121 protein-coding genes (2 of these 121 only partly in view) are annotated in these 114,381 nt (G+C 42.2%); 77 read left to right on the forward strand and 44 right to left on the reverse strand.

Annotation, left to right across the window (positions count from 1 at the left end; translation table 11 throughout):
• The 5 genes from PSU78_RS02050 to PSU78_RS02070 form a co-directional block, all read left to right on the forward strand.
• Window positions 1-40: the end of a rhomboid family intramembrane serine protease gene (locus PSU78_RS02050; protein WP_300383469.1), read on the forward strand. 1,001 nt of this gene lie to the left of the window's left edge; only the last 40 of its 1,041 coding nucleotides appear in the window; the start codon falls outside the window, past its left edge; the stop codon is at window positions 38-40.
• Window positions 41-274: 234 nt separating this feature from the next.
• The gene (locus PSU78_RS02055) at window positions 275-1,087 is read left to right on the forward strand and encodes an inositol monophosphatase family protein (protein ID WP_300383472.1); all 813 of its coding nucleotides are present in this window, start codon (window positions 275-277) and stop codon (window positions 1,085-1,087) included.
• A gap of 23 nt (window positions 1,088-1,110) precedes the next feature.
• Window positions 1,111-3,159 carry a site-specific recombinase gene (locus PSU78_RS02060; RefSeq protein WP_300383475.1) on the forward strand — a complete coding sequence of 683 codons (2,049 nt, stop codon included), beginning with the start codon at window positions 1,111-1,113 and terminating at the stop codon, window positions 3,157-3,159.
• The gene (mutS, locus tag PSU78_RS02065) at window positions 3,152-5,728 is read left to right on the forward strand and encodes a DNA mismatch repair protein MutS (RefSeq protein ID WP_300383478.1); all 2,577 of its coding nucleotides are present in this window, start codon (window positions 3,152-3,154) and stop codon (window positions 5,726-5,728) included. Before PSU78_RS02060 ends, mutS begins: the two co-directional genes overlap by 8 nt.
• Entirely contained in the window at window positions 5,722-9,360 is a 3,639-nt protein-coding gene (locus PSU78_RS02070) for a DUF748 domain-containing protein (protein WP_300383481.1), read from the forward strand. Before mutS ends, PSU78_RS02070 begins: the two co-directional genes overlap by 7 nt.
• A gap of 107 nt (window positions 9,361-9,467) precedes the next feature.
• On the opposite strand, the gene PSU78_RS02075 is transcribed toward PSU78_RS02070, so the two are convergent.
• The 6 genes from PSU78_RS02075 to nadB all read right to left on the reverse strand — a co-directional run bounded on the left by PSU78_RS02075 (window position 9,468) and on the right by nadB (window position 15,940).
• Window positions 9,468-9,947 carry a peptidylprolyl isomerase gene (locus PSU78_RS02075; protein WP_300383484.1) on the reverse strand — a complete coding sequence of 160 codons (480 nt, stop codon included), beginning with the start codon at window positions 9,945-9,947 and terminating at the stop codon, window positions 9,468-9,470.
• 119 nt (window positions 9,948-10,066) lie between these two features.
• Complete coding sequence (locus PSU78_RS02080) at window positions 10,067-11,668, reverse strand: DEAD/DEAH box helicase (RefSeq protein ID WP_300383487.1); 1,602 nt, start codon at window positions 11,666-11,668, stop codon at window positions 10,067-10,069.
• A gap of 396 nt (window positions 11,669-12,064) precedes the next feature.
• Window positions 12,065-12,961 (reverse strand): hypothetical protein, encoded by an 897-nt coding sequence (locus PSU78_RS02085; protein ID WP_300383490.1) that lies wholly within the window; start codon window positions 12,959-12,961, stop codon window positions 12,065-12,067.
• 55 nt (window positions 12,962-13,016) lie between these two features.
• A complete protein-coding gene (locus tag PSU78_RS02090) occupies window positions 13,017-13,196 on the reverse strand; it encodes a hypothetical protein (RefSeq protein ID WP_300383493.1) in 180 nt (59 codons plus the stop codon).
• Between the two features lie 536 nt (window positions 13,197-13,732).
• On the reverse strand, window positions 13,733-14,257 hold the full coding sequence (locus PSU78_RS02095) for a thermonuclease family protein (RefSeq protein ID WP_300383495.1): 525 nt from the start codon (window positions 14,255-14,257) through the stop codon (window positions 13,733-13,735).
• A 33-nt stretch (window positions 14,258-14,290) separates the two neighbouring features.
• Complete coding sequence (gene nadB / locus PSU78_RS02100; RefSeq protein WP_300383498.1) at window positions 14,291-15,940, reverse strand: L-aspartate oxidase; 1,650 nt, start codon at window positions 15,938-15,940, stop codon at window positions 14,291-14,293.
• Window positions 15,941-16,113: 173 nt separating this feature from the next.
• On the opposite strand from nadB, the gene rpoE reads away from it, so the two are divergent.
• From rpoE to PSU78_RS02125, 5 genes are all read left to right on the forward strand, one after another.
• A complete protein-coding gene (gene rpoE, locus PSU78_RS02105) occupies window positions 16,114-16,887 on the forward strand; it encodes an RNA polymerase sigma factor RpoE (protein WP_300383500.1) in 774 nt (257 codons plus the stop codon).
• A 111-nt stretch (window positions 16,888-16,998) separates the two neighbouring features.
• Complete coding sequence (locus PSU78_RS02110) at window positions 16,999-17,574, forward strand: sigma-E factor negative regulatory protein (protein WP_300383503.1); 576 nt, start codon at window positions 16,999-17,001, stop codon at window positions 17,572-17,574.
• Entirely contained in the window at window positions 17,574-18,554 is a 981-nt protein-coding gene (locus PSU78_RS02115) for a MucB/RseB C-terminal domain-containing protein (protein WP_300383506.1), read from the forward strand. Before PSU78_RS02110 ends, PSU78_RS02115 begins: the two co-directional genes overlap by 1 nt.
• Window positions 18,555-18,626: 72 nt before the next feature.
• Window positions 18,627-19,088, forward strand: a complete 462-nt coding sequence (locus PSU78_RS02120) for a SoxR reducing system RseC family protein (RefSeq protein WP_300383509.1) — start codon at window positions 18,627-18,629, stop codon at window positions 19,086-19,088.
• Between the two features lie 136 nt (window positions 19,089-19,224).
• Window positions 19,225-20,637, forward strand: coding sequence for a DegQ family serine endoprotease (locus PSU78_RS02125; RefSeq protein WP_300383512.1), 1,413 nt, complete (start codon window positions 19,225-19,227; stop codon window positions 20,635-20,637).
• Between the two features lie 87 nt (window positions 20,638-20,724).
• Here PSU78_RS02125 and clsB read toward each other — a convergent pair whose 3' ends face one another.
• Together clsB and PSU78_RS02135 are read right to left on the reverse strand one after the other, a co-directional pair.
• The gene (gene clsB / locus PSU78_RS02130) at window positions 20,725-21,903 is read right to left on the reverse strand and encodes a cardiolipin synthase ClsB (protein WP_300383516.1); all 1,179 of its coding nucleotides are present in this window, start codon (window positions 21,901-21,903) and stop codon (window positions 20,725-20,727) included.
• Window positions 21,904-21,931: 28 nt separating this feature from the next.
• Window positions 21,932-22,684, reverse strand: coding sequence for an endonuclease/exonuclease/phosphatase family protein (locus PSU78_RS02135; RefSeq protein WP_300383519.1), 753 nt, complete (start codon window positions 22,682-22,684; stop codon window positions 21,932-21,934).
• 187 nt (window positions 22,685-22,871) lie between these two features.
• Here PSU78_RS02135 and PSU78_RS02140 point away from each other — a divergent pair, with 187 nt between their 5' ends.
• The 11 genes from PSU78_RS02140 to PSU78_RS02190 all read left to right on the forward strand — a co-directional run bounded on the left by PSU78_RS02140 (window position 22,872) and on the right by PSU78_RS02190 (window position 31,660).
• Window positions 22,872-23,546 (forward strand): hypothetical protein, encoded by a 675-nt coding sequence (locus tag PSU78_RS02140; RefSeq protein WP_300383522.1) that lies wholly within the window; start codon window positions 22,872-22,874, stop codon window positions 23,544-23,546.
• A 174-nt stretch (window positions 23,547-23,720) separates the two neighbouring features.
• Complete coding sequence (gene lepA, locus PSU78_RS02145) at window positions 23,721-25,511, forward strand: translation elongation factor 4 (RefSeq protein ID WP_300383524.1); 1,791 nt, start codon at window positions 23,721-23,723, stop codon at window positions 25,509-25,511.
• A 34-nt stretch (window positions 25,512-25,545) separates the two neighbouring features.
• Complete coding sequence (lepB, locus tag PSU78_RS02150; RefSeq protein ID WP_300383526.1) at window positions 25,546-26,325, forward strand: signal peptidase I; 780 nt, start codon at window positions 25,546-25,548, stop codon at window positions 26,323-26,325.
• Between the two features lie 37 nt (window positions 26,326-26,362).
• Complete coding sequence (locus PSU78_RS02155) at window positions 26,363-26,755, forward strand: DUF4845 domain-containing protein (RefSeq protein WP_300383528.1); 393 nt, start codon at window positions 26,363-26,365, stop codon at window positions 26,753-26,755.
• Between the two features lie 30 nt (window positions 26,756-26,785).
• On the forward strand, window positions 26,786-27,481 hold the full coding sequence (gene rnc / locus PSU78_RS02160) for a ribonuclease III (protein ID WP_300383531.1): 696 nt from the start codon (window positions 26,786-26,788) through the stop codon (window positions 27,479-27,481).
• Window positions 27,482-27,515: 34 nt separating this feature from the next.
• Window positions 27,516-28,439, forward strand: coding sequence for a GTPase Era (gene era, locus PSU78_RS02165; protein ID WP_300383534.1), 924 nt, complete (start codon window positions 27,516-27,518; stop codon window positions 28,437-28,439).
• Window positions 28,440-28,478: 39 nt separating this feature from the next.
• Window positions 28,479-28,970 (forward strand): hypothetical protein, encoded by a 492-nt coding sequence (locus PSU78_RS02170; RefSeq protein WP_300383537.1) that lies wholly within the window; start codon window positions 28,479-28,481, stop codon window positions 28,968-28,970.
• On the forward strand, window positions 28,970-29,707 hold the full coding sequence (gene recO / locus PSU78_RS02175) for a DNA repair protein RecO (RefSeq protein WP_300383540.1): 738 nt from the start codon (window positions 28,970-28,972) through the stop codon (window positions 29,705-29,707). The genes PSU78_RS02170 and recO overlap by 1 nt, the downstream gene beginning before the upstream one ends.
• 31 nt (window positions 29,708-29,738) lie before the next feature.
• A complete protein-coding gene (gene pdxJ / locus PSU78_RS02180) occupies window positions 29,739-30,467 on the forward strand; it encodes a pyridoxine 5'-phosphate synthase (protein ID WP_300383543.1) in 729 nt (242 codons plus the stop codon).
• Window positions 30,468-30,491: 24 nt separating this feature from the next.
• Window positions 30,492-30,881: a holo-ACP synthase gene (acpS, locus tag PSU78_RS02185; protein ID WP_300383546.1), complete on the forward strand. Its 390-nt coding sequence runs from the start codon at window positions 30,492-30,494 to the stop codon at window positions 30,879-30,881.
• Window positions 30,878-31,660, forward strand: coding sequence for a tRNA threonylcarbamoyladenosine dehydratase (locus PSU78_RS02190; RefSeq protein ID WP_300383549.1), 783 nt, complete (start codon window positions 30,878-30,880; stop codon window positions 31,658-31,660). Before acpS ends, PSU78_RS02190 begins: the two co-directional genes overlap by 4 nt.
• An 11-nt stretch (window positions 31,661-31,671) precedes the next feature.
• Here PSU78_RS02190 and PSU78_RS02195 read toward each other — a convergent pair whose 3' ends face one another.
• Window positions 31,672-32,304, reverse strand: coding sequence for a hypothetical protein (locus PSU78_RS02195; RefSeq protein ID WP_300383552.1), 633 nt, complete (start codon window positions 32,302-32,304; stop codon window positions 31,672-31,674).
• An 81-nt stretch (window positions 32,305-32,385) separates the two neighbouring features.
• Here PSU78_RS02195 and ppk1 point away from each other — a divergent pair, with 81 nt between their 5' ends.
• Together ppk1 and PSU78_RS02205 are read left to right on the forward strand one after the other, a co-directional pair.
• Complete coding sequence (ppk1, locus tag PSU78_RS02200; RefSeq protein ID WP_300383870.1) at window positions 32,386-34,449, forward strand: polyphosphate kinase 1; 2,064 nt, start codon at window positions 32,386-32,388, stop codon at window positions 34,447-34,449.
• A gap of 88 nt (window positions 34,450-34,537) precedes the next feature.
• A complete protein-coding gene (locus tag PSU78_RS02205) occupies window positions 34,538-35,011 on the forward strand; it encodes a histidine phosphatase family protein (protein ID WP_300383555.1) in 474 nt (157 codons plus the stop codon).
• Between the two features lie 6 nt (window positions 35,012-35,017).
• Here PSU78_RS02205 and PSU78_RS02210 read toward each other — a convergent pair whose 3' ends face one another.
• The 3 genes from PSU78_RS02210 to xseA all read right to left on the reverse strand — a co-directional run bounded on the left by PSU78_RS02210 (window position 35,018) and on the right by xseA (window position 38,438).
• Complete coding sequence (locus PSU78_RS02210) at window positions 35,018-35,491, reverse strand: hypothetical protein (RefSeq protein WP_300383558.1); 474 nt, start codon at window positions 35,489-35,491, stop codon at window positions 35,018-35,020.
• 78 nt (window positions 35,492-35,569) lie between these two features.
• Window positions 35,570-37,099, reverse strand: coding sequence for a Ppx/GppA phosphatase family protein (locus tag PSU78_RS02215; protein ID WP_300383561.1), 1,530 nt, complete (start codon window positions 37,097-37,099; stop codon window positions 35,570-35,572).
• A 100-nt stretch (window positions 37,100-37,199) separates the two neighbouring features.
• Window positions 37,200-38,438 carry an exodeoxyribonuclease VII large subunit gene (xseA, locus tag PSU78_RS02220; RefSeq protein ID WP_300383564.1) on the reverse strand — a complete coding sequence of 413 codons (1,239 nt, stop codon included), beginning with the start codon at window positions 38,436-38,438 and terminating at the stop codon, window positions 37,200-37,202.
• A 98-nt stretch (window positions 38,439-38,536) separates the two neighbouring features.
• Between xseA and PSU78_RS02225 the strand changes: the two genes are divergently transcribed.
• The 9 genes from PSU78_RS02225 (at window position 38,537) to PSU78_RS02265 (ending at window position 46,478) form a co-directional block, all read left to right on the forward strand.
• Window positions 38,537-39,043 carry a disulfide bond formation protein B gene (locus PSU78_RS02225; protein ID WP_300383567.1) on the forward strand — a complete coding sequence of 169 codons (507 nt, stop codon included), beginning with the start codon at window positions 38,537-38,539 and terminating at the stop codon, window positions 39,041-39,043.
• A 26-nt stretch (window positions 39,044-39,069) separates the two neighbouring features.
• Window positions 39,070-39,957 (forward strand): cysteine synthase CysM, encoded by an 888-nt coding sequence (gene cysM, locus PSU78_RS02230; RefSeq protein ID WP_300383570.1) that lies wholly within the window; start codon window positions 39,070-39,072, stop codon window positions 39,955-39,957.
• A gap of 30 nt (window positions 39,958-39,987) precedes the next feature.
• Complete coding sequence (locus PSU78_RS02235; protein ID WP_300383573.1) at window positions 39,988-41,781, forward strand: hypothetical protein; 1,794 nt, start codon at window positions 39,988-39,990, stop codon at window positions 41,779-41,781.
• Between the two features lie 102 nt (window positions 41,782-41,883).
• The gene (locus tag PSU78_RS02240) at window positions 41,884-42,081 is read left to right on the forward strand and encodes a hypothetical protein (protein WP_300383576.1); all 198 of its coding nucleotides are present in this window, start codon (window positions 41,884-41,886) and stop codon (window positions 42,079-42,081) included.
• An 81-nt stretch (window positions 42,082-42,162) separates the two neighbouring features.
• Window positions 42,163-42,582 carry a YdbL family protein gene (locus tag PSU78_RS02245; RefSeq protein WP_300383579.1) on the forward strand — a complete coding sequence of 140 codons (420 nt, stop codon included), beginning with the start codon at window positions 42,163-42,165 and terminating at the stop codon, window positions 42,580-42,582.
• Between the two features lie 194 nt (window positions 42,583-42,776).
• Window positions 42,777-43,286 (forward strand): hypothetical protein, encoded by a 510-nt coding sequence (locus PSU78_RS02250; RefSeq protein ID WP_300383582.1) that lies wholly within the window; start codon window positions 42,777-42,779, stop codon window positions 43,284-43,286.
• A gap of 53 nt (window positions 43,287-43,339) precedes the next feature.
• Entirely contained in the window at window positions 43,340-44,110 is a 771-nt protein-coding gene (locus PSU78_RS02255; protein WP_300383585.1) for a 3'-5' exonuclease, read from the forward strand.
• 120 nt (window positions 44,111-44,230) lie between these two features.
• Complete coding sequence (rlmD, locus tag PSU78_RS02260; RefSeq protein WP_300383588.1) at window positions 44,231-45,619, forward strand: 23S rRNA (uracil(1939)-C(5))-methyltransferase RlmD; 1,389 nt, start codon at window positions 44,231-44,233, stop codon at window positions 45,617-45,619.
• A 181-nt stretch (window positions 45,620-45,800) separates the two neighbouring features.
• Window positions 45,801-46,478, forward strand: a complete 678-nt coding sequence (locus PSU78_RS02265) for an OmpW family outer membrane protein (protein WP_300383591.1) — start codon at window positions 45,801-45,803, stop codon at window positions 46,476-46,478.
• 152 nt (window positions 46,479-46,630) lie between these two features.
• Here PSU78_RS02265 and hemN read toward each other — a convergent pair whose 3' ends face one another.
• Window positions 46,631-48,058 (reverse strand): oxygen-independent coproporphyrinogen III oxidase, encoded by a 1,428-nt coding sequence (hemN, locus tag PSU78_RS02270; RefSeq protein WP_300383873.1) that lies wholly within the window; start codon window positions 48,056-48,058, stop codon window positions 46,631-46,633.
• 255 nt (window positions 48,059-48,313) lie between these two features.
• Between hemN and fnr the strand changes: the two genes are divergently transcribed.
• Both fnr and PSU78_RS02280 read left to right on the forward strand, forming a co-directional pair.
• Window positions 48,314-49,057: a fumarate/nitrate reduction transcriptional regulator Fnr gene (gene fnr, locus PSU78_RS02275; protein ID WP_300383594.1), complete on the forward strand. Its 744-nt coding sequence runs from the start codon at window positions 48,314-48,316 to the stop codon at window positions 49,055-49,057.
• Between the two features lie 57 nt (window positions 49,058-49,114).
• Window positions 49,115-49,990 (forward strand): radical SAM protein, encoded by an 876-nt coding sequence (locus PSU78_RS02280; RefSeq protein WP_300383597.1) that lies wholly within the window; start codon window positions 49,115-49,117, stop codon window positions 49,988-49,990.
• A gap of 130 nt (window positions 49,991-50,120) precedes the next feature.
• Here the strand turns inward: PSU78_RS02280 and PSU78_RS02285 are convergent, their stop codons facing one another.
• The 8 genes from PSU78_RS02285 to PSU78_RS02320 all read right to left on the reverse strand — a co-directional run bounded on the left by PSU78_RS02285 (window position 50,121) and on the right by PSU78_RS02320 (window position 58,797).
• Entirely contained in the window at window positions 50,121-50,378 is a 258-nt protein-coding gene (locus PSU78_RS02285; RefSeq protein ID WP_300383600.1) for a FixH family protein, read from the reverse strand.
• 74 nt (window positions 50,379-50,452) lie between these two features.
• Entirely contained in the window at window positions 50,453-51,970 is a 1,518-nt protein-coding gene (ccoG, locus tag PSU78_RS02290; RefSeq protein ID WP_300383603.1) for a cytochrome c oxidase accessory protein CcoG, read from the reverse strand.
• A gap of 120 nt (window positions 51,971-52,090) precedes the next feature.
• Window positions 52,091-52,996: a cytochrome-c oxidase, cbb3-type subunit III gene (ccoP, locus tag PSU78_RS02295; protein ID WP_300383606.1), complete on the reverse strand. Its 906-nt coding sequence runs from the start codon at window positions 52,994-52,996 to the stop codon at window positions 52,091-52,093.
• Between the two features lie 42 nt (window positions 52,997-53,038).
• A complete protein-coding gene (locus tag PSU78_RS02300) occupies window positions 53,039-53,176 on the reverse strand; it encodes a cbb3-type cytochrome c oxidase subunit 3 (RefSeq protein ID WP_300383609.1) in 138 nt (45 codons plus the stop codon).
• 43 nt (window positions 53,177-53,219) lie between these two features.
• Window positions 53,220-53,858: a cytochrome-c oxidase, cbb3-type subunit II gene (gene ccoO, locus PSU78_RS02305; RefSeq protein ID WP_300383611.1), complete on the reverse strand. Its 639-nt coding sequence runs from the start codon at window positions 53,856-53,858 to the stop codon at window positions 53,220-53,222.
• Between the two features lie 9 nt (window positions 53,859-53,867).
• Window positions 53,868-55,304 carry a cytochrome-c oxidase, cbb3-type subunit I gene (ccoN, locus tag PSU78_RS02310; protein ID WP_300383614.1) on the reverse strand — a complete coding sequence of 479 codons (1,437 nt, stop codon included), beginning with the start codon at window positions 55,302-55,304 and terminating at the stop codon, window positions 53,868-53,870.
• 406 nt (window positions 55,305-55,710) lie between these two features.
• On the reverse strand, window positions 55,711-57,078 hold the full coding sequence (locus PSU78_RS02315; RefSeq protein ID WP_300383616.1) for a sigma-54 dependent transcriptional regulator: 1,368 nt from the start codon (window positions 57,076-57,078) through the stop codon (window positions 55,711-55,713).
• A gap of 30 nt (window positions 57,079-57,108) precedes the next feature.
• A complete protein-coding gene (locus PSU78_RS02320; RefSeq protein WP_300383619.1) occupies window positions 57,109-58,797 on the reverse strand; it encodes a sensor histidine kinase in 1,689 nt (562 codons plus the stop codon).
• 210 nt (window positions 58,798-59,007) lie between these two features.
• On the opposite strand from PSU78_RS02320, the gene PSU78_RS02325 reads away from it, so the two are divergent.
• The 20 genes from PSU78_RS02325 (at window position 59,008) to nagZ (ending at window position 75,388) form a co-directional block, all read left to right on the forward strand.
• The gene (locus tag PSU78_RS02325) at window positions 59,008-59,958 is read left to right on the forward strand and encodes a hypothetical protein (RefSeq protein WP_300383622.1); all 951 of its coding nucleotides are present in this window, start codon (window positions 59,008-59,010) and stop codon (window positions 59,956-59,958) included.
• Window positions 59,959-59,972: 14 nt separating this feature from the next.
• Entirely contained in the window at window positions 59,973-60,473 is a 501-nt protein-coding gene (locus tag PSU78_RS02330; protein WP_300383625.1) for a hypothetical protein, read from the forward strand.
• 226 nt (window positions 60,474-60,699) lie between these two features.
• Entirely contained in the window at window positions 60,700-61,356 is a 657-nt protein-coding gene (locus PSU78_RS02335; RefSeq protein WP_300383628.1) for a thermostable hemolysin, read from the forward strand.
• An 11-nt stretch (window positions 61,357-61,367) separates the two neighbouring features.
• Window positions 61,368-62,900 carry an AMP-binding protein gene (locus PSU78_RS02340; RefSeq protein ID WP_300383631.1) on the forward strand — a complete coding sequence of 511 codons (1,533 nt, stop codon included), beginning with the start codon at window positions 61,368-61,370 and terminating at the stop codon, window positions 62,898-62,900.
• Window positions 62,887-63,585 carry an iron-containing redox enzyme family protein gene (locus tag PSU78_RS02345; RefSeq protein ID WP_300383634.1) on the forward strand — a complete coding sequence of 233 codons (699 nt, stop codon included), beginning with the start codon at window positions 62,887-62,889 and terminating at the stop codon, window positions 63,583-63,585. The genes PSU78_RS02340 and PSU78_RS02345 overlap by 14 nt, the downstream gene beginning before the upstream one ends.
• Window positions 63,582-64,397, forward strand: a complete 816-nt coding sequence (locus tag PSU78_RS02350; protein WP_300383637.1) for an SDR family oxidoreductase — start codon at window positions 63,582-63,584, stop codon at window positions 64,395-64,397. The genes PSU78_RS02345 and PSU78_RS02350 overlap by 4 nt, the downstream gene beginning before the upstream one ends.
• Window positions 64,398-64,455: 58 nt before the next feature.
• On the forward strand, window positions 64,456-65,097 hold the full coding sequence (locus PSU78_RS02355; RefSeq protein ID WP_300383640.1) for a tetratricopeptide repeat protein: 642 nt from the start codon (window positions 64,456-64,458) through the stop codon (window positions 65,095-65,097).
• Window positions 65,098-65,157: 60 nt separating this feature from the next.
• The gene (locus PSU78_RS02360; RefSeq protein WP_300383643.1) at window positions 65,158-65,721 is read left to right on the forward strand and encodes a porin family protein; all 564 of its coding nucleotides are present in this window, start codon (window positions 65,158-65,160) and stop codon (window positions 65,719-65,721) included.
• 189 nt (window positions 65,722-65,910) lie between these two features.
• Window positions 65,911-67,383: an ABC transporter substrate-binding protein gene (locus tag PSU78_RS02365; protein WP_300383647.1), complete on the forward strand. Its 1,473-nt coding sequence runs from the start codon at window positions 65,911-65,913 to the stop codon at window positions 67,381-67,383.
• 68 nt (window positions 67,384-67,451) lie between these two features.
• Window positions 67,452-67,712, forward strand: coding sequence for a YlcI/YnfO family protein (locus tag PSU78_RS02370; RefSeq protein WP_300383650.1), 261 nt, complete (start codon window positions 67,452-67,454; stop codon window positions 67,710-67,712).
• Window positions 67,709-68,008, forward strand: coding sequence for a type II toxin-antitoxin system RelE/ParE family toxin (locus tag PSU78_RS02375; protein WP_300383653.1), 300 nt, complete (start codon window positions 67,709-67,711; stop codon window positions 68,006-68,008). The genes PSU78_RS02370 and PSU78_RS02375 overlap by 4 nt, the downstream gene beginning before the upstream one ends.
• A 24-nt stretch (window positions 68,009-68,032) precedes the next feature.
• Window positions 68,033-70,594 carry a hypothetical protein gene (locus PSU78_RS02380; RefSeq protein ID WP_300383656.1) on the forward strand — a complete coding sequence of 854 codons (2,562 nt, stop codon included), beginning with the start codon at window positions 68,033-68,035 and terminating at the stop codon, window positions 70,592-70,594.
• 63 nt (window positions 70,595-70,657) lie between these two features.
• Window positions 70,658-70,849 carry a hypothetical protein gene (locus tag PSU78_RS02385; protein ID WP_300383659.1) on the forward strand — a complete coding sequence of 64 codons (192 nt, stop codon included), beginning with the start codon at window positions 70,658-70,660 and terminating at the stop codon, window positions 70,847-70,849.
• A gap of 4 nt (window positions 70,850-70,853) precedes the next feature.
• Window positions 70,854-71,141: a type II toxin-antitoxin system RelE/ParE family toxin gene (locus PSU78_RS02390; protein ID WP_300383662.1), complete on the forward strand. Its 288-nt coding sequence runs from the start codon at window positions 70,854-70,856 to the stop codon at window positions 71,139-71,141.
• A gap of 4 nt (window positions 71,142-71,145) precedes the next feature.
• Window positions 71,146-71,625: a L,D-transpeptidase gene (locus tag PSU78_RS02395; protein ID WP_300383665.1), complete on the forward strand. Its 480-nt coding sequence runs from the start codon at window positions 71,146-71,148 to the stop codon at window positions 71,623-71,625.
• Between the two features lie 146 nt (window positions 71,626-71,771).
• Complete coding sequence (locus PSU78_RS02400) at window positions 71,772-71,900, forward strand: hypothetical protein (protein WP_300383668.1); 129 nt, start codon at window positions 71,772-71,774, stop codon at window positions 71,898-71,900.
• Window positions 71,884-72,816, forward strand: coding sequence for a nickel ABC transporter permease (gene nikB, locus PSU78_RS02405; protein WP_300383670.1), 933 nt, complete (start codon window positions 71,884-71,886; stop codon window positions 72,814-72,816). Before PSU78_RS02400 ends, nikB begins: the two co-directional genes overlap by 17 nt.
• Window positions 72,817-72,957: 141 nt before the next feature.
• The gene (locus PSU78_RS02410; protein ID WP_300383673.1) at window positions 72,958-73,749 is read left to right on the forward strand and encodes an ABC transporter permease; all 792 of its coding nucleotides are present in this window, start codon (window positions 72,958-72,960) and stop codon (window positions 73,747-73,749) included.
• A gap of 53 nt (window positions 73,750-73,802) precedes the next feature.
• Window positions 73,803-74,303, forward strand: coding sequence for a DUF2628 domain-containing protein (locus PSU78_RS02415; protein WP_300383676.1), 501 nt, complete (start codon window positions 73,803-73,805; stop codon window positions 74,301-74,303).
• Between the two features lie 38 nt (window positions 74,304-74,341).
• Window positions 74,342-75,388, forward strand: a complete 1,047-nt coding sequence (nagZ, locus tag PSU78_RS02420; RefSeq protein ID WP_300383679.1) for a beta-N-acetylhexosaminidase — start codon at window positions 74,342-74,344, stop codon at window positions 75,386-75,388.
• Between the two features lie 39 nt (window positions 75,389-75,427).
• Here the strand turns inward: nagZ and PSU78_RS02425 are convergent, their stop codons facing one another.
• Window positions 75,428-75,997 carry an FxDxF family PEP-CTERM protein gene (locus PSU78_RS02425; RefSeq protein WP_300383681.1) on the reverse strand — a complete coding sequence of 190 codons (570 nt, stop codon included), beginning with the start codon at window positions 75,995-75,997 and terminating at the stop codon, window positions 75,428-75,430.
• Window positions 75,998-76,294: 297 nt separating this feature from the next.
• On the opposite strand from PSU78_RS02425, the gene PSU78_RS02430 reads away from it, so the two are divergent.
• Window positions 76,295-76,981 carry a Bax inhibitor-1/YccA family protein gene (locus PSU78_RS02430; RefSeq protein WP_300383683.1) on the forward strand — a complete coding sequence of 229 codons (687 nt, stop codon included), beginning with the start codon at window positions 76,295-76,297 and terminating at the stop codon, window positions 76,979-76,981.
• A 61-nt stretch (window positions 76,982-77,042) separates the two neighbouring features.
• Here the strand turns inward: PSU78_RS02430 and tadA are convergent, their stop codons facing one another.
• From tadA to PSU78_RS02460, 6 genes are all read right to left on the reverse strand, one after another.
• Entirely contained in the window at window positions 77,043-77,537 is a 495-nt protein-coding gene (gene tadA, locus PSU78_RS02435; RefSeq protein WP_300383686.1) for a tRNA adenosine(34) deaminase TadA, read from the reverse strand.
• Complete coding sequence (locus PSU78_RS02440) at window positions 77,534-79,549, reverse strand: DUF3488 and transglutaminase-like domain-containing protein (RefSeq protein ID WP_300383689.1); 2,016 nt, start codon at window positions 79,547-79,549, stop codon at window positions 77,534-77,536. The genes tadA and PSU78_RS02440 overlap by 4 nt, the downstream gene beginning before the upstream one ends.
• Entirely contained in the window at window positions 79,549-80,532 is a 984-nt protein-coding gene (locus PSU78_RS02445) for a DUF58 domain-containing protein (protein ID WP_300383692.1), read from the reverse strand. The genes PSU78_RS02440 and PSU78_RS02445 overlap by 1 nt, the downstream gene beginning before the upstream one ends.
• A gap of 21 nt (window positions 80,533-80,553) precedes the next feature.
• Window positions 80,554-81,462: a MoxR family ATPase gene (locus PSU78_RS02450; RefSeq protein ID WP_300383696.1), complete on the reverse strand. Its 909-nt coding sequence runs from the start codon at window positions 81,460-81,462 to the stop codon at window positions 80,554-80,556.
• A gap of 58 nt (window positions 81,463-81,520) precedes the next feature.
• On the reverse strand, window positions 81,521-81,976 hold the full coding sequence (locus PSU78_RS02455) for a phosphate-starvation-inducible PsiE family protein (RefSeq protein ID WP_300383699.1): 456 nt from the start codon (window positions 81,974-81,976) through the stop codon (window positions 81,521-81,523).
• Window positions 81,977-82,111: 135 nt separating this feature from the next.
• A complete protein-coding gene (locus PSU78_RS02460; protein WP_300383701.1) occupies window positions 82,112-83,014 on the reverse strand; it encodes a LysR family transcriptional regulator in 903 nt (300 codons plus the stop codon).
• A 207-nt stretch (window positions 83,015-83,221) separates the two neighbouring features.
• Here PSU78_RS02460 and PSU78_RS02465 point away from each other — a divergent pair, with 207 nt between their 5' ends.
• From PSU78_RS02465 to PSU78_RS02485, 5 genes are all read left to right on the forward strand, one after another.
• Complete coding sequence (locus PSU78_RS02465) at window positions 83,222-84,013, forward strand: pirin family protein (RefSeq protein WP_300383703.1); 792 nt, start codon at window positions 83,222-83,224, stop codon at window positions 84,011-84,013.
• A 104-nt stretch (window positions 84,014-84,117) separates the two neighbouring features.
• The gene (locus PSU78_RS02470; protein WP_300383705.1) at window positions 84,118-84,750 is read left to right on the forward strand and encodes a YceI family protein; all 633 of its coding nucleotides are present in this window, start codon (window positions 84,118-84,120) and stop codon (window positions 84,748-84,750) included.
• A 67-nt stretch (window positions 84,751-84,817) separates the two neighbouring features.
• Entirely contained in the window at window positions 84,818-85,897 is a 1,080-nt protein-coding gene (locus PSU78_RS02475; RefSeq protein ID WP_300383707.1) for an alkene reductase, read from the forward strand.
• Between the two features lie 18 nt (window positions 85,898-85,915).
• Window positions 85,916-86,518: a nitroreductase family protein gene (locus PSU78_RS02480; RefSeq protein WP_300383709.1), complete on the forward strand. Its 603-nt coding sequence runs from the start codon at window positions 85,916-85,918 to the stop codon at window positions 86,516-86,518.
• 163 nt (window positions 86,519-86,681) lie between these two features.
• Window positions 86,682-87,053: a co-chaperone YbbN gene (locus tag PSU78_RS02485; protein ID WP_300383711.1), complete on the forward strand. Its 372-nt coding sequence runs from the start codon at window positions 86,682-86,684 to the stop codon at window positions 87,051-87,053.
• Between the two features lie 91 nt (window positions 87,054-87,144).
• On the opposite strand, the gene PSU78_RS02490 is transcribed toward PSU78_RS02485, so the two are convergent.
• The 7 genes from PSU78_RS02490 to PSU78_RS02520 form a co-directional block, all read right to left on the reverse strand.
• Complete coding sequence (locus tag PSU78_RS02490) at window positions 87,145-87,519, reverse strand: hypothetical protein (RefSeq protein WP_300383714.1); 375 nt, start codon at window positions 87,517-87,519, stop codon at window positions 87,145-87,147.
• Between the two features lie 55 nt (window positions 87,520-87,574).
• Complete coding sequence (locus PSU78_RS02495) at window positions 87,575-88,651, reverse strand: peptidoglycan DD-metalloendopeptidase family protein (RefSeq protein ID WP_300383717.1); 1,077 nt, start codon at window positions 88,649-88,651, stop codon at window positions 87,575-87,577.
• 14 nt (window positions 88,652-88,665) lie between these two features.
• Complete coding sequence (locus PSU78_RS02500; protein ID WP_300383720.1) at window positions 88,666-89,298, reverse strand: protein-L-isoaspartate(D-aspartate) O-methyltransferase; 633 nt, start codon at window positions 89,296-89,298, stop codon at window positions 88,666-88,668.
• Window positions 89,299-89,336: 38 nt separating this feature from the next.
• Window positions 89,337-90,137: a 5'/3'-nucleotidase SurE gene (gene surE, locus PSU78_RS02505; RefSeq protein ID WP_300383723.1), complete on the reverse strand. Its 801-nt coding sequence runs from the start codon at window positions 90,135-90,137 to the stop codon at window positions 89,337-89,339.
• A 177-nt stretch (window positions 90,138-90,314) separates the two neighbouring features.
• Entirely contained in the window at window positions 90,315-91,043 is a 729-nt protein-coding gene (locus tag PSU78_RS02510; RefSeq protein WP_300383726.1) for an SPOR domain-containing protein, read from the reverse strand.
• A complete protein-coding gene (locus PSU78_RS02515) occupies window positions 91,040-91,846 on the reverse strand; it encodes a type III pantothenate kinase (RefSeq protein WP_300383729.1) in 807 nt (268 codons plus the stop codon). Before PSU78_RS02515 ends, PSU78_RS02510 begins: the two co-directional genes overlap by 4 nt.
• Complete coding sequence (locus PSU78_RS02520) at window positions 91,846-92,823, reverse strand: biotin--[acetyl-CoA-carboxylase] ligase (RefSeq protein ID WP_300383732.1); 978 nt, start codon at window positions 92,821-92,823, stop codon at window positions 91,846-91,848. Before PSU78_RS02520 ends, PSU78_RS02515 begins: the two co-directional genes overlap by 1 nt.
• 251 nt (window positions 92,824-93,074) lie before the next feature.
• Between PSU78_RS02520 and PSU78_RS02525 the strand changes: the two genes are divergently transcribed.
• The 7 genes from PSU78_RS02525 (at window position 93,075) to PSU78_RS02555 (ending at window position 97,553) form a co-directional block, all read left to right on the forward strand.
• Window positions 93,075-94,889, forward strand: a complete 1,815-nt coding sequence (locus tag PSU78_RS02525) for a glutamine--tRNA ligase/YqeY domain fusion protein (protein WP_300383735.1) — start codon at window positions 93,075-93,077, stop codon at window positions 94,887-94,889.
• A 1-nt stretch (window position 94,890) separates the two neighbouring features.
• Window positions 94,891-95,484, forward strand: a complete 594-nt coding sequence (locus PSU78_RS02530; protein WP_300383736.1) for a zeta toxin family protein — start codon at window positions 94,891-94,893, stop codon at window positions 95,482-95,484.
• Window positions 95,445-95,606, forward strand: coding sequence for a hypothetical protein (locus tag PSU78_RS02535; protein ID WP_300383738.1), 162 nt, complete (start codon window positions 95,445-95,447; stop codon window positions 95,604-95,606). Before PSU78_RS02530 ends, PSU78_RS02535 begins: the two co-directional genes overlap by 40 nt.
• 71 nt (window positions 95,607-95,677) lie before the next feature.
• Entirely contained in the window at window positions 95,678-95,902 is a 225-nt protein-coding gene (locus tag PSU78_RS02540; protein WP_300383741.1) for an addiction module protein, read from the forward strand.
• Window positions 95,899-96,189: a type II toxin-antitoxin system RelE/ParE family toxin gene (locus PSU78_RS02545; RefSeq protein ID WP_300383745.1), complete on the forward strand. Its 291-nt coding sequence runs from the start codon at window positions 95,899-95,901 to the stop codon at window positions 96,187-96,189. The genes PSU78_RS02540 and PSU78_RS02545 overlap by 4 nt, the downstream gene beginning before the upstream one ends.
• Window positions 96,190-96,191: 2 nt before the next feature.
• Window positions 96,192-96,356, forward strand: a complete 165-nt coding sequence (locus PSU78_RS02550; RefSeq protein WP_300383748.1) for a hypothetical protein — start codon at window positions 96,192-96,194, stop codon at window positions 96,354-96,356.
• Window positions 96,357-96,644: 288 nt separating this feature from the next.
• On the forward strand, window positions 96,645-97,553 hold the full coding sequence (locus tag PSU78_RS02555; protein WP_300383751.1) for a hypothetical protein: 909 nt from the start codon (window positions 96,645-96,647) through the stop codon (window positions 97,551-97,553).
• A gap of 135 nt (window positions 97,554-97,688) precedes the next feature.
• Here PSU78_RS02555 and PSU78_RS02560 read toward each other — a convergent pair whose 3' ends face one another.
• The gene (locus PSU78_RS02560) at window positions 97,689-97,817 is read right to left on the reverse strand and encodes a hypothetical protein (protein ID WP_300383754.1); all 129 of its coding nucleotides are present in this window, start codon (window positions 97,815-97,817) and stop codon (window positions 97,689-97,691) included.
• Between the two features lie 141 nt (window positions 97,818-97,958).
• On the opposite strand from PSU78_RS02560, the gene PSU78_RS02565 reads away from it, so the two are divergent.
• The 5 genes from PSU78_RS02565 to corA all read left to right on the forward strand — a co-directional run bounded on the left by PSU78_RS02565 (window position 97,959) and on the right by corA (window position 101,884).
• A complete protein-coding gene (locus tag PSU78_RS02565; RefSeq protein ID WP_300383757.1) occupies window positions 97,959-98,522 on the forward strand; it encodes a flavin reductase family protein in 564 nt (187 codons plus the stop codon).
• A 9-nt stretch (window positions 98,523-98,531) separates the two neighbouring features.
• Window positions 98,532-99,278 (forward strand): helix-turn-helix transcriptional regulator, encoded by a 747-nt coding sequence (locus PSU78_RS02570; RefSeq protein WP_300383760.1) that lies wholly within the window; start codon window positions 98,532-98,534, stop codon window positions 99,276-99,278.
• A 173-nt stretch (window positions 99,279-99,451) separates the two neighbouring features.
• On the forward strand, window positions 99,452-99,988 hold the full coding sequence (locus PSU78_RS02575; RefSeq protein ID WP_300383763.1) for a fatty acid desaturase CarF family protein: 537 nt from the start codon (window positions 99,452-99,454) through the stop codon (window positions 99,986-99,988).
• An 80-nt stretch (window positions 99,989-100,068) separates the two neighbouring features.
• Window positions 100,069-100,560 (forward strand): hypothetical protein, encoded by a 492-nt coding sequence (locus PSU78_RS02580; RefSeq protein WP_300383766.1) that lies wholly within the window; start codon window positions 100,069-100,071, stop codon window positions 100,558-100,560.
• A gap of 223 nt (window positions 100,561-100,783) precedes the next feature.
• The gene (corA, locus tag PSU78_RS02585; RefSeq protein ID WP_300383769.1) at window positions 100,784-101,884 is read left to right on the forward strand and encodes a magnesium/cobalt transporter CorA; all 1,101 of its coding nucleotides are present in this window, start codon (window positions 100,784-100,786) and stop codon (window positions 101,882-101,884) included.
• A gap of 6 nt (window positions 101,885-101,890) precedes the next feature.
• Here the strand turns inward: corA and msrA are convergent, their stop codons facing one another.
• The gene (gene msrA / locus PSU78_RS02590) at window positions 101,891-102,430 is read right to left on the reverse strand and encodes a peptide-methionine (S)-S-oxide reductase MsrA (RefSeq protein ID WP_300383771.1); all 540 of its coding nucleotides are present in this window, start codon (window positions 102,428-102,430) and stop codon (window positions 101,891-101,893) included.
• Between the two features lie 260 nt (window positions 102,431-102,690).
• On the opposite strand from msrA, the gene PSU78_RS02595 reads away from it, so the two are divergent.
• The 3 genes from PSU78_RS02595 to PSU78_RS02605 all read left to right on the forward strand — a co-directional run bounded on the left by PSU78_RS02595 (window position 102,691) and on the right by PSU78_RS02605 (window position 105,745).
• Window positions 102,691-103,362, forward strand: coding sequence for a lamin tail domain-containing protein (locus PSU78_RS02595; RefSeq protein ID WP_300383774.1), 672 nt, complete (start codon window positions 102,691-102,693; stop codon window positions 103,360-103,362).
• Window positions 103,363-103,368: 6 nt separating this feature from the next.
• Window positions 103,369-104,400, forward strand: coding sequence for an SdiA-regulated domain-containing protein (locus PSU78_RS02600; RefSeq protein WP_300383777.1), 1,032 nt, complete (start codon window positions 103,369-103,371; stop codon window positions 104,398-104,400).
• Between the two features lie 112 nt (window positions 104,401-104,512).
• Complete coding sequence (locus PSU78_RS02605) at window positions 104,513-105,745, forward strand: DNA polymerase (RefSeq protein ID WP_300383780.1); 1,233 nt, start codon at window positions 104,513-104,515, stop codon at window positions 105,743-105,745.
• A 13-nt stretch (window positions 105,746-105,758) separates the two neighbouring features.
• Here the strand turns inward: PSU78_RS02605 and modC are convergent, their stop codons facing one another.
• The 6 genes from modC to PSU78_RS02635 all read right to left on the reverse strand — a co-directional run bounded on the left by modC (window position 105,759) and on the right by PSU78_RS02635 (window position 110,828).
• The gene (modC, locus tag PSU78_RS02610) at window positions 105,759-106,403 is read right to left on the reverse strand and encodes a molybdenum ABC transporter ATP-binding protein (protein WP_300383783.1); all 645 of its coding nucleotides are present in this window, start codon (window positions 106,401-106,403) and stop codon (window positions 105,759-105,761) included.
• Window positions 106,396-107,106, reverse strand: a complete 711-nt coding sequence (gene modB / locus PSU78_RS02615) for a molybdate ABC transporter permease subunit (RefSeq protein ID WP_300383786.1) — start codon at window positions 107,104-107,106, stop codon at window positions 106,396-106,398. The genes modC and modB overlap by 8 nt, the downstream gene beginning before the upstream one ends.
• Before the next feature lie 15 nt (window positions 107,107-107,121).
• Complete coding sequence (gene modA, locus PSU78_RS02620) at window positions 107,122-107,889, reverse strand: molybdate ABC transporter substrate-binding protein (protein ID WP_300383788.1); 768 nt, start codon at window positions 107,887-107,889, stop codon at window positions 107,122-107,124.
• A gap of 49 nt (window positions 107,890-107,938) precedes the next feature.
• Complete coding sequence (locus tag PSU78_RS02625) at window positions 107,939-109,501, reverse strand: porin (RefSeq protein ID WP_300383791.1); 1,563 nt, start codon at window positions 109,499-109,501, stop codon at window positions 107,939-107,941.
• A 178-nt stretch (window positions 109,502-109,679) separates the two neighbouring features.
• The gene (locus PSU78_RS02630; protein ID WP_300383794.1) at window positions 109,680-109,985 is read right to left on the reverse strand and encodes a LysR family transcriptional regulator; all 306 of its coding nucleotides are present in this window, start codon (window positions 109,983-109,985) and stop codon (window positions 109,680-109,682) included.
• Window positions 109,986-110,105: 120 nt separating this feature from the next.
• Window positions 110,106-110,828 (reverse strand): NUDIX domain-containing protein, encoded by a 723-nt coding sequence (locus tag PSU78_RS02635; RefSeq protein ID WP_300383797.1) that lies wholly within the window; start codon window positions 110,826-110,828, stop codon window positions 110,106-110,108.
• A gap of 140 nt (window positions 110,829-110,968) precedes the next feature.
• Here PSU78_RS02635 and PSU78_RS02640 point away from each other — a divergent pair, with 140 nt between their 5' ends.
• Both PSU78_RS02640 and PSU78_RS02645 read left to right on the forward strand, forming a co-directional pair.
• A complete protein-coding gene (locus tag PSU78_RS02640; RefSeq protein WP_300383800.1) occupies window positions 110,969-111,817 on the forward strand; it encodes a phosphoribosyltransferase family protein in 849 nt (282 codons plus the stop codon).
• Complete coding sequence (locus tag PSU78_RS02645; RefSeq protein WP_300383803.1) at window positions 111,807-113,309, forward strand: nicotinate phosphoribosyltransferase; 1,503 nt, start codon at window positions 111,807-111,809, stop codon at window positions 113,307-113,309. Before PSU78_RS02640 ends, PSU78_RS02645 begins: the two co-directional genes overlap by 11 nt.
• Window positions 113,310-113,370: 61 nt before the next feature.
• Here the strand turns inward: PSU78_RS02645 and PSU78_RS02650 are convergent, their stop codons facing one another.
• Window positions 113,371-114,381: the 3' portion of a pentapeptide repeat-containing protein gene (locus PSU78_RS02650; RefSeq protein WP_300383806.1), read on the reverse strand. 87 nt of this gene lie beyond the right edge of the window; 1,011 of the gene's 1,098 nt are visible here — the last part of the coding sequence; its start codon lies off the right edge, out of view — the gene reads right to left on this strand; its stop codon occupies window positions 113,371-113,373.

The raw sequence follows: 114,381 nt of genomic DNA on the forward strand, positions 1-114,381 counted from the left end.
AATGCGAAGCAAGCCGATTATGCAATTGCCGCAACCTTAAATACTTGTTTCAGCAAAAACTTTAAATTGCTTTAGTCCGCATAGTTCATGGCAATTGGTAAACATGTTCATTGGTGAATAAGCGAAAAAGTATTAAAATGCTGACTTATCAGTTCTTTAACATGACTTTAACGCTTGAGTCATTGAAGTTTAAGTAATGGCCAAGCCACATTTAGCCTAAATTTTATTCAATACAGGTTAAAGCAACAGACTACCAACAAAGATTCGAGAAAATATGCATCCTATGTTATCCAATGCAGTGAAAGCTGCACGCCGCGCTGGCAATATTATTACACGTGCCTCTGAAGACGTAGGCTCACTTAAAATTCAAACCAAAACATACAATGACTTTGTCACTGAAGTAGATAAAGCCGCAGAGAATGCCATTATCGACATGCTGAAAGATTTGTATCCAACGCACGGATTTTTGGGTGAAGAAAGCGGCGAATCGAATTCTGAGTCTGATTTCATTTGGATTATTGATCCTTTAGATGGCACCACCAACTTTTTACATGGTATGCCGCAATATTGCATCTCAATCGCTTTGCAAGAGCGTGGCGTATTGACGCACGCTGTGGTGTATGACCCAAATCGCAACGACCTATTTACTGCAACCAAAGGTCGCGGCGCATTCTTAAATGACAAGCGCATTCGCGTATCTCAGCGTACTAAGCTGCAAGATACCATTATCGGTACAGGCTTTCCGTTCCGTGATTTCACACATCTAGATACTTACATGGATATGTTGAAAGACATGATTAAAAAAACTACGGGGATTCGTCGCCCAGGATCTGCTGCGCTAGATTTAGCCTACGTGGCAGCCGGTTGGTACGATGGTTTTTGGGAAATCGATTTATCCACTTGGGATATCGCCGCAGGCGGTTTAATCGTGCAAGAAGCGGGCGGCATTGTGGGCGATTTCGAGGGGAATGAATCTTGGCTCAAAACAGGTAATATCGTTGCGGCTAACCCAAAAGTATTCTCACAAATGTTACAAACCTTGAGCCCACATTTAACTGAAGATTTGAAGACTCCTAAAGAAAAATGATAGAGCACGTGTTCGAGCGGCATATGAGCGAACCTCTTCATTCGCCGCAATCAACCGCTAAATTTATTGCAAATTTAATTGCAGAAATTAGACCGCCAAAGCCACATCAGGTGGATGCGGCCATCAAAGCGATTCAAGCACTGTGTTATTTGCTGAATAGCCATCCTGAAAAAGCGCACCAGTTGCGCGAGGCGATATTAAGGCTATTAAGCGAACACAAACCCATCTCACTGTTCTTAGTGTCTCGTCACTCAGCCTTTTCAGGCTTTTTTACTGAGATGCGTCGGCGCATAGGGCATAAACTCTTACCTGAAGCGGTTGATGAATCCTATCTCATTGATTTATTTGCATGTTTTTTCACTAAAACTAGCGATGAGTTATGGGTACAAGCCGTGCCTGATGAGGTTTGGGTGCAACTTATCGTTGCAATAGGTTTTCATGAGGCCTCTACTGAGATTACAGCGCCTATTGTTGAATCATGCCGACAGAACTTTTTGGCAGCGACTCAGGTGCTTTCATACCGAATAGCGGCATTGGGCTTAGAGCCTGAGTTGTTGCGCAATCATCCCGAACTTGAGCAACATACTTCCCCATTTATTGCGCAGCAAATAGAATTAGCTGAGTTTTTGGCCTCGCCTGATGCTGATACAGATGTGTTGAATTCAAAAAGTAACGAGACTGACATCAAGCACATTTTAGTGATGCTGAATCAGTGTAGTGAAGTGGTCATGAAGATTCGCCGTAATAGTGCAGTCGTTGGCACTAGCATACAGCTCACTTTTATGTTGCAGGGTATGGCACAACAAGTTGCTCGACTTGAAACGCTATTAGAGATTCTTGACCACACCAGCAGTAATAATAACGTTGTCGATCAAAATACAAGTCCTATTGATGCTAGCTCTAATGCGAATGTAAAAATCATTCAGCTTTTTAAAGAGTTGGTTTATAGCGAATGTCATAAAAACGATGTGAGTGAACATTGGCGTGAGAATATGGAAGTGATGGCGCTACGTGTGACTGAAAATGCCAGCCGCACTGGTGAACATTACATCACAGGCAATCGTAGTGAATACTTTGCATTAATGCGTTCAGCCATGGGTGCGGGTGTTATTGTCGCTTTTATGGCGATGATTAAAATTACGCTTGCCAAACAGCATATGGCGCCGCTCACTGAAGCCATCTTATTTAGTTTAAATTATGGTCTAGGCTTTATTTTAATTCACATATTGCACTTTACCGTAGCGACTAAGCAGCCCGCCATGACGGCCGCTGCGATTGCTGCCAGTATTGACGCGACTGACAGTAAGTCTAAAGAAATGGATAATCTAGTGGCGATGATTGCTAACACCATGCGCAGTCAGGTGGTTGCAATACTTGGTAACATTATGCTGGCTATACCTATTGCAATATTAGTTGCATTCGGCATACATCACTTTACGGGGCAACATTTTATTACACCAGAAAAGGCGCATAGCCTACTAACTGACATTGATCCCATTCGAAGTGGTGCTTTGCTTTACGCCGCAGTGGCAGGTGTTTGTTTGTTTTTGTCGGGTTTAATTGCGGGTTACCATGATAACTTGGCGATTTATAACAAGATTCCACAGCGTCTACGAGCTGTTGTTGGTTTACAAAAAATATTAGGCGTTGCTCGGCTCAATAGAGTCGCTAATTACGTTGAAAACAACTTAGGTGCACTCGCGGGTAACTTTTACTTTGGTTGCTTGCTAGGTGGCATGTCAGCGATAGGTGTGCTTTTTGGCTTGCCTTTTGATATTAGGCATATTGCGTTTTCATCTGCTTTTGTAGGCTATTCATCAGTAGCTTTAGATTTTATGCTAAGTTGGAAAAGTGTTGCCTATATCGCATTAAGCTTGGCATTAATCGGCTTTGTGAATCTTGCCGTAAGCTTCAGTTTGGCGTTATACGTGGCCATGAAGTCACGCAAGGTTCGCTTTAAACAATGGCGATTGTTGTTAGGTAATTTAGCCACGAGATTAAATCAGCACCCAGGTGAGTTCATTTTCCCACCTAAAAAGTCGACTGAACAAATCACAGTTCATCATGAGTAAGGCTCAACAAACCACCAGTCCTGCGGAGTCAGCTTCTAGTCATACGCCTATGATGCGCCAGTATCTTGGCCTAAAAGCGCAGCATCCAGATATGTTGTTGTTTTATCGCATGGGCGACTTTTATGAGCTGTTTTTTGAAGATGCTGAAAAGGCCACACGTTTACTTGGCATTACATTAACGCATCGCGGCAGCAGTAATGGTCAACCTATTAAAATGGCAGGTGTTCCATATCATGCGGCGGAAGGTTACTTGGCTAAGTTGGCTAAGTTAGGCGAGGCAGTTGCGATTTGTGAGCAAATAGGCGACCCCGCAACCAGTAAAGGCCCAGTTGATAGGCAAGTAGCACGCATTTTAACGCCAGGTACCTTAACCGATACCGCGTTGTTAGATGAGTCTCGCGATAATCAGTTACTCAGCATTTTTCAAGCGGACGGTGTGATTGGTTTAGCGCGTTTGAATCTCGCTTCTGGTGCTTTCGTTTTGAGCGAGATTGCAGTCGGGCTATTAGGCCAAGAAATTGAGCGTATCGCTCCCAGTGAGATTTTGCTGGCGGATGATTTCCAGCATGCGGCAATTGGTTTAAGCAAAGTCGCTAAAAAGCGTTTAAGCCCTTGGCAGTTTGATTTTGACAGCGCCTTTAATACCCTTACTAAACAGTTCAATACTTATGATTTGAATGGCTTTGGCTGCGCCAGCCTAAATCCAGCGATTTGTGCAGCAGGTGCTTTGCTCGACTATGTAAAGCATACGCAACGCACCACTTTGCCGCACATCAACGCCATTTCGGTTGAAGTGACTAGCGCGTATGTTCAGTTAGATGCTGCTACGCGCCGCAATTTAGAAATTGACATGACACTACGTGGCGAAGCCAGCCCCACCTTGTATTCATTGCTTAATACCACGCAAACAGCCATGGGTGCGCGGCTTTTACGCCACTGGTTGCATCACCCTTTACAAGATAGAAACTTGGTCATGAAACGCCATGAGGCAGTAGCTGAGTTAATTCAGAACAATAGTTACACAATGTTGCCGCTAAAAAATATAGGCGATATAGAGCGCATTACCGCCCGTATTGCCATGAAAACTGCTAGACCTAGGGACTTGTCGGGTTTATCTGCAAGTTTGCAACAACTACCTTTATTACAAGCGCAATTACAAAGTTCGCAAACCAGTTTATTGCAGACCTTGGGTTCAAGTTTAACTGCGCCGAATGCAGTTGTGAGCTTGCTTAGCACCGCGATTAAATCCGAGCCAAGCGTTGTGTTGCGCGAAGGTGGCGTAATTGCTGATGGCTATGATGCTGACCTAGATGAGTTGCGCGCCTTGCAAAATAATCATGGTGAATTCCTATTGCAATATGAAGCGGCTGAAAAAGCCCGCACGGGCATTACAAACTTAAAAGTTGAATACAACAGTGTGCATGGCTTTTACATTGAAATGAGCCGCACGCAGGCGGAAACCGCGCCTGCAGAATATCGCCGTCGTCAAACGCTTAAAAATGTTGAACGCTTTATTACGCCAGAACTTAAGGCGTTTGAAGATAAGGTGTTGAGCGCGAATGACCGTGCACTCGCGCGTGAAAAGTTACTTTTTGCCGAAGTGTTAGAGAAGTTAATGCCATTTATCGTCGCCTTGCAGACCAATGCTGGTGCGGTTGCTAGTTTAGATGTGTTAAGTTGTTTTGCTGAACGTGCCGAAACGCTCAATTATGTCGCGCCAGAGTTTATTACAGAAGCTGGCATTCAAATTGTGAATGGTCGCCACCCTGTGGTGGAAAGCATTGCCCAACCGTTTATTGCCAATGATGTTGTGTTAAACCCTTATCGCCAGTTGTTACTCATTACTGGTCCAAACATGGGTGGTAAATCAACATTTATGCGGCAAACCGCGCTTATTGTTCTATTGGCTCATTGTGGCTGTTACGTGCCAGCTAGTTCTGCAAAAATCGGCGAAATTGACCGCATTATGACGCGAATTGGCGCTTCTGATGATTTGGCGGGTGGCCGTTCTACTTTTATGGTGGAAATGACAGAAACTGCTAATATTTTGCACAATGCTACGGATAAAAGTTTGGTGTTGTTAGATGAAATCGGGCGAGGAACATCCACGTTTGATGGATTAAGCTTGGCTTGGGCTGTGGCGAAGCAATTGCTAGAGAAGAACCGCAGCTATACATTATTTGCTACGCATTACTTTGAGCTGACGCGTATTGTCGATGAGTTTAAGCAAGCTGCAAATGTACATCTTGATGCGGTTGAGCACGGTAGCAATATTGTGTTTATGCATAAGGTTGAAGAGGGTGCAGCCAATCAAAGTTATGGTCTGCAAGTGGCGCAATTAGCGGGTATTCCTAAATCAGTGGTGGCTAGTGCCAAACGAAAATTACTCCAGCTTGAAAATCAAAACGTAGCGAGTAGCCATGCTCAAGTAGATTTGTTTGCAAGCGATGCAATAGCGCCAGATATTGTGTTGCATCCAGCAGTGATTGCACTAGAGAGCATCAACCCTGATGATTTGACGCCTAAGCAAGCTTTAGAATTACTTTATCAGCTAAAAACTTTATGTTAAACCTAGTAAAACAGAAAATCTTACAGTTCTTGGTGACTCTTCCAGCTAAAATTTTTGCTGGATTATTCATATTTTATTGTTTGTTCGGCTACTTTGCTGTTAATCCATTGGCTAAGAAGCTTGTTCCTTGGCTTGCGGAAAATAAATTAGCGAGTATTGGCAGCGTTGGTCAAGTGACTTTTGATCCATTGCGCTTAAAAGCAACTATAGAAAATTTTAAGCTAACAGAAAAGAGTGGTGCGCCTCTCGCTGGGTTCGCTAAACTAGTTATTGATTTTGAAGCGAGTGGCATTTTTAAAAGAGCTTGGAAATTCAAAGAAATTAGCATTGTTGATCCTCAAGCACTCATTGCCATCTCACCTCAAGGCAAACTCAATTGGGCGGATTTAATTGCTAGGTTAAATGAAGATAAAACGCCTCCAGACGACATGATCCCACGTTTAATTATTCAGCATGTTTCAGTCAAGCTCGGCAACATTGAATATGTGGATGCAAGTCGAAGCACGCCGCTAAAAGCGGCAATCACGCCATTAGATTTTGAGTTGGGTCAATTCTCGACCTTGCCGCAAGATAGAGGTGATTACTTGATTGCTGCAAATTTTCCAGAGCAGGGCGGTACACTTAGATGGAATGGCAATATTGGCGTTAATCCAGTTGCCTCAAAGGGGTTGATTGCGCTTGATGGCGTTAAACTTGCCAAGCTGATGAATATTGTAAAAGGTGCCAACTTGCCGGTAACAGTTACTCAAGGCGATGCACAGACTAGCTTTGGCTATAACTTTGCACTCCCAAACGATAAACCTAAACTTGTGTTGAGTAACCTTGCATTAAATTTGAATAACGTAGCAGGCGATACTCCCAATTCAAGACTTGGCTTAAAGCAGGCCAGTTTCACTATGCCGCGTTTAGACTTTGTGATGAACAATAAACCGCAATTACAGTTTCAAGATTTAAACATAAAGTTTGCAGATTTTGAAATCAAGAGTGGTAGTAAGTCTTTATTGGTTTTACCACTAATAGCAGTTAACCATGTCAGTTTCGATTTAGCTGCGCGCAGTGCTAAAGTCGGCCAAGTATTACTGCCACAAGGCTCAATAAGTGCGGTGATGACTAAAGATGGCACAGTTAATTGGCAGCAAGCGTTTGATACCACTACTACTCAAAGTGAAATGGCTACAGCAGTGAGCTCGCAACCGCGTTTAGTCAAAGCTGCAGAAACGACAGACACAGAATTGCCGTTCACGCTAGAAATAAGTGATGTCCAGTTACAACATTGGAAGCTAGCTTTTCTAAATCAGACATTTTTAAATCCATTACAAACAAACATCGCGGACTTTAATTTGAGCCTTGCACTCGCCATGCCTAAAGGTAGTGTGGCAATCACAAAAATTCAAAGTAAAGCAACGGGTATTACTGCAAAATCAGCCGAGGATAAGCAAGTGGCAAGCTTGGATAATATTCAACTATCTGATGGTGAAATATTAGTCGATGAGCAAAAAGTTAACATACCTTCTGTCATACTAAGCGGACTAAAAACTCAGTTAATCAAAGAAGCCAATAAGCCACTTAACTGGCAAACCATACTTATGCCAGCAAGCAATGGTGCTAGTAATAAGGCTAGTAGCAGCCAAGAGAGCAATCAATCTGATTGGGCTGTATCCCTTAAAAAAGTGGCGCTAGAGAATGCCAATCTGCATGTTGAAGATCGCAGTTTAACCACGCCAGTGGAGATGGATGTTGAAAAGATTAATCTAGAGGTGCGTGATGGCACTCTGGATTTAAAGCGAGCATTGCCTATAAAAGCTGGTTTTAAAGTTAAGCAAGGTGGACAATTTAGTATGCAAGGCAAACTAACGCCATTGCCATTTTCTGCTAATTTGGATGTCAAACTCGACCAACTTTCACTTACGCCGTTTGCATCGTATATCAACCAGTTTGCTTTGCTGACACTCAATCAAGGCACGGCAGATTTAACAGGTAAGCTTGCAATCAAAAACAATAAAGACTTGGCGCTAAGTTTTAATGGTGGTTTCGGCGTCAATAATCTTAATATCGTTGAAGAGCTAAGCGGAGCGCCATTCTTAAGCTGGGAGCGTCTTGCCAGTCATAGTCTGCAAGTTTCACTGGCGCCAAATCGCTTACAGATGGCTGAATTGCAAATTGTAAAACCTGTCGGCAAGTTTATTATCAATCAAGATAAAAGCTTGAATGTGACTAAGTTTCTACGCAATCAGCCTGCTACCGCTACAAATGCGCCGATTAAGGTAAAGCCAGCGCCTACTGTAAACGTAGCAATACCAGTTGCGAGCGGCATGCTTGCCGCCGCTAAATCTTCTATAGCGAGCGAAGTTAAATCTACAAGCGCTCAATCACCTGTTTCTCCGCCTTTAAATGCAACTGCTAAAGAGGACACTTTCCCAATCAATATTGAAACCATCAGAATTGATAATGCCGCTTTAGAGTTTGCCGACCTTTCACTTGTGCCTCAATTTGGTACTAATATCCATTCACTGACTGGCGTGATTAATGGTGTTTCAACAAACGTAGCTTCTACTGCGCAAGTAGAGTTAGATGGCCGCGTGGACGAATATGGCGCTGCACGCATTCGTGGTTCTTTACAGCCATTTAACATCACTAATTTTACTGATTTGAAATTAGCGTTTACCAATATAGAAATGAATCGACTGACCCCGTATTCTGGGAAATTCGCTGGTAGGCGCATTGACTCAGGCAAGCTTACGGTTGATTTAGAGTACAAAATCAAGCAACGCCAGTTAGCAGGCGAAAACAAATTTGTGATTAACAAATTAAAGTTAGGTGAAAAAATCAAAAGTGCAGATGCTGCCGATTTACCACTTGATTTAGCTATTGCTATTTTAGAAGATAGTGATGGTGTGATTGACTTAGAGCTACCTATAACAGGCAGTTTGGATGACCCTCAATTTAGCTATGGCAGCATTGTATGGAAAGCCATTAGGAATGTACTTGGCAAAATCATCACCTCTCCCTTTCGCGCTTTAGGAAAACTCTTTGGTGGCAGTGGCGATAAACTAGAGGCCATTACTTTTGAAGCTGGCAACGCAGTACTCAGCCCACCAGAGCTTGAAAAAATTAAAATGGTCAGCACTGCATTAGCTAAAAGGCAAGGCTTGGCATTGGGTATCGTACCTGCTTATGATGAAGCGTTAGATATAGCCGCGCTTAAAGAGCTTACAGTGCGTAATAGCGTAGCAGAAGAAATGGGGCTTAAATTGTTAGAAGACCAAGCTGCTGGGCCGGTTGATTTGAATAATGCCAAGGTACAAAAAGCCATTGATAATCTTTACGATACGCTTACCAAAAAGAGCTTATTGAAAAAGTTGGCCTCTAAATTAGAAAAGCCCAAAGAGGGGCATTATCAAGAGGCATTACAGAAGCTCACTACCAGCATACAGGTGACAGATGCTGACTTACAAGCACTCGCTAAATCTCGCGGAGAGGCGATACAAAAAGCCTTGCTAGCGGCTGATGTCATTGTAGATAGAATACATTTAGATGCTCCGGAAAAACATAAAAGTGATGGAAATGCAAAAGATGTAAGTGCTAGGTTGACGTTGGATGTGAATAAAAAGATGTCAGTCAAAACAGAATAGCAAAAACTCTGCTAATAATAGGATGCAATAAAAAAGCACTCATCAAGAGTGCTTTTTTATTTATTTGAATTTATTGATTCAAAATATATTCGAAGTCAAATAACCTCTTAGTGGTGATGACCGCCTGCGCCATGCACATGTTGATGCGTCACTTCTTCTTTATTAGCTACTCGAACATCCGTCACAGTGGCCGTGAATATCAAGCGCTCGCCAGCCCAAGGATGGTTGCCGTCAACCACAACTTTGCCATCTGCGATTTCGGTCACTGTGTATAAAATCACTTCGCCAGTTTCGTCTTCGCCTTCAAATTGCATACCTACTTTTAATTCATCCGCTGGAAATGCGCTTGCTGGTTCGATTTGTACTAACTCTTCGTCGTATTCACCAAAGCCATCAACTGGTTGTAAATCTACAACGACTGAGTCGCCAACGTTTTTGCCGTGCATGGCTTCTTCCACTTTTGGGAAAATGTTATCGTACCCGCCGTGTAAATAAGCTACTGGATCTGCGCTTGATTCAAGCACATTGCCATCAGCATCTTTAAGTTCATAAGTCATTGTTACTACAGTGTTCATGGCGATTTGCATGGTATATCCTTGTCCTAAGCTAAAGTTCTAAATCAGAGTTTGTAAAAAATGTTGGGTAAGATTTTAATCTATTTTTGTAAAGCATGTTTAATTTTAAGTGCTGAATATGACAGCTAGAGTTAACGGCCTCTGCCACCACTTCTGTGTGTGCTATTCGGATTGGCATTCGTTCTACCTGCACCGCCGCGCCCTTCGCTAGGGCGAGCTGCATTTTGGCGATTTGGCTGATGGCGACTCGGGCTTGGTGGGGCAAATAAAGCAGATTGCGGCATGGCTTGGTGGCGCGCTGCTTCAGACATATTTTTTGTATTTGCACTTTGTGCAGGTCTAGCTTTGTTGCCTTGTGCTGGACGACCTTCGGTGTTTACTTGCGCGCCGTTTCTGTTTGGCGCTTGACCATTACGCTGTCCATGGTCTCTGTTCTGATTGCGACCAGCATTTTGGTTTGCGCCATTGCCTTCAGCACTAGATGGCACATGAGCCTTACGTTGTTGACCTTGGCCGTGTCCGCGTGGCGGTCTGCCATGCGCTTGCGTTGACCGTGGTGCTTCTGGTTCTGGTTTGTCTGAAGGCACAAAACCTTCGACTTGCACTTTTGGAATCTCGCGTTTGATTAACTTTTCAATGTCTTTAAGTAGTTTCAACTCTTCACGGTCTACTAATGAAACCGCCGCGCCACTGCTGCCTGCACGGCCAGTACGACCGATACGATGCACGTAATCTTCTGGTACGTTTGGTAACTCAAAGTTCACCACTTGCGGTAATTGGTCAATGTCTAAACCGCGTGCTGCGATGTCGGTAGCCACTAGCACACGCATCGTGCCGTCTTTAAATTGCGCTAATGCTTTTGTTCGAGCGCTTTGGCTCTTGTTACCGTGAATGGCGGCCGATTGAATGCCATCTTTCACTAATTTCTCGGCTAAACGATTCGCACCGTGTTTGGTGCGCGTAAAAATTAATACTTGCTTCCAATCATTTTGCTGAATGAGATGACTCATTAATTCACGTTTGTGACCTTGTGCGACCATGTGTACTGTTTGTTCAACCAACTCAGATGCCGTATTGCGGCGCGCAACTTCAACAAAGCCAGGGTTGTGCAATAAGCCGTCAGCTAAGGCTTTAATTTCGTCTGAAAAAGTCGCAGAGAATAATAAGTTCTGGCGTTGTTTAGGTAACATGGCCAATATTTTTTTAATGTCGCGAATAAAACCCATGTCTAACATGCGGTCAGCTTCGTCTAACACCAGAATTTCAATGCCTGATAAATCTACATTTTTCTCACCTGCATGGTCAAGCAAACGACCTGGCGTGGCCACTAAAATATCCAGCGGTTTTTTCAAACGGGCGATTTGTGGGTTGGCATTTACGCCACCAAATATCACGGTAGAAGTCAGTGGCAAGTATTTGCCATAGACTTTTACAGATTCTTCAATTTGTGCTGCCAGCTCTCGTGTTGGCGTTAGCATCAAGCAGCGTGGGCGACCTTTAACCACTTCACTCATAGGTTTTTGGCTTAACAAATGTAAAATCGGCAAGGTAAAACCAGCGGTTTTGCCAGTGCCTGTTTGCGCGCCCGCCAATAAATCGCCACCGCTTAACACTTGCGGTATCGCTTTAGATTGAATTGGGGTTGGGGTGGTATATCCTGCATCGTTAATCGCACGCAAAATGGGTTCAGATAAGCCTAACTCGTTAAAGTTAAGGATTGTTTCATTTGTCAAAGTATAAAGCTCCAGCTTGAAATTTAAGCCGACCTATTACTTATAAAGCAACACCAATCGAGGTAGGCAAATATAATAATCATTCAGGTGATTTGAAAATCAAGAAGATTAAGGGTTAGGACCGCTACGCTGATTGGTTGGCGTAGGGAATTTGTATTATACGGTGAATTTCAATTAAAGCTAGTCAATGGCTAGTTTTAAATGGTGACTTAATTTTAGATACTACGTTAAACTACATGGATGTCATTCCGTCGTAGGATGGAATCCAGCGAGGTGGGGTGACAATAGCGTAGCATATTGCGTCATAGTAAACTCTCAAACGGCGCAATGCCTTGTAGGGTGACTATAAGCGAAGCGCATTGCACCAAAGTAAGCTCTCATACGGCGCAATGCCTTTCAGTTATTGCGCCCTACGCGGGCTGTATTGGTGTGTGGCGCAACATTCCAAGCGTTAAGCAACCGCCATACGGCTGCATCAATTTCGCGCCACTTATCCCAGTTTTTAGGGTGTGTTTGCCATTTAATCCATACGCCCCCCATAATAGGTTCGTAGTAATCGGCCGAAATTAAACGTTCGTAGCTACTTTCTGTAAAGCCTGCTTTTTCCGTCGGAACTAATAGATTAACCCCAGTGACGCCCTCACCACCTGAGTTACCAAAACAAAGATATCTCCGCCCCTCAGGGCTGTTGTAATAACAAGTTAAACCATATTTATGAAAAAGTGATTCTGGTATAAAGTACCTATGATCTCTTGAAGCTAACATGCGCTCGTTTGAACTCTTCGTCGTTATGTGCTCAGTCCGCATATCCATCGTTAGCCCTTGTACCGTCACCTTCACCTGATTTTCATCATCGTTATTGTAAGCATCCGTCGTCTTGCCCTTAGCCCCATTCAGCATCAAACTAAATTCAATGGGATGCATGGATTTTATCGCGTGTAGTTTTTTTGCATCCTCGGCTTCAAAAGCCACGCGTTCTTCTTCGGTAAACTTAGGAAAAGGCTCAGGCACATAATCAATAGGAAATTGACCTATATATCGCTCATATTCAGGCTCGTAGATTAAGTTATCAATTTTATTTGGTATGTGCTCACGCCGTTGACCCAGTTCGGCTCTAATGATGAGTGCTGAGTTGTGCTTCCACGTCACAACGTCACCCTCTTTTGGAATGGCTGCGTCATTTCGCATACAAGCTCCCGTCAATAGCACCGCTATCATTAAGAATAAAGCCCGCGTAGGTTGGGCTGCACTTGTAAAGCCCAGCATGCTTGTTAACTTTTGTATCATGCTCATGCTGTCATTCTCCAGTGATTATTATTCGCTACACCACCAACATTGTTAATCTGAATCATTTATCTGCCATTTCTTCAGCGTTTGCACTCGACTGACTCTGTGTAGTTGATTCTTTCCCCAACAACACCGCCTCATCCACCGCTAAACCTTTCGGTATCTGGTGCGTAATAAACAAAATAGTCACCTTGCCTTTAAGCTGGTTAATGGTTTGCGCAAACTGCTCTGCGGTGAGCATCCATTAAGTCGCATAGGCGTTTCACGGTAATATCCGCTTGCTGGAATTCCTGTATTAAACCCATTTAAGACCTTTTTTATTTGTTCTCGCTATTGTCTGCATTATCAGATTGAATTGATTGTTAAGTAAATAAATTTAATGGTTTTAAAAGAAAAAACTCAAATATTTTAAATAAAAGATTGACTAATTTATTTGTATTTGTGACAAAAGTGCTTTCCACAATATCTGTGGATAACTCTGTGATTATCTGTGAAATGTAATCGTAACATGGCGTTTTATAAGGGTTTTGTAAAAATCGTATAAATAGTAACCATTTAATTTTATCTATATAAATCAATAGGTTATATTTTGTGTTTTGATTGTTATGATTTATTCGGCATACTTAATGTAAAGCTTTAAGTGGTGTGAATAACTTAGCAAAAATTTGATTGATATTTTAAAAATGGCCTCTTGTAATATCAACAGTTTACAAACTATTTACTTGATTGTTACAACTTTAAAACTGAAGCTAAGTTGAAATAATGCAAAGTTAAATACTAGTGATGTAAATGCTGATGCCGCCATTCCCAAGGTGAAATAGGCTGCTCATCTGCCCAAAGCCCTAACGTGAGTTTACGTGCATTTTTAGCGGCGTTCTCAATTGTTGTATCATTTGAATATTGTGCGTAAAACCAAGCTAAGCCGCGCTCAGCTAAATAATGGCTAGCATCCACACCATTGCACTCTAGTTTGCCTAATGAACGCTGATATTTGTCTATACCAGATATTTGTACGGAGGCAATTACATTTTCGCCTTTGCATAACTTCAACAGTGCGCGTCGGGATTTTAAGCCATAGCTTTGGTTGCGCTCTGGTGCATCAATGCCAGTTAGGCGCAATTTGAATTCATCTTTTGAATCATTTGAAGTGATAGGGCGCAGCTTTACCGTATCACCGTCATATACGTAAGTGACTTTTACATTAATTGCTTTAACATCAATGACTTTGGAAATGTTTTCCTCAGCATGGCTGGTTGCTAAACCAACCCATACGCAAATGCAGGTGAAGCAAATTCTAAACATCAATCTAGATGTACTTTAACGTATTCTCGTGACTCACTCATGGTCTAGCAGACTGTCATAGTTAGAGGGTTCTAACACGGTAGGAATTGGTTCGGCTTCTAAGTTAGTGTGGTCTTTACTGTAATGCAAGCCGCGACTCTCTTTACGAGAAATAGCGCTTTCCACAATCAGCTCCGCCACTTGCAATAAGTTACGCAGCTCGATTAAGTCGTTGCTGATTTTGAAGTTGCTATAGAACTCATACACTTCATCACGCAGCATGTGAATACGATGCAGGGCGCGACTTAGGCGTTTATCAGTGCGTACAATGCCCACGTAGTTCCACATAAAACGGCGCAACTCATCCCAAGTGTGCGTAATGAGCACTTCTTCATCGGCATCGGTTACGCGACTCTCATCCCAATAGGGTAGTGGTGGCGATGATTTAGGTGGCTGGCTGAGAATGTCTCTTGCTGCCATTTGACCAAATACCAAGCATTCAAGTAATGAGTTGCTAGCAAGGCGATTAGCACCATGTAAGCCTGTGCAAGCGGTTTCACCCACAGCGTATAAGTTTGCAATATCCGTGCGGCCTTTGTCGTCCGTCATGACGCCCCCGCAGGTGTAATGTGCCGCTGGAACCACTGGGATGGGCGTCTTGCTGATGTCGATACCAAACTCTAAACAGCGTTGGTAGATATTGGGAAAATGTTCTTGAATAAAGCTGAGCGGTTTATCGGTAATGTCTAAATAAACACAATCTAAACCGCGCTTTTTCATTTCAAAGTCAATCGCACGCGCGACCACATCGCGTGGCGCGAGCTCTAAGCGTTCATCGTGGTCAAACATGAAGCGTGTGCCATCGGCTAATTTTAATAATCCGCCTTCGCCGCGCACTGCCTCGCTAATTAAAAATGATTTAGCATGTGGGTGGAATAAGCAAGTTGGATGAAATTGTATAAACTCCATATTCGCTACACGGCAGCCCGCGCGCCATGCCATAGCAATGCCATCACCTGTGCTAATGTCTGGATTTGTAGTGTAAAGATATACCTTACCTGCGCCACCTGTGGCTAAAATTGTGTTCTGTGCGGCAATGGTGAGTACTTTTCCTGTGCTTTTATTTAGCACATAAGCGCCTAGGCAGGTGTTGTTGTCAGTGGGCTCAATCTTTGAACTGTCTATTTTATTGGAGCTGCCCACTTTATTTTGGTTGATTTTGCTAGTTGTAATCAAATCAACGGCAATGTGATATTCCATTAAAGTAATGTTCGGATGTTGCTTCACTTTATCTGAAAGTGTCATTTGTACCGCATGGCCAGTCGTATCTGCCGCATGAATAATGCGGCGGTGGCTGTGGCCACCTTCACGCGTTAAATGATAGCCAGAGTTGTCATGCTCACGTGTGAATCCTACTCCTTGTTCAATCAGCCATTCAACAGACTCTTTAGCATGTTCAGCGACCATTCTTGTGACTGCTTCATCACATAAGCCGCCGCCTGCAACTAAGGTGTCTCTTACGTGGTTTTCTATTGAATCTTCATCATTAAGCACTGCAGCAATGCCGCCTTGCGCCCAATCGCTGGCGGTATCGTTAATGCTACGTTTGCTTACTAAGCAGACATTCTTAGTTTCTGCGGTTCGCAATGCTAAGGTTAAGCCAGCAAGGCCACTGCCAATAATAAGTACATCAAATTGCTGCATAGTATTTTTAGTATGAATTTTGAGTAAATGAAATGCTGTTTGAAGAAAACTCTGGAACTAATGAGAGTGTATCGCTGTCTTTAAAATAGGCAATAGATAAGCTCAAATAAACGTAGTAAAACAGTAGTAAACAATCAAATTGTAGTTTTGTGTCGTTGATGAGAGGAAACTTAATGATGCGTATTGGAAATATAGTCGAATTTACCCAGCTAAACTTAGTACAAAGTTTAGTGCAACCCGCTGTGCAAGGTTATACTGCGCAGAGTGAAAAGAGTGTGAGTGCGAAAAACACAAATGAGCAGACTAAATCCAAAGGAAACCTGAGCGTAGTGGCCGTTAATCCAACATCTGGAAATCGTGAAATTGACCATGAACTAGTGCTGCGTGCCCAGCGTGGGGATAAGCGCGCGTTTGGCATGTTGGTTGATAAATATCAGCGTAAGTTGGCGCGTCTATTATCTCGAATGGTACGTGATCAATCCGAAATTGAAGATATAGTGCAAGATACCTTTATTAAAGCCTATCGCGCACTACCAAACTTCCGTGGCGATAGTGCCTTCTATACATGGCTTTACCGTATTGGCATTAATACCGCAAAAAACTACTTAGTTTCTATGGGGCGCAGGCCTACCGTGAGCACAGGCGTAGAAATTGAAGATGCGGAAAACTTTGAAGATGGTGATGAGTTGCGCACAATGGAAACACCTGAGTCGTCCATGATGACTAAGCAAATTGCACAAACCGTGAATGACACTGTAGCTAGTTTGCCTGAAGAGTTACGCACAGCGATTACCTTGCGTGAGATTGAAGGCTTAAGTTATGAGGAAATTGCAACGATTATGAACTGTCCTATCGGTACGGTAAGGTCTCGTATATTCAGAGCGCGCGACACTATTTCACTTAAATTAAAACCACTTTTAGATACGCCTGATAATAAAAGATGGTAGCGAGACTAGGCTACTAATAAGCAATAGATTTAAGAAGTAAATTGAAGTAAGCATTGAGCAAATAGTGTCTTTTAAAGTATGAGATTAACGCATGAGATTTTGGAGTAAAAAATGACCGAACAAATATCCGCATTATTAGATGATGAAATCGCCTTAGAAGATGCAGAGCATTTGATGGCAGGCATGCAGGCCAATGGCCACGGGGCTGAGGTTTGGAGCCAGTATCATTTAATTGGCGATGTAATGCGCGGTGCAAATGCGTTGAGTCCTAGCTTTAAAGAGGACTTAATGGCTAAAATTGATTTAGAGCCTACCGTGCTGTCTCCCAATGCCGCTTGGATGAACGAACCTAAAGTATTCAACGAGACCAATGCGTTGGATGAAGTGAGCAATAAGAAGCAAGCTTTAGAAGCAAAATCTAAGTCATTTGCGACTAATTTGCCTGTCGTATGGTCAATTGCTGCTTCATGTGCAGCAGTCATGGTGGTGGGCTGGATGGTATTGCAAACTCAAGTTGGTAATCAAGCTGCGCCTACTATGGTTGCTCAAGCCACACCTCCGCAAGAAGTGGCGACATTGCCTGTAACAAATGAACAGGGAGTTCCAGTCGAGTATTTAATGGCACATCAAGCATCTGCACCTTCAGCGAGTTCATATTATATTCAATCAGCTAGCTATACAGAGTAATGCGAATGAAAGGATTTGTTTTAGCTTGCTTGCTAGCGAGCGCACTATCTAATACAAGTCAGCGCGTACTTGCTGCGAGTGATGATGATAAGTGGCAAATTCTGCAAAAAGCAGCTTTGGCTGCGCATGCATTAAGTTATCAAGGTATATTTGTTTGTCAGTCTGGTCAACAATCTAAATCTGTTCAAATTAAACATTTTTTTGATGGGCAAAATGAATTTGCTCGCAATGTGTTGCTAGATGGCTCCCCCCGCGAGGTGCTTAGCCAAGGCAGCGACTTAATTATATACAATCCTAAGAATGAGAAAATAGTTATTGAAAAACGCAGAGGACAAAATATGTTCCCTGCAGTTTTGCCTGCAAATTTAGCCGCTGTGAAACAAAGTTACACCTTGCGGACGGGTGACATTGAACGTATTGCAGGTCGTAGTGCGCAAATATTATTTTTAGAGCCAAAAGACGATTTACGTTATAGTTATCGGTTCTGGATAGATACTGAATATGGCCTCATATTAAAGTCTGTGATGTTTAATGGCCGAAACGAGATGATGGATAGTATTTCATTTACTCAACTTAATTTAGTTAACACTGTTGATTTAGATTGGTTTAAACCAAAAATTGATAGTAAGAAAAACTATGTGATGGAGGATGAGCCTCCAGCGCAGGCTGACTATAATCCTAGCCCGCATTGGATGCTAAAAGAGCTGCCAGCTGGCTATCGTAAAGTTGATCAAATGCTGCGTACGGTGCATGGTAAGCCTTTACCGGTGACGCATGTAGTGTTTTCAGACGGCTTAGCTTCGGTATCGCTGTTTATTGAGCCTGTGACTAATGGCGTTAAGCCTAGAGCGGGTCATAGCGTAGTGGGTAATACTAGTTTTTATTCCACTGTTGCAGGTTATTTGCAAATTACCGTGTTGGGCGAAGTGCCAGAAGCTACCGTTGCAGCTATTGCAAACTCAGTAGTATTTGTTAAGTAAATCATTAGATACCAGTCATCGATGTAGTTTAAATCCCGATTAAAATTCATTAAAAAGTAACAAAATATTGCCATGATAGAAGAGTACGCAATAGTAACAAAATCGGCAGGTACGCTAGCTACACTAGAAATAGAAAGGCGCACCGCATGTGGACTTTGTGGTCAAAAGCGTGGTTGTGGTAACGCTACTTGGGGCAAAATGCTTGGGCATGATAGCCATGATTTTACTGCCGAAAATCAAATCAATGCTCAGGTTGGAGATAGTGTTGTTGTTGGAATTGATGAACAAGCAGTACTTAGTTCTGCGCTTTTTCTATATATAGTGCCGTTACTTGGTTTGTTGATTGGTACGGTTGCGGCAGATTACTTATTTAAAAATCAATTTTATGTAATTATTGGTGCGTTATTGGGTTTAGTGCTTGGGTTCTTGTGGGTGAAAGGTCATCTAATTGGTCGAGATAAATCGGGCGTTGCATTTAGTAAAAAATATCAGGCGGCTATTTTGCGTTTAGCTAAGGATGAGGCTAAGGGTTAATCATTCAGAGTTGATTTATTAGCTTGATAAACATAGCACTGCCCCCAATTACTGCTATGAGTAAAATGGGATTTTATAACTAGAATTTAAGGTTATTACTTTCTGCATGTTTCTAAATATTAAATGAGGTGAATAGATGTTAAGAAATTGGATTACCGCCATTGGTTTTGGCTTAATTGCCGCAATAAATACAAGTGCCTACGCAAAAGACCTGCCAGACTTTACTGAGCTAGCAGAGAAACACGGTGCTGAAGTTGTGAATATTAGCGTTACTCAAAATGTACATGCTGACCCTAGCGCCATGCCTTTCCCAGGTATGGAAGGTGATGAGCAAATGCAAGAGTTCTTTAAACGCTTTGGTATTCCCGGCATGCCAGGTCAAGGTGCTCCTCAGCAGGATTACAAGTCTCAGTCACTAGGCTCAGGTTTTATCATTAGTAGCGATGGCTACATTCTTACCAATGCGCACGTGGTAAGCGAAGCGGATGAGGTGATTGTTAAGCTATTTGATAAGCGTGAGTTTAAAGCCAAGATTATTGGTACAGATAAACGTACCGATGTGGCGCTAGTTAAAATCGAAGCGACAGGTCTACCTAAAGTCAATATTGGTGATCCAGCAAAGTTAAAAGTAGGTGAATGGGTTGCTGCAATTGGCTCGCCATTTGGTTTAGAGAATACGATGACAGCTGGGATTGTCAGCGCGAAAGGGCGTGCCTTACCTCAAGAAAACTTTGTACCATTTATTCAAACTGACGTCGCGATTAACCCAGGTAATTCAGGAGGCCCGTTGTTTAACTTGGCTGGTGAGGTTGTCGGTATTAACTCACAAATCTACAGCCGCAGTGGCGGTTCTATGGGCTTATCATTCAGTATTCCAATTGACGTGGCGATTGATATTTCAAATCAGTTGAAAGCTTCTGGAAAAATTACACGCGGCTGGTTAGGCATTGCTATTCAAGAAATTACCAAGGAGCTTGCTGAATCATTTGGTATGAAAAATACGAATGGTGCGTTGGTAGCAGGAGTCGAGAAAAACGGCCCTGCAGATAAAGGTGGTTTAGAAGTTGGTGATGTGATTACTAAGTTTGATGGCAAAGTGATTACAACTTCTGCAGATTTACCACGTGCTGTTGGTGCGACTAAACCAGGTAAGATAGCCGCTGTTGAAGTGTTGCGTAAAGGCGCTGTTAAAACGCTGAATATGGGCATAGGTGAAATGCCAACTGAAAGCGCAGAAGCGGCACAGAATAGTAAGCCTGCAGCAAAAGCTGAAGCTAACAAGATTGGACTCACCTTAAAAGAGTTAACGTCACAGCAAAAGAAAAAGCTCAATGGCAAAAATGGCTTGTTAGTGGTTGATAGCGCTGGAGCTGCCGCCCAAGCGGGAATTCGCCGTGGTGATGTGGTGCTAGGTTTAAATAATAGCGAATCGCAAAGTGTAGATTTGTTCAATAAGCAAATCAATGCGGTCGCTATTGGTAAAACTGTGGCTGTGTTGGTATTGAGAGGTGAGAACACCTTGTATGTACCCATAAAAGTGACTAAATAGTTTGAAAGTCACTGATTCTGTTTAATTAAAAAGCCGCTTAAAGCGGCTTTTTAATTATCATTGAATTCAAATAGTAAGTTAATTTTTTTATTTTTCATTTGAGCGTCCAATAACACCTAAAAATGCCCTCACCAATCCGTAGGCAATCCAAGATACAAAGCGTTTGAATATATTGCCTTGTGCCCACTGGTGAGGGTTAATGCGAAACGCGCCATCGTCAATATTTGCTTGAAGGTCGGTTCTAAGCTCTTTAGCAAAGGTTGCATCATTTACTACGACATTTGCCTCCCTTGCTAATAGCAAGCTAAATGGGTCAATATTAGAAGAGCCAACTGTCGCCCAAGTGCTATCAATCACTGCCACTTTGCTGTGCATAAAGCTTTTGCGATATTCATAAATCTCAATACCTGATCTTAAAAAATCGCTATAAAAAGCATGTGTGGAGAACATCAGGAAATATTCCATACGTCCCTGTAACAATAGCTTGACCTTAACGCCGCGTTTAACCGCGGCTAATAATGCTAGGCGAAATCGTCTACCAGGTACAAAGTAAGCGTTGGCGATGATGATTTCAGATTTGGCATGGCTGATGGCGTCTAAATAAGCATCTTCGATATCGCTTCTATGCAACACGTTATCGCGAAGCACAAGTGCAGCTTTAGTATTGTATTGTTGAGCATTAAGCGAATGAGTCAATTTTATGGTTTTAGATGTGACTAAATTAGCTCGCCGCATATGTACCCAAGCAATTCTGCGCCAAAGTTTTTGCACATTAGCAAGAATAACTGGTAACAATTTCCCTTCAATTTTCACCGCGTAATCCACGCGTGGCGGCACATTGTTAGGCGCATTATTAGGTACGTCGTAATCATCAATAATGTTAATACCGCCAACGAAGCCGATAAGCCCATCAATCACGGCAATCTTTTGGTGCAAGCGCCGCAAGCGGCTCTTTTTTAATGACCAAGGAGATATTTTGGGGCGGTAAAACATGACTTGCACGCCTGATTTCTCAAGCTCTTCTACATAGCTCTTGGGTAAATCTTTGCTGCCAAAGCCATCTAGTAAAATGTTCACCGAGACGCCTCGTTTGGCGGCATTCTTGAGTGCATCGCCAATCTGTATGCCAGTGACATCATCTTTATAAATGTAACTTTGTAAGTATATTTCTTGAGTCGAACTCTCAATAGCTGCTAAAAGCGCAGGGAAGTACTCTGTACCACTGCGTAATAATTGAATTTGATTGCCGTTAACAAAATAGGTCATATTTTAAATAGGTCGTATTTTAGCAAGCTTATATTTTGGTCAGCGTCGTTGTGAGAATCGCATGGTCAGAAACTTTTAAAAAATGCGCGCCTGAATGCACTTCTACATGCTTTACATTAAAGCCACGTACATAAATACGGTCTAGCCTGAGCATTGGTAACCAAGCAGGAAAGCTCTTCGCAGGCTTACCTGCATGGTGCTCAAACACCTCATGCATGTTTAAGCGTTCAGCAAAAGTGCGCCCGGTACGCATGCCCCAATCGTTAAAATCCCCCGCAATAATCAAAGGCGCATTGGCTGGAATATGTTGCTCAATATACTCTGATACAGCCACTAGCTGCTGGCGTCGCCATTGTGCAAATAAACCTAGGTGCACGCAAACTGCGTGTAAGGGCTGATCCCAATTCGGGATATTGATTTCGCAATGTAGCATACCCCGTTGTTCAACTGCATGCGCAGAAATATCTTGGTTATTGGTGTTAATAATCGGGAATTTGGAAAGCACCGCATTACCATGATGGCCTGCAGGATAAACTGAGTTCTTTCCGTAAGAGTAGTCAGACCATACCTCATCGGCTAAAAACTCCATTTGCCCAGAAGTAGACATAGAAGCAAAACGCTCCGTATGTTTGGTATGCACATCTTGTACCTCTTGCAAAAAAATCACATCGGCCTGAAGCTTTCGTAACATGTCGCGTTGAAGATGCAGAGAAAAACGGGCGTTAAAGTGAGTAAACCCCTTGTGGATGTTGAATGTAGCAATGCGTAGCGTATTATGCAAAATTGACTTTATAACTGTTATTGTTTATTAGTTTTATCATACGCTAAAAGCATAAGTGCGTTTGTTAGGTAGCGAACATTTACTAAACGTGAATACGCTGTGTTTATGTATATAAAAGTTATAAAATACTAATCCTTAATATCTATCCACCAAGCTGTATCAGCCAGTCTAAGTTATGAGGTGAACGATGAAAATGAATCCTTTAATTTTTCTTTCTACCTTGATGTTAATGTCGGCGAGTCTTTTTACCTACGCTGACAGCGAAATAAGCGATAAAGAAACAGGCTGCAAAATTTGGAATTCAAAATCACTAGTGGGATACACCATCAGCTGGACTGGACAATGTAAAAACGGTAAAGCTGACGGCATAGGTAGTCTACAATGGTTTTACAACAAGCGCCCAGAAGGTCGATACGATGGTGATTACGTCCTTGGTAAAATGCAAGGTCACGGTACTTATGCCATGGATGATGGCAGTCGCTATATAGGTGAGTTTCAAGATAATCTGCGTAGTGGTAGAGGGGCTTATCTATGGGCTGATGGCACCCGCTACGAAGGTGGCTATCAAAATAATTTGATGGATGGAAAAGGCACTATTTATTGGACTGATGGTAGTTTTTACGTAGGTGAGTTTCAGCAAGATAAAAAATTCGGTTTTGGCAAATTAAGCTTAGTACTCAATAATTCATATATTAAAGACTTTGCTGATTCAGGTAAATGGATTGGAAATTACTATGTTGTAGAAGGTGTTTTTGCCGATGATGATTTAGTCGCTTCTTGTCCAAGTGAGACTGCTTGCATAAAACAATTAACACAAGCCATGCAGGTTGATGGTCGTAAGAAATCAAAAGTGGAAAATTAGGACTATATTGGCAATATTGAAGACAACTCGACAATTAATTACAAACTAATCAAGCATTTGTTGTAAAATCACGGCTATTGTGAAAAGGCGCTTCTGGCGCCTTATCTTTATTTATAAAGCAGGATTAACCCAATAAAGCAACATTAAAAGTTTTAACAAGCTTAAAAAGACTAAATGAAAAATATTCGTAACTTCTCCATTATTGCCCACATTGACCACGGTAAGTCCACCTTAGCTGACCGCATTATTCACCTTTGCGGCGGGTTGGCTGATCGCGAAATGGAAGCGCAAGTACTTGATTCTATGGATATTGAGCGTGAGCGTGGTATTACGATTAAAGCTCAAACAGCTGCGCTACAATACAAAGCAGACGATGGGCAGATTTACAACCTTAATCTGATTGATACCCCAGGTCATGTGGATTTTAGTTATGAGGTGTCACGTTCACTTTCAGCTTGTGAAGGCGCGCTATTAGTGGTGGATGCCAGTCAGGGCGTAGAGGCGCAAAGTGTTGCTAACTGCTACACAGCGCTTGATTTAGGCGTTGAAGTGACTGCCGTATTGAATAAAATCGATTTACCATCTGCTGATCCTGAGCGCGTGATGCAGGAAATTGAAGATGTGATTGGTATTGATGCAAGCGATGCAGTGCGTTGCTCGGCCAAAACTGGTTTGGGCGTGCGTGATGTGTTAGAAGCCGTCATTAAAAAAGTACCGCCACCTGTTGGCGATGTCACGAAACCCTTAAAAGCATTAGTGATTGATGCATGGTTTGATAACTATGTGGGCGTGGTCATGTTGGTGCGCGTGATTGACGGCGTATTAAAGCCAAAAGATAAAATTAGATTAATGGCGACACACGCAGAATACTTGTGTGAGCAAGTTGGCGTATTTACGCCAAAATCGCTACAAAAAACTTCTCTTTCTGCGGGTGAAGTAGGTTTTATCATTTCAGGGATTAAAGAACTCGCTGCTGCAAAAGTGGGTGATACGGTGACACTGGCGGGTAAGCCCGCTACAGAACCATTGGCAGGTTTTAAGGAGGTGAAGCCACAGGTGTTTGCTGGGCTATATCCTGTTGAGTCAAGCCAATTTGAAGCGCTACGTACTGCGCTTGAAAAGCTAAGCTTGAATGATGCAAGTTTGCTATTTGAACCAGAAAATTCTACTGCATTAGGTTTTGGCTTTAGATGTGGCTTTTTAGGGTTGCTACACATGGAAATCGTACAAGAGCGCCTAGAGCGCGAGTACGATATGGATTTGATTACCACTGCGCCTACTGTGGTGTATGAGCTATTACTCAAAAGTGGTGAAGTAGTGCAGATTGAGAATCCATCACGTTTACCAGAGTTGTCGCGTGTGGAAGAAACGCGTGAGCCAGTGATTAACGTGAATCTATTAATGCCACAAGATTACGTAGGGCCTGTGATGACCTTATGTAACAATAAACGTGGCTTACAAAAAAATATGCAGTATATGGGTAGGCAAGTGATGCTCAGCTACGAAATGCCGCTCAATGAAGTGGTGCTCGATTTCTTTGATAAGTTAAAATCAGTGTCACGTGGTTATGCTTCAATGGACTACGAGTTTTTGGAATTCCGCGCGGCAGATTTAGTGAAGCTTGATATTATGGTGAATGGCGAGCGTGTGGATGCGCTGAGTATGATTGTTCACCGAGGAAATAGCGTGCGTCGTGGTCGCGAAGTGGCGGCTAAGATGCGTGAACTGATTCCACGTCAAATGTTTGATGTGGCTATTCAAGCTTCAATTGGTGCGAATATTATTGCGCGTGAAACAGTGAAGGCGATGCGCAAAAACGTGATTGCGAAATGTTATGGTGGTGACGTATCCCGTAAACGCAAATTGCTTGATAAGCAAAAAGAAGGTAAAAAGCGTATGAAGCAAGTGGGTAACGTAGAGATTCCACAAGAGGCATTTTTAGCTATTTTACGTATTGAAGATTAAGTAAGTCTAAAATAACAGGCGATAAGGATAAATAATGTACTTTGCTTTATTCATGGTGGCGATACTCTTAGTAACGGGCTTTATTTGGCTGCTAGATAGTTTGGTGTTAAAGAAAAAGCGCCCAGTTGGAGCGGCAGAACCTGTCGCAGTTGAATATGCTAAGAGCTTTTTTCCAGTCATTTTTGTGGTGTTTTTTGTGCGCTCTTTTATTGTTGAGCCTTTCAAAATCCCTTCAGGCTCTATGATGCCAACGCTGCTGGCTGGGGACTATATTTTGGTAAATAAATTTACCTATGGCCTACGTGTGCCAATTTTAAATAATACGTTTTTTGAAATTAGCCACCCAACTCGCGGCGATGTGTTCGTGTTTCATTATCCACCTGAGCCATCTGTAGACTATATCAAGCGTGTAGTTGGCTTGCCTGGCGACAAAATTCGTTATCAAGATAAACGATTAACGATTAATGGAAAGTTTTTAGATGTGCAGGACGTGGGCGATTATGCTTACGTAAAGCCTGGCTTGAATATGGTGACCGCTAAGCAATATCGGGAACAATTAGGTAATGTAAATCATGACATTTTGATTAACGAATGGGTGAATAGTTACGACTCCGATGCAATAGGGGCGAAATTTGCAAATGATGAGGAAATAGTCGTGCCTGCTGGACATTATTTGGCGATGGGTGATAATCGTGATGACAGTTCAGACAGCCGCGTGTGGGGTTTTGTACCAGAGAGGAATTTAGTCGGTAAGGCATTCTTCATCTGGATGAATTTTGATAAAGGTTCTCGAATCGGTAGCTCAATTCATTAATTGATAACATTCAACTTTCTAAAATATGGAGAAATTTATGCGTAACCCTCAAATAACAAATATGACCAGCCGTAGAAAGCAAGCCGGTGCTACATTGCTTGGTATGTTATTTGTTGGTGCAATGTTATTTTTTGTTGCAATCATTGCCATGAAAATTTTTCCAGCATATCAAGAGTACTTCTCTGTTAAAACTGTTATTCGCGCTATGAATAAAGAGTCTTTAAGTAGCATGAGCAAAAAAGATATTCAGGACTCATTTGATAAACGAGCCAACACATCATATATCACCGTCATTACTGGTAAAGATATTATTATGGGTAAAAATAGCGCGGGTGAAACAACCGTTTCTGCACAGTATCAAGTCATCACTCCACTTTTTGGTAACATTAGCGTCATGATGGATTTTAATGCTTCAGCAGATGGTAAGTAGTTTAGAAGCACACGTAATTAAATATATTCAATGACTCAGCAGGATTTATCAAAACGCCTTAGTTACAAGTTTGTGGATAAAAATCTGCTGACTCAAGCACTGACACATCGTAGTTATGCTTCGCAAAATAATGAGAGGCTTGAATATCTGGGTGATGGCGCGCTAAATTTCATTATCGCAAATCAGCTTTATCAGCGCTTTCCAACGTTGGCTGAAGGTGATTTAAGTCGCTTGCGAGCACAATTGGTAAAAGAAGCCACCATTAGCGAAATTGCATTTTCTTTGGATATTGGTGATGCATTAAAGCTAGGTGAAGGTGAGCTAAAAAGTGCGGGTTGGCGCAGGCCATCCATACTTGCCGACGCCTTAGAAGCCATTATTGGCGCGGTTTATCTTGATGGTGGATTCTTAGCTGCAGAAGCTTTGGTTTTGGAGCTTTATACAGAAAAGCTCAGCACCATAGACCCTAAAATTATTGATAAAGACCCTAAGTCTTTGTTGCAAGAAATGCTGCAAGGTAAAAAAATTGCGGTGCCAGAGTATGCGGTGGTTCACACTAGCGGTGAAGCACATGCACAGGTCTTTATCGTAGAATGTTTCATACAGAAACTTGATATTCGTACGGTTGGCGAAGGCACTAGCCGTCGCATCGCAGAGCAACAAGCAGCCCAGCTTGCTTTACTAGCATTAGAAAAAATACGCTTTGGTAAGAACCAAATTGCGTAAACTCAACCATAAATTGAACATTGGATAGCCCAAAATGACAGACTCAGACTTGGATTCAGATTTGGATGTAGACGCATTGTCAGCATTCAAGTGCGGCACCATTGCAATTGTAGGCCGCCCTAACGTAGGTAAATCTACCTTGTTAAACCATATTTTAGGGATGAAGTTAGCCATTACTTCACGTAAAGCTCAAACCACGCGACATCGCTTACTGGGTATTCATACCACTGAAGACACTCAGTTCTTGTTTGTGGATACACCTGGCTTTCAACAAAAACATCTGAACACACTCAATAAAGGTTTAAATAAGACTGTGACGCAAGTGCTCACAGAGGTTGATGTAGTGTTGTTTGTCATTGAGCCTATGAAACTGGGCGAAGCTGATCGTAAAGTATTAGCTTTATTGTCAGATAAAACACCGACTATTTTGGTGGTGAATAAATCAGATTTGATGGGTGATAAAGGTAATTTATTGCCGTTGATTCAAGATTTCGATTTAGAATTTCCATTTACAGATATCGTCCCTGTCAGTGCGAAAAAGAGCTTAAATCTAGACGAACTTTTACATACGATTCGCAAGTATTTACCAGAGCAAGCGGCGATTTACTCTGAAGATGAGTTGACTGATAAAAATGAACGCTTTCTTGCGGCTGAGTTAGTTCGTGAGAAGATTTTTAGATTACTTGGTGATGAGATTCCTTATTCAGTGGCTGTGGAAATTGAGAAATTTGAAGTGGTCGGCAATCTTCGCCGTATTTTCTGTGCCGTGATTGTCGATAAAGATAGCCAAAAGCCAATGCTTATTGGTAAAAATGGCGAAAAAATGAAACAAATTTCTACTGAAGCCCGCCAAGATATGGAGAAGTTATTTGGCGGTAAAGTTTACCTAGAAACTTGGGTGAAAGTTAAAGGCGGTTGGGCCGACGATGAAAGAGCGTTAAAAAGTCTAGGCTACTAACAGTGTAGTCATTTTAGCTCACCAGTTTAGAGTATTACTATGCCGAATAATGTCTATAACATTCCTCTTTATGGCAAGCCAATCGAGCTAGATGAGCAAGGTATTTATTACGCTATTAATCGTAAAACCGGGGATATTAATAACGTATTTCAGCTGGCTTATGAAGGTGATGCTAAAGAAGGTAGTGCCAACGTAGACCAAGATTGGTATTTATACCAATTAAAAAATACGGGTAAAAATGGCGAAATGGGCTGGGTGATACTGGCTGACAACGGTGATTATCCTTTAAGAAGTGTGTCAACTGAAGAGATTAAGCATCATTTCGACAAGCCAGAATATGCTGAACCAAAAGGCGCTTGGCAGCTTATGCGAAATTCAAGATATGGGTTTGGTAAATTTACGCCAATTCACTCAGATGACAATGTGCGTTTTGCGCTGATTTTTTTTTCAGGCGCAGAAATGTTGGTGCCATTATTGATTTTAAAAGCGGATGATCATAGTTTGCAAAGCTTAGTTGATCTTAAACAATAATGGCGGTTAGTTCTAATCCACACCGCCAAGATAACCAACCCGTCTATGTGCTTCACACTTACCCGTTTAAAGAAACCAGCTTAGTTGTAGAGTTGTTTGCACATGGTTTTGGCCGTGTGGCAACTACGGCAAAAGGTGCAAGGCGGCCAAGGTCTGCCATGCGAGGCATGCTACAGTCTTTTCAGCCTTTACTAGCTACTTGGTCAGGCAAGTTAGAGCTTAAAACATTGCATAGCTTAGAGTGGGGTGGAGGCTTATTACTGCTTAAAGGTGAAGCGCTGATGTGCGGCTTCTACCTGAATGAATTGTTATTGCGATTGCTTCCACGTGAAGATCCGCATGAAAGCTTATTTGAGTATTACAGCGCGACCTTAAAGATACTAGCGAATGGTGAAAATTTAGCGACTACGCTTAGGCGTTTTGAGCTGAAACTGCTGCAAGAACTTGGCTATGCCATTCCGCTTCAGCATGATGTGAGTAGTGAGCAGATTTTAGAAGATACAAATTATCGTTATCTTGCCGAACACGGCGCAACAAGGTTAAATGGATCGTTGACTCGTGTAAATAATGGCATACAGTTGCTCGGCAAAACCTTAATAGATATGGCGAGTGACGATTACAGCAACATTCAAACACAGCAGCAAAGTAAGCAATTGATGCGTTATTTATTATCCCATTATTTAGGCGATAAACCTTTGCATACGAGACAATTGCTGATTGATTTACAAGGTTTATAATTTTATAAAATTTAAAAGATAGAAATTAATCATGATTAAATTAGGTGTCAATATCGACCACGTCGCGACAATCCGCCAAGCGCGTGGCACCAAATACCCAAGCGTGGTTCAGGCTGCATTGCGCGCTGAACAGTCTGGTGCAGATAGTATAACGCTGCATCTGCGTGAAGATCGTCGTCATATGCAAGATGAGGATGTCCGTGCTTTGCGTAGTTTGTTGCAAACTCGCATGAATTTGGAATGTGCTGTGACTGATGAAATGATAGAGATCGCGTTGGAAGTTGCACCGCAAGACGTCTGCCTAGTGCCAGAACGCCGCGAAGAGCGAACTACCGAAGGTGGCTTAGATGTGATTGGCAACTTTGCCAATGTGCAAAAAGCTGTGAAAAGATTAAGTGACGCTGGTATCCGAGTTTCTCTATTTATTGGTCCAGACTTTGCACAAATCGATGCTGCAAAAAAAGTAGGTGCACCAGTCATTGAGCTGCATACAGGTACATTTGCCGATGCTGAAAATCCAGTGGATAAAGCGCGCGAGTTGCAACGTATCAAAGATGCCGTAACTCACGGTTTAAACTTAGGTTTGGTGGTGAATGCAGGCCACGGATTGCACTACCATAACGTACATGAAATCGCCTGTATTGAAGGTATCGATGAACTTAATATCGGTCATGCGATTGTTGCTCATGCCTTATTTGTCGGTTGGGACAATGCTGTGCGAGAGATGAAAGCGCTAGTTAAAGAGTTTAGCTATAAATAATTTAACGGATAGAAGCTCAAGTAAATGATTTTTGGCATTGGTACAGACATCGTAGAAGTGGCTCGAATCGAAGCTTCTATTCAGCAGTTTGGTGATGATTTTGCCAAACGCATATTGGCTGAGAGTGAGTTAGTTAGCTATTTGGAATCACACATCAAAGCGCGCTTTCTATCTAAGCGTTTTGCTGCAAAAGAAGCTTTTTCTAAAGCTCTGGGTACGGGCCTGCGGGCGCCTGCTACCTTTCAAAATATCGCTGTTTCGCATGATGATTTAGGTAAGCCAATATTGGTTTTAGCGCCAGAGTTGCAAGCGTTACTACAGTCTAAAAATATCACGCAAATGCATATTAGTATTAGTGACGAGAAAAATTTAGCCGCAGCATTTGTTGTGCTGGAAACTGGTAGTGCAGCATGAGTGAGGCTATAGATATAGCGCGCCGATTTGGCGGTGTTTCAAGGTTATATGGTGTTGATGGTTTAGCAACATTACAAGCAATGCACATATGCATTATTGGCATCGGTGGTGTAGGTAGTTGGGCCGCTGAAGCCCTTGCACGCAATGCTGTAGGTACAATCACATTGATTGATTTAGATAACATTGCTGAGTCGAATGTGAATCGTCAGTTGCATGCAGTAGAGGGTGCCTTTGGTAAAGCCAAAGTGACGGCAATGGCCGAGCGTATTCGCCTGATTAATCCAACTGCTGTGGTACATGAGATTGAAGATTTTGTGACTGTTGAAAACGTGAAAACCATGCTCAATCACAATTTTCACGGCGTCATTGACTGTATAGATGATGCGAAAGCCAAAGCCGCTATTGCAGCATTATGTCAGCAACAAATTATCCCATTAGTAATGACGGGTGCGGCAGGCGGGCGTTTGGATGCAAGTCGCATTAAACAGGCAGATTTAAGCCAAGTTAGTCATGATAAGTTGTTGGCAAAAGTGCGTAACTTGTTGCGTCGAGATTATGGTTTTGCAAAAGCGGACATTGGTAAAAATAAGCCTGCAAAACTTGGTATCCAATGTATTTATTCTGATGAAGAAGTCATTATGCCCGATCGCGTATGTGAAACAAATGATGCGTCAATCACTGGTTTAAACTGCGCAGGTTATGGCTCTAGCGTGTGTGTGACCGCGCCATTTGGGTTTGCCGCAGCAGGGCTGTTAATTCGAGGCTTGTTAAAGCGTTAGTGAGCCTAAAGTTAATGAGTATGCCTGTCAGCGCTCAATATTTTGTTCTCAAGCGTTTGATGAATTTGCTCTAATAAAAAGCTTGTAGATTCTCGACCAAGTTTTGATTCTCGCATTGCCATATGCCACATTGAAATGCAACTTCTTAAGTCGTATTCATTGTTACATGAGTTAACGCATACCTTGATATTGTGTCCCATCAGTCCCAAATAATCATCAGCAGATTCTAGAAGTATGGTTTTAATGGCAGCAATTTTTGCTGAGTCGATAGGCAACTCATCACTAATTGAGGTAATGAAAGAAAGTGTGGCAAGTGTTGAGTGGCTGGGTGTTTTATTTTTACTTAATGAAGTGATGCTGTTGAATTGATGAATGTAACCATTTGACATTAATTTATTTAGAGTGATTGTTAGTTGCTCTTTTTTAAAAAACTTTTCTAGTTCATCAATATTACGAACACCATTGACCAATAGCAAAACTTGTCGCTCTCTTACACTTAGTGTGCGATTTTGATTGATAAATTCATTGAACCCAAGCGCTGATTTTTCATAAACCATATTTATTATTTTTCTGTATAAAAATCTATAGAGCGATTCTGGTATAGAAATATTACAGAAAAATGTCACTATACCTAGTTCTATCACTCAGTTTGTTTTTCATCAAATTTTCATCAATTTGTCACAATCGGCGCATAATATCCTATGCATATTAATACTGAAAATCATATGCGCTCAACTTACCCACCGTTAAAACTACTTAACCGCGACATCAGCATTTTAGCGTTCAATCAACGTGTATTAAGTCTTGCACAAAATCTTGATTATCCGCTGCTAGAGCGCTTACGCTTTCTTTGCATAGTGTCATCAAATCTAGATGAGTTCTTTGAAGTGCGTGCCGCGCCTCATGTAGATGCGATGCGTGAAGATGAACGTAAAAGTGATATCAATGTACAAAGTTATGAGGCTATTTCAGAAGCCGCGCATACTTTGGTCGATAAGCAATATCAGATTTTTAATACCGAATTGATGCCCGCGCTGACAAAAAAAGGCGTGTATTTGGTTTCGCATGGTGATCGTACTGCAGAACAACGTAAATGGGTCGCCAAGTATTTTGAGACTGAGGTGCGGCCTTTGTTGGTGCCAGTGGCGCTTGATCCATCACATCCATTCCCGCAAGTGGCTAATAAATCGCTTAATTTTATTGTGTTATTAGGTGGCAACGATGCTTTTGGTCGCGATAACAATATTGCGATTGTTAAAGTGCCAAGAGTGTTGCCGCGTTTAATTAAATTTCCTAAAAATTTAAGTGATAAGCAGCAAAAATTTGTTTCTTTATCTAGCGTTATTAGAGCGCATTTGGCTAGTTTATTTACTGGCCGTGAAGTGCTTAATTTTTCACAGTTCAGAGTAACGCGTCATTCTGATTTGGCTGTAGATGAAGATGATGTGAAGAATTTGCGCACAGCGTTGAGACAAGGGTTAGTGCAACGTAACTTTGGTGATGCGGTTCGTTTAGAAGTGTCCCATGGCTGCGATGAAAAACTTGCTAAGTTTTTACTGCAGCAATTTGATTTGCCTAAGCAGTCTTTATATCGCGTTAATGGTCTTGTGAATCTCGCTCGATTGATGCAATTGGCAGATTTAGCCGAAGGCAATGATCTGAAATTTAAACCATTCGAACCTAAGCGTAGTGAGCAATTGGTTTCTGGACAATCATTTTTTGCGCAGTTAAAACAAAGAGATATATTGATTCATCAGCCTTATGAAAGCTTTGAGTCCGTCATCGATTTTCTGCGTGAAGCCGTCTATGATCCAGATGTATTGTCGATTCAGCAAACTATTTATCGTACAGGTTCTGACCCACGCATGCTTAAACTGCTTCAAGAAGCTGTTAGGCGTGGTAAAGAAGTCATGGCGGTGGTTGAGCTAAAAGCGCGCTTTGATGAAGAAGCTAACATTAACTGGGCTGAAGATTTAGAGTCAGTGGGTGCGCAGGTGGTATACGGTGTTGTGGGATTAAAGACACATGCCAAGATGTTGCTAGTCATGCGCCGTGAGGGTTCGAGTTTAAAACACTATGGACACGTTTCTACGGGAAACTACAACCCTAGAACTGCACGTTTATATACCGATGTGAGTATGTTAACAGCTGATGTGCAAATCACTCGAGATATGGAGTATCTGTTTAGGCATATCGCTAGTCAAATACAGTTGCCTCGTATGCAAAAGTTACTAGTCGCTCCGTTTAATTTGCATAGACAAATGCTGGCTAAAATTAGAAGTGCTGAACTCGCCGCAAAAGCAGGTAAACCTGCACGCATTATTTTAAAAATGAATGCACTGACTGATGTCGCACTAGTGCAGGCTTTGGTGAACGCAGGGCGCGCTGGCGTTGAGGTAGATTTGATATTACGTGGTGCTTGTATCTTGCCTATAGATGCACCTGGCCTAGATGGGCGCATCAGAGTGCGGTCAATTATTGGTAGGCTATTGGAGCATTCTAGAGTTTTCTATTTTAAAATAGATGAAGTAGAAAATATGTGGCTTTCAAGTGCCGATTGGATGAACCGTAATATGATGCGCCGTGTAGAAATTGCTTGGCCTATCGTCGATGCAGAGAATCGTGCGCGAGTGTTGTTTGAGTGTTGTCAGATGTCTTTAGATGACAACAAAGATGCATGGCTGCTTAACGCAGATGGAACTTACACATTGAGTACTCTAGCCTTGCCACAATCTAAAGCGAGCGCGTTAAGTGCGCAGCAACAGTTACTTAAAAAATACGAAAACTAGTTTAAAAAACATAGCGTATTTAAAAAAATCTGGCATAAAAAACCTACCTTAGAGAATTTGGCTTAGAAAACTTGGTGTAGAAAATACAATGGCAAATTTGATTTTATGGCGGCATGCCGAAGCTGAAATTCATAGTAAAAGTGGTGCAGACTTTGACCGAGCATTAACAAAAAGCGGTCATAAAGATGCGGCTAAAATGGCAAAGTGGTTGAATCGACTCTTACCAGAGAATACCACTGTGTACAGTAGCCCTGCAATACGCTGTCTGCAGACAGCCGCGGAGTTACAAGCGCTAAGTTCAATTAACGTTGAAGTAGCTGATTTTTTGAGTGTAGATAGTACGCCAGAGATGATTGCTAGCCAGATTAACAATGACGATAGCAACCAGACCATCTTAATTATTGGGCATCAACCAAACTTAGGTGAGTTAATCACAAAGTTACTAGGTATGAATGAGGGTGCCTGCGCAGTGAAGAAAGGCTCAGTTTGGTGGCTGCGCCAGCGAATGAATGAGGGGGTTATGCAAACTTATTTATACGCTGTAAACCCCCCCCATTTATAGGCTATATTATTTCTTTTTTGGGCGGCCTGTTTTAATTGTTGGCACTTTACTCATAGCCACTTTCAGCGCTGCATCGGTCATCGCAGCTAATTGCATAATACCAGCGCGTAACAATTCACTTTTTTTAGCAGGATTATCTAGTTTGGCTAAACGTTCTTTCAACACGTAAAGCTGTGCATATTCAGCTTTCGGCATTGTAAAGCTATCACGTTCCATTTTTAATTTAGGTGCTTTTTCTTTTGCTGCTGGTTTAGCAGGAGCTTTAGCTTTTACAGCTTTCGGCGCAGCTGTTTTTGGTGCAACTTTAGCTGAGCTGCTTGTTGTGTTTGTAGCAGGTTTAGCTGTAACTGCTTTAGTCGTTGCTGCTTTGGCAACTAACGGTTTTGGCGTCACAGTATTTTTGACTGCAGCTTTCACTGGAGTCGTTTTTTCAACAGGTGCTTTTAGTGCTGCAGCTTGTAGCTGATTGATTTTTGACATTATGTTCTCCTAAATAAACAGTATAAACAGTTTATACTGTTGCAGAATGTTTAAATGTGAATTTTTTATGACAAAATGTTAAATATTAAAAATTTCAAATTGCCAGTTTATCTTTTGCCAAGCGATGGTTTCTTCGTCTAATAAATAATAAGATTGTGGAAATTTTTCAGGCCAAGACTTTGGTATGTTTAATTGAATGCGGTTTTGACTGTAATGCAGCTGAAATCCGCGTAAATTAGGCATTTGGCGTGCATGGCATAAAATAACGGCTAGGCGTAAACAGATGAGTTGCATGACAAAAATACGATCTGAAAAGTCAGTTTCCAATCGTTTTAATTTGCCTTTATAACCCAGTGTTAACAGACTTAAACAATGTAGCTCACTTTGTGAGAAGCCTGCTGGCTCGGTATGTTCTAGTATATATGCACCATGTAAATTGGCGTCAACTGGCGAAACTGCGCAGCCGATCTCATGCAGTAATCCAGCCCAGTGTAATTTACTAGTGTGTAATTGTTGTTCGCCAGCAGCAAAGTGTATGTTTTCACTAATTTTTTCAAATAATTTTCCAGCAACTTCTGCCACAGTTTTTGCGTGCGGCTCATCTACATCAAATTTACGTGCTAAACGCTGAACAGAGGCGTTTCTTAAATCGACCATTTCATTGTCACGCGCAAGCATGTCGTACAGCAGGCCGTGTCTGAGTGCGCCTTGCGCAACATTTAACGTTTCAATTTTTAAAAAATCGAATATACCAATGAGAATAGACAAGCCGCCCGCAATCACAGGTTTCCTATCTTCTTTTAAACCTAATAGCCGTAATTTATCTACGTGCTTAGTGCGCAGTAATTCATCTCTAAGCCAATATAAGCCTTCTTTAGTGATTGTGTTAACTGGCCGCCCATATTGGACTAGCACGTCAGCTACTGCGCCAACCGTTCCCGATGCACCATAGGCAATATCCCATTGTGCATGGTTAAAGTGAGTGCCTAAGGTGTCAAAAATAGATTCAGCGGCGATCTCTGCGCGAGTAAAAGCATTCTCGGTGTAGTCGCCTGAACCAAAATGTTTAAGTGACCAAGCCACTGAACCTACGTGTAATGAAGCTGTATGTTGCGATGCAAAGCCTTGGCCTAAAATGAACTCAGTAGAGCGACCGCCAATGTCTATTACCAAACGACGCTCATTCGATTGTGGTAAAAATCTGCTAACGCCTTTGTAGATAAGGCGGGCTTCTTCCACACCGGAAATGACCTCTACATCAAACCCTAAAGCTTTTTTAGCGAGTTTGATAAATACATCACGATTATTGGCTTCACGTAAGGTTTGAGTGGCAACGGCGCGTACATGTGATGGGTCAAAACCTTGTAAACGCTCGCCAAATCTGGCTAAGCAGCGAATGCCACGCTCCATGGATTCTGTAGTTAGGTTGCGGTTCTCATCCAAATCTCCACCTTGTCGAACTGCTTCTTTTAGATATTCTACGCGCTGGATATGGCCGCTATCTAAGCGACCGATTTCAAGCCTGAAGCTGTTTGAACCTAAGTCAATTGCTGCAAGCAAAGTTTTGTCGGCAGGTTTTAATGGTAAGGAATTTAGATTATTTTGCATTGAGTCGCTAACTTAAACTTTAGAGAGTTCTATAAAACAATATTATTGTTTATTTTGTAATTATAGTTTGAAACTTTGATGACAATTATAAAATTAAATATCAGTGACTTGTTTTGCTGTTAGTTTTATTAATATTGGCTTCGGCAGAGCCTATGCCGAATGTCAGGGTAACAACGTCTCCTGGCTGAAGCTGCTCGCTTGATCTGATAATCGTCCCCAGTTTGTTTTGTACAAAGGCATAACCACGCGTTAACACGGCTTCTGGATTTAGATGAATTAAATTCTGGCTCGCACGTAATAAATTTTGTTGTTTATTTTTTACTTGTTGATTCATTGCGGTATTTAAACGCAAAGTTACTTGAGCCAGCTGAGATTTCTGTTGCTCAATTTGTTGGACTGGTGAAATTAGCCTGCGTGATAGGTAGTCTAAGGCTTGTGAGCGTTGATTCAGTTGATATTGCATCATACGGTTTAATTGTTGTTTTAACTGCTTGAGTGCGCTTAATATATTTTCTCGAGAGGGTGTGGCTAGTTCGGCTGCAGCGGTTGGCGTTGCTGCCCGTATATCGGCTACAAAGTCGCAAATGGTAAAGTCGGTTTCGTGACCCACACCGCTAATGGTGGGTATCGAACACTCAGCAATGGCGCGCGCAACAATTTCTTCATTGAATTGCCATAAGTCTTCAATACTGCCACCACCGCGACAAATAATCAGCACATCGCATTCAGCGCGTTCATTAGCCATTTGAATGGCATCGGCAATCTGTATTGCTACCCCTTTACCTTGCACCGGCGTGGGGTAAATCACAACAGGAATACTTGGCATGCGGCGCTTGAGCGTGGTGAGTACATCGCGTAATGCCGCGGCATCGGGCGAAGTTATAATTCCTATTTTTTTAGGATGCGTTGGTAGGGATTTTTTAAACGCAGCATCAAATAAGCCTTCGTTTTGTAACTTAGCTTTTAGCTTTTCAAATGCCTCAAATAGCACACCCAAACCTGCGCGTTGCAAAAATTCGATGGTCAGTTGAAAGTCACCGCGTGCTTCGTATAGCGTCACAGTACAACGTGCTTCAACTTTATCACCTTCTTTTGGTACCCAATCTAAATAGCTATTACGGCCTTTAAACATGACGCAGCGCACTTGGGCACTACTGTCTTTAAGTGAAAAATACCAATGCCCGCTCGCTGCGCGCGTGAGGTTAGAAACTTCGCCAGACACCCAGAAAAGTGGGAAACTTTGCGTTAATACCTGATTGGCTAAACGATTTAGTTCGCTCACGGTCAAAATTTTCACGTTACGAATTTGCTTTTCATTCAATAAAGTAGGTTCAGTCATCAGGCGTTATCTATTACAATGTTTTATGGTTCAATTATAAGCGACAGCTAACAAAATCGCGCAGCTAAAAAATAAAGGTATTTGAAATGAAATGTGAAATGATTAATAAATTAATAGGTGGTAAACGTGGTTACTTGCTTGGCTTCGTGGCTTGTTTTGGGCTGGTTGGCCTAGCCTTAGCGATTCAAACACACTATCAATTGAATCCTTGTCCATTGTGCATATCGCAGCGCATGGTGTTTATGGGTTTGGGCGTACTATTTTTAATCGCCGCATTCATTAAACCAGCCACTATTCTAGGTAAATTGTTTACCTTATTACAGGTGTTAACTGCGCTCGGTGGCGCTGGTGTGGCTATTAGACATTGGTGGTTACAAGCGCATCGCGATACGATGATTGCCGATTGCGGTGTTGGTTTTGACTATATGTTTGAAAATTTTCCATTACAAAAAGCATTGAAATTGGTGTTTCGTGGCACAGGAGATTGTGCCTCAATCGATTGGACGTTTCTTGGCTTGAGCATACCGCAAATGGCACTTATCGCTTTTATTAGCATGGCTGTGTATGCCTTGTTTTTGGCAAAACTAAATAATAAACATAAATAGAACTACATTAAAGAAGCTTAAAGCAAATGTATAAAACATTAGATGATTTTGTCGGTAATACTCCATTAGTTAAATTGCAGCGCATGGCTGGCAATACCAGCAACACAATATTACTCAAGCTAGAAGGCAATAACCCTGCGGGCTCAGTTAAGGATAGACCAGCTTACAGCATGATTACTCGTGCTGAGGCGCGTGGCGATATTAAGCCTGGCGATACCCTGATTGAAGCAACAAGTGGCAACACTGGCATTGCCTTGGCCATGGTTGCGGCAATGCGTGGGTATAAAATGATATTGGTGATGCCAGACAACCAAAGCATAGAGCGCCGTCAAAGCATGAAAGCGTATGGTGCGGAGCTAATATTAACGCCTAAAGATGGCAGTATGGAACTAGCACGTGATGTGGCGATGAAGCTACAAGCAGAGGGTGAGGGCATTGTATTAGATCAGTTTGGTAATAGCGATAATCCTCTTGCCCATTACGAAGGTACAGGCCCTGAAATTTGGCGCGATACGGGTGGAAAAGTGACGCATTTTGTAGCGAGTATGGGCACTACAGGCACAATTATGGGTGTTTCGCGTTTTTTAAAAGAGCAAAATCCTAATATTCAGATTATTGGCGTGCAGCCAGAAGAAGGCAGTCAGATTCCTGGCATTCGTAAATGGCCAGAAGAGTATTTGCCTAAGATTTACGACGCCAAACGTGTAGATGAATTACGTTATGTTAATCAAAAAAACGCTGAAAATACCACCAGAAAACTAGCCACAGAAGAGGGTATTTTTGCAGGAGTATCAAGTGGAGGCGGGCTTTACACTGCGTTGCAGTTATCTAAAGAACTGGAAAATTCGGTAATAGTGACTATTGTGTGTGATAGGGGTGACCGATACTTATCTACAGGTGTCTTCCCTTCTTAAATACATTTATCGTCAATGCCGTCAGCTTAAATGTTCCGTCAGCTAGCCATTGTTTTTATTGTATGCATTAGCTTCTTTTGTCAGCAAGCTTATGCCATTAGTGCTATTCAAATTCAAGTGGGCGAGGTTGAAGCACCTGCAGGTAAGCTCAAAAATGCACAGTTTCAGGTAGATTTAAAAGGCATTAAACCGACACTAGTCTTAAAAGCAGAGGTGAAGCCTACCAATGAAAAAGATTTCACTCCATTCAGTCTGCAATGCGAGCAATTTAATACTGAAAAAATTGGGCAAGTAGATTGCTTAAATGGTGGTTTTACTGCCAAGCAAGTAAAAGCACCATTTTCAGTACACTTCGTCAGTTACCCCAATGACTTTGCAATGGATATTGCTTTTAATGCGGCTAATTTTAGCGATGAGTCTGGTTTGCACGCGGGAGAAAATCTTACTGGTCAGATTAAACTGGCGGCAAAAAACATTAACAACATTTGGCAATGGAACGGCCTGATTAGCTGGGATAAGGGCGAACTGTTTTGGCAACCATTTTATTTTGGCAAAGCTGGTAATCGATTTGAAATTAATGGTACTTTCAAGCAACCTATTCTGAATATTGAGAATGCTAGCTTACTGGTAAATGAAGTGGGTAAGATGACCTCAAGCGTACAAATTAATACCGATACTAAAGCGGTTGAAGATATTAAGGTCAGCGCAACAGATGTTGATTTTGCCGGGCTCTACGCTATATTTCTTAAGCCCATGGCTGACAAGTCAGTATTCGGTAATTTGGAGGTGTCAGGTAAAGCAGATTGGCAGTTTGAGATTAAGAATTTAGAGCCAAGTAGTTTTGAGCTTAATTTACGTGATGCCAACATTGACGATAAAAATGGCAAGTTCGCTTTCAAGCATATGAATGCGCATTTGCCATGGGATTACAACAATGCCAAAACCGTGAGTATTGAATATGAAAGCGGGAGTTTGCTCAAAATGCCTTTGGGAGATACCAAGTTAAGCGCGTTGATTAATCGATATTCATTCACCACACCACAACTCACCTTGCCAATTTTAGATGGCGCGCTTAATTTTACAGACTTATCCGCGGCGATGATTGCCGACAATTGGTATTGGCATGTCGGCATGAATGTTTCCCCAATATCGATGAGCGAGTTTAGCAAAGCGCTAGGTTGGCCAATCATGCAGGGTAAAATATCTGGCCGCGTACCGCAAGTGACATACGCAGGTAAGCAACTGGTGATGGAGGGAGCGATGACCTTTAATGTGTTTAATGGCACTATTGGTATGGATAACCTTAAAATTGAAGATCCACTAGGGGTAGTGCCGCGTTTACAAGCTGATTTACAGATGCGTGGTTTGGATCTAGGTGACTTAACGCGAACATTCAGCTTTGGCGATATTGAAGGTAAATTAGATGGCGATGTGAAAAATATGGTGCTAGAAAATTGGAAGCCAGTGCGCTTGGATGCCTCTATTCAAAACAGTGAAGGTAAGCATCTTAAAAAAATCTCGCAACGCGCGGTGGAAAACATTACCGCTTTAGGTGGCGAGGGCACGGCAGCGGCTTTGCAACGGACATTTTTACGTTTCTTTAAAGAGTTTAATTATGACAAAATTGGTTTAAGCTGCAAATTGCGTCAAGATGTCTGCGAAATGGGTGGCGTTGAGTCAACCGCAACTGGGTATGTTATCGTTAAAGGTAGTGGAATACCCGCGGTGAATGTGAATGGGTTTACACAAAGAATTAGTTTGTCTGATTTGTTAGGTAGAATAAAACGCATTACTGACGGTAATACCAAAGTGCTGGTTAAGTAAGAGAAACATTGAAGTAATAGAACAGTTGAACTTAGCGCAACGCGTATTTTTGCGCATTAATGTAGGTCACTATTGAGTTGTGCTATTGAATAAGGAATAACAATGAAAAGTAATTTAACCAGAAATGTGAGTTTGTTAGCAGTGATTGCTGGCTTATCTGCCTGCGTGACTATCAATATTTACTTTCCTGCTGCTGCCGCAGAAAAAGCAGCGGATAAAATCATCGACGATGTTTGGCAGCTAAAAGATGACGCGCAAGTCAATACGAATAAACCTGCAGAGGCACCCGTCGCTAAATAGGTAGAGTTTCAACACGATTGTTTGATTTAGATTAGACCGAACAGATTAAGTTAGAAGCTAACCGATAAAAAAGGAAATAACATGCAAAAACTAATGAGTGTTTTTATAGTGGTGATGGCGATGTTTCTATCGAGCAGCTTGGCAAATGCTGTGCCAGATTTAGAAATGAATACGCCTGCAATTTCAGCGATTAAAAACAGTATGCAAGCGCGGCACAGTCAGTTGGCTCCGCATTATGCGAGTGGTGCTATAGGGTTAACCAAAGATGGCTTGATTGCAGTGCGTGACACCACTGCGGTACCTTTAAAAGATAGACAAGGCATTAATGCACTTGTGGCGGCTGAGAATACAGATCGTAACGCCTTATACAAAGAAATTGCTGCAGGTAACGGTCACCCAGAATGGCGTGGCGATATCCAAGGCACATTTGCTGGTCGCTGGATAGATAAGGCGCAGAGTGGCTGGTACTATCAAAATGATAGTGGTTGGGTGAAAAAGTAATCAGTTCCAAAATAATAAACCTCAAGGCTGCTTAGGCAGCCTTTATTTTTTATGCTAAGTTAGATTTATAATTGAAATAACTAATTGAAATAGCTAAGTGAAATAAGCTATAAATCTTACGTTATTTTCAGTTTAGACTTCATTGTTGTAGGCATACACTAATCTTAACTTTGATAAGTTATGGGAGTGCGAAAATGCCAAGTCATTCTTCAAGTATGCTAAGCAGTGTCTCAAGTAATGTGATTAACTTTCCCTCTTTTGGCAAGGCAATTACCTTGGACGATCAAGGTATTTACTATGCCATGAACACGCGAACGCAAACTATCCACAGCATATTTCAATTGGTTTATCAGGGTGATGATTGGTATTTATATCAGTTGGAAAGTGCAGGGAATGAAGACGAGACGCAATGGTCCCTCTTGATAGGAAATGTGGATTATGTGCTTCATAGTATGACTTCTACACAAATTAGACAGCACTTTTCAAAGCCAGAATATGCCGAGCCTAGGGGTGCATGGCAAGTCATTAAAAACTCAAAATTTGGTTTTGGTAAATTCACACCAATGCAAGCAGATGAGTCAGTACGTTATGCCATGTTAGCCTTTGTAGACGGTGAAATGTTGACGCCAATACTGATACATAAAACTGAAGTATCATCGGAATCTGAGCAAGCAAGCACATTAGACACAGCGGAGTTTGCTTAAATAGTCACACAGGCTGGTTGCCCATTAGATGTTGTATCGTGTATGCTTTTGGCATGACGCCTACCTTAGTATTTGATATCGAGACCATTCCTGATACGGATGGTCTTCGTGTTTTGTATAACCTGCCACCAGAAACTTCGGCAGATGATGTTGCCAATATTGCCTTGCATCAACGTCGCCAGCAAAACGGTACGGATTTTCTCCCCTTGCATCAACATCGTATTTGCGCCATTTCATGTGCGTTGCGAGAAGGTAATAACTTCAAAGTTTGGACACTTGGGGATGCAGATGCGACTGAAGCTGAAATCATTCAGCGCTTTTTTGATGGCATTGACAAATTCACGCCACAAATCATCTCTTGGAATGGCAGTGGCTTTGATTTGCCTGTGCTGCATTATCGTGGGCTGATTCATGGCATTAATGCCAGCCGTTATTGGGATTTGGGCGAAGACGATAAAGACTTTAAATGGAATAACTACATTAGCCGTTACCATATGCGCCATTTAGATTTAATGGATGTGATGGCAATGTACAATGCGCGTGCCAATGCGCCTTTGGATGATTTGGCTAAGTTGTGCGGCTTTCCAGGCAAGCTAGGTATGGATGGCAGTAAAGTTTGGGATGCCTTTAAAGCAGGTAAGATTGAAGAAATCCGCAATTACTGTGAAACGGATGTTGCAAACACGCACTTAGTGTTTCTACGATTTCAACTCATGCGTGGAAACCTCACACCTGCCGCGTATGAAGCGGAAATTAAGCTTGTTCGTGAAACCTTGACTAGCTACAGCGCAACGCATTGGACTGAGTTTCTAGCTGCTTGGTAGTCGTCTTTTTTGGTGGTTGTCTTTTGTAGGTGCAATGCCCATACATATATCATGACACTTTTTAACAATGCCTTAATAATGCGTTAAAATCACACCTCATTCAGTAATACAGGTTTTCACATGGCACGTCACGCTAGAAATCGCAATAAGCCCCCAGCTATTCTCGAAACAAAACATGCGACTATCGAGTCGCTAGATCAAGAAGGGCGTGGTGTTGCGCATGTTGAGGGTAAAACCATTTTTATTGATGGTGCGCTACCAAATGAAAAAGTCACTTATCAATCCATTCGCATTAAACCCAGTTATGAAGTTGCTAATGTGGTGGAAATACTCAAACAATCAAATCAACGTGTGACACCTAAATGCCCCCATTTTGGCTTGTGTGGTGGCTGTAAATTACAGCATTTAGATTTTGCAGCGCAAGTGGCGGCAAAACAAAGATTACTTGAAAATGATTTATGGCATATAGGCCAAGTAAATGCCGAAAATATGCTACCGCCACTGTATGGCCCTACATGGGGCTACCGTCACAAAGCGCGTTTGAGCGTTAAATATGTAGAAAAGAAACAGCGTGTACTCGTTGGTTTTAACGAAAAAGCCACACGATACGTGGCTGATATGAACTCATGCGAAGTGCTAGTGCCAGAAGTTTCCGCGCTGATAGCGCCATTGCAGGACATGATTTTGCAATTAAGCATACGTGACAAGTTACCGCAAATTGAGTTGGCAGTTGGCGAGGCTGATTTAGAAGTAGACGTTGAAACAGGAAGTAATTACCCAGTCATTGTTCTGATATTGCGCATCATGGAGGCACTAAATCCTGATGATGAAGCATTACTAACCGCTTTTGCTGATACCCATAAAGTACAGATTTGGACGCAAACCAAAGGCCCTGACACGATTAAGCCATTTTATCCATTGGCTGGTCCTGCGCTTAAATACAGCTTGCCAGAGTTTGATTTAACTTATCCGTTCAAGCCTAATGAGTTTACGCAAGTGAACCCACACATCAATCGCGTGATGTTGCGCAGAGCAATGCAGCTATTAGCGCCGCAAGAAAATGAGCGAATCGCAGACTTTTTCTGTGGAATTGGCAACTTCACTTTGCCCATTGCGCGCAGTGGTGCTCAGGTATTAGGCTTAGAAGGTTTGGCTAATTTAGTTGATAGAGCCAATGAAAGCGCAGCTTTAAATAATACCGAACAGGTTAGGTTTGGCATCGCAGATTTATTCAAAATGACGGAGTCTAGCTTAGCCGAACTTGGTCATTTTGATAAATGGTTAGTAGACCCACCACGCGATGGCGCTTTTGAATTGGTAAAAGCCATTACGCCTGAAACTGCGCCCAAATTAATTGTTTACGTATCATGTAACCCAGCCACCTTGGCGCGCGATGCAGGCGTGTTAGTGAATGAAAAAGGTTACACATTAAGTGCCGCAGGCGTGATTAATATGTTTCCGCATACGGCGCATGTAGAGTCCATTGCGCTATTCACGCTTACTACATAAAAACCTTTATCCATAAAAACTTATGCTGAGATGCTTGTCTTGGCTAGCTGAGCGTTGTTGTAATAAAACAACGCTTAGCTATTTTCATAGTCCTAGTTGATACACATCAAATAGCTTATCCATAGTGCCTCGTAAAATTCACACATCGAATTAATTTATTTTTTATGTGGAGAGTTTGAAAATGAAAAAAACATTATCAGTATTAGCCCTTGCAGCTGCTTTTGCACCTGCATTAGCTCAAGCGGAGGCGGGTGATTGGGTCGTGCGCGTACGAGCGGTAGATGTCGCACCAAATGAAAGTAGTGATTTAGGTAAGATTTCTGGTGATGCTGGTTTAGCTAGTGCTATCAGTGCTGGTGCTGCACTTACAGTTGATAATAATGTAATTCCTGAGTTAGATATTTCTTACTATTTTACTAAAAATATTGCTGCTGAATTGATTTTAGCCCTTGGTACACGCCACGATGTGAATATTACAGGCAATACTGGCGCATTAGGCAATCAAAATCTTGGCTCAGTTAATATGTTGCCACCGACTTTAACTGCTCAATGGCACTTCATGCCAGATCAAACTTTTGATCCATATCTTGGGGCTGGTGTTAACTACACACATAGTTTTGATCATAGTTTGAATGCAAGTGGCGTTGTTCCGATTCGAATTGATCGCAACATGTTTGGTTTTGTTGCTCAAGCAGGCTTTGATGTAAACCTTAAAGATGGTTGGTTAATTAATGCGGATGTTAAATACGTCACAATGAATACGGATGTGGAGGCCTTAGTGGGTGGGGCTTGGACAAAAATCGATGACCTAGATATTAATCCATGGGTATTCGGTATCGGTATTGGTAAAAAATTCTAAGAATAAGAATTCAATATAAAGATTTTAAGGCTCCACTTTAGCCTCTATCGTTCGCGCGGTAGGGGCTTTTTTTATGCATTACACTTTAAAAATACCTTAGATAAAAAATGGCGATAGAAATGTTCTATCGGCCATTAGTCATTAACGATGAGCTAAATTATTTTAGAGAAGCGTGCACGATTGCGGTCAGTTTGTAAGTATTTATCAAACAACATGGCAATGGCTCGTACAAAGAACCAGCCTGTGTCGGTGACCTGTAAGCCACTAACATCAAGTTCTAACATGCCTATCGCTTGCTGTTCTTTTAATAACTCGAGTTCTTTTTCGAAGTAAGTTTTAAAGTCAATCACGTAGGCAAGTTCTATCGACTCATATTGCAATGCGCCTTGGCACATAATCGCCATAATCACCGCACGGCGTATTAAATCGTCTCTTGATAGCGCTAAGCCACGCACTACGGGGAAGCGACCTTGATTGAGATAGTCATAATACTCTTCAATTGTTTTAGCATTCTGGCTATAGGTTGCACCTACACGTCCAATGGCTGAAACGCCCAAGCTGATTAAGTCACAATCTGGCTGCGTACTGTAACCTTGAAAGTTTCGATGCAGTCTACCTTGTCGTTTTGCGATGGCTAAATCATCGTCTGGTAAAGCAAAGTGATCCATGCCAACATACACATAACCAGCCTCGTTAAATGCTTTTAAGGCATTTGATAGCATGCTGATTTTATCTTGTGCTGCGGGTAACTCATACTCGCTGATTCGACGTTGTGGCTTGAATCTCTCGGGTAAATGCGCATAGCCGTAAAGCGAAATCCTATTGGGTCTGAGCTCTACAATTTGGTTTAAAGTGCGAGTAAATGACTCGGACGTTTGCATCGGTAGTCCGTAGATTAAATCTACATTGATAGACTTAAATTGTAGCCTACGCGCGGCCTCAACTAAAGAAAACACTTGTTCAGCTGGTTGAATGCGATGCACGGCTTTTTGTACTTCTGGGTCAAAATCTTGTACACCAAAACTTAGGCGGTTAAAGCCTAATTCGGCTAAATGCTTCAAACGTTGTTCATTCACCGTGCGTGGGTCAACTTCAATTGAATATTCACCATTTGGCGCAAACACAAAGTTGCGCTTTAGCATATTCATCAATTCAGTTAACTCTTCATCTGAGAAAAAAGTGGGTGTGCCACCACCCAAATGTAATTGTGAAATGGTATTTGCTGAACCCTTTGCACTACCCAAATGCTCCATATGCAAATCAATTTCGCGATTTAGATAACGTAAATATTCTGCACTACGCTCATGGTGCTTAGTCACAATCTTATTACATGCACAAAAGAAGCAAAGTGATTCACAAAATGGAATGTGTACATAAACTGATAAGGGTAACGCAGAGCTTGCAACACGCCTTTGCTCTAAGGCTAACTTGTAGGCATCTTCAGTAAAAGCCTCTACAAATCTATCCGCTGTAGGGTAGGACGTGTAGCGAGGGCCAGAAACATCGTATTTCTGCAGCATATCCATTGATACACCTGGCATGATATAGCCGCTATTTGTTGCTGAGGCAATATTAATCATATTCTCAACAGGTTTCATTGAAATGTTATTAGCACGCATAAATCCACTCCTACAATTTAGTTCAGGATAAGACTATGCCAGCTTTGTCAGAATCACTCCTTGATGCAAATCAAACGATAATGCGTGAATTTTGCTTAACTTGCTTAACGTAGAAATCTTGGCATATTGATGAGATATAATTTATCTTAAGTTATCCCTAGTAACTGAATGGGATTAGCGCTATGCTTACTTAGCCATCTTAAGTTATATCAAAATATGAATCTTGCCACTCCCCCAGTCATTACTCCAGAATCTGTAAAAGTAGCCTGCTCAAATTGCAACTTGCGTGAGCTTTGTATGCCTGCTGGGTTTAATGCCAATGATATGAAGAAGTTAGATGAAATAGTGGCTACGCGTCGCCGAGTTAAGCAGGGTGATATGCTATTTAGCAACGGTGATGCATTCACCTCACTTTATGCGATTAGAACAGGTTTTTTCAAAACTTGTATTTCAACTGAAGACGGCCGTGAACAAGTGACAGGTTTTCAAATGGCAGGCGAAATTATCGGTTTAGATGGCATTGTTACAGACCACCATAGCTGTAACGCTGTGGCCTTAGAAGACGCAGAAGTCTGTGTGATGCCTTTTGCCAACGTGGAAGACTTATCCCGTGAATTCCCTTTATTACAGCGTCATGTTCATAAAATTATGAGTCGCGAAATTGTGCGTGAAAATAGCGTGATGATGTTGCTAGGTAATATGCGAGCGGAAGAGCGCTTAGCGGCTTTTTTACTGAATTTGACTCAGCGGTTACATGCACGCGGGTTTTCGCAGACTGAATTGACGCTTAGAATGTCGCGAGAAGAAATAGGCAGTTATCTTGGCATGAAGCTAGAAACAGTGAGCCGCGCTTTTTCTAAATTTAGTGATGACGGTATCATCGAAGTAAAGCAGCGTTATGTCCGTATTTTAAATACTGATGCGCTCAAGAAAATATTCAATCCAGAAACTTGTAATTAAAATCAACTTGCTTTTAGCGTTATCAATATGGATAAACGCTAAATTCCAAACTCTAGAATGACTTTACAGCACACACTAACTGTTTTCGACCATAACCGTGATGTTAGCGGCATGAAATACGTTTATCCAGTAGTTTCTCGGCGGGCTGGTGGCGTTTCAATTGGCATTAATCTTAATGTTAATAATGCTTGTAACTGGCGCTGTGCCTATTGCCAGGTGCCCAATCTTACGCGTGGTACGCCACCGCCAATCGAATTGCTTCTACTAGAAAAAGAACTTAGATCTTTTTTGACCTATGCGCTGCATGGCGACTTTATGGAACGCTATGTTGCTGAAGGTGATAGACATCTGAAAGACATTGCTTTTTCAGGCAATGGCGAGCCTACCAGCACGAAAGAGTTTCCCGAAGCAGTGTCTTTGGTGGAGAAAGTGCTAATAGAGTTTAATTTGTTGGGTGCTATTAGCAATACCAAACAAGTCAATCCTATCAAATTGAGATTGATTACTAATGGTAGTTTGATGGATAAGCAAACTGTCCTTGATAGCGTGAGCCACCTAGCCAAGTGTAATGGTGAAGTTTGGTTTAAGCTTGATGCAGGTACTAAAGAGGGCATTGCCCGAATTAATGACGTGAATTTGAGTCCAGAAAGCCATATTCAGCGCCTAAGAAAATGTGCGGCAGCTTGCCCAACTTTTATACAAACTTGCATGTTTGGATTAGACGGTGAACCGCCACAAGAGGCCGATATTTTGGCCTATTTAGCGCTCATTAGCCAAGTTAAGGATGTCGTTCAAGGTGTCCATCTTTATGGACTCGCGCGCCCGTCCTATCAGGCTGAAGCGGCAAGATTAAGTCGACTGCCAGAAGAGTGGTTAGACGGCATTGCGCAACGAATACGCCTGCTAAGTCTTGCCGTATATGTTAGCCCATAACCAGTGCGCGTCTGCTAGAAAACAGCCATCACCCATTGAATGACCTTAGGCTGTTACCTAAACGTAACGCACTCACCCTTAGTTGGCATTCTGGCGGACTGTTACTACTATAAACTTAGGAATAAGCTGGTTACTGACTTTCTATTGGCTTAATGCCTGTTGCTGCATGGTTACGCGCTTGCATGGCTGGCGCCATGCCATCATGTTCTGCGCTGAGTGTTTTGTTGATTTCCATCCCTTTGCGATAGTAGTCATCAATCACAGCATCAGGTCGTGTAATGGCGAGATATAAAGTAATGAAAGAGGCGATCACAACAACTAAAGGGCCTCCAATCACTAGCCAAACATAGCCATAGCGCCACCAAGGTTTTGTATCCAGTTTTTCCATCATATATCCTTATCTATTTAATTTATTCACTAAGTTTTTAACTTTTTTTTAACTTGGTTTTTAATTTAGGTTTCTTACCTAGGTACTAAGAAGACAGACTTTTCAGTGACAATTTCTTTACTTTCAATGGCTTCAATTACAAATTGAATTTTATGTGAGCCAGATTCGGCAGTGCCATCAGGCATTTTTAAAGCAACGATTACCCAGCGCGACTCTGTAGGTTTAACGATAAATGTGTGATCATTTTCATTGATCTGCTTACTGTCTTCAGCCGATTCAGACTCTTTGCTATACGTTTTATTTTTGTCGCCTTGAGTTTCTTTAGTATCTTTTGCATCTATTTCAAGACCTTTTAAGCCTGTGGCACTGATACGATAGTGCTGAGTTTCTTCCGTACCGTTCATAATTTGCATACGATACACATTCTCTAGCATACCGTCATCACTTAAACGTCCCAACACAGCGTTGTCACGCATGACATCAACTCTGAAAGGTGTTCTGAACCACAAGCTTGCTAATAAGCCAGCAACGAGCAGCAGTAGCACTGCAGAGTAAATAAGTACGCGTGGACGTAATATCCGCTTAAACATTTGTTGGTGAGACCAATTATTTGTCAGTGCATTTTGTGTGGAGTATTTAACTAAGCCGCGCTCATAGCCCATTTTGTCCATCACCGTCTCGCATACATCAGCACATGCACCACAGCCAATACATTCGTATTGCAATCCATCGCGAATATCAATACCAGTAGGACAAACTTGAACGCAAAGGCTGCAATCTATACAAGAACCCATTACTTTTGTATTCACCTCAGCCTTCCGTGAGCGCCCACCGCGTGGCTCGCCACGTGCTTCATCATAGGTCACAATGAGAGTATCGTCATCGAACATGGCACTTTGAAAGCGTGCGTAGGGGCACATATATTTGCATACTTGTTCGCGCATGAACCCAGCGTTACCATAAGTAGCAAAACCGTAAAAGCCAACCCAGAACATTTCCCATGGGCCTAAACTCATGTTTACAACAGCATGTGCAAGCTCACGAATTGGTGTGAAGTATCCTACGAAGGTAAAACCAGTCCATAATGCAAATGCAATCCAAACAAAATGCTTAGCCACTTTTCTGCTGATTTTTTTCGAAGACATCCCAGCTGCATCGAGTTTCATACGTGCCGCACGGTCACCTTCAATTTTCTTTTCTATCCACAGGAATATTTCGGTATAGACAGTTTGAGGGCAAGCATAGCCGCACCATAAGCGACCAGCAATCGCGGTAAAAAGGAATAAAGAGAGCGCTGAAATGATTAGGATTGCAGTGAGGTAAATCAAATCTTGCGGATACAAGACTAGTTTGAAAATATAAAAGCGCTTAGCTTCAAGATCAAACAGCAGGGCTTGGCGATGACCCCATTCTAACCAAGGTACACCGTAAAAAAAGAGCTGGGTCAACCAAATCATCACCCAGCGCCATTGTGTGAAGAAACCTGAAACGCTACGAGGGTAGATTTTTTCCGCCGATTCGTACAGAGAAATGACCACCTCATTTAAGGGAATCGTGACTTCTGCTTTTTTGACGCTTGGTGCTTTACTCATGCATCCAACTTTCTAAAACTCGCTTAAATTGCTTTTTTCTTATTACACGGCATTAAAGTAGGTACTTTAATGCCGTTTGCTACTATGCTTTCGTATTACCAAGCTTGCGAACAGCTAAGCTTATTTATTGTTTGAGAAGCCCCAAACGTAAGCTGCCAACACATGAATCTGAGCTGGCGTGAACTTTTCTTTCCACGCTGGCATTTGATTGACTTTACCTTCATTGATACGTTTGATAATGGCCGCCTCACCTGCACCGTGCAACCAAATATTGTCAGTTAAGTTAGCCGAACCAATGTCCATATTGCCTTTACCTTCAGGACCATGGCAGGCTGCACAAACTGCAAACTTTTCTTTACCTAAACCAGCGCGACCTGAGTCGTAAATACTGCCAGATAGACTTAGCACATAGTTAGCAACGTTTTTAACGTCTTCTGGTGTACCTACCGCTGCTGCCATAGGAGGCATCATACCAATGCGACCACCAACAATAGTTTCTTCAATCTTAGCTGGGCTACCACCGTGTAACCAGTCCTTGTCGGTAAGATTAGGGAAACCACGACTTCCTTTAGCATCTGAACCATGACACTGAGCACAGTTATTCATAAATATGCGCTCGCCAATGGCTCTAGCTTCAGGGTTCTTTGCAAGATCTTCAGTTTTCATCACAGCAAATTTTGCGTACATTGGCTCTAGCGCTTTATTTGCTGCCGCTACTTCTTGATCGTATTGTTTAGTTGCTGTCCAGCCCAATTTACCAGCAAAACTTCCTAAGCCAGGATAAGCTGCAAGATAAAATAATGCAAAGATTATGGTAAGAATAAACATCCCAACCCACCAGCGCGGTAATGGGTTGTTCATTTCACGGAGGTCTTCATCCCAAACATGATCACTGGTGTTATCAACACCAGAAGTTACTACTTTAACTCTACTTGCCACTACTATCATGAATGCGCAAAAGGCTATACCGCCTAGCACAATCACTGTAATGAAGATTGGCCAAAAGCCACTAGTAAAATCACTCATTTTATTTTCCTTTATTCTTCAGTGTATGAAGTTTTCTTAACTTTAATCTTCGTTAAAAGGCAGGTTAGCGCCTTCTTTAAAGTCTGAAGTATTTCGATTTCGCCAAACCCAGATTAGGATGCCAACAAACACAATAAAACTTATGATTGTCACTGCAATGCGAAGTGTATTCATATCCATTTTGGGTTTTTCCTTATATTCAGGTTACTTCAATATATTTAGCTTATTTTAAGTGAATACCTAAAACTTGCAGATATGCAATCAAAGCATCTTGTTCAGTTTTGCCTTTGACATCTTCTACAGCAGTCGCAATTTCAGCATCTGTATAAGGCACGCCAACGGTGCGAAGCGCGCGCATATGTGCTGGCATAACATCTGCATCAACTGGCGTTTTTTCTAACCAAGGGTACGCAGGCATAATCGACTCAGGCACAAGGTCGCGTGGGTTGTTCAAATGAATACGTTGCCAATCATCACTATACTTACCACCAACACGTGCTAAGTCTGGGCCTGTACGTTTACTACCCCATTGGAAAGGGTGGTCATACACTGATTCACCTGCCACTGAATAGTGGCCATAACGCAATGTTTCAGCACGGAAAGGACGAATCATTTGTGAGTGGCAGTTATAGCAGCCCTCACGTTGATAAATGTCACGTCCAGCTAATTGCAGTGCAGTATATGGCTTTAGACCAGTGATAGGCTCTGTTGTTGATTTTTGAAAGAATAACGGAACGATTTCCACTAAACCGCCAAACGCAACGGTGAGCAAAATCAACACAATCATCAGAAAGTTACTGGTCTCAATTTTTTCGTGGCTGAAGCCACTTTTTGTTTCACTGTTTTTATTTAAGTCTGACATCATTTTTCCTTAAGCGTGAGCAGTAACAGCTGGAATATTGACAACAGCAGCTTTGCCATTGCTTGCCGTTTTAAGTGTATTCCACAACATAATCGTCATGCCGCTAAGGTAAAGTAAACCGCCTAGCGCACGAATGATGTAGTACGGATGTTTTGCTTTTACGCTTTCCACGAATGTATATGTCAATGTGCCATCCGTGTTAATAGCGCGCCACATTAGGCCTTCCATCACGCCAGAAATCCACAGTGATGAAATATAAAGCACGATGCCGATAGTAGCTAACCAGAAGTGGAGCTCAATCGCTTTGATACTGTACATTTGCTTTTGACCATATAGGCGCGGAATCATGTAATAAAGTGCACCCATAGAGACTAAGCCAACCCAACCTAAAGCACCTGAGTGAACGTGACCAATAGTCCAGTCTGTATAGTGAGAGAGGGAGTTAACGGTTTTAATCGCCATCATTGGACCTTCAAAGGTACTCATACCGTAGAAAGATAATGAAACAATTAAGAAACGCAAGATAGGATCTGTACGTAATTTATGCCATGCGCCAGACATTGTCATCATGCCATTAATCATACCGCCCCAGCTTGGTGCTAATAAAATCAACGAGAAGGCCATGCCGACAGATTGAGTCCAGTCAGGTAAAGCTGTGTAATGCAAGTGGTGAGGACCCGCCCACATGTAAGTGAAAATTAAAGCCCAGAAATGCACGATAGACAAACTGTATGAGTAAACCGGACGACCCGCTTGTTTAGGCACAAAATAATACATGATGCCTAAGAAACCTGCTGTCAGGAAAAAGCCAACCGCATTATGACCGTACCACCATTGCACCATCGCATCTTGCACACCAGCATATGCGGAGTAAGACTTCATAAAGCCCGCAGGAATCGCCGCACTGTTTACAATATGCAATAAAGCAACAGTTAAAATAAATGCACCAAAGAACCAGTTGGCTACGTAAATATGTTTTACTTTACGTTGACCAATCGTACCAAAGAACACAATGGCATAGGACACCCAAACGATAGCAATTAAAATATCAATAGGCCATTCTAATTCGGCGTACTCTTTAGATTGTGTGTAACCTAAAGGCAGTGAAATAGCTGCAGATATAATCACTAACTGCCAGCCCCAGAAAACAAAGCTCGCCAGCTTAGGCATAAATAACTTAGTTTGACAGGTACGCTGAACTACATAAAAAGAGGTGGCCATCAATGTGCAACCCCCAAACGCGAAAATAACCGCGTTGGTATGAAGTGGACGCAAACGCCCAAAACTGGTCCAAGGTAAGCCTAGATTAAGTTCTGGCCAGACAAGTTGTGAGGCGATAATCACGCCCATTAACATGCCAAACACGCCCCAAACTACGGCCATGATTGAAAATTGCCGTATGACACCATCTTCATACGTAATTGCTTGAGTTTTAAGGTCTTGCATTTGTTTCCCCTATAGCACTTATTGATAATTCTTTGTGAGTTTCACACGTGACATTCTGTCGCACATTGACATAAATCCAATTGATTTATGTCAATTAGATAGAAATTGAGTTTAGTTTCTAAAAGGTCGATATTCTAGCGCTGTTAGAGGTTCTTAGCTAGAATTAGTTGCTTGATAACGTAGAAGATTTTTGAATTTAAGCTCAATTAAATATGTTACAAATAGATACAATTTTCGCTGTTAAGTTTCAGTACTTTTTTAAATAAATTTAATTCTTTTAAAACATCTAAAAACTGACGGTTTGTCTTGATGTTGTTTAAGAATTGCTACGATATGTACTTGATTTAGATACAACCATTTGTTAACTCATATTCTGCAGATTAATAAAATCTAATGGATGGTCATATTAATCTGTTAAGTGATAGCGGCTTAACTTATACCAAAGTGAACGTTCGCTAATTTCCAGCAGTTTTGCCGCCCGACTTTTGTTGCCATTCACTTGTGTCAGCGCCTCTGAAATCAATTTCATCTCGATAGCTAGCACCGCGTCAGGTAGTGAGAGTGATTGCCTTGAGTTTGGATTGTCATTTGTATTTGTTAATAACGAAGCAGCAGGGGCAGTTTTCTTAACAATATCTACAGGTAAATTTTCTGCCCTAATTAATTGGCCGCCGCAAACGATAGCCGCACGTTCTAGCACATTTTCTAGTTCACGAATATTTCCTGGCCAAGCATAGTTTTCTAGAAGGCTGGCAGCATTGTCATCAATGCGAATACCGCGTTTTTTTAGAAAATGTGCTGTCAAAATTTTGATGTCGATTAATCGATCGCGCAAAGGGGGTAAGTCAATACGGAATACATTCAGGCGATAATATAAATCCTCACGTAACTTACCTTCTTTTATCGCCTGCATGGGGTCGCGATTAGTTGCGGCCACTACCCGAATGTCTACATTCAATTGCCGATTGCTCCCTAAGCGCTCAATGCTACCTTCTTGTAGGGCACGTAGCAGCTTGGCCTGCAGAGCAATTGGCATTTCAGTCACTTCATCTAGAAATAAAGTGCCGCCATCAGCCAGTTCAAACTTACCTATGCGCTCTTTAACTGCGCCAGTAAAGGCACCACGCTCATGGCCAAATAATTCAGACTCGAGCATTTCAGAGGGAATCGCCGCACAATTGACTGCAACAAAGAGTGCATTCTTTCTTGGGGATTGTTGATGAATGGCTCGCGCTACAAGTTCTTTGCCTGTTCCTGTTTCACCTGTAATCAGTACGGTAGCTTTTTCTGCAGCTACTTGGGAAATAGCCTGATGCACTATGCGAATAGCTGGACTTTCGCCAATTAAACTTTTGCCTATTTGCCCAGCTTCGCCGCGCAAAAACTGATTTTCAACTTTTAATCGAGTGACAGAAAGTGCTCGGCTAATGGCAATTTCAAGAGTTTCCAAATCAAATGGCCGTAAGATGTAGTCTGAAGCGCCTAATTTCATGGCTTGCACTGCTGAAGAGATTTCACCTTGAGCCGTGACGATAATCACTGGGATTTCGATATTTTCAGCACGTAGAGCTTCTAGTAGTTTTAAGCCATCCATCACAGGCATGTGCAAATCGCTAACGACTAAGTCGATATTATCATTTCGCAAAATCGTCAGTGCTTCTTTACCATTTTCTGCGACTACTGGCTGATAGCCAGTTTGGCGCAAGCTAATTTCTAGCAGACGTCGCATATGGGGCTCGTCGTCAACAGCGAGAATACGTTTTTGCTGATTCATTTTTTGATGCGTTCCATAAAATATTCTGTTTTATGCAGCCATGTCGACAGGTAGTTGTAGCCGAAATTCGGCACCGCCTAAGCTACTTTGATGCACACTAATATTGCCATGATTTGCCATTACAATCTGTTTTACAATTGCTAATCCCAAGCCAATGCCGCCTCTGCGTTTACTGAAGAAGGGCTCAAATACTTGGTTGCGATGCTCCACTGGAATGCCTAGACCATTATCGGAAACGGTAATTAATACTTGGTCAATTGAGGGTGTTACTTTTAATATTATTTTGCCATTATCTTGCAATACTTGAATTGCATTGAGTAATAAGTTTAATAAAACCTGTGTGATTTGTTCTGCATCACACAGGGCTATAGATTTTTCATTCGCCTCGCAGATCAGTTCTATTTTCTTATTCTGAGCCTGCATACGCAACATTGCAACGCACTGCTGCGCTAGCCCGGTAATATCTGTATGTTTAAAATCAGGCAATCTCGGCCTTGCTGAGTCAATCAATGCTGATACTAGTTTATTTAAACGCTCAGTTTCGCTAATAATAAATCCACAAACTTCACGGCCTTCTTCACTAATATTAGGCTCACGTAATAAGACTTGTGCTGATGAGCGCAAAATGCCCAAAGGGGTGCGTACTTCGTGACTCATGGCGGCTGCCATTTCACCGACTACTGCTAGTTTCGCGGCTCGTGTCAGATTTTCTTTAGAGCGCTCAAGGTCGTTAATCATTTTACTAAAGGCATTTGAAAGCGCTGTGATTTCTAAGGGTTCAACAAGGTAACTTGTGCTTGGAGGCAATGCATTACTTGGTTCACGAATAAAGTTATTGGCAAACGCCGTGAGTTTAACGAGTGGTTGAGTTAATGCTGTAGCGACTGGGAACGCAATTAAGCTAGCTAGAATAATGGTGGCAATCAATAAGCCAATAAAAATATAAGCCATATGTTGGATAGGCGCTAATGCGTCTAAACGATATTCTGCAATCACAACGTGCCACTTGAAGCCGTTATAACCTTGATAGCCTTTGGATTTAGACGAGGTAGATAATTTTTCTTGAGTTTGAACATCTGACCAACGTGCGGTCATCGATATTACTTTGTTATTACCATCAAAAAGTGCTGCACCGCTTCTTCCTGAAACAGCGCCTTCTAAAATGTTGGTGATTTGATTCCAGTTAAAAACAGTGACCAAAGTGCCAAGTTTATTGCCGTCAAAAGCATCTTTAACATCGGTTGAGATGTTGAGTTGCTCCTGCATAATAGGCGCAATACTTATGTTATTACCCTGAATTTTGGTGCTTAACCAATCGCCAAATTGTGCGCGATGTTGACCAATTGATTCGGCGTTGCTCGATGCAATTACAATGCCTTTGTTATCTACAACATACAGTTCATTATAAATATCGTGGTAACTGTATTTTAAATCACTTAAAAACTTGGATAGACGCTTATCAATGTCACCAATTCGAACATCTTGCATAATTTCCAGCTGGCCCCAAGACGCAGTATTATGCAAACGTTCAAACATAATGCGGTCAATTTCATCTACAGTAGCGTTTGCTCGGGTTTGGGTATCATGTTTAATTTCGGACTTTAACGCACCGCGAGCCTCAAAAAAAGCCATGCCAGTGACCAGCATGGTTGGCAGCAAAGCAACTAGCAAAAATGCGCTAAGTAGAATAAAGCGTATAGGCAGGGCTTTTTTAAGCATCTGATTTAGTGCGAGAATGAAAGCATGATAGGTTGTAATAAATTAAGCAAAGCAATTTATACCAAATGAGTTTAGCGAATTGGAATGATATACCGTTGCTAGTTTATCAACGTAGTAGTTTTTAGTGATGGAGAAATTATGCATGGTTTGATGATGCCTAGAGCTATTTTAATAAGACCACTACTATTTTTTATAGGCGTGACGATTGTCATGTCTTTGCAAACCGCTTTTGCTGCGGACGCAGATAAAGCGTCACCATGGGAAAATTTTAGTTTAGGTGGTTATTCTAATGCCGAAATGAATGTGCATCCTGGTGGGAAAGTAGAAGGGGCTATTAATGAAATTGGTATCATACTCAGCTGGGAAAATAATAGCCGCTTTCACTTTTTGACTGAACTCGACATAGATAGACCTATTAGCTTTAACAAAGATGACACTTCAATTGGCAAAGACAGTTACTTAGATTTAGAGCGCTTCTACTTTGATTATAATTTATCCGAAAAATTGAATGTACGCGCAGGTCGTTTTTTAACTCCAGCTGGACGTTGGAATCTAGTGCATGCTGAGCCTTTGGTTTGGACAACGACTCGTCCATTAGTCACAAGCCGCCTATTTCCTACAGCAATCAATGGTTTGATGTTTTATGGTGCCACTCCGCTAGCAGATAATGCTTTTGAATACAGTTTTTATGCGGAAGCCTTAAAAGATCAAATTGTGAATCGTGAAGAAATTCCATTTGAAGATACCAAAGGGGCGCGTTTTACGCTTTCTGGCAACGTCAATTGGGGACTTTCTTTATTGGAGTTTCGCGAGAATATTCCTAATAGTCCTGAATTTCATATGGTGGGGTTGGATTTTTTAGTACAGCGCCAAGGCTGGGAGTTTAGTGGTGAGGCTTTTCAGCGTTATTACAATAATTACACCAATGGCGGCAGCGGTGCTTATCTGCAGGGGGTTGCGCCGCTTGGCAACCAATGGTTTGCAGTCGCGCGGATAGAGAATTACAAGCGCCCTGAAGAAGGCTCTACTGCACGTTGGCTGATAGGTTCTGCATGGCGTATGACCCCCAGCAAAATATTTAAAATTGAGTATGTAGGTGGCGATGAAGAAAGTACCGAATCGCCCAAAGGCTTACTCGCTTCATTTTCAATTTTGTATTAGTGCGCCAGTTTCAAATGCATAAATTTAAATTGTTGATGATGTCTATCATTGTGCTGTTATTAAGCTTCGTTCAAGAGGCTGGCGCAGAGGTGCTTGCTGTGATTGTGCCACGTAATCACAGTATTCATCAGGTAGATGCTAACGAACTTTCTCTCATGTTTTGGCGAAAGAAGTTGTATTGGGCTGATGGAAAACGTATTCAAACTTTGAATTATTCTGCCACCAACCCACTTAGGCTGCAGTTTTCACTATCAATCTTAAAAAGTGCGCCAGAAACTCAAACTGATTATTGGAATGGGCTGTATTTCCACGGTATTTCACCGCCGCATGTCGTGAGCTCGCAAGAAGCAATGCTCAGATATGTCGCAGATACACCTGGGGCGATAGGCTACATCGACGCTTGTAAATTAGATGACAGGGTTAAACCATTAGTTTGGATTAATGCAGATCGTAATGTTTTATCTACAGCACCAGAGCTTAATTGTGCTGATAGGTCTGCGAGTGCTGTTCAGTAAGCCATCAAAAATAAATATAAATCCTACGAAAATTGCAGGGAATATCAGTTAATAGTCTGCAAGTCTGCAAAAATTGTGGTTTCTAAAATCTACCACAACCATCAAAATTAAAACCCATAATAGTCGTAATTCTATGATTATTAACGATTTAAATTTAAAATATATAGTAAATACCTGACTTGGCACAACGCTTGCGTATATAAAAACATTCTTACAGGAGTGTTATATGCAATTTGCGCAACAATTAGCGACTGCTGATATTCAACAGTTAGAAATAGAAGCAACTTCAACACAAAGCAAAAGCGCAGCAATTCATCTGCATGGGGCGCAGTCTGTCATTACCGCTATTTCAGGGCCATGCGCGGCTGATAGGAAAGAGCTGGAGAGCTTTGTTCGTGCAATTTATCGACGTGCGCATAGTGCAGAAGTCAGTCACTTTATGCCTCAATTAATGAGCGTTCGTGATACTGGCGGTAAATTACTTGCAGTTTGCGGGTTGCGGCATGCCAACCAAGAGAGTTTGTTTTTAGAAACTTATTTTGACTCACCAATCGAAGCGCTACTGTCAGAGCATTATCAAACGCCAATCTCACGCGAGGCTATTTTAGAAGTTGGAAATCTAGCCGTTGCTGATCCAATTAATGTGCGCAGTTTACTCGCTAGCATCAGCCTGTATTTGCATAGCACACATTCCGAATGGGCGGTTTTTACAGGAATCTCAGTATTACGTAACTCTTTAACTAAGTTGAATATGTCTTTACAGTTTTTGGGCGAAGCAAGTATTGACCGTATTCCAGAGCATGAACGTGCTGCTTGGGGCACTTATTACAATGAACGTCCGCAAGTGATGGCGATTCGTCGCACGCAACCAACTGCGCAGTAGGATTTAATATCTTGAATTCTCAATCTCACTCTGTTCTTAATGCGATTTCGCACTTTTCAACTCACTCACCCAATAAAGTTGCGTTACAAGGTAGGCTCGCAGAAACCCTAACGTATGGAGAGTTAGCAACTTCAATAGAGCTGGTTACTTATCGACTCAACAATGCCTCAGCCAAAGTTTTAGGCTTAGCGATGGATAATTCCCCAGCATGGGCGATTGCTGATTTAGCTGCCATGGATTTAAATTTACCCGTAGTGCCTTTGCCGTATTTCTTTTCTTCAGAGCAAACAATACACGCAATTGAGGATGCCGGTATTAATGTGGTGTTAAGTGATCAACCTATCTTATTCAAGCAAATGCTTGATGATTACAGCAAAAAAATAGTGCAAGAAAAACAGTATCTAATAGAAGATAAAATTATCACTGAATTTATTTTAGATACCAAAATTTTCCATGAGTTGCCAAAAGGCACGGCTAAAATTACCTACACATCAGGAACAACGGGCAAGCCTAAAGGGGTCTGTTTAGAGCAATTGACGTTGAACCGAGTTGCGCTTTCTTTACTTGATGCGACTAAAGCAATGTCTACAGATCGTCACTTAAGTATTTTGCCACTTTCTACATTACTGGAAAATATTGCGGGCTTATATGTGCCACTTTTAGCTGGGGCAACAGCAATATTGATGCCCTCTGCGCAGGTTGGATTATCTGGTGCAACAGGCTTAAATATTGCCAACATGATGGAGGCCTTAAGCACTACTAGAGCCACCACCACGGTGCTTACGCCAGAGTTGCTTAATGCGCTACTGAGTGCCATTGAAGCAGGCTACACCAAGCCACCTCATTTAAGGTTCGTTGCTGTAGGCGGTGCTTCTGTTTCGCCACAGTTGCTTAATCGCGCTGCAGCATTAGATTTACCTGTCTATGAGGGTTATGGATTGTCTGAATGTGCTTCAGTAGTTGCACTGAATACACCCATGAATAGAAAAATAGGCAGCGTAGGAAAGCCATTGCCGCATGTCTCGATTAAGTTAAGTGAGTATGGAGAGATATTGGTAAAAGGTGCTTGTTTGCTCGGCTATGCTGGAGATTTAAACAGCGTGCAGAATAATCAATATTTTGCTACTGGTGACATTGGTCATTTGGATGAGGATGGCTACTTATACATTACGGCGCGTAAAAAGAACCAATTCATCACCTCATTTGGTCGTAATGTCGCACCAGAATGGGTGGAGCGCGAATTAACTGTTTCGCCATTTATCGCCCAAGCAGCGGTGTTTGGCGAGGCAAAACCATGGAATGTGGCGATTATTGTTCCCGCAAAAAACGCTACATCAGCGGATATTGACATCGCCATCGCAAAAATCAACCAATTACTGCCTGATTATGCACGCGTCAGCCAATGGATATTAGCAGACACGCCATTTACTCCGCAAAACAATCAACTTACCGCCAATGGTCGCCTACGCAGAGTAGCTGTGTGGCAACAATATCAAGAAAAAATTGACGAACTTTATAAGGAAAAAAGTTATGCCGTTTTATGAAACACTGCTCAGTGAAACTCAACATGAGCGCGAGTCTTTATTTAGTTTGCCACTCATACAAGCGGGCGCTAGCGGGCAAGTGAGCTTGCCCGCTTACGTCGCTTTTTTAACTGAGGCTTATCACCATGTAAAACACACCGTGCCGCTTTTAATGTTATGCGGTGCTAAATTACCCGAGCGATATGAATGGCTACGTGAAGCCGTTGCTGAGTACATTGAAGAAGAGTTAGGCCATCAAGAATGGATACTCAATGACATTAACGCTTGTGGCGCTGATGCAGAAACCGTGCGTAATGGACAAGCTGGCGTTGCTACGGAAATGATGGTGGCTTATGCCTACGACATGATTAACCGTGTGAATCCCATAGGTTTTTTTGGCATGGTATTGGTGCTAGAAGGCACCAGTGTAGCACTTGCTACCAAAGCGGGTGATTCATTGCAAAACAGTCTTGGTTTGCCTAATAAAGCCTTCAGTTATTTAACTTCACATGGGTCGCTAGATGTTGGTCATACCGAGTTTTATGAAGGGCTTGTGAATAAAATTGAAGACAAAGAAGAGCGCACTTTGCTGATTCATAGTGCTAAAAACTTTTACAAATTGTACGGAGATATTTTCCGCGACTTGGGTAGTAGATTTATACCAACAAACACTTCACCGTCAACTTTACAGCAGGTTGCTGCATGAATTTGCATGGTAAAAACATCATACTTACAGGCGCTGCTGGCGGCATAGGTCAGCCATTAGCATTTGCGCTATCTAAACGCGGCGCTAGATTAGCTTTGGTCGATAGAGATAAAGCGAGAGTTTATGGCTTATGCAATAAAATCAATCAACTAGGTGGAGTAGCTTTTCCAATTGTCACTGATTTTAAAGCGAGTGAAGCTTCACCTAATCCCACGCAAAGGGTAGTAGATGAGGCAGTTCATTTGCTTGGAAGTGTCGATATTTTAATTAATAGTGCCGGCATTCTTGATTTCACTTTGTTTCAAGAACAAGACGCAATGCGTATCGCAGAAATGATGCATATCAATGCAGTTGTACCGCTTCAACTGACGCGTGCTTTGCTACCAAAGTTACTGGCGCAAAATGGCGGTCAAATCGTCAATATTGGTTCTATTTTCGGCTCGATTGGTTTTCCGCATTATGCAGCTTATAGCGCAAGTAAATTTGCTGTGCATGGGTTTTCTCAAGCACTCAGGCGTGAATTGCTAGATACCAACATTACCGTGACCTACATTGCTCCACGCGCCATTAAAACACCCATGAATGACGAAGTTGCTTCAAAAATGTTAGCCGCTACCCAAACCGCCATGGATGAACCGCAAGTGGTCGTCGAAGAAATTATCAAAGCCATAGAAGCTGATAAACAAGAGCATTACATCGGTCAGCCAGAGTCTTTTTTCGCATGGCTTAATGGGTTTTTACCGAGTGTTGTCAGTATGGGTTTAAAGAAACCAACCAGAATCGCGCGTCAATTTATTACGCCTAAGAATTAATACCTAAGACTTAATACATAAGAATTAATACCGTATTTTTAAACAAAGGAAAAAACAGATGAAAAACATGATGTTACTGCTAAGTTTTATTGCGCTATCAAGCCCAGCATTTGCGGATGATAAATTAGATGCTGAAGTTGCCCAAATTCAGCACGAATGGGCTAAAGCGACTTACCAAACACCTAAAGACGCACAAGAGGACGCTTTTAAGCTGCTTATTGAGAAGGCGCACCGAGTTACAACTGCAAATGACAATGCACCAGAAGCCATGATTTGGGAAGCCATTTCAAACAGTGGTTATGCAAAAGCCAAAGGTGGAATTGGTGCTTTAAAGTTTGCTGAAAAAGCGCGTGATTTATTACTCGAATCGCAGAAAACCAGCCCCAATGCCCTACAAGGTTCTGCCTACACAAGTTTAGGCTCTCTTTACTACAAAGTGCCAGGCTGGCCTATTGGTTTTGGTGATAAGAAAAAAGCACGCACGTACTTAGAAAAAGCCCTACAAGTGAATCCCTCTGGCATAGACCCTAATTATTTCTATGCTGACTTTTTAAGCGAGCAGGGCGAGTACGCAAAAGCGGTGGAGTATTACAAAAAAGCTTTAGCCGCAACTGCGCGCCCTGGCCGTGAAGATGCCGATGCAGGCCGTAAGAGCGAGGTTGAAGCAGGCTTGAAAGTTGCAGAGAAAAAAGCGAGTTAACAAATTTAAAAAACCAGCAATTTTATTGATTGACCATTGAATAATTTATAAAGGATTGATATGAAAAAAACTAAAACAATTTTACTCGGAAGTTTGTTAGCCATTGCGACTATTTCAACTGCAGCCTTTGCAGGTGATGAGGGTTTTTATGCAGGTGGCAACATCGGCGTTGGTAAGCCAAATATCAACACACCAAATGGCGAAGATAAAAGCTCATCTGCCGTTGGTGGTATCGTATTAGGTTATAAATTCAACAAATATTTAGGGGTAGAAGGCGAATATACAGGCATTGGTAAAGTCACTGATAAAGTAAGTGGTACGGCAAAAGGTGATGCTGCCAGCATTGCGGCCATTGGCTTTTTACCACTGAATGACGAGTTTAATCTTTACGGCAAGCTCGGTATTGCCGCAACAAAAACTAAGGTGTCATCAAGCCTTGCACCGATGAATGACGATACCAGAACCGCTGTCACTTACGGTTTGGGCGGTGAATATAACCTCAACAAAAATATCGGCATTCGTTTGGGGTGGGATCATTACTCAGCAGCTGTTAAAGATGTGAACAATAGCAAAGATAACTTTGGCGCTAACGTAGTCAGTGTGGGCGCTGTATATAACTTCTAAGGTTTAATGTTAGATTTTCTATTGTAGGAGCGGCTTGTAGCCGCGAACCTTAGCGGAATGCTTATACCGCTACTTTCGGCGCTGCAAGCCCCTCCTACAAGGGTGAGCTTTTTAAGTATTATGTTTAATAGATAATATTCATTTAGCCTGAGCATCTAAGTTCCTCATAATCTAGTAAACTTCGGTGCTATGATGGCATTGAAAGTTTTAGCGCAATTTTGTTTCGTTTTACTAGTGTTGAGTACAGGCTCTTGTACTCAACAACATCCATCCGCATCATCTTCACATGAAATTGTATTTGCCATTGGGCAAATGCCACTGAATTTAGACCCGCGCTATGCCACGGATGCCGCTTCAGAGCGCGTGAATCGATTGGTGTATAAAAGCTTGGTAGATTTTGATGCGCAATCAAAGCCAGCTGCTAGCTTGGCTAGTTGGGTAGAAATTAGTTCAACACAATATAAATTTACCCTAAATAAAAATCGCGCGCTATTCCACAACAAAGCGCCATTAAATGCTAACGACGTAAAAGCCACTTATGATTCTTTAGCTACTTTAAAAGACTCGCCCAATACCGCCGAATTTGCCAATATCAAAAGTATCACCGTGATAGATAATGACACGGTTGAATTTCAGCTCAATCAGGCAGATAAGCACTTTGCCGCCAAGTTGATTATTGGCATTTTGCCAGCCAAACTCATTGCAGAAGGCTATGACTTCTCGCATGCGCCTATAGGTAACGGCGCTTTAAAGTTTGTGTCTTGGCAGAATAAACTCACCTTGCAACGTGTCAACGATGATCAAAAAATCAGCTTAATCGAAGTGAAAGATCCTACCGTGCGTGTATTAAAGTTACTGCATGGCGAGGTAGATTTACTGCAAGGTGAATTGCCACCAGAGCTTGTTAAGTACCTACAAACCAAGCCAGAAGTGACGGTTAAAACCAGCATAGGCGCCAATTTTTCATATTTAGGTTTAAATTTTAAAGACCCAATCTTGCAGCAACTTAAAGTCAGACAAGCCATTGCCCACGCCATAGACCGCAAGCAAATTATCGCCAAAGCCATGATTCAACATAGCCGCGAAGCGGACATGATTTTGCCGCCTGAACATTACACTAACCAAAACACTCAGGCTTTGCCAGCCAATGATTACAACCCAGCCTTAGCCAAACAGTTGTTGCAAGAAGCGGGTATAAAGCTGCCGCTTAAACTGGTGTATAAAACCTCTACAGATGCTCAACGCGTGCGCTTCGCCACGATTTTGCAAGCGCAAATGGCTAAGGCAGGCATAGCCCTTGAAATTCGCAGCTTAGATTGGGGCACGTTTTTTGAAGACGTCAAACAAGGCAATTTCCAATTGTACGGCCTCACGTGGGTAGGCATTAAAACGCCCGAAATTTACGCAAAAGCGTTTGGCTCAAACAGCGCACCACCCAATGGCTTTAACCGTGGCAGATACACAGACGCTGAGCTTGATAAATTATTAGCTGATGAAAACTGGCAAGCCGCAAGCACGCGTATCCGCCAGCAATTGCCTTATGTACCGCTGTGGTACGAAGGGCAGTTTGCCGCCATGCGCAAAGGCATTGCCAATTACAACGCAAAATCGGATGGCAATTGGGATGATTTAGCCAAGATTCAGCATGTGCAAACACCCTAATATTTAGCGTGTGGAAACACACTAAACATGCTAATGTAATGCAAATGAATTACATTTGGAGTCACACCATGAAAACTGCCACTATTCCAGCTTTGCGTGTAGAGCCACAATTAAGAGAAGCCGCGCAAAGCGTGCTGGCCGAAGGCGAAACACTTTCTAGCTTTTTAGAAGAGTCGCTCAAAGCCAATATTGAACGCCGCTTGCATCATCAGGCCTTTATTGCGCGTGGCATTGCCTCCCGTGATGAAGCCAGACGCACAGGAGAATACTATTCAGCAGAAAGCGTATTGGCAGAATTAGATGATATTCTCAATGGAAAATTTGATTGATTTACCAAATTAGATTTACCCGCAATTCAAAAGATGACCTTAAGCGTCTTTACCTATTTTTGTATAAACAAGACAAAAATAGTGCCAAACATGCACGTGATAACATTTACAAAGCCATTGATACGCTTAAAATTTTCCCGTTTACTTGCCGCAAAGCGCAAGCCAATAGCCCATTTCTACGCGAGCTAGTGATAAGCTTTGGCGCCAATGGCTATGTAGCAATGTTTGAAATAGAAGAAGATAACACGGTGACAATTTTAGCGGTGCGCCACCAGCGCGAAGATGATTTTAGGTAACACCTAAAGAATAAAGACTAATACATGACCCTTTTTGATACGCTAAAAACCGCCAAAAGTGAAGAAGACGTTAAAGACGCTTATATCAAAGCGCTTGGCTTAAAAAATCTGTCTAAAAACCTCATTGATATTCAAACCAAAGAAATCTGGTTTGAGGCAAAAGACAAACCCACTTCCACTTACGCCATGTTTACGCAGTTGTTGCATTATGTAGATGCTGCCAATAAAAAAGGCGAAACTTTACCGCCATTTTTAGCGGTGATAGATACCGCCAAAGCCGCGTTGATGAAAACCACCGATGTGATGCCTTTGTTTAAAGACAAAACCATTAAATGGGGCAAATCAGCCAGCCAGTTTGAGCAAACTACCTTAGAACAAGTGTCTACCTATATTGGCACGCATTTTGTCTCGTTTAAAATAGAAACGCACGAGCAAGAGTTTATTCACACCGTTAAACTCGCCATTAAATCAGGCGAGATTATCCGCACGCAAATTACACCAGATAACCTTAAGCAAGTATTTGATAAATGGGTCGCGCTCATCGGCAAAGAGCTTTCAGGCGTGGATGAAACCGATTACGCCTTACTGTTTTTTGCCGACATTATGCACGATGGCAAAACCGCCACGCATGAAAACCTGCCCGCAAGGTTGCTACACGATGGCGAAAAACCTGTGTTTTTACTTGGTGGTAAAACCTACAACCTAGGCAATTACGAAGGCTACCGCCAGTTTTGGATGATTTATCACAAACCGCCACAGCCAGAATACCGCAATTACCTATTAGAACGTCGCGACAGCTTAATCCCGCTAGATGAACGCAGCTTTAAAGGCGCGTATTACACGCCCCTTGCGGTGGTAGATAAAGCTTATGATTTATTAGCCGAAACGCTAGGCAACAACTGGCAAAAAAATTATGTAGTGTGGGATATGTGCTGTGGCGTGGGCAATTTAGAGGTGAAGCACAGCAACCCACGCAATGTGTTTATGAGCACGCTAGACCAAGCCGATATAGATGTAATGAAAGCCAGTAAAACCTGCGTGGCCGCCACGCGCTTTCAATACGATTATTTGAATGACGACATTACTGATGACGGCAAAATAGATTACAGCCTCACCAACAAAGTGCCGCCAGCTTTAAGGCAAGCCATTGCGGAGGGTAAAAAATTATTGGTGTTGATTAATCCGCCTTATGGTGAAACTGGCTCTGGTATAGGCAAAGGAGATATGAATAAAAAGCATGTTGAGCAAACGCGAATCAATGCTTCAATGAAGCCAGCGGAGTCAGGCTACGCAAGCAAAGAGTTGTTTGTTCAGTTCTTAGTGAGAATTGCGCGAGAAATACCTACAGCTACTTTAGCAATGTTCAGCACATTAAAGTATGTCAATGCGCCAAATTTTGAGAAGTTTCGACAAAATTGGCAAGCTAGTTACATGAGTGGTTTTGTTGTACACAGTAAAGCTTTTGATGGGTTAAATGGTGACTTTCCAATTGGTTTTTTGATATGGGAAACCAATCAAAACGTAAAGAAAAAAACACCAATTAAGGAAATCACAACCTTTGTTTTAAATAAAAAAGCTGAACCAATTGGTGAAAAGAAATTTTATAATTTGCCAAATAGTGCTTACTTAAATGTTTGGATGGATAAGCCAAAAACAAACGATCAAATAGCTTTGCCTTTATCAAATGCATTTAAGGTTTCAAGTAACCCTAGACTTAAAAAGTCCTGTGACAATATGTTTGGTTATTTGTACGCAAGCAATAATGATTTGCAACATGCAGTGCAAGAAACGTGTGTCACATCATCTATATTTACTGGTGGCAATGGCGGTGGTGCATATATTAACGAGGAAAACCTATGGCAAGCCGCCATCGTTTTCTCAGTCCGCCGCCTCATTAAACCCACGTGGCTAAACGACCGCGACCAATTCTTACAACCCCCACAACCACTCACCGACGCATTTAAAACCGATTGCTTAATTTGGATGCTGTTTAACGGTAGCAACTTAACCGCTAGCGCCAACGATTTAGAATGGAACGGCAAAAAGTGGTCGATTGTGAACCACTTTATTCCGTTTACCGAGGCTGAAGTAGGCGCGCCAGAACGCTTTGAGAGCGATTTTATGGTGCAGTATTTACAAAATCTACTACCTCTTAAAGCTGCTTCACCCGTCATTTCCGCGAAAGCGGAAATCCAAATTGACCTTGATGTTGGCCTTGGCGTCGACCTTAAACATAAAGCCCACCAAACACCCCAAATGGATTCCCGCGTGCGCGGGAATGACGGCATAAGGGGCAATGAAAGTAGCGACTATTGTGGATTATCCGCAGAAGCCAACGCAGTATTAGCCGAAGGCAAAAAACTCTGGCAAGCCTATTTTAGCCAAACCGATGAACACGGCGTGCGCGAAAGCTTAAAACTTAACCGTAGCGACGTAGGCTGGTATCAAATTCGCAAAGCCTTAGAAGCCCGCAACAGCAATGGCTTTAGCCAACCCGTGAGCTTTGAAGCCTTTAAAAATGCCTATGAAGTATTAGGCGATAAACTTCGTCCACAAGTGTATGAGCTTGGTTTTATGCGGGTATAACAGTGACTTGATGCTAAATTGCATATAATAGAATTTGTTAATGAAACGTTAAGGAGTGGCGCAATGCAAACACAAATGACTGAAAAATTAGAGGCGACTGAGCTTTTAAGAACATTGCCAGAAGATAGTACCTTGGAAGATATTCAATATCATCTTTATGTATTAGAGAAAATTAAACACGGGCAGGCCGATGTGGCGGTTGGTAAACTGCATACACAACAAGAGGTTGCCAGTCACTTAAATAAGTGGCTCTAGGCCAATGGCTTTATTAGTTGTTTGGTCGCAAACCGCATTAGCGGATGTAGATGCAATTGCGGCGTATATTCACAGAGATTCGCCTTTTTATGCAAAAGCGGTGGTTGAAAAGCTGCTTGCGACGGCGCAATCGTTAAATGAGTTTCCCAAAGCGGGTAGTGCAGTGCCCGAGTTAAATCAGGAGAATATTCGTGAGCGATTTGTGTATAGCTATCGTTTAATTTATGAAATTAAGCCAAGTCAAATAGAAGTGCTCACCGTGGTTCATGGCAAACGTTTATTAGAGGTTTAGTACTGTGCGCATTGAAATCTCTATCTCAAATCAAACCTTAACGCTGCTTGATGATTTTGGCGGCGTAAAAGCTAAATACGTCATCTCCACCGCCGCTAACGGCGCTGGTTGCGAGAAAAATAGCGGTTGTACGCCATTAGGGCAGCACATCATTCGCGCTAAAATTGGCGCGGATGCTGCACCAAATACCGTGTTTGTGGGGCGCAGGCCAACAGGTGAAATCTGCACGCCAGCGTTAATGGCTGAATTTCCAAACCGAGATTGGATTTTGACGCGTATTTTGTGGCTATCAGGTAAGGAAGTAGGCAAAAATCGCTTAGGTAATGTGGATACAATGCAGCGTTATATTTATATTCATGGCACACCAGATAGCACTGAGATGGGACAGATTGGCTCGCACGGCTGTATACGCATGCGTAACTGCGAGATAATTGCGTTGTTTGATTTGGTTGCGGTTGGCACGTTGGTGGTAATTTTGGAATGAACCCAGATTATCCATTCAACATAAATTTTCCAACAGTCATCATTGTAGGAGGGGCTTCTAGCCCCGAAAGCAACGGTCAATATAGGCTACAAAGATTCGCGGCTGCAAGCCGCTCCTACAATAGGGCAGGTAGGAGGCACGCCCCCGTGCCGATTAACGGCGGTGATGTGCGCCGCATTGCTTTTCGCGACGAGGGCGTCGCTCCTACAAAGAAAAATCAACTCAACCCAGTCATGTTGATCATTGCGACAGTTAAATATGGGATGGCAGTTTAGGGTGTTTTTAATCAAAAAATTATCAAGCTTGGTTACCGTCATTTTCGGCGTTTTGCTGCTTACATTTTTGCTGATTCATTTGATACCAGGTGACCCAGTGGAGGTGATGCTAGGCGAATCTGCTAGCACAGCGGACCGCGTGCAATTGCGTACTGATTTGGGTTTAGACCAACCGCTCGTCCAGCAGTTTGGCACTTACCTTGCTAAGCTGTCGCAGGGCGATTTAGGTAAGTCTATCCACACAAAAATGCCGATTATCGAGATGGTTAAAACGCGTTATCCAGCCACGGTGAAATTGGCGTTACTATCATTGCTTATTGGCATCGCTTTAGGTGTGCCTATGGGTATTTACGCGGCTTTAAAAGCAAATCATTGGCAAGATATTGTGGTAACGCTAGTCAGCGTGCGACTTTCAGCCATGCCCGCTTTTTGGCTAGGGCCTATGTTGATGCTGATATTCGCCGTGTGGCTGGGCTGGTTGCCGGTGAGTGGTATGGATTCAAATGCTTCGATTATTCTGCCTGCGTTGACATTAGGCTTTGGCTTAAGCGCAATCCTCACTCGTATGACGCGCACCAGTCTGCTTGAGGTGCTGAATGACGATTATATTCGCACCGCTCGCGCCAAAGGTTTAACCGAGCAAACCGTGATTCTGCGCCATGCCTTGCGCGCTGCTTTATTGCCGATTATTACCATTGTTGGCTTACAAATGGGTAGCTTGCTTGCTGGTACGGTGATTACTGAAACAATTTTTTCGTGGGATGGCATCGGGCGCTTATTGGTTGAAAGTATTGAAAAGCGCGATTACCCTGTGACGCAAGCATGTGTGCTGATTGTGGCGTTGAGTTATGTGTTGGTCAATTTGGTCACAGATGTGCTGTATAGACTTGCCGACCCGCGTGTGAAATTTGCTTAATCCAAAATTATCCATTAGCACATGTAGGAGCGACGCCCTCGTCGCGAAATAGCTTTTCGGCACGAGGACGTGCCTCTTACCATCGCGAGTTTTGGAAATAGTATGTTTAAAGGGTATTTAGGCTTAAAAGTTTGAAAAAAAATGAAAAAATTTGCATCCTCCATTTTGTTGTTCTGGCTCGTAGCGGTCATGTTTGGGCGCTTGTTTCAGCTAAACCCTAATGCAATTGATTTAAATGCGATTTTAAGCGCACCTAGTTTTACCTATTTATTAGGCGCAGATGACTTAGGCCGTAGCATATTGGCGCGTCTTTTACGTGGGGTTGAAGTCTCGTTTATTGTTGCGATTTTTGTTACCGCAATTACTATGTTGGTTGGCGTGTGTATTGGCTTACTAGCAGGTTTTTACGGCGGCAAAATAGACCGTGCATTAATGCAAGTAACCGATGTATTTTTAGCTTTTCCTGGCATTTTGCTGGCCATTGCATTTGCGGCGGTGTTAGGCCCAGGGTTGGTGAATTTAATGATTGCTTTAAGCATCACGGGTTGGGTGAGCTACGCAAGACTCACGCGCGGACAAGCGCTAGGGCTGCGAAATCGTCAGCATGTGTTGGCGGCTGAGTCGTTAGGCGCAAGCGTGCCACGGTTGATTTTTAAGCATATTTTGCCATTGCTCACCTCGATACTAGTGGTAGAAGCGACTTACAGCTTAGCTAGTGTGATGATTGCAGAAGCTAGCCTTTCATTTTTGGGCTTAGGCATACAAGCGCCGAATGCCTCTTGGGGCGCAATGCTTCGCGATGGCGTGCGCTATATGCTAATCGCACCACATTATGTGTTAATTGTAGGATTAAGCTTGATGAGTTTGATTTTAGCGATTAACCTAGGCGGCGATTATTTACGTGATAAGTTAGACGTAAGAACAGAACAATAAGTGCTAATGTTGAATAAATGATATTTTGAATAACATCAATAGGAATAATTAAAATGTCAGAAAGCTTAGAAGGGCAACTCTTAATGAATACAGCCGCCGCAGATGATGCAGTACAAACTTTTGTAGGCAAAAATTATGGCTATTATCAGCGTAAATGGCTGTTGGCGCATGGTTCTATTAAAGGCTTTAATGTAGCCGCTTTCTTTTTAGGCGTGGTTTGGATGGTGTATCGCAAAATGTATTTGTATACAGCCATTGTGATGGCGCTGCTGATTATTGATGTGTTGATTGAAACGTACTTTCCACTGCCAGAGGCACTGGGAAAAGCCATTACTTGGGGTATTTACGCTACTTTTGGTATTCTGGGCAATATGATATATAAGTCACACGTGGATAAAAAATTGAATGAAATTTCTACCGCTTTTCCACCAGAACAAGTAAGCGCAGAGCTTGCTAAACAAGGCGGCGTGAACCTAGCTGGTGCATGGGCATTTGGCGTGAGTTTGCTCGTTTTAGTCGGCATTGCCGTTTGGATTATTGTGTCTGAAGTTTAAGTTTTTAAGATTTTAAGATTTTATTTAAAGGGTTTGGCATGTCATTAGGTCCTATTATGTTGGATGTGGTTGGAACAACGCTTACGGCGGAAGATATCCGCCGTTTGCAGCATCCATTGGTGGGTGGTGTTATTTTATTTAAGCGTAATTATGAAAATAATGCGCAATTAGATGCGCTAACGGCGAGCATTCATGCGGTTCGCCAACCACCTCTTTTAATCGCCGTAGATCATGAAGGTGGTCGCGTACAGCGATTTAGAGACGGCTTTACAAAAATTCCACCTATGCGTGAGTTTGGTAAGATTTGGGATACTCATCCGAAAAAAGCCAAAGAATTAGCGGTTGAAGCAGGTTGGATTCTAGCTGCCGAACTACGCGCGCACGGCATTGATTTTAGCTTTACACCTGTGCTGGATATGGATTATGGCGATAGCTTAGTGATTGGCGATAGGGCGTTTCACCTTAAACCTCAAGCGATTAATGATTTAGCTTTTTCATTGATGCAAGGCCTTAAAAAAGGCGGTATGGCGGCGGTGGGTAAGCACTTCCCAGGTCATGGTTTTGTGACGGCAGATTCACACGTGAGCATGCCTGTAGACGACCGCGAGTTTGACCAAATCGCACAAAATGACATGCAGCCTTTTAGAATGCTGATTGACGATGGTATTCAAGCGATTATGCCTGCGCATGTTATTTATTCTAAAGTGGATGATAAACCCGCTGGTTTTTCACCAAAATGGCTACAAAAAGTATTGAGAGAGCGCCTAGGTTTTAACGGTGTGATTTTCAGTGACGATTTAAGTATGGAAGCTGCAACTGCGGGTGGCGATGTGACTACACGCGCTTTAGCCGCTTTAAATGCTGGCTGCGATATGGTGTTGTTATGCAATCAACCTGCGATGGTGGACGAATTGTTGGCGAATCTCAAATGGACAATTTCCGCACAAAGTATTGCAAGGCTTGCGCGTATGCATGGGCAAAGAAATCCACTCAGTTTAGATCAACTGCATGAAACTGCAGACTTTGTAAAAGCGGTGCATCAAGTGGCAGTGGTTGGCAAAAGTGAAGGTGAATTATTTGCCTAAGTAAAAAAGCGGGAGCGCTTACCCGCCTTTTTTAATCAATTAGTTCTGCTTATTTCTTCTACGTGAAGCAAAACCAATCAACATCAAACCACCCATTAGTAAAGCGTAGCTTTCAGGTTCAGGTACTGGTGTTGTGACATTTAACACGCCAGAATACGACCCGCCAGCTGCACCAGATACAAGCCCTTTAATTTGAAGCGTATAAGTACCTGCCACTAAAGTGTCGGCTGGATTTAAAAATACGGAAGTTAAGCTAGCTGTTGGAGAGTAGTTAAGCGTAGTACCCCAGCCCTCTATGATAGTGCCAGCAGCCAACGTGCCAGTTTGATGCGTGCTACCAGAGTAGATACGAGCACGAAGGTCACTCAAGCCCAAAATGCTATTTAAGTTAAGTGACGTGGTGATTGAGTTAACCGAACCATTAGGAATGGTGAATACATAATCATCAAAAAATGTGGTGCCACTAGATGCGCTGGCCAAGTTATTGCCATAATAGACAGATGTTGGTAGAGAACCAACAGAGAGTACTGTGGTAGTGTCAGCAAGTGCATTTAAGCTTACTATGCCGAACAGTGATGCTATTACTGTATTTCGAATCAATTTCATCATAAATGCCTTATAGTGAGTAATTAAGTGTTTCTTTATGTTAGCTATTCTATGGATTCAACATGACAACTATTCTGAATTTGAGTGATAAAACTTAGTCTAATCGGACTATATTTTCATTAGAATTATTGGGCTTAAATGACTGAATCGAATTCAGTCTACTATTGATGATTTTGCATTTGTATTACTAATCTGCATGATTTAAGATAATAGATAGTTATTGCAATTTTTACTTGAAACTTATTGGCTTAGCCGTTATCTTAGTAATGTAGTGATTTTATTTTGTTAAAGGAATTAAAAATGTTTGATAATACGCCAGTACTAGGTCGTTCAGAATCAGCGGAGTTAGCTACCAATAAGGTGCTACGCAACACCTATGCTATGTTGAGCCTAACCATGATCCCAACAGTGATTGGTGCATTTATTGGTATGAGTCTTGATTTTAGTATCATTGCGCTTCATCCATTTATTGCATTTGGCGTGTTTATGGCAGTGACGATAGGTATGCAGACTGCGATTACCGCAAACCGTAATAGTGGTTTAGGTATCGTGTTGTTACTAGCTTACACATTCTTGCTCGGTGTAATGTTAGGCCCATTACTTCAACATGCTTTGCACTTACGTAACGGCGGGCAGTTAGTAGGTTTAGCCGCGGCTGGCACTGGTATTATCTTTTTAACTTTAGCTGGTATTGCAAGCTCAACTAAGAGAGATTTTAGTTTCTTAGGTAAGTTCTTGGTGATTGGTGTGGTGGTGGTATTTTTAGCAATTATCGCTAATCTATTCTTACAAATTCCAGCATTATCACTCACTATCTCAGCAGTATTTATTCTAATTTCATCAGGCTTTATTCTGTATCAAGTGAACCAAATCGTACGTGGCGGTGAAACAAATTACGTGATGGCGACCTTGTCATTGTTCATTAGCATCTACAATATATTCAGTAACTTATTGAGTATTTTGATGTCTTTTGGTGGTAACGACTAAATTTGAATTAGTCTTTTAATTAAGACTTATGCCAAATAAAAACCCGCAAAATGCGGGTTTTTTATTGCTTATTTTTAAGGCGCCGTTGTTTAAAGAATTCACTCAATATCGCGCCACATTCAGTAGCAAGCACGCCACTAATGACTTCGGTGTGATGATTCAACTTTGGCTCTGCCATTAAGTTAACCACGCTACCACAAGCGCCTGTTTTAGCGTCACTCGCACCATAGATTAACCTAGCGATTCGCGCATGTTGTATTGCCCCAGTACACATGGCGCATGGCTCTAATGTTACATAAAGTGAGCAACCAACTAGGCGATAATTACCTACATTTTTGGCGGCATCACGTAAGGCTGCGATTTCTGCATGCGCTGTCGGGTCGTGCGTATCAATCGGCGAGTTGCCACCACGACCAATCACCACGCCATCTTTCACAACAATTGCCCCTACAGGCACTTCACCTGCGACAGCTGCTTCTGATGCAAGCGCTAAAGCAAGTTGCATATAACGCTCGTCAGTGGCTTGTTGGTCTATATTGATTGTGTTTTCGGTCATTTTATTTTTAGGTTTTTAACTAATTGCTTGAGTATGCTGAGTGTTTCTTTATTTGTTTTCTCGCTACTCGCTTGATGTTTAGCATATTGCATTGAAGAGTATAGCGCTGATATTTCTAGTATTTCAATGGCTTGGTTGGGTAAGGCTTTGGCTGCGCGGTGACCAAAATTAATGGCGCCTTCATGCCTTAGTTTAGGCACGCCAGCTTTAGCTAGTTTCTTTAAAAATTGTTGATAGATTCTGTTCGTTGGGCTTAATGCAATGCCTTTATTACTCAGCAATAAATAGCTGACAAAAAGCATCAAGGCAATCATCGTCACGACTAATAGTAAGCCTATGTCTTCCCATGCAATATCTTTGTTGATCAATTTTTTGAGTAGCGCGAGTTGTTTAGCTTGGTCGTAGCCTAGCACCCATTGATTCCAGCCGTTATTCACTGCATCCCAATTCATATAAAGATGTTTCAACATTGGATAATCTTGGCGAGAGAGCAGTGGTAGCAAGTTGGAATCTGGTAGCGCGGCTCCGATGCCCATTTCTATACGGTCTGGAGAGACCGCTGAAGTTGGGTCTATGCGTACCCAGCCATTGCCTTGCAGCCAGATTTCTGCCCAAGCATGAGCGTCAGATTGGCGAATAATAAGGTAGTTGCCATTTGGATTGATTTCACCGCCTTGGTAGCCTGTTACGATACGTGCAGGCACACCCGCAGCCCGCATCAAATAAACAAAGCTACTGGCATAATGCTCGCAAAAACCACGTTTGGTATTGAATAAAAAGTCATCAACGGGTTCTTTGCCTAATCTTGGCGGTGCAAGCGTGTAAATAAATTCTTGCTCACGAAACATCTTGAGTGCGGCCTCTACAATTGCCGTTGGAGATTTTTTCTCGCTGACCCATTTGGCAGCAAGTTGTCGGGTTTTAGGATTTTCGTCTTCTATTAATTGCAAAGCCAGCGTGCGTTCACGCTCACTTAACTGAGCACCCAATTTGTAATGCAAATATGAGTGCCCTTGATAGCGTATACGCGTGCGAATAGGCTCTTTGGAAAGCACCTGCATATCATGTTTAATGCGTGCTTCAGCAGGCAATGCGCTTGCTGCTATTTCTGGCAGGTCGAGCATTAACAGCCAATTGCGGTTATGCGGCTCTAGCGTGATGGTGTAATCGGTGGCTACACCTGAAGTTTCTAAAGTTTCTATTGGTAATGGAATGCTGTCGCTAGTCATTTGCCAGCGCCGACCTTCTTGATGCCACAACACAGGGCCACGCCAGTAGAGTTGGTTATTTGCTGGAATCGCAGATTTGAACTCTACACGGAAAGCGATTTTACTGGATAAGCTCAGTTGGCTGATGTTGCCAGGTTCCATGCTATCTGATAGTCCAGTCATGCCGCTATAACTATCTTGTGGAATGCCCCAAATTGGGCCTGGAATGCGCGGAAAAAGCACAAACAATACCAACATGATAGGCGTAGCTTGCAATAGTAATTTAGCGGCTAGCTTTGCTTGAACCTTCCATATTTGCGGGCTGGGGATTATTTTTTTGTTTTGATGGCTCACGCTAATTAGACAAGCGGTAAGCCCTGTTAATGCAAGCAATACAGCGAGAAAAACCCAGATTGCCTGTGTGAAAAGTAAAATGTTAACCGTGAGGAAGTAACTTAATACGACCATCACAATAAAGTCGCGTTTTGTTCTGGTTTCCAGAAGCTTCATTGAAATCATCACTGCCAGCAAACCAACACTTGCATCGCGCCCAAATAATGAGCCATACGTAAGCAATACGGCTAGTCCACCAGCAAGCGTTAGCGGTAAACGCAGCCAAAGTGATGGGTATAACCAATTATTCTTTTCAATTAAATAGCGCCAAATGGCAAATACTATAAAACATGCAGGCACCCAGTTTTCTAGGTTAAAGGCATACAGCGTGAAGGTGATACTTAATGAGAGCAGCAGCCAAATAATGGCGTGCATGCTGATGTGAGTTTGTGTGCCTGTTTGACTTGCCATTACATTAACGCCAGTGCGGTTAAACATTGGTGGTAATGGGTATCACCACTACTTGGTTGAATACTGAGTTGCGGTAAACGTAGGCCGTATTTCAAGTGTTGCGCATCTGCATCTACCACCCAGCGCGTGAGTTGGCTGATGCGTAATTCAATATTGTTGCCAGTCGTTGCATTAAAGTCTAACCATAAAGTAGAGCTAGCCTCACCCTGAAACTGTTTAACTAGTAAGCCTTGTTCACGAGAAGATGCTTTCCAATCAACACGCTTAGGTGAGTCGCCAAACTGGTAATTGCGATGCCCAGCAAAATCATCATCACCTTGTGTGGTTAATAATTGCCCAGTGGCGCCATCGGAATCTGCACTTGGTAGTATTTGACTGCGTAAACTGGGATTTGGATATATCAGACATTGATTTTCCGTTTCAGCGTATGCCCAAACATGGAAGAGTGACACAGGAAACTCAGTGCTAAAAGTAATGCGAGGTGCTTTTAACCAGCCGCGCTTTTGGCTGCTTAAAGATAATCTAAATTTACTTTCACCAAGTGCTGGAACATCTTGAATGTCAGGTTCTTGATCTGCGAACATTGCAAAAATACTATAGCGGGCGCGATTACTTTCATCAATAACGTTTAATTCAAATATTGCTTGCTCACCTGCAAATACAGGAGTTGCGCGCTTTGCTTCAATTTTTAGATTAGCTAAATTACGCCAAGTATACAGCATGGTAATTAAACCTAATCCAGCCAATAAAAACGTTATGGCAAAACCTAAGCTAATGGAATAGTTGATGGAGCCTGTGAGTAGTCCTATTAACAACACGCCGAACAGCCAACCAAATCTGGTCGGCAATATGTAAATATGTCTGCGGCTTAACGTAGTGGTTGAATCTATGGCGATTGCAGTGCGAAACCAAGTTTTTGGCGAGCTGAGTCTGAAGTCTGGTTTAAGACTGGAGTTACTCGAAAGGTTTAAGCCTTTTGCCATATTAAATGCGTACTTAAAAGCTTAAACAGCGACAGATTTGAGCAGCTGGGCGATATTGTCTACGCTACCTGTCAATGTGCTATTGCTCACCAATCGGTGGCCCGCCACGCTAGGTAAGATACTTTGAATATCCTCTGGAATGACATGGTCGCGGCCATCCAGCATTGCCCATGCTTGTGCGCATTGTTTTAAGCTCAAACCTGCACGAGGTGATAGCCCTGCATTGAACTGTGCAGATTGGCGTGTGTATTTCAATATGGCTTGCAAGTAATCCAGCAAGGCATCCGACACATGAATGTCATGACAAGCACTTTGTAGCATTTGTAATTGTTGAGCATCAATCACTGGGCTTAGTTTTGCCAGTTGCTCTCGACCGCCATTGCTTTGTAATAGTTTGCGTTCAGAAGCTGCATCAGGGTAGTTAATGGTAATGCGCATCAAAAAACGGTCTAGTTGAGATTCTGGTAATGCAAAAGTGCCGATTTGTGAGCTCGGGTTTTGCGTAGCAATCACAAAAAATGGTTGGGGTAGGGTATAAGTGACTGCGTCTATCGTCACTTGAGCTTCTTCCATCACTTCAAGTAATGCGCTTTGCGTTTTTGGGGTTGCACGATTAATTTCATCGGCTAGTAAAACATTAGTAAATATTGGGCCAGGGTGAAATTTAAAATTAGCCGTGTTTCTATCGTACACAGAAACACCTAGCACGTCGGCAGGTAGTAAATCACTAGTAAATTGTACGCGCTGAAATTGTAAGCCCAGCACCTGCGCCAACGTGTGCGCTAAGGTGGTTTTACCCATGCCTGGCAGATCTTCTATGAGTAAATGCCCTTTAGCTAAGATGCAGGCTAGGGCGAGTTTAATTTGCTGTTCTTTGCCTAAAATGACTTCGCTGGTTTTGGCAATGATGGCATCTGTGATTTTTTTCATGTGTGTAATTCAAAAACGAATTTAAAACATGATGATACAGATAAAGCTAAATTAAAGCTTAGGCAGATGGTTGTTTTTGACTCCAGCGAATCAGTACGTAAAGCACGCCCATCATAAAAGCCCCGCCAGCCCACATACCCACTTCTGCAAAAGTTGGCGTTGCGTCTTGTACTGGCATCACGATTAATTTACGTAAAAACAATACCAATACCACTTCAATAAAGGTTTCTACGACTAATTTACTACCATTTAAATAGCGGATTTCTGCTGAAATAAGTGCCGAAATAGACCATAACAACATGAGTGTGCCTAATGCATGTAAAAAACCATGGACTAGGTTATGAGCATATGCGGCTTCTTTAACGTCATTAAAGAATAACCAAGTGAACATGATGACGGATGTGGCAAGCGCCAAGCCGATGATAATATGTGCGAAACCGTTAAGCCAAAGCATGGCTCTAATCGCCATTCTATTGAGGGGAGCGAATTCTTCAGGTAGTTGGTCTTGTGACATGGCTTATCATTTTAGATACATGCAAATTAATTATATGCCATAGATTTATTAAAAACATCAATCAAGCTCAATCTAAGTTATATTCAAGACATGACCAAACTAAGCAACTTAAAAAGTCAGTTTGGTCACTAATTCTTACATGAGTAACTCATCAAGCGTCAGTTGCTTTAGTTTTTCAATTAGCCATTGTTGTGCTTTCCCACCTTTATTATGCCAAGCAAGGTAGCTTGTCACTTTTGGTTTAGGCTCAGCAACCGCTTTTATGACTAATTCGCCAGTGGCTACATGTTTTTCAGCCATTCTTTTAGGCAAGTATCCTGTGCCTAAGCCTGCAAGCTGTGCTTGCAGCTTAGCTTGCATGTCTGGCACTGATAGCACTTCCTGCCCTGTAATAATGCCTGAGGTTTTGGGCTCTAAGCTGCGTGAGCTATCTGAGGCAGAAACGGCTCGATATTGTTTGAGGTCAATGTTTTGTAATGGCTCTGCTATTTGCGCCAAGGGATGATTGACAGCAACTGCATAATGAAACTCCAAAACGCCGATAGCTTTAGTTGTATAACTTCCTGCGTGTGGACCTTCCCCTGGCGCGCCCAACGAAATCGCTGCTCGACCAGATACCAAAGCATCCCAGCTTCCACCGTAGACCTCTCGTATTACTTTAAGTCGCGTCCCAAAGTTTTCTGAGTAGAACTCATTGATGATTTTATATAGTGCATCAAGCGTAAATAGCTCGCTAATGGCGATAGTAAGTTCAGTTTCTACCCCACTGGCAACAAGCTTTACATGAGATTCGAGTTCGCTTGCAGCGTTAAGTAAATAACGGCCTTCACGTAGAAGCTCTGCGCCAGCTTCTGTTAACTCAGCTCGATGCCCACTTCGGTTAAATATTGCGACTCCTAAATCCTGTTCTAACTTTCGCACGGTATAGGTAATAGCAGAGGGTACTCGGAATAATGACTCAGCTGCAGCAGCAAAACTTCCCTTGCTTGCAATTGCGTCTAGTACTTCCAAAGATTCTAAAGATATTTTAATAGTCATGGCAATCATTATAGTAGTTGAATCTAATAGTTGAAAAGCTATATTTACATCAAATATTTTGAATTAAATATCCAAAAATATCCACTATTAGGCAAAAGGCAACTCACATATAGTGGTTGTACAAAAATAGTATGCTCTTATATGGCTTCTTTGTGAGCTTTGTATGGATTTTATTTGGTATTTTTTTAGTCAAATAATTAAAAATAAGTGATAGCTAGAATTAAAGACATCAAAATTCGTGAAAGAAATATTTTGAAACCGAGCCCAAATAACACTAAGTTAAGAAAATCTTCTGATCGAGGCTATGTTCATCAGGGTTGGTTAGAAAGTTATCACTCATTTTCATTTACTGGTTATTACGATCCTGCGTATATGCATTACTCAGTATTGCGTGTGATTAATGAAGATGTTTTTGAGGCGGGGCAGGGTTTTGGTATGCACCCACATAAAAACATGGAAATTATTACCTATATGCTTCAAGGTGAGTTGCGACATACGGATAGCCTTGGCAATACTGCTGTGATTAAAGCGGGTGATGTGCAGTGCATGACAGCCGGTACTGGCGTTATGCATAGTGAAATAAATGCCTCAGACACCGACTCTGTACATTTATTACAAATTTGGATATTTCCAGAACGCAAGTTATTAGAACCCAGCTATAAAGATCAACATTTTACCCAAGCTCAAAAGAAAAATCGTTGGTGCTTATTAGTCTCGCAAGATGGCCGCGAGAATTCGCTTAAAATTAACCAAGACATTTCACTTTTCGCCACATTACTGACCGAGAATGAATTGTTAGATTACATGCTGCCATCTCATAGAAGTCTTTATATTCAGATTGCCAGTGGTGAGGTTGAAGTTTGCGGACAGCATTTATCAGCAGGTGATGCACTGATGGCAGACGGTTCAAAAGAGCTTGCATTTAAAGCCTTGTCACCATCAGAAATACTTTTGTTTGATCTGCCCATTCATCATTCAGTCGATATTATGCAGCAGTAGTGAACCTAGGCAAGTTACGACTTGTCTATTTTGGTTGAAATGGTAAAGTTAAAATAACTTTCTAACCTTGTTAACCTACTGAAGCTTAATTGAGTGACGAGTGCATGAAAAAATATATCTTAAGAATATCGATATTACTCACGTCCATGATGCTCTCTAGTTTGGCCATGGCCGATCCTGATACCTACCGCATCGACAATACCCATAGTTTTGCAAACTGGACGATTCGCCATGTGGCATCTAAAACATCCGGTACTTTTAGCGACGTTACTGGCAAGTTAATCATCGATTCAACAAATTTAGCCAACTCATCGGTTATGGCGAAAATAAATGTATTAAGTGTTAATTCTAGCCATGCTAAACGGGACGAGAATATCAAAAAAGAAGCGTATTTAGATGCTGCTAAATTTAATCAGATGACTTTTGTCAGTACAAGTGTCAGCAAAATAGTCACTGCAAGCAACTCATCTGTAACAGTTAACACCGAAGGAGTATTGACTGGAAACTTTACTATGCACGGTGTTACTAAAGAAATATCTTTTCCATTTAAAGTGTTAGGCTTTGGTTCAGACCCGTGGGGTGGATACCGAATAGGTATTGAAGCTCATACTTTAATTAAGGCATCTGATTATGGATTTAGTTGGGCAAGCAAAGTAGGCGCACCAGTAGGCGACGACATTGAGGTCACCTTATTAATAGAGGGCGTTAAACAACCTGCTGAAATTGTCATCAAATAATCATTATTCACTAATATCCTTTTCGTAATTTATATCGTAAATTCACAGCAATAACATGGAGAAATATATGGCATTAGATTTATTTAGTCCTGTCAGTTTGGGTTCAATTGCACTTAAAAATAGAATGGTAATGGCACCGCTGACGCGTAACAGAGCTGGTGAGGGTGGCGTACCGCAAGCAATTAACGCAGCATATTATGAGCAACGTGCGACAGCAGGTTTAATCATTACAGAAGCTACGCCTATATCGACTATGGCGCACGGCTACCCAGCTTTACCAGGCATCTATACCGATGCACAAGTTGCAGGCTGGCTAAAGGTTACTGATGCAGTGCATGCCAAAGGTGGAAAAATTATTTTGCAATTATGGCATGTGGGTCGAATCTCGCATCCCAGTTTATTGCCGAATGGCGCGCTTCCTGTTGCACCATCAGCCATAAAACCAGAAGGTAAAGCCTTTACTTATAAGGGTTTGGTGGATTATGTAGAGCCGCGCGCACTAGAAGTCAGTGAGCTTTCAGGAATTGTTGCAGATTTTGTACACGCGACTAAATATTCATTAGCTGCGGGTTTTGATGGCGTAGAAATTCATGCTGCCAATGGCTACTTACTAGACCAGTTTTTACGCGATGGTTCGAATAAACGTACTGATAATTATGGCGGCAGTTTCGAGAATCGAGCTCGATTGTTGTTGGAGGTCACTAAAGCTGTTGTTGCAGTGGCAGGTTCAGATAAAGTTGGTATTCGTATCTCACCAGTGAACCCTTTTAATGATATGCATGATAGCAATCCGCAAGCGTTGTTTAACTATGTTGTTGATGAGCTGAATCAATTTAACCTTGCATACCTACATGCGGTTGAGGGTGGTATTCATGGTGGTGGAATCGCTGACCCATTTGATTTTGATGCGTTACGTAAGCACTTCAAAGGTGCTTATGTCGCTAATCTAGGCTATGACAAGGTACGTGGTAACGCTGCAATTGCTAGCGGTCACGCCGATGCGATTGCTTTTGGTGTGCCATTTATCGCTAATCCTGATTTAGTGCAACGTTATAAAGCGGATGCTGCCCTCAATGAAGCGGATTCAAAAACTTTTTATGGTGGAAGCGAAAAAGGTTACACTGATTATCCTTTCTTAAACGCCTAATTTGGAGTCAAAACCCTCATGCACAATCCAGCAATCACCCAAGTCAACATTGATGAAACCCTAGCTAACCGCTGGAGCGGTCGTGCCTATGATGCTGCAAAATCAGTGAGTGCCGAGCAGATTACAGCCTTGCTGGAAGCGGCTCGCTGGGCGCCATCATGCTTTGGAGATCAACCATGGCGCTTTGTCGTGTGGGACAAAAACGCAGATGCTCAATCGTGGCAACAGGCGTTTGACTGCTTGGCACCAAGTAACCAGTCTTGGGTGAAGGATTCCTCTGTGTTGTTTTTAGTATGTGCGGATAGCTTGTTTAATCATAATCAGCAGCCTAATCGTTGGGCGCAATACGACACAGGTGCAGCTGCCGAAAACCTATGTCTACAAGCTTCAAGTATGGGTTTGATGGCGCATCAAATGGGCGGTTTTAACGTAGATCTAACGCGTGATAAATTCAGTATTCCAGCGCAATTTACGCCGATGGCGATGGTTTGCGTTGGTTTTGCGGCAGATATTGCAACAGTCACTGGCGAAGCATTAGCACGCGAAACCGCTGCACGCTCACGTCGCCCATTGAATGAGTTGTTTTTCGCTAATAGTTGGGGTCAATCGATTAACAAATAGAGTAGCTTAACTTTAAATATCTGATTAATAATATTACGGGTTTAGTTAACTAGGCTGGGCTTAACTAAACCTGCTAGGTCTGCTAAAATCTAGTGTGTTAGTTACAAATTATTTACAAGTTACTTAAATCATCAAATTAATCAATTAAATTTAGGATCTAGTTATGGCGGTTGTTGCACTCAACAAAGAAAATTTTAAAGAAACAATCGAAAACAATAGTTTTATTATTGTTGATTTTTGGGCACCATGGTGCGATCCATGTCTAGCGTTTACGCCAACATTTGAAGCAGCCGCTGCAAAAAACCCTGATATTGTTTTTGGTATGGTTAATACTGAAACAGACCCAGAAATTGGTGAGTACTTTGAAGTAAATCAAATTCCAGGTGTTTTAGTGATTCGCGAACAAGCTGGCATTCATGCGCAAGTGGGTGAAATTGGTGCGCCAGCCTTAGATGCCATTATTCAGTGGGCGCGTGATTTTGATATGACAGAAGTACGTGCTTATTACGCACAAGAAGCACAAAAAGCTAACTAGTGATAAACTATAAAGTTTGAACAAAATAAAAAAGCGGCGATGAGCCGCTTTTTTATTGTTTGACGTTTTGCAAGGAGAGATTTTCTATGCTTTAAAACGAACCTGTCGTGATTAATCTGAACAGATAATATGCGCCAATGAGCATCATCACATACATTGGTACATCACCACTTTTCTTAGTTTCAGATTTACTAGCTGAGCTCATCCAGCGATTAAGCATCCACAACACAAAAATAATCACAGGAATCATCATCATGCTGGTGGTGGATTCAAATAATTTACCGAGTATTTTCTTCAGTACACCATCATCACTGAAAAACTCCATAGCAATGCCCACAATACCAAGCAACATCAAGCCCATGCGCCCCATTGCAGCCAAAACGCCTAGCTTGCTTTCAGGTTCAATATCCTTATTTTTGAGATATTTATTGGGATCTATCTTCTCGTTTGGTTTCTGCTTGGCCATATCGCATTCCTTAATATTTAAAGCTTATCAGTCTATATTTTAGCTAAATAAATGTTTAATTAGCAGTCAGATACTTACTTGGATCTACCGACTTACCTTGGCGGCGAATCTCAAAATGTAACTTTACCGAATTGCTATCCGTATTACCCATTTCGGCAATTTTCTGACCACGGCTCACTTGTTGGCCTTCTTTAACCAGTATCAGGCTGTTGTGTGCGTAAACTGATAAATAATTGGCATTATGTTTAATGATGACTAATTTGCCATAACCACGCAAATCAGAGCCGCTATAAATGACCTTGCCAGCGGCGGCGGCAGTAATTGCCTGACCCGTGCTGCCAGCGATATCAAGCCCTTTATTGCTCGCCTCATTAAAGTTTGCAACGACTTTGCCTTTGGTTGGCCATGCCCAATCAATATCTTCATTTAAATCAGTGCTTGGTTTTATTTCAGTATTTGGTTTGGCATCTGGCTTGCTGTCTGATGTTGAAGCGACTGCTGGCTTAGTGGTTGGAGCTATTGTTACAGGTTTATCAGCAGGTTTCTCTGTATTTTTTTCAGTGGTTTTCTCCGTAGTTTTTTCAACTACTTTAGCTACGGGCAAAGGCTTTTTCAGCGCTTCATCACTGTAAGGCTCACGTATGGCTTTAGGCTCAGTAATGGCGACTATGGTTGGCGCTTTAGTAGCAACGCTTGACGTTGTAGTAACGCTAGCACTGTTATCTGTATTGATCGGGGTAATTTCAACGCCATCACTATTAGTCGTTGGTACTGGCTTTATTTCAGCAGTGATTGATTTGTCTTTTAATGCATTAAATTTGAGTGTCTGCCCAACATTGATATTGTAAGGCGCACTAATATTATTCACTTGAGCAATATCTTTATAGTAATAACCATACTCAAGGCCGATGCTAAAAAGCGTGTCACCTTTTTTTACGATGTAAGCGTCAGGTCGCCAATCGCCAGCTTTATAAGTGGGTCTATTTGTTTTTTTTGCACTAATCCCAGTATTAGTTACGCTTGGCTTACTTGTTGGCAAGCGGTCAATCACTGGTGCTGGAGGGGTGCTGCTACAACCTACAAGGAGTGCAAATATGACTAAATTTGAAGCGTTGCACATCGTGATAGGCATGGTTATCCGCATGATTATAAAGTGCCCCCAAGTAGCGGCACAAATTTAACTGGTTCAAGTTTTGTGTGACGGTAATCTTTTTGAGTGTGTCGCTCTACAAGATATAAAATTTGCTCATCGGTGCCCACTGGAATCACCAAACGGCCACCCACACCAAGTTGATCTAATAAATCTTGCGGTATATGGCTGGCCGCGGCAGTGACGATAATGCCGTCAAATGGCGCATATTCTGTAATGCCTATATTGCCATCAGCATGACCTAATTTTACGTTCACACATTTGAGTTCACGCAGATGCCCACGCGCTTTCATTACCAAAGGGCGAATCCGCTCAACGGAGTAGACTTCTTTAGCAAGTTTGGACAATACTGCAGTTTGATATCCGCAGCCAGTGCCAATTTCTAGTACTTTATCCATTGGTTTGCCATTACGTAAAATCTCAGACATGCGTGCCACGATATAAGGCTGTGAAATTGTTTGGCCAAAGCCTATGGGCAGTGAAACGTCTTCATACGCGCGAATTGACAGGGCTTCATCTACAAAAATATGTCGTGGAATGCCGCCAATGGCTGAAAGCACTACTTCATCCTTAATGCCTTGCTCACGTAAGCGCGCTAGCATGCGGTCACGCGTGCGTAACGATGTCATGCCTATGCCTGACTGGGTTGACGGTCTTACGAGTGCCACTATTGGTTTTTTCCTGCGCTGCTTTTTTTAGAACCATTCATATCAAGACTATTTGTTTCAAGGTCAAGCCAGCCTTTGATTTCGGCGAGTTGTGAGTGGTTGGTTAAATCTACTTGAATCGGTGATAGTGAAACTTTGTTATGCGCGACTGCGTAAAAATCCGTGCCTTCACCGCCGTCATTTGGTTGACCAGCAGCACCTACCCAATATACGGTTTCATTACGTGGGCTTTGGAGTTTGATGACGGGTTCGGCTTTGTGGCGCTTACCCAAACGCGTCACTACGCGACCTTGTAGCTCGCTATATGGAATGTCTGGTACGTTAACATTTAGTAATGTAGCTGATTTAAAGCCGACTTTTTGGTAATGTTGTACCAGCTCTACAGCTACTCTTGCTGCGGTTTCGAAGTTAGTGGAATTGTGTTGAGACATTGAAATTGCAATTGATGGAATACCAAGTAAATAGCCCTCCATCGCCGCAGCAACCGTACCAGAATAAATCGTATCGTCGCCCATGTTCGCGCCATCATTAATGCCGCTAATCACCATGTCTGGCATGGTATCCATCAAGCCAGTCAAGGCGATATGAACGCAATCTGTTGGTGTGCCATTGACATAAAAGAAGCCGTTTGCAGCTTTTCTAACGCTTAATGGCCTATCTAATGTGAGTGAGTTACTCGCGCCACTTCTATTTCGCTCGGGGGCAACTACTGTGATGTCGGCAATTTTGGCAATGTGCTCAGCTAAAATATTTAGGCCTGGTGCAAAATAACCATCGTCATTGGAAAGTAGTATTTTCATACGTAGCTTGTTGCTAAAAGAGTTTTCATATGCAAATTATAGTGTAAGACGCGCTGTTTAGTACGCGGCGACGCTAAAAAATGCTCGAAAAGGGAAAATGCTGGAAAAGTATTGAGTAACTGAGGATTAGCTTACTTTTTTAAGCAGAGCTTTTAGCTAAACCTCAGTCCTAAAGGGCTAGCTACAAGCCACTTCTTTAAGATCAGCCTCAGGAAACTCAGGTTTAAGCTTCTTAAGCTCAATTACTTCAGTGTCTGTCAGTTTGTTAAATTGCAAACTTGCGTGCCCCTTACCTTGGTTGCGTAAGGCTTTCACTACCTCTTTAACGCCTTTGGCTTTCAGCTCATTGAGTAAATTAGTAGCAAGTTGTTCATCTTCAAAAACACCAAATGAGATGGCATTTTTCCATCTAGGCTCTTGCACAATGTATAAGTCTTGAATGCCCAGCGCTTTCAATTCTAGCGCTTTAGCTTGTGCCGCTTCAACTGATTTAAGTGGCGCTTTATATACCCAAAAACGTTTCGAATCTAATGGTGATTGCTCTTTAACGACGGGTTGTAGCGATAGCTTAGATACTGCGGCTTGCGCACCAGTCAAATTGGTAGCTGAAAACACCCCCCATTCATAGCACGCTGTCTTAGTTGGTGTTGGTTCAGGCGCTGGGGTGGCGTTTACTGTGGCTGTAGTATCTTCGGTAGGTGGCGTAATAGGCTCTGTGGGTGGCACAGTAGCTTGAGTGCCTTTTTTCGGCAGGGCATCAATCTGTTGTTGGTTCACAATGCTGATTTTTTCAGGGTGTATGGCGAGCAATGCCGCCTTTGGCGCGCTAGGCAAAATAACGTCTTTATTAAAATAGACCAGTAAACCTACGTTAATCAATACTAATAACCAAACCAACTTTTTCATTGCTTTTCACTCTTCGTAAAGTTTTCAGGCGCAAAATTGTCTATCAGATGCAAACCGCGTAAGACCAAATTATCTACGATTAATGCAAGGTTTGTCACGTCACTCAAAAGATTATCTTTGATGAGTTGCGCGTTGCCACCGCTAATGAAAATATAGGGCGCTTGTTTATCTTCTGCGGTAAGTGCTGCAAGTGCAGAATGCATTTGCTTGATTGCACCACAAGCCGCATTAATCGCACCTGTGCGCATGGCGTCAGCCGTATTTTTGGCAAAAATATCTTGATATTGATTGGCGGCGTCAGTCTTTGATAGTTCTGTTTGAATGTTGGGTAATTGCGCAGTTGCTAGACCTAAACTTTGCTGCATTAAATCGATGCCAGGCAAAATCATTCCGCCGATAAACTCGCCTTGCTCATGGCTGCTCGTTAATGCATCTATAGTCACTGCGGTGCCAGCATTTACCACCACACAGGAAGCGTGTTTAATATGCCAAGCGGCAACTAGTGCTGCCCAACGGTCAGTGCCAAGTTTTTCTGGCTGATCATAGTGATTGTTAACATGGCGTTCACTGGCTTTTGCTGTTATCCAGAGAGTAGGGATGTCCGTCGGCAGTATATTTTCAAGCTGTTTCCTGATGTACTCACCAGCCACGTTTGAAACGATGATGCGTGATGAGTTTGGCAGAACCGCACGTGCAATTTCAGTGTTCAGGCAAGCGCCGTTGTTTAATAACGTGCCATTTGCGTCAAATAAGCCCCATTTAACGCGGGTGTTGCCAGCATCTATCGCTAATAAGTAATCCATTATGAAGCCCGTAAACTAATCTCGCCCGATGAAAAGCGTTGTTCACCCACAGCGGTGCTCACTAATAAATTGCCATCTTCCGCCACGTTCACCACGATACCTGTGGTTTCGTGACCATCGGGGTGCAGCATTCTCACTGCTTGCTGATGATATGCATGATAGCTAGTCCATTCATCGCGCACGCTAGTAAAGCCGCGCTGTTCAAAGGTACTGAGAATATCGGTTAGATGTTTCAGCAATTCGCCAAGTAGCGCGTTAGGGTTAATCGGTGTTTGCATCACACTCACTAAATCCGTAACGGGCTGATCTATCTGTTGTTTGAGCTTGCTTGGTAAGTTTAGGTTAATACCCACACCTATTACAGCCGCGCTTGGGCCTTCCATATCACCTTGTAATTCAATCAAGATGCCTGCTAATTTTTCGCGGCCAATCAGTACGTCATTTGGCCATTTGAGCTGTGCTTGCATCACGCCAAAGTGACGCAGAGCGCGAATTAAGGCAATCCCAACGGCTAAGCTCAAGCCAGACAAACCTGCTGCGCCACATTGAAAACGCCATAACAGTGAAAAAGTTAAACTCGCACCTAAGCCAGCTTGCCAAGTGCGGCCACGCCTGCCACGACCATTAGTCTGTAAGTTGGTAGCAACGCAATTGGCGTGCGCTTGCCCCGCGCCTAGCTTTTTCATCAAATAGGTATTCGTTGAATCTAAATGATCATGAATTTCTAGGTTCAGTAAAGTGCTTTGTGAACCCATTGCACTTAATACTGCATTTTCATCTAGCAGCGTGACTGGCTGTGGTAATTTGTAACCACGTCCGCGCACTGAGAAAATCTCAATGCCGAGCTTTTCCGCATCCTGTAGCGCATTCCACACTGTCGCGCGTGAAACTTTTAGCTGTTGCGCAATCGTTTCACCTGAGTGAAATTTGCCATCAGTGAGCAGTCGTAAAATAGGGAAGGTGAGTTCGTTCGTCATTTGATTGCATATTAGCATAGCGCTAGTGCGCAACAAACAGGCTCCATCAATACACTGCGTCATTCCAACATACCAGTGCTTGGCATCCCCGTGTAATATATGCGCTAAAGCGCATTATTCACACGTTAAAGTCGTAATCTAGTATCTTTTTTCGTCATTTTAAGTAGCTGGATTCCGACTTTCGTCGGAATGACAAAAATTACAGTGTAAAATGAACATCATTATTTCGACTTCAAACTTAAGTTAAAAACATGTCATCAGAAAAAGCCCCCATTCCTTTAGGCTCAAATTTTATTCGAGCAATTGTTGATAAAGACCTTGAACAAGGCATTTACGCATCGCGCAAATGGGCTGGCAGCCCTGGCGATGCGGCGCATCAAGCGTCGGGTCAGCCAGACCCAGCTAAAATTCGCACACGTTTTCCGCCCGAGCCAAATGGTTATCTGCACATTGGTCATGCCAAAAGTATCTTTTTGAATTTTGGCTTAGCGCGTGATTACAACGGCGTTTGCCACATGCGTTTCGATGACACCAATCCGGAAAAAGAAAGCCAAGAGTACGTTGATAGCATTACCGATTCAGTGAAGTGGCTCGGTTTTGGCTGGGAAAAAACATGGCCAGAGGGTAATAAAGAGAATAGTCTATATTTCGCCAGTAACTATTTTGACTTTATGTACCGCGCGGCTGAAGCGCTCATTGAAAACGGCCATGCTTATGTCGATAGCCAAAGCGCAGAAGAAATGCGTATTAACCGTGGCACGCTGACTGAAGCGGGTAAAAACTCACCGTGGCGTGACCGTACAGTGGTAGAAAATCTTGCGTTATTCCGCGAAATGCGCGATGGCAAACATGCTGATGGCAGCTTGATTTTACGTTCTAAAATTGACATGGCATCGCCTAACATCAATCTGCGTGACCCAGCCATTTACCGTGTGCGTCGTGCGCATCACCACAATACGGGCGACAAATGGTGTATTTACCCGATGTACACTTTTGCGCACCCCATTGAAGATGCATTAGAACAAGTCACGCACTCTATCTGTACCTTAGAGTTTGAAGACCAACGCCCATTCTACGATTGGTTATTAGAGCGCCTTGCAGAAGCTGGCTTGTTAGCGCATCCGCTACCAAAACAATATGAGTTTGCACGCTTAAACCTCACTTATGTGGTGCTATCAAAACGCAAACTCATCCAATTAGTAGAAGAAAAACACGTGAGCGGCTGGGATGATCCACGCCTGCCAACGCTCGCAGGCGCGCGCCGCCGTGGCTATGTGGCAGAAGGCTTTAAACTATTTACTGACCGTATCGGCGTGAGCAAAGCAGATTCATGGATTGATTATTCAACCTTTGAAGACTGCATGCGCGAAGTGCTCAACATCAACGCAGAGCGCCGTATTGCTGTGTTAGACCCTATTAAATTGGTCATCGACAATTATCCACTGGATTCTGATGGAAAGTCACAAGTAGAAGATTGCTTTGCACCAAACCATCCATTAAAACCAGAACTAGGTAAACGCGTAGTGCCGCTCACCCGCGAACTATGGATTGAGCGTGAAGACTTTATGGAAGTGCCAAGTAAAGGCTATTTCCGCCTCACGCCAGAAGGCATGGTGCGCTTGCGTTACGGCTACGTAGTGAAATGCACAGGCTGCGAAAAAGATGCGCAAGGCAATGTGACTGTAGTGCATTGCGAATATTTGCCAGATACTAAATCAGGCACACCGGGTTCAGATTCTGTCAAAGTAAAAGGCAATATCCACTGGGTTTCAGCACAACACGCTTACCGATGTGAAGTACGCCTGTACGACAGATTGTTCAAAGAAGCGCATCCGGGCCAAGGTAAAACAGAAGATGGGCAAGATAGAGATTTCTTAAACGACATCAATCCTAACTCAGTCACAGTGATTACTGCACAACTAGAGCCAAGCTTAAAAGACGCTAAAGCCGAAGATAGTTTTCAATTTGAACGCCATGGTTATTTTGTGGCAGATAAAAAAGACAGCGTGGCGGGTAAGCCACTGTTTAATAGAACGGTGACTTTGAAGGATGCTTGGCAGAAGTAAAATGAACTCAGTTGTTAAGCCTCGAGTAGTCATTTTTGCAGGTGCGAACGGCGCAGGGAAATCGACTCATGCTGAACCGATACTTAAAGCCATTGGTATTAGTACATTTGTAAATGCAGACTATATTGCCAGAGGACTCTCAGGGCTTAACACAGAAACCGTCAATTTTGAGGCTGGGCGTATCATGCTTAAGCGGCTACATGATTTAGCCGATGCAAAAGAAGATTTTGCATTTGAAAGCACATTATCAAGCCGCACCTTCGCATTTTTTTTGAAAAAGCTCAAAGCTGAAAATTATAGCGTGACTATTTTCTACTTTACCTTAAGTGATGCGCGGCTTGCCTATCGGCGCGTGCGACATAGAGTTAAATTAGGTGGGCATGATATTCCACAAAAAACCATCACTCGGCGTTTTTATCGTAGCTTAAGTAATTTTTTTAAACTCTATCAACCACTCGCGGATGAATGGATGGTATTTGATAACTCCACAGGCAAAACAGCAACAGCAATAGCGTGGTATATTAATAACCAAACCGTGATTAGGAGCCAAAAACTATGGAAAAAAATCAATCTACTAGCCAATCAACCCCATTAACACCTGATTCTAAAATCTTGCGTAGCGCTTTGGCTCAAGCATCTAAACAAGCCAACCGCATGGCAGATGCTTTTGGTTTAAAAGTTCCGACTGCGACAATTGAAAAAGTAAAAGCAAAGTAAATGTGTAGGGATGCTTTGCAGAAGTAATGAAAACTGACATGATGTAAACGCAATCTTTGCAGGAGAATTAAATGAAAACAGCAGAAATTATCAGTGAATTGGCTAACCTTCCGATAGAAGAGCGAGCTTTGATTGCGGACAGTCTTTTACAAACACTTAACCCAACTCAGCCAGACATTCAGCAAGCATGGGTTAAAGTCGCTCAGCAACGGCTTAATGATATTAGCTCTGGCAAAGTTGAGCCCATTCTAGCCTCAGATGTATTTGCCAGAATCAACGCCCGCCTGAGCGTGTGAAAGTCACGTTTCACCCAGAAGCGGCGCAAGAGCTAGAAGAGGCTGCGCTTTATTACGAAGACTGTCAGCTTGGCTTGGGTAAGCAACTCACGCTAGAAATCGAAACTGCGGTAAATTTGATTACCGCCTTTCCACAAGCATGGACAATCATTGAACCCCCAGTTAGACGCGTGCTAGTGCGGCGTTTTCCGTTTGGCTTGCTTTACACCATAAGCCATAATGATGTTTATATACTAGCTGTAATGCACCTAAACCGCGAACCCGACTATTGGAAAAATCGCACTTAAAAATGACCGAAGATTTTGCAAAAGAGTTACTTGGTGTTGAAGCCGCTTTGCGCCGTGCTGGTAAAAAAGCAAAAGAAGAAGCCGAGCGTAACGGTACGCCTTATGTTGTGTATGATGCGGAAAATGATAAAGTTGCAAAAAATACCAATGAACAAGCTAACAAATAAAAATTACGGCAATTTTGTGGTGAGCAGAAAAGATTACATTGTAGGATGGGCAAATCATTGCCCACGCGCCATGTTGAAACTTGCACGCGTGGGTAACAAGTTACCCACGCTACTAAGCTAGAAAGTAGTCAGGTTTTAAAGTTGGCACCATCACCGAGCTCCTTTCTAATTCCACTACTAAATAGGCAAGATGGTAGAAAGCCCTCATCTTGGCTGCCTGAACTTACTGGGTTAAGTCAGAGTTTTTTTAGAGCGGGTAGGCAGCCATCCAAGCGCATGGCTAATTTGATGGCCAAATTACCAGCTCATGATTCAGGTCATTTTGAAAGCCTAATTTCCAATTATTTTAATAATGTAGAATTACCAATTCTTGCTTTAGCTAAACAAATTGACGCGCTAGACTTTGAATTGATTGTTACATATGAAGTAAAATCATTCGTGGACTTAAAAAATAGCTTGCTAAATTGCAACTGGCTGAATAATGAAAATTATTGGTTTGAAGATAATCAGCCTAAAAATTATCTAAGAACAAAATTAGTAGATTCAGATAACTTCGATGATGCTTCGAAGCTATGCCAAAGAATATCTTTCAATATTTTTCTCTCGTTCTTGGCTGCGCTAGATATTACCTTTTGTTCTGAAGCTTTTGGTACTAAATTAAAGTTAAGACCACTATTTTTAGATTTAATACCATTAGCTAATTTTGAAATGGACACTAATGCAAGCGAAATAAAACTACCCGTAAAAGATAGATTTAGATTGCCAAATAGACGGTTGTTAGAGTTAACACATGCTATTTTCTATTTTTCTAAAAATGATTATTGGCAAAAAAAAGCAGTAGGGCGTCAAGAGTTGGCTGAGAAAATGGAGTTTGATGAGTTTAATGATTTTGATGAAACTAGAATGGGTAACCTTTACGATGGTACAAAAAAACTAATGCTAGATGATTACGATAAGATACAACGGGATATTGCTAAAAATGTTGGGAAAAATAAAACCGTTGATACTTTTGCAGCTTTGCATTTAGCCGCTACTTTCTGGCTTAAGAGTTTTGTAACGATAGATTCAAAAAACAAAATAAAAGCAGTAATTTTATATGACGGAATTCTTTATAAAGAATTCTGGGACTTTCATCGCAAGGAGTGGACCAGTCAACTCAAAAGTGGTGATGCAGACTGGCCCTCATGGCTTAATTAGTTATTTTTTGTAACTTATTGAGCCTCTTGCGCCCAATCATCGGGTCTTTCATCAAAGTCGCGAGATTGCCAGTATGCATCATGTTCTGGGTTCAGTTGATTGGTATGGTTATCTAAATCAGATTGTTTTGACATGTTATTTTCCTTTTGAAGGTGCGTTGCCACGGCCTGGACCAGATGGATTACCTGTTCTGCTTGGCCAGTTAGGGTTACTAGGAGAGCTTGATGCTACTATGGTGTTTGTGGTAGTTAAATTTAATTTCATTTGAATTCCTTTAAAAATTTTGTTATAAAACCAAATCAGAAATTGATGTGGTGGCATTGATAATACTTGTTTGTTATTTTTCATATCGTCCAGAAATTTGCACAAAATGAATTATTATTATTATTTTTATAGATGCTATTGATGAGTTATCCAATCGACCTTTCTAAAGCCTACCGCCTCCTAAACCACGGCCCCACAATCCTCATCTCCGCTCGTCACAACGGCAAACAAAACATCATGGCAGCGGCGTGGGCTTGTGCGCTGGATTTTGACCCACCTAAAATCACCGTGGTGATTGATAAAAGCGCTTATACCCGTGAGTTAATTGAGGCGGCTGGTACGTTTGCCATTAACGTGCCGTGTGTGGCGCAGGTGGATATTGTGCGTAAAGTGGGTACAACTTCTGGTCGTGATTTGCTTGATACCGATAAATTTGCGCAATATGGGTTAGAGACTTTTTCTGCCACTGAAATTGATGCGCCTTTGCTTAAAGGTTGCGTGGCGTGGTTAGAGTGTAAGCTTATCCCCGAGCCGCATAATCAAAATACTTACGATTTATTCATTGCTGAAGTAGTTGCGGCGCATGCGGATGAACGTGTTTTTTCTGATGGTCATTGGCATTTTGAAGGTCATGATGAGCTACGCACCATACACCACATTGCGGGTGGGGCGTTTTTTATTACTGGCGCGGCCATTCAGGCTTAGATAGCAATCATGCAGCAAACACCGTTACTGATTGCTACCCTTAAAAAGGCGCTTAAAGCTAATAATGTGACTTACAAAATCTTGGCGGATAAGCTGGGGATGAGTGAGTCAAGCATTAAGCGTATTTTTGCTGAAGAGAGTTTGTCCTTGCAGCGTTTAGAGCAAATTTGCGCGCTGATTAATATCGATTTATCTGACTTAGTGCAGATGATGAACCGTGATAAACCTCGTATTAGTGAGCTAACCGAGGAACAAGAAAAGGTCGCGGCGGCGGATATGCGTTTGCTTGGTGTGGCGTTTTTAGTGGTAAATGGCTGGGCGTTTGACAACATTTTGGCGCACTATCCTATTAACCCTGCGGACTTGGTGCATTACTTGTTGGTGCTGGATAAGTTAAGGGTGATTGATTTAGAGCCTAACAACCGCATTCGATTGCTAATTTCGCCTAATTTCTCGTGGCGCAAAAATGGGCCAATTCAACGTGCGCTCAGTCAAACAGTACAAAAAGACTTTATGGAAGGCGATATTGAAAGCGCAGGCGGTCAGCAACAGTTTGTGTCTGGCATGCTCTCTGCCGCTTCTAGTGATGAGATTTCCAAACACTTAGACCGTCTAAGTCGGCTATTTAATGAACTTAAACACCAAGATCAGCGCTTGCCTTTGAGTCAACGTACTGGCTTTAGCATGGCAACCACAATGCGGCCATGGCGTGATGGTTTATTAGCATCCATGATTAAAAAAACTGACAGCCAATAGATTTAACTCACTTCGTTATTAACTTAACTCTTAGTTTCACCAACTAGCGCACTGTGTAGCTCTCCTTTTGGTATTGTTATTCAGTACTTATATGCATCAGTCTTGTAGATAAAGTATCTTATAAATACACTTCAATTGCTCTCATTTGAGAGTTTTAAATTTGGAGTGTTGAAATGCTAATTGCCATTAAGGTCTTATTGCTTACATTGTTGGCAGACTTTGTTTCTGGTTTTATTCATTGGCTAGAAGATGTTTATGCAAAGCCTGGTATGCGTTTTATTCACCAGATTGCAGTCGATAACCAATTGCACCACACGCGCCCGCGCGAATTTCTTAAAAAGAATTGGTGGCATAGTTCATGGGATATTGTTTTAGCTTGTGTTGTGCTGATAGCCAGCACTTGGTGGTTTAATACGTTGAGTTGGGAAGTTGTGCTGTTTTCAGTGTTAATTACCAACGCTAACCAAATTCATAAATGGTCGCATCAAAACCCTTTAGAAAAGCCTGCCATCGTTAAATGGCTGCAAGCCACAAATATTTTGCAAGGTCCTCGCCAACACGGTAAACACCATAGCGGTGAGAAAAATACGCATTATTGCGTGATGACTAATGTATTAAATCCTCTTCTAGAAAAAATACATTTTTGGCGTGGGCTAGAAAACTTACTCAGCAAAATTTACGCAGCTTTACTTGCGCTTAACTTAAATTAACGTGGCTCTGCCTATAATGGTTTGCATATCGAGAGGCCAGCAGAATCAATTAAGTTGACCTAAATAAATGAGGAGTCATCATGAAAACCAAACAAATGAACGTTAACTCTCTGTTAGCCGCTGTAGTATTTTCTGTTGCAAGTATGAGTTTATCTAACAATGCATTGGCAGATTCATTTCCATTTAGCGCAACGCCTATTACTGCAACTGCTGCTGTAAAAGCAACGCCGACACCATCGTCACCAAAGCTGAGTGTTAAGAATGTTGATGTGGATGCATTTAGCTTTCCATTCTTGCAAGGCGTAGCGCTGACAGCCGAGCAACGTGGTGCGTTTTCACAAATTTTAAATAAACAAATGCCCGTAATTAGCTCAAATATTGAAGCGATTGAATACGCACGTAGTTTGCTGCGTGATATGGCGCTAGCAAAAACTTACGATGAAACGATTGCCAATATTGCTGCAGATAGTATTGCCAATGGCACAGCCAAGCTTGCAGTATTGCAGGCTGAGCGTGAATATCAAGTGTTAGCTTTGTTAACGCCAGAGCAGGTTAGCGAGTTAAGAAAGTAAGAGTGAATGTTGATATAAAGCAGTTGGTATGAAGCTAATGTAGTTTAACTGATGTAGTTTTTTGCACCGATCCCCTTGAGTTAGCCTTAATAAGCTGCTCCTTCGCGCACCTAGTTGTTTTAGGTGCGCTTTTTTTGACTATTTTTGCTCCGCAAAGCTAACATATTAGTGCAGGCTGGCATTACAATGGTTCGAATTATTCATTTGTAGCCATTAATAGATTATGAAAAAACCTCGCTTATCTCGCCGTAAAAAACATCGTGTCAGTAAAATCGGCTTGCCGCCAGGTGCGCTGGTTTATGTGGGGGATGCCGATACTAAAAACCTAGCCAAACCTAAAGTCAGCAAGATTATTTATGATGCCAGCGGTTTGGTTGAGTGTGAGTTATTCACTGACGACCTCGCTAACTTTAAACGCGATGATAGTAAGAAGATTTGGCTCAATGTGCATGGGGTGCATGATGCTGCGTTGATTAAGCAAGTAGGCGATTTGTTTCGTCTGCATCCTTTAGTGATTGAGGACATTCTTAACACTGAGCAACGCCCGAAAATTGATGAGTTTGACGAGTATATTTTTTTAGAAACGCGGCTGTTTTATTATCATGCAGAAAGCATGTCGACTAGCTCAGAACAAATTAGCTTGGTGTTAGGGCATAACTTTCTACTGACATTTCAAGAGCGTTCAACAGGCGCATTTGAGCCCATACGCGAGCGCTTACGTGCAACCCGTGCGCCGATTCGAGATTTAGGCGTGGACTATCTTGCCTATGCTTTGTTGGATAGCGTAGTGGATCGATATTTTAGTGTGTTGGAAGAGGTGAGCGACGCGAGTGAGATATTAGAGGAAGAGCTTTTTAAAAGCCCAACCAATGCAGAGCTGCACAGTATTCATCAGCTTAAACACTCTAGCATTGAATTGAGGCGCGCAGTATGGCCATTGCGTGAGGTGATTAATTGCTTGGCGCGCAACGAAAAAGGCTTTTTTAAGCCTGCCACCATGCCGTATTTGCGCGACGTGTATGACCATACCGTTAACTTTATTGAGTCGCTAGAGTCGATACGCGATACGCTGAGCGGCATGATGGATATTTACATGGCCAGCGTGAGTCAGCGCGTGAACTTGGAGCTTCGCGCCTTAACCGTAGTGGCTATGCTGTTTATGCCCGCTACCTTAATTGCAGGTATCTTTGGCATGAACTTTAGGCATATGCCTTGGACAGACCATGACAACGGCTTTTGGTATGCCCTTGCTATTATGACTGGCATTGCGCTGGTGATGATTTTGATATTTTGGCGCAGACAATGGTTGAGTAGTAAGTCTTAATTAAAGTTAACCTTTAATTAAAGCTGCATACTTAGCACGAATTTTTGCCGCTTTCGGTGCTGCCACCGCCATGCAATAAGGGTTACCTGGATTTTTATCAAAGTAATATTGATGATAATCTTCAGCCGGATAAAAAGTCTCAGCAGCGTTAATTTGTGTCACGATAGGTGCGCCATAAATCTGCGCTTCATTAAACTCTGTAATCATTTTCGCGACCGCATCATGTTGCGCTTGATTTTGGCAAAACACCGCTGAACGGTATTGCGTGCCAACATCATTGCCTTGGCGATTGGGCGTAGTTGGGTCGTGGCTGACTAAGAACACTTCAAGTAAAGTTTCAAAACTCACTATATCTGCATCAAAGGTCATTTTGATGCCTTCTGCATGACCTGTATCACCATTACAAATAGTTTTGTAGGTTGGATCAGGCGTGTGTCCGCCAATGTAGCCAGACTCTACCTTGCTTACGCCTTTTAGCTGGCTGAACACTGGCTCTGTGCACCAAAAACAGCCGCCTGCGAAAATTGCAATTTGTTCATTACTCATCATGTACTACCTTTAAAGTTATTTTCATCTCGTTAAAATTGAGTGGTTCTTAAAACTTATTACAAAGCTAGGGGGAATATACACATAAAAATCATACAGTTGCTAGATCTATCTTGCTTATCATATTTCAACTTTAAGTAGGATCTAGTCTAACTGGACTACTTTAGAAATTCTAAGTGGTCACAATTCACCTGTAGTTTGAATGTACTTTGAAATTAAGTTTATCAAATCGTTCAATATTCAAACTATAGGAATCGCAAATGAAACAATCATTATCACTTATGGGGTTAGCCATATTATCCTTAATCACTGTTCAGGCAAATGCTGCGGTGTTAATTACTGAAGTCGCACCTTGGGGTAGTGGTAATGCTCCTTATGCTACTGATTGGTTTGAACTCACCAACACAGGTTCTGCAGTGGTGAATATATCAGGTTGGAAAATGGATGATAACTCTAACTCATTCGCTTCTGCTACTAGCCTTATTGGCATTACTAGCATCGCCGCTGGTGAATCTGTTATTTTTACTGAGAGCGCAGCTAGTGCGAGTTTTCTTAGCACTTGGTTTGGCTCAAAAATACCAGCAGGTTTGCAAATTGGTAACTATACAGGTGCTGGTGTTGGTTTAAGCGCCACCGCTGATGCTGTTAATATTTATAACGCCAGCGGTGTGCTACAAGCCAATGTGACGTTTGCTGCCTCAGATGCAATTGCTCCATATCAAACTTTCGACAACGCTACGGGCTTAAATAACACAGCCATTTCAACTTTAAGCGTGGTTGGTATAAACGGCGCGTTTGTAGCGTCAAACGATGTGAGTGAAATCGGTTCACCAGGCAGAATCGCCGCAGCTGTACCAGAGGCTGACTCTTACGCTATGTTGTTAGTTGGCCTAGGTTTAATGGGCTTTATCTCACGCAGACGTAAAGGCTAACTCATCATGAAAATATCACAAATAATTTTAGCGCTTGCAGCTTCATTTTCTATATCTGCACAGGCAGCAAACTCCATCAATCTGGCCAACTATAGTGTTAGCGGCACTTACGCACTTGATATTTTAGGTGGCGCAACTGGGGCAATTTCTGGTCTTGAGGGTTCTGCAATCACTTATGCGCAAGACCGCAACTCACTTTTCTTTGTTGGTGATGAAGGCACAGGCGTTATCGAAATTTCGAAAACTGGTACAACGCTTGGTAATAATTTCTTTGATTGGACAGGGACTGGTAGCACCAAGCATGACACTGAGGGCTTAACTTATTTAGGTAATGGTCAATTAGTGGTAGGCGAGGAGCGCTTGCAAGACGCTTATAGCTTCAGTTATGTGAATGGTGGCACCGTGACACTAAAAAACAATTTCGTGTCGATGAGCAATACTGCGGTGGGTAATAACGGTATGGAGGGTATTAGCTACGACTCTCGTAATGGTAGTTTTGTGACCATCAAACAGCAATCTCCAGAAAATGTGCTTTCTGGAAACCTGACTTTTGCGGCTGCAACAGGTATTCCACCAACGACTTCTGGTGACGGATCGTCGCCTGCAGGTGGCGGTACTTCAACAGTAACCAATTTGTTTAATCCTGCATTATTGGGGTTATCAAGTCTATCAGATGTCCAAACGCTTTCTGGCGTGAGTGCACTTTCTGGCACATCTGGCGCAGACAATTTACTTTTTCTGAGCTTGGGTTCTAAGAGGCTTGTTGAAGCTGACCGATTAGGCAATATATTAAGTAGCTTTGATCTGTCTAATGTCTTGCCGCACAATGCCATTGAAGGCGTGACTATTGATGAAAATGGTACGATCTATCTAGTTGCTGAGCAGGTACAAGACTCAACAGCATTGGCTGGTGAGAAATCACAGCTGATTATATTAAGCGCTACGGCACCAGTACCAGAGCCTGAAACATACGCCATGCTTTTGGTTGGATTGGGAATAATGGGCGCATTCGCTCGTCGTAAAAATAAACAAGCTTAAATTGAGTTTGTATTAAAAAATGGGAGCTTAGGCTCCCGTTTTTTTAATACTAGTTTTTAAGCGTTAATAAATCAGCGTATCATTTTGCGATGATTATTATGTTTAATAAACCATGTCCTTAAACGCGTTATATGTCGATTTTAATTCCTACTTTGCTTCGGTAGAGCAGCAGCTTGTGCCTGAACTGCGAGGCAAGCCTATCGGCGTGTTAGCTGTGATGGCGGAAACCACTTGCTGTATCGCGGCGAGTTATGAAGCTAAAGCGTTTGGTATTAAAACAGGTACTTTGGTAAAAGAGGCGCGGAAGCTGTGTCCTGAAATGATTTTTGTTGAGGCGCGACCCGCCGTATATGTGACGTTTCACCATAAGCTGATCGAGATTGTAGAAAGTTGTACGCATGTTGAAAAGGTACTTTCGATAGATGAAATGGTTTGCAAGCTCACGGGTAGTCAGCAGGTTCCCGAAAACGCGCTAAAACTTGCGGCCAAAATTAAGCGTGCCTTAGCTAAACAGTTTGATTATATCCGCTGCTCAATTGGCATTGCGCCCAATACCTTTTTAGCGAAAACTGCCTCGAATATGCAAAAGCCTGATGGCTGTGTGTTGATTGAACAGCATGAGCTGCCACAGCGTTTGTATGGTCTTAAGTTACGTGCTTTAAATGGCATAGGCAAACAAATGGAGGTACGTTTAAATCGTTTCAAAATTACCACGGTGGAACAGTTATATGCGGCTAATCGCCAACAACTTCAATCTGCATGGGGCAGTGTAGAAGGTGAGCGCATGTATGACAAACTGCGCGGCTTAGAACCTCATTACGTAAAAAATGCGCGTAGTAGTTTAGGTCATTCGCACGTCATGCCACCCGAACAACGTAACGCAGCAGGCGTTAAAGCCGTGTTGCACCGATTGTTACAAAAAGCCTGTATGCGAATGCGTAGCTATGATTTACTGGCCTCAAGAATCAGTGTGAAAGTGAAGTTTCGCAATCAACCAAGCTGGGGTCTAGAAAGCGCGATTTCACCCACTGATAACACTTTGCGACTGATTGAAGCGCTAGAAGCATTTTTGCTACATTATCCTCAAACTAACAATGAGCCTTATGCAGTTGGCGTGTCTTTTTCTGGCTTAGTCACCGCAGATGAAGTTGCGCGTGATTTGTTTCAGATTGAGCCATTAGAAAATGAAAAAAAACTCAATAAGGCGATTGATACGCTGAATCTAAAGTTCGGTAAAAATACCGTCTATTTTGGTGGTGCGCACGATGCCTTAAAAGATGCACCTATGCGCATCGCCTTTAACCACATTCCAGATTTAGTGGTGGAGGGCGATGGGGATGACTAAGTTGGTTTGTAATTTAAAGCTGACAATTAACTTTGCCAAATTGAATATCAACCAAGTTGTCGGTGATTTGCATTATTTCCTCTTTGGAGTGGCTAATGTAAATCATTGGGATGTTAATTTCATCTGATACTAATTTTAAGAACGGCAGTATTTGGCTTTTAAGTCTGTCATCCAAAGAGGCTAATGGCTCATCGAGCATTAATAATCTTGGTGAGCTGAGTAGGGCACGACCCAAGGCTACACGTTGTTTTTCACCACCAGAGAGCTGATGTGGACGTTGCTTTAACAAATGTCCAATTTCTAGTAATTCGACTATTTGCTTGAGTTGGAATTGCTGATTTTGTACTGGGGTGAAGTTTAAGGCATAGCTTAAATTCCGCTCGACAGTCAGGTGCGGAAACAGCCGCCCATCTTGAAAAACCAAGCCAATTTTACGTTGATGTATAGGTTTGTTGATACGTGCTTGGCTGTCAAGTAAGCATTCACCATCAATTACAATGCGGCCACTGTCAGGTTGCGTGATGCCAGCAATGATACTGAGTAAAGTGCTTTTACCCGCGCCAGAAGGGCCGAATATTGCCGTAACACGCTGGTTTAATTGCAGTGAGGCATCTAATTCAAAGTGTTTGCGTTTAAGGCGTGCTTGAATTTCAATCATGATGACGACCAATACTCTGATTGGCTTTACGTTCTAGTCTATCGCTAATCATCAATGCGCCCAGCGCTAGTGCCATGCTTAATATGACCAACCGTAACGCAGGTAAGTCACCATCAGGAATCTGCGTATAGGTATAAATTGCTAATGGTAGTGTGCGTGTTTCATTCTCAATATTGCCAACAAAAGTGATGGTTGCACCAAACTCACCTAAGCTGCGACTAAACGCTAAAATCAAGCCTGTAATAATGCCGGGCATTGAAAGTGGCAAGGTGATGGTGAAGAATACTTTTAGTGGATGCGCGCCTAATGATTGTGCTGCAATCTCCAAACCTTTATCTACTTGCGAAATTGCTAATCGCGCTGAACGTACCATCAGTGGGAATGCCATCACCGCAGAGGCAACTACCGCACCTATCCATGTGAAGGCTAAGCTAAAACCAAAAATATTGTGCAAATATTTACCGATTAAGCCTTGGTTACCTAATAAAAGTAAAAGCAAAAATCCAGGCACTACTGGCGGCAGCACTAAAGGTAGATGCACCAAGCTATCGAGCAATGACTTACCAAAGAATGATTTTCTCGCCAACACCCAAGCGACTAAAACTGCGGGCACTAAAATCAACACAACACAAAACAGCGCTATTTTTAAAGATAACGCTAATATGCTTATTTCAGATGGTGTGAATCGTAATATATCTAGCATAGTGTCATAAAATATTTAAGGAAGATTGGTGGTAAAGCCGTATTTGATAAAGATTACTTTGGCTTTCTCAGATTTCAAATAATCATAAAAGCCTGCAGCTGTAGGACTTGCATTTTTTACCAACGCCAAAGGATACACAATTAAGTCGTGGCTCGCATCAGGAAAAGTAGAGATTACTTCAACCTTGTTTGAGACTTTGGCATCCGTTGCATAGACAATGCCTGCATCACACTCGCCGCGTTCAACAAATATTAGCGCTGCCCGCACATCTTGTGTACCAACAATGCGTAACTTAACTGAATCCCACCAATTAAGACTTTTTAATGATTGCTTAGCGTAGATGCCAGCGGGCACAGAATCTAATTCTCCTGTACATAACTTGCCGCTAAAGGCGCCTGCGATATTAAAGTTTTTGTCCATATCTACTTTAAAAGCTTTATTTTTTGGGGCAATCAGCACTAATTGATTGCCTAGTAAGTTCACTCTGCTATCTACTTTAAGCAAGGTTTTATCTTGCAGATAACTCATCCACTTAGTATCTGCTGAGATGAATATATCCGCAGGTGCGCCTTTTTCAATTTGCTTCGCTAGTGTAGAAGAGGAGGCAAATGATGTTTGAATTTGCACAGCTTGTTCTTTTTCATATTGAGCAGCAATGTCAGTGATGGCGTTGGTTAAGCTCGCCGCAGCAAATATTGTTACTTTATCCTGAGCATTCGATACTGAGCTAATCAACATCAACATCACGCTGAATATCAGCTTGATATCATTATTTTTAATCATGATTTTTACCTATTAATTTTTGAGTGATAATTTTTGATGTAGAGTTCACTTAGAAATCTAACTGAGCGCGCATCGTTAAGGCATCTTCTTTGTCACTTAGCTTGCCATTCACGTTGATGTCCGTATCAAACTTAGTATGCACATAATTCATCATAATGCGTATGTATGGGTTAAGTATCCATTTGGCGCCAAGCGTCCAAGCGTCGGCTTCGTTGCTACCCAGCACAATGCCGCCAGCATTTTTGAATGTTCCACCTGAACATGTACCAACTGGAGTAATCGTACCATCACCTAAGTTGCGAACTGTAGTCGCGTTAGAACAGACTCCATTGCTATCAACAGCAAAGTCACTTGCATCAAATTTGCTATACCTTAGACCAAGTTCTAAAGCTCCCCAACCATTTTTATTTAGCTCAAAATTACTTTTTGGTAAAATACGACCAAACTGTCCATCTTTATAGCTATCAGCGTAGTTCTCACCTGTGACTAACCACATCGCTTCTGCGTACCAAGCTTTTATATCTTTATCATATGCTCTCGCAGCCGAAGCTCCTGTGCCCGTTGTGGCTGCTGACGTTCCTTCATAGTTAGAAACATCATATTCCCCTTGAAGCTTTACTGGACCATGTGCTAAAGCTGTTTCAATGCCATAACGTGTTCTTTCTACACTATCACCAGTAAATGTTGCTGGTGCAAAAAAGTTAACACCACGCGCTTCAGTTTGGCTTGCAGATGCACTGGCTGTTGCCTGAATACCATGGTTGTACCAGCCGCCTAAATGCGTGACAGATTGACTCCACCCAGCCCACTGGGCTGGGTTTATTGTGGCGCGCAGGGTTACATCTTTACCATCTTTACTCTGATTTGTTCCAAGTGCTTCATCATTGCCTTGACCTGTGCCATTAGTCACAGCGAAAGCATACGTGCTGCCTTTAAACGGTGTGCCATAGACCATAGCACCTCGCTCGTAAATATCATCTCCATAGGTGTTGTAAGCCAGCGAGCGTTCTAGAAAATCTGAGTAAGTGTCGGTTGTGGAATTCTCTAAGCTTTTGAAAGTTTTAAACTGCCCAACACGAAATTTAGCTTGTGGCCACCAATTGGCTTCTACATAGGCATTCACAAGACGTGTGCTGGCGGCTGAGTGGTCAATCTCTAAGCGCATTAGGTAGTTTTGAAATAAGCCTAATTGTGTATTAAATCGCGCGCGACGAATGCTCCATGTATCAGGATTGCCGTCATCGCCACTGAATGCGCGGTAATCAGCCTCAACTCGCCCGTTAAACTGTAAGTTCCAGTTTCCTGTGCCATCCTCAAACTTAATGCCTTCTTTGAAGTTTGCATAAACTGGATTGCCTTTGCTACTACCTTTTTCTTCAGACTTGACTATTTTTGATTGGCTAACTTGGTTACTAATGCCAACTAGCTCTTTGGTTAATACGTCTATTTGCTTATCTTGCTCGGCACGTTGATCAATTAACTGTTGAACTTTTAGTTCTAAACTCTTAATACGGGATGCGGCATCATCATCTTGTGCAAACAATGTGGTCGGAAAGGCAGTTGTGATGGCTAAAACAAGCAGTGATTTTGAAAGGTGATGGTTGGTCCGCATAGTTACCCCTTAGTTTTTTCTATAGTTAAGTTGTTTTTTTATTTAATTTATTTTTATTAATGTTTGGTGATTTTTAAGCTTATTGACTCGCTATTTCCATTTAATCATAACTATCGCTATATTCAAACAGGAATAGCGATTGCCAGCATAATTTTCATTATGCAAAATCAACTTAGGTTTATATTTCGTCTGATTTTTTTAGATTATTGAGGATGTGGTTCAGCTCGACTTCGACTGCGGTATGCGCCTTAATAATAAGATCTCGATAATTTTTGAGGATAAATCGACCGAAATCAGTCAGTTGAGCGCCCCCACCATGATGTCCACCAGGTGAGCTATTGACTAGAGGCTGATTAAAAGACTTATTCATGACATCGACCAGTTCCCAAGCTCTGCGATACGACATATGCATTTGTTTGGCTGCGGATGAGATAGAGCCACAAGCGTCGATGGTTTCCAGTAACTCAGCTTTACCTGGACCCATAACCACCGAGCTGTCGTTTGCAATTCTTATCTTAAGTTGATTATTCGCCATGACGTAAGTGTAATATATTTAAGCCATGGCGCATTCATTTGCATTTAATCAGTTTAAGGGTTGAGTCATTCATTTGATTGGATTAAATGTACGCTGAAAAAATACAGGGTCTATTTTAGATTTTAGGCGATAGAGTTGGGCAGGGCGGTTGGCAGCTTCTTTGTAGTTTGGCGTCGCTTCTAGTAAGTCTGTTGATAGCATGCGCGTGCGAAATGAACTTTTTTCTAGCGGCCTAGCTAACACTGCCTCGTAGGCGTTTTGTAATTCTTTCAGCGTGAAAAATTCTGGCATTAAAAATGCAGGCAGTGAAGTGTATTCCACTTTGCTGCGTAGCCTATGTATAGCCGTTGCGAGTATGTTGGCATGGTCGAAGGCTAGTGTAGTCGCCACACCATTATCTATCACATCAAACCATTGCGCATCGCTGGCATTGGCACCACTACTTGGTGTTTGAATGTCATTAATAGCCAGTGTGGAAAAATAGACATGCGTGGTAGACCAGCCGCGCGGATCTCTATTTGAGTTTCCCCAACTAGCTAGTTGTTCCAGATAGGCGGTTTTTACGCCAGTTTTTTCCAATAGTTTACGCCTTGCGGTTGCTTCTAAATTTTCATCTTTCATCACATCTACAAAGCCACCCACGAGCGCCCATTGGTTTGGATAGGGTTCACTTTCATCTTCATTTCGCTTAATTAACAATACATTTAGCTTATTTTCAAGCAGGCTAAATACCACTATATCTACCGTGGTGAGTGGTTTCTCGAAGTTTAATTTACTGGCTTTTGTCGACATGTTTGATTATTTTTTATTCATTTAGTGTTGACATTGTAAATTGCTTAGTTGTATAGTGCAACTAACTTAGTTGTACATAACAACTAAGTAGGTGTTAAGTAGTTATGTATGATGTGAAGTGACGAGTGAGGAATAATAAAATGATCAGTATTGTTAATAAAAATGACATTAATAAAATAAGTGTGCAAAAAGTAACGCCTACTATATTCCCTGATGGCACAAGCCAAGTGTGGAAGTTAGATTTAGATGTTTATAAAAATGGTTCGGTAAAGATTGTTTGGAGTTTTGAGCAAGAGGCTGAGCTAATTTGGGTGAACCAATTAATCGCGCTTCTAGATTCTGCTGAAATTGCCATTGATGAGTTATATATGCCTTATTTGCCGTATGCGCGACAAGACAAAAGTGTTTCAAACACCACAACATTCGCTAAGGCTGTATTTTTAAGAAGCTTATTGCTTGATAAGGTTGGCAAGTTGACAACTTTGGATGCACATAGCGAACATGCTGCAGTTAAGTCATATTCAGCTCAACCCTATATCAACAAAGCGATATTAGAATTTAAACCTGATGTTTTGGTTTTTCCAGATGAAGGCGCTTATGAGCGTTACCAAAACCAAATTGAGCAAAATGATTTTGAGGTATTGGTGTTGGATAAAGTGCGTGACCAAGCCACTGGCGCTATTAAATCGTTGACATTGGATGCGCAAAAGACATCGTCAGTATTAAGTGATAATCAAAAAGAAAAGCACTACAGAATGTTGATCATTGATGACATTTGCGATGGTGGAGCCACTTTTAATCATGCAGCATTGTTTTTACATGAAAAGTATCACTGCGAAATTGCTTTATACGTGACCCACGGAATTTTTAGTAAAGGTTACGAAAATATGATTAATGCTGGAATTGCAGAGTTTTTTACCACACAAAGTTTAATCAAAAACATATCAGGATACGCGTTAATAGAAATGGAGAATGAAAATGACATTTAAAACAAAACCAATCACAACAACAGATAGCTATAAATTAGCCCATGCGCGTATGTACCCAGAAGGTACTGAGTTTATTTACTCAAATTTTACGCCACGTAGCAATACGCACTTGAACATACCAGAGCAATATAAAACCAATAAAATCGTGTTTTTTGGGATTCAAGGTGTAGTTAAGCAAATGCACGAAGAGTGGAAAGAGGGCTTCTTTGATACACCAATTGAAGAGGTGTTGGCAGACTTTAAAACCAGAACCGCACCATTTACAGGGGATTATCCTGTGGATATTACTTCAATTGCAGCGTTACACAAATTAGGCTTTTTGCCGATTAAAATTAAAGCATTAAAAGAAGGTTCGCGTGTAAATATTGGCGTGCCTGTTTTCACTATTATTAACACCAAGCCTGAATTTTACTGGTTGACAAATTATTTAGAATCTTACTTATCTGCGGAGTCTTGGAAGCCAACCACCACGGCAACCATAGCCGATATTTACAGAAAAATCATCACTAGTTATGCTGATGAAACAGGCGGCAATAAAGACTTTATCGACTTTCAAGGTCATGACTTTTCTATGCGAGGAATGTCAGGCTCTGTTGATTCTGCCAAAGCTGGAGCGGGCCACTTAACCTCGTTTAAAGGTACAGATACATTGAGTGCGGTAGATTATTTAGAGTATTTCTATGATGCTAAGAACACCTTTGTTGCAGCTTCAGTACCAGCATCTGAACACAGTGTGATGTGTATTAACGGTGAAACAGACGAGAAAGAAACGATACGCAGGTTGATTGAAGATTTATACCCAACTGGCATTGTATCTGTGGTGTCTGACTCTTGGGATTTCTGGAAAGTTATCTCAGTTTATGCGAGTGAGTTAAAAGATACGATTTTAAACAGGCAGCCTGATTCTATGGGTTTCGCTAAGGTGGTATTTCGCCCCGATAGTGGCGACCCAGTAGAGATTATCTGTGGTAGCGAAAACTTACTATCTGAAAATCCAACACCAGCTGAATTAGGTGCAGTAGAAGTGTTATGGAATATTTTTGGAGGCACGATCAACGAAAAAGGGTACAAAACCTTGAATCAACATGTTGGATTAATTTACGGAGATTCAATTACGCCACAACGGGCAGATGACATTTTACGCAGATTAAAAGCCAAAGGTTTTGCTTCAGATAATGTGGTGTTTGGTATTGGTTCATACACTTACCAATATTTAACCCGCGATACTTTGGGCTTTGCCATGAAGGCCACTTATGGCGTAGTGGCTGGTAAACCCGTTGAAATTGTCAAAAATCCAATCACGGACAGTGGCACTAAAAAATCTGCTAAAGGTTTATTACGCGTGGAGTATCAAGATGGTGAATACATCTTATATGACCGTCAATCTTCTGAACAGGAAACATTAGGAGAGTTAAGAGTCATTTATGAAAATGGTGATTTCTATAACCCAATTAGCCTTGTAGAAATTAGAGTGGCGTTAACTTCAGCTTAAAAAGAGCTTAACAGGCAGAGGAAGTTGAATGCCACTGCCTGTTGAGTTTAAGCTGGCGTGTTTAAAACCTTGCACCACGAATATTACATACTTTCATCGCTGGGTTTTCTGCGTTCATCATATCAATAGCACTTACTTTCTGTAGCGCATCAGCCTTAGATTCTGGTTGAACAGCAGCAATGGTGCAGTCTACACATTTGCCTTTTGATTCTTCGTAGCCCTTAATGGCCTCTAAACCTTTCACATTGGTCATAATAGTACCGTCTAATATTGCTTCGCCAAATTTTGCACCCGTAATATCGGCACCTGTTAAATCTGCTTTGCTGAAATCTGCTCGGAATAAGTCGGTATTGCGTAAATTCGCGCCTCTAAAATCGGCAAATCTAAAATTAGAGCGATTGATGTCTGCACCTTCAAAATTAGTATGGGCAAACTTTCCGCCAATCGCATCAAAGCGCATTGCGCCCATCGGTTGGTTACCAATATCTAAACCAAAGCGACCTCTGATGACGGTTGCATCGCTCATATTGACATTGCCTAGCGTACCTATCATGCGTGCATTGGTGAGGTTGGCACCTTGAAAATTAGTCTTATCGAAGATTGCCTGAAAGATAGTCGCGTCAGTTAAATCAGCGCCGCCTAAGTTGGCATCTTCAAGTCTGGCAAGGTTTAAATAGCTTTTTTGCATATTTGCACCACTTAAATTTGCGCCACGTAAATAAGCGCCAAAAAAGCTGGTATTGACCATTTTGCAATGACGTAAATCCATTTTGTCGAACTCTAAATAGCCTGCGTCTTTGTTGCTTAAGTCACATGTTTGGCTATTGATTTGTTTAAGTGCATCAGCTTGGCTGATTTTTTCACGCTCAGGCTCAACATCTTTAGCTGTCTTATCTACAACGGTCTTATCTGCATTTTTGGCATAAAAGGCACTGGCTTTATTAATGACTGCTTGTGGATTTGCTAAAAATGCGGCTTTTGCAGACTCGCTACTAAAGCAATAAGTTTTGCCGTTATACATTTCTTTTATTTCACAGTTAGTTGTAAATGATATGCCTTGTGATAAGCCATT

It is taken from the genome of Methylotenera sp., assembly GCF_029945705.1.
Lineage (GTDB): Bacteria > Pseudomonadota > Gammaproteobacteria > Burkholderiales > Methylophilaceae > Methylotenera.

Bases quoted from the DNA above. Each gene is read 5' to 3' on its own strand.
- PSU78_RS02055 (WP_300383472.1), top strand. From the start codon at position 275: ATGCATCCTATGTTATCCAATGCAGTGAAAGCTGCACGCCGCGCTGGC.
- PSU78_RS02060 (WP_300383475.1), top strand. From the start codon at position 1,111: ATGAGCGAACCTCTTCATTCGCCGCAATCAACCGCTAAATTTATTGCA.
- mutS (WP_300383478.1), top strand. From the start codon at position 3,152: ATGAGTAAGGCTCAACAAACCACCAGTCCTGCGGAGTCAGCTTCTAGT.
- PSU78_RS02070 (WP_300383481.1), top strand. From the start codon at position 5,722: ATGTTAAACCTAGTAAAACAGAAAATCTTACAGTTCTTGGTGACTCTT.
- PSU78_RS02075 (WP_300383484.1), bottom strand. From the start codon at position 9,947: ATGCAAATCGCCATGAACACTGTAGTAACAATGACTTATGAACTTAAA.
- PSU78_RS02085 (WP_300383490.1), bottom strand. From the start codon at position 12,961: ATGAGCATGATACAAAAGTTAACAAGCATGCTGGGCTTTACAAGTGCA.
- PSU78_RS02090 (WP_300383493.1), bottom strand. From the start codon at position 13,196: ATGCTCACCGCAGAGCAGTTTGCGCAAACCATTAACCAGCTTAAAGGC.
- PSU78_RS02095 (WP_300383495.1), bottom strand. From the start codon at position 14,257: ATGTTTAGAATTTGCTTCACCTGCATTTGCGTATGGGTTGGTTTAGCA.
- nadB (WP_300383498.1), bottom strand. From the start codon at position 15,940: ATGCAGCAATTTGATGTACTTATTATTGGCAGTGGCCTTGCTGGCTTA.
- rpoE (WP_300383500.1), top strand. From the start codon at position 16,114: ATGATGCGTATTGGAAATATAGTCGAATTTACCCAGCTAAACTTAGTA.
- PSU78_RS02110 (WP_300383503.1), top strand. From the start codon at position 16,999: ATGACCGAACAAATATCCGCATTATTAGATGATGAAATCGCCTTAGAA.
- PSU78_RS02115 (WP_300383506.1), top strand. From the start codon at position 17,574: ATGCGAATGAAAGGATTTGTTTTAGCTTGCTTGCTAGCGAGCGCACTA.
- PSU78_RS02120 (WP_300383509.1), top strand. From the start codon at position 18,627: ATGATAGAAGAGTACGCAATAGTAACAAAATCGGCAGGTACGCTAGCT.
- PSU78_RS02125 (WP_300383512.1), top strand. From the start codon at position 19,225: ATGTTAAGAAATTGGATTACCGCCATTGGTTTTGGCTTAATTGCCGCA.
- clsB (WP_300383516.1), bottom strand. From the start codon at position 21,903: ATGACCTATTTTGTTAACGGCAATCAAATTCAATTATTACGCAGTGGT.
- PSU78_RS02140 (WP_300383522.1), top strand. From the start codon at position 22,872: ATGAAAATGAATCCTTTAATTTTTCTTTCTACCTTGATGTTAATGTCG.
- lepA (WP_300383524.1), top strand. From the start codon at position 23,721: ATGAAAAATATTCGTAACTTCTCCATTATTGCCCACATTGACCACGGT.
- lepB (WP_300383526.1), top strand. From the start codon at position 25,546: ATGTACTTTGCTTTATTCATGGTGGCGATACTCTTAGTAACGGGCTTT.
- PSU78_RS02155 (WP_300383528.1), top strand. From the start codon at position 26,363: ATGCGTAACCCTCAAATAACAAATATGACCAGCCGTAGAAAGCAAGCC.
- rnc (WP_300383531.1), top strand. From the start codon at position 26,786: ATGACTCAGCAGGATTTATCAAAACGCCTTAGTTACAAGTTTGTGGAT.
- era (WP_300383534.1), top strand. From the start codon at position 27,516: ATGACAGACTCAGACTTGGATTCAGATTTGGATGTAGACGCATTGTCA.
- PSU78_RS02170 (WP_300383537.1), top strand. From the start codon at position 28,479: ATGCCGAATAATGTCTATAACATTCCTCTTTATGGCAAGCCAATCGAG.
- recO (WP_300383540.1), top strand. From the start codon at position 28,970: ATGGCGGTTAGTTCTAATCCACACCGCCAAGATAACCAACCCGTCTAT.
- pdxJ (WP_300383543.1), top strand. From the start codon at position 29,739: ATGATTAAATTAGGTGTCAATATCGACCACGTCGCGACAATCCGCCAA.
- acpS (WP_300383546.1), top strand. From the start codon at position 30,492: ATGATTTTTGGCATTGGTACAGACATCGTAGAAGTGGCTCGAATCGAA.
- PSU78_RS02190 (WP_300383549.1), top strand. From the start codon at position 30,878: ATGAGTGAGGCTATAGATATAGCGCGCCGATTTGGCGGTGTTTCAAGG.
- ppk1 (WP_300383870.1), top strand. From the start codon at position 32,386: ATGCGCTCAACTTACCCACCGTTAAAACTACTTAACCGCGACATCAGC.
- PSU78_RS02205 (WP_300383555.1), top strand. From the start codon at position 34,538: ATGGCAAATTTGATTTTATGGCGGCATGCCGAAGCTGAAATTCATAGT.
- PSU78_RS02210 (WP_300383558.1), bottom strand. From the start codon at position 35,491: ATGTCAAAAATCAATCAGCTACAAGCTGCAGCACTAAAAGCACCTGTT.
- PSU78_RS02215 (WP_300383561.1), bottom strand. From the start codon at position 37,099: ATGCAAAATAATCTAAATTCCTTACCATTAAAACCTGCCGACAAAACT.
- xseA (WP_300383564.1), bottom strand. From the start codon at position 38,438: ATGACTGAACCTACTTTATTGAATGAAAAGCAAATTCGTAACGTGAAA.
- PSU78_RS02225 (WP_300383567.1), top strand. From the start codon at position 38,537: ATGATTAATAAATTAATAGGTGGTAAACGTGGTTACTTGCTTGGCTTC.
- cysM (WP_300383570.1), top strand. From the start codon at position 39,070: ATGTATAAAACATTAGATGATTTTGTCGGTAATACTCCATTAGTTAAA.
- PSU78_RS02235 (WP_300383573.1), top strand. From the start codon at position 39,988: ATGTTCCGTCAGCTAGCCATTGTTTTTATTGTATGCATTAGCTTCTTT.
- PSU78_RS02240 (WP_300383576.1), top strand. From the start codon at position 41,884: ATGAAAAGTAATTTAACCAGAAATGTGAGTTTGTTAGCAGTGATTGCT.
- PSU78_RS02245 (WP_300383579.1), top strand. From the start codon at position 42,163: ATGCAAAAACTAATGAGTGTTTTTATAGTGGTGATGGCGATGTTTCTA.
- PSU78_RS02250 (WP_300383582.1), top strand. From the start codon at position 42,777: ATGCCAAGTCATTCTTCAAGTATGCTAAGCAGTGTCTCAAGTAATGTG.
- PSU78_RS02255 (WP_300383585.1), top strand. From the start codon at position 43,340: ATGACGCCTACCTTAGTATTTGATATCGAGACCATTCCTGATACGGAT.
- rlmD (WP_300383588.1), top strand. From the start codon at position 44,231: ATGGCACGTCACGCTAGAAATCGCAATAAGCCCCCAGCTATTCTCGAA.
- PSU78_RS02265 (WP_300383591.1), top strand. From the start codon at position 45,801: ATGAAAAAAACATTATCAGTATTAGCCCTTGCAGCTGCTTTTGCACCT.
- hemN (WP_300383873.1), bottom strand. From the start codon at position 48,058: ATGATTAATATTGCCTCAGCAACAAATAGCGGCTATATCATGCCAGGT.
- fnr (WP_300383594.1), top strand. From the start codon at position 48,314: ATGAATCTTGCCACTCCCCCAGTCATTACTCCAGAATCTGTAAAAGTA.
- PSU78_RS02280 (WP_300383597.1), top strand. From the start codon at position 49,115: ATGACTTTACAGCACACACTAACTGTTTTCGACCATAACCGTGATGTT.
- PSU78_RS02285 (WP_300383600.1), bottom strand. From the start codon at position 50,378: ATGGAAAAACTGGATACAAAACCTTGGTGGCGCTATGGCTATGTTTGG.
- ccoG (WP_300383603.1), bottom strand. From the start codon at position 51,970: ATGAGTAAAGCACCAAGCGTCAAAAAAGCAGAAGTCACGATTCCCTTA.
- ccoP (WP_300383606.1), bottom strand. From the start codon at position 52,996: ATGAGTGATTTTACTAGTGGCTTTTGGCCAATCTTCATTACAGTGATT.
- PSU78_RS02300 (WP_300383609.1), bottom strand. From the start codon at position 53,176: ATGGATATGAATACACTTCGCATTGCAGTGACAATCATAAGTTTTATT.
- ccoO (WP_300383611.1), bottom strand. From the start codon at position 53,858: ATGTCAGACTTAAATAAAAACAGTGAAACAAAAAGTGGCTTCAGCCAC.
- ccoN (WP_300383614.1), bottom strand. From the start codon at position 55,304: ATGCAAGACCTTAAAACTCAAGCAATTACGTATGAAGATGGTGTCATA.
- PSU78_RS02315 (WP_300383616.1), bottom strand. From the start codon at position 57,078: ATGAATCAGCAAAAACGTATTCTCGCTGTTGACGACGAGCCCCATATG.
- PSU78_RS02320 (WP_300383619.1), bottom strand. From the start codon at position 58,797: ATGCTTAAAAAAGCCCTGCCTATACGCTTTATTCTACTTAGCGCATTT.
- PSU78_RS02325 (WP_300383622.1), top strand. From the start codon at position 59,008: ATGTCTTTGCAAACCGCTTTTGCTGCGGACGCAGATAAAGCGTCACCA.
- PSU78_RS02330 (WP_300383625.1), top strand. From the start codon at position 59,973: ATGCATAAATTTAAATTGTTGATGATGTCTATCATTGTGCTGTTATTA.
- PSU78_RS02335 (WP_300383628.1), top strand. From the start codon at position 60,700: ATGCAATTTGCGCAACAATTAGCGACTGCTGATATTCAACAGTTAGAA.
- PSU78_RS02345 (WP_300383634.1), top strand. From the start codon at position 62,887: ATGCCGTTTTATGAAACACTGCTCAGTGAAACTCAACATGAGCGCGAG.
- PSU78_RS02350 (WP_300383637.1), top strand. From the start codon at position 63,582: ATGAATTTGCATGGTAAAAACATCATACTTACAGGCGCTGCTGGCGGC.
- PSU78_RS02355 (WP_300383640.1), top strand. From the start codon at position 64,456: ATGAAAAACATGATGTTACTGCTAAGTTTTATTGCGCTATCAAGCCCA.
- PSU78_RS02360 (WP_300383643.1), top strand. From the start codon at position 65,158: ATGAAAAAAACTAAAACAATTTTACTCGGAAGTTTGTTAGCCATTGCG.
- PSU78_RS02365 (WP_300383647.1), top strand. From the start codon at position 65,911: ATGATGGCATTGAAAGTTTTAGCGCAATTTTGTTTCGTTTTACTAGTG.
- PSU78_RS02370 (WP_300383650.1), top strand. From the start codon at position 67,452: ATGAAAACTGCCACTATTCCAGCTTTGCGTGTAGAGCCACAATTAAGA.
- PSU78_RS02380 (WP_300383656.1), top strand. From the start codon at position 68,033: ATGACCCTTTTTGATACGCTAAAAACCGCCAAAAGTGAAGAAGACGTT.
- PSU78_RS02385 (WP_300383659.1), top strand. From the start codon at position 70,658: ATGCAAACACAAATGACTGAAAAATTAGAGGCGACTGAGCTTTTAAGA.
- PSU78_RS02390 (WP_300383662.1), top strand. From the start codon at position 70,854: ATGGCTTTATTAGTTGTTTGGTCGCAAACCGCATTAGCGGATGTAGAT.
- nikB (WP_300383670.1), top strand. From the start codon at position 71,884: ATGGGATGGCAGTTTAGGGTGTTTTTAATCAAAAAATTATCAAGCTTG.
- PSU78_RS02410 (WP_300383673.1), top strand. From the start codon at position 72,958: ATGAAAAAATTTGCATCCTCCATTTTGTTGTTCTGGCTCGTAGCGGTC.
- PSU78_RS02415 (WP_300383676.1), top strand. From the start codon at position 73,803: ATGTCAGAAAGCTTAGAAGGGCAACTCTTAATGAATACAGCCGCCGCA.
- nagZ (WP_300383679.1), top strand. From the start codon at position 74,342: ATGTCATTAGGTCCTATTATGTTGGATGTGGTTGGAACAACGCTTACG.
- PSU78_RS02425 (WP_300383681.1), bottom strand. From the start codon at position 75,997: ATGATGAAATTGATTCGAAATACAGTAATAGCATCACTGTTCGGCATA.
- PSU78_RS02430 (WP_300383683.1), top strand. From the start codon at position 76,295: ATGTTTGATAATACGCCAGTACTAGGTCGTTCAGAATCAGCGGAGTTA.
- tadA (WP_300383686.1), bottom strand. From the start codon at position 77,537: ATGACCGAAAACACAATCAATATAGACCAACAAGCCACTGACGAGCGT.
- PSU78_RS02440 (WP_300383689.1), bottom strand. From the start codon at position 79,549: ATGGCAAGTCAAACAGGCACACAAACTCACATCAGCATGCACGCCATT.
- PSU78_RS02445 (WP_300383692.1), bottom strand. From the start codon at position 80,532: ATGGCAAAAGGCTTAAACCTTTCGAGTAACTCCAGTCTTAAACCAGAC.
- PSU78_RS02450 (WP_300383696.1), bottom strand. From the start codon at position 81,462: ATGAAAAAAATCACAGATGCCATCATTGCCAAAACCAGCGAAGTCATT.
- PSU78_RS02455 (WP_300383699.1), bottom strand. From the start codon at position 81,976: ATGTCACAAGACCAACTACCTGAAGAATTCGCTCCCCTCAATAGAATG.
- PSU78_RS02460 (WP_300383701.1), bottom strand. From the start codon at position 83,014: ATGACTATTAAAATATCTTTAGAATCTTTGGAAGTACTAGACGCAATT.
- PSU78_RS02470 (WP_300383705.1), top strand. From the start codon at position 84,118: ATGAAAAAATATATCTTAAGAATATCGATATTACTCACGTCCATGATG.
- PSU78_RS02475 (WP_300383707.1), top strand. From the start codon at position 84,818: ATGGCATTAGATTTATTTAGTCCTGTCAGTTTGGGTTCAATTGCACTT.
- PSU78_RS02480 (WP_300383709.1), top strand. From the start codon at position 85,916: ATGCACAATCCAGCAATCACCCAAGTCAACATTGATGAAACCCTAGCT.
- PSU78_RS02485 (WP_300383711.1), top strand. From the start codon at position 86,682: ATGGCGGTTGTTGCACTCAACAAAGAAAATTTTAAAGAAACAATCGAA.
- PSU78_RS02490 (WP_300383714.1), bottom strand. From the start codon at position 87,519: ATGGCCAAGCAGAAACCAAACGAGAAGATAGATCCCAATAAATATCTC.
- PSU78_RS02495 (WP_300383717.1), bottom strand. From the start codon at position 88,651: ATGCCTATCACGATGTGCAACGCTTCAAATTTAGTCATATTTGCACTC.
- PSU78_RS02500 (WP_300383720.1), bottom strand. From the start codon at position 89,298: ATGACATCGTTACGCACGCGTGACCGCATGCTAGCGCGCTTACGTGAG.
- surE (WP_300383723.1), bottom strand. From the start codon at position 90,137: ATGAAAATACTACTTTCCAATGACGATGGTTATTTTGCACCAGGCCTA.
- PSU78_RS02510 (WP_300383726.1), bottom strand. From the start codon at position 91,043: ATGAAAAAGTTGGTTTGGTTATTAGTATTGATTAACGTAGGTTTACTG.
- PSU78_RS02515 (WP_300383729.1), bottom strand. From the start codon at position 91,846: ATGGATTACTTATTAGCGATAGATGCTGGCAACACCCGCGTTAAATGG.
- PSU78_RS02520 (WP_300383732.1), bottom strand. From the start codon at position 92,823: ATGACGAACGAACTCACCTTCCCTATTTTACGACTGCTCACTGATGGC.
- PSU78_RS02525 (WP_300383735.1), top strand. From the start codon at position 93,075: ATGTCATCAGAAAAAGCCCCCATTCCTTTAGGCTCAAATTTTATTCGA.
- PSU78_RS02530 (WP_300383736.1), top strand. From the start codon at position 94,891: ATGAACTCAGTTGTTAAGCCTCGAGTAGTCATTTTTGCAGGTGCGAAC.
- PSU78_RS02535 (WP_300383738.1), top strand. From the start codon at position 95,445: ATGGAAAAAAATCAATCTACTAGCCAATCAACCCCATTAACACCTGAT.
- PSU78_RS02540 (WP_300383741.1), top strand. From the start codon at position 95,678: ATGAAAACAGCAGAAATTATCAGTGAATTGGCTAACCTTCCGATAGAA.
- PSU78_RS02550 (WP_300383748.1), top strand. From the start codon at position 96,192: ATGACCGAAGATTTTGCAAAAGAGTTACTTGGTGTTGAAGCCGCTTTG.
- PSU78_RS02555 (WP_300383751.1), top strand. From the start codon at position 96,645: ATGGCCAAATTACCAGCTCATGATTCAGGTCATTTTGAAAGCCTAATT.
- PSU78_RS02560 (WP_300383754.1), bottom strand. From the start codon at position 97,817: ATGAAATTAAATTTAACTACCACAAACACCATAGTAGCATCAAGCTCT.
- PSU78_RS02565 (WP_300383757.1), top strand. From the start codon at position 97,959: ATGAGTTATCCAATCGACCTTTCTAAAGCCTACCGCCTCCTAAACCAC.
- PSU78_RS02570 (WP_300383760.1), top strand. From the start codon at position 98,532: ATGCAGCAAACACCGTTACTGATTGCTACCCTTAAAAAGGCGCTTAAA.
- PSU78_RS02575 (WP_300383763.1), top strand. From the start codon at position 99,452: ATGCTAATTGCCATTAAGGTCTTATTGCTTACATTGTTGGCAGACTTT.
- PSU78_RS02580 (WP_300383766.1), top strand. From the start codon at position 100,069: ATGAAAACCAAACAAATGAACGTTAACTCTCTGTTAGCCGCTGTAGTA.
- corA (WP_300383769.1), top strand. From the start codon at position 100,784: ATGAAAAAACCTCGCTTATCTCGCCGTAAAAAACATCGTGTCAGTAAA.
- msrA (WP_300383771.1), bottom strand. From the start codon at position 102,430: ATGAGTAATGAACAAATTGCAATTTTCGCAGGCGGCTGTTTTTGGTGC.
- PSU78_RS02595 (WP_300383774.1), top strand. From the start codon at position 102,691: ATGAAACAATCATTATCACTTATGGGGTTAGCCATATTATCCTTAATC.
- PSU78_RS02600 (WP_300383777.1), top strand. From the start codon at position 103,369: ATGAAAATATCACAAATAATTTTAGCGCTTGCAGCTTCATTTTCTATA.
- PSU78_RS02605 (WP_300383780.1), top strand. From the start codon at position 104,513: ATGTCCTTAAACGCGTTATATGTCGATTTTAATTCCTACTTTGCTTCG.
- modC (WP_300383783.1), bottom strand. From the start codon at position 106,403: ATGATTGAAATTCAAGCACGCCTTAAACGCAAACACTTTGAATTAGAT.
- modB (WP_300383786.1), bottom strand. From the start codon at position 107,106: ATGCTAGATATATTACGATTCACACCATCTGAAATAAGCATATTAGCG.
- modA (WP_300383788.1), bottom strand. From the start codon at position 107,889: ATGATTAAAAATAATGATATCAAGCTGATATTCAGCGTGATGTTGATG.
- PSU78_RS02625 (WP_300383791.1), bottom strand. From the start codon at position 109,501: ATGCGGACCAACCATCACCTTTCAAAATCACTGCTTGTTTTAGCCATC.
- PSU78_RS02630 (WP_300383794.1), bottom strand. From the start codon at position 109,985: ATGGGTCCAGGTAAAGCTGAGTTACTGGAAACCATCGACGCTTGTGGC.
- PSU78_RS02635 (WP_300383797.1), bottom strand. From the start codon at position 110,828: ATGTCGACAAAAGCCAGTAAATTAAACTTCGAGAAACCACTCACCACG.
- PSU78_RS02640 (WP_300383800.1), top strand. From the start codon at position 110,969: ATGATCAGTATTGTTAATAAAAATGACATTAATAAAATAAGTGTGCAA.
- PSU78_RS02645 (WP_300383803.1), top strand. From the start codon at position 111,807: ATGACATTTAAAACAAAACCAATCACAACAACAGATAGCTATAAATTA.